Source organism: Marivibrio halodurans, assembly GCF_017963645.1.
Classification (GTDB): domain Bacteria; phylum Pseudomonadota; class Alphaproteobacteria; order UBA8366; family Aestuariispiraceae; genus Marivibrio; species Marivibrio halodurans.
This window is the reverse complement of sequence record NZ_JAGMWN010000003.1, coordinates 169142-280850: the sequence shown is the minus strand read 5'-3', so window position 1 is coordinate 280850 and position 111709 is coordinate 169142. Positions and strand designations below refer to the sequence as shown.

108 protein-coding genes, 1 pseudogene and 1 riboswitch (2 of these 110 cut by a window edge) are annotated in these 111709 nt (G+C 67.1%); of the genes and pseudogenes, 64 read left to right on the top strand and 45 right to left on the bottom strand.

The features are described 5' to 3' along the window. Together KAJ83_RS08090 and serB are read left to right on the top strand one after the other, a co-directional pair. On the top strand, positions 1–64 hold the end of the coding sequence (locus KAJ83_RS08090) for a hemerythrin family protein (protein WP_210681539.1). It extends 380 nt beyond the left edge of the window; 64 of the gene's 444 nt are visible here — the last part of the coding sequence; the start codon falls outside the window, past its left edge; the stop codon is at positions 62–64. Positions 65–219: 155 nt separating this feature from the next. Further along, the gene (serB, locus tag KAJ83_RS08085; protein WP_210681538.1) at positions 220–1152 is read left to right on the top strand and encodes a phosphoserine phosphatase SerB; all 933 of its coding nucleotides are present in this window, start codon (positions 220–222) and stop codon (positions 1150–1152) included. 231 nt (positions 1153–1383) lie between these two features. On the opposite strand, the gene KAJ83_RS08080 is transcribed toward serB, so the two are convergent. After that, positions 1384–2289, bottom strand: coding sequence for a LysR family transcriptional regulator (locus tag KAJ83_RS08080; RefSeq protein WP_210681537.1), 906 nt, complete (start codon positions 2287–2289; stop codon positions 1384–1386). 204 nt (positions 2290–2493) lie between these two features. Between KAJ83_RS08080 and KAJ83_RS08075 the strand changes: the two genes are divergently transcribed. After that, positions 2494–4125, top strand: a complete 1632-nt coding sequence (locus KAJ83_RS08075) for a choline dehydrogenase (protein ID WP_210681536.1) — start codon at positions 2494–2496, stop codon at positions 4123–4125. A 30-nt stretch (positions 4126–4155) separates the two neighbouring features. On the opposite strand, the gene KAJ83_RS08070 is transcribed toward KAJ83_RS08075, so the two are convergent. The 8 genes from KAJ83_RS08070 to KAJ83_RS08035 all read right to left on the bottom strand — a co-directional run bounded on the left by KAJ83_RS08070 (position 4156) and on the right by KAJ83_RS08035 (position 13661). Then, entirely contained in the window at positions 4156–5379 is a 1224-nt protein-coding gene (locus KAJ83_RS08070; protein WP_210681535.1) for a threonine synthase, read from the bottom strand. 117 nt (positions 5380–5496) lie between these two features. After that, positions 5497–6639 carry an NAD(P)/FAD-dependent oxidoreductase gene (locus tag KAJ83_RS08065; protein WP_210681534.1) on the bottom strand — a complete coding sequence of 381 codons (1143 nt, stop codon included), beginning with the start codon at positions 6637–6639 and terminating at the stop codon, positions 5497–5499. A 26-nt stretch (positions 6640–6665) separates the two neighbouring features. After that, positions 6666–7289 (bottom strand): class I SAM-dependent DNA methyltransferase, encoded by a 624-nt coding sequence (locus KAJ83_RS08060; RefSeq protein WP_210681533.1) that lies wholly within the window; start codon positions 7287–7289, stop codon positions 6666–6668. A gap of 74 nt (positions 7290–7363) precedes the next feature. Then, on the bottom strand, positions 7364–8209 hold the full coding sequence (locus KAJ83_RS08055; RefSeq protein ID WP_210681532.1) for a 23S rRNA (adenine(2030)-N(6))-methyltransferase RlmJ: 846 nt from the start codon (positions 8207–8209) through the stop codon (positions 7364–7366). 102 nt (positions 8210–8311) lie between these two features. Beyond that, positions 8312–9202, bottom strand: a complete 891-nt coding sequence (locus KAJ83_RS08050; RefSeq protein ID WP_246484336.1) for a ferritin-like domain-containing protein — start codon at positions 9200–9202, stop codon at positions 8312–8314. A gap of 30 nt (positions 9203–9232) precedes the next feature. Next, positions 9233–10021 carry a hypothetical protein gene (locus tag KAJ83_RS08045; RefSeq protein ID WP_210681531.1) on the bottom strand — a complete coding sequence of 263 codons (789 nt, stop codon included), beginning with the start codon at positions 10019–10021 and terminating at the stop codon, positions 9233–9235. 44 nt (positions 10022–10065) lie between these two features. Then, positions 10066–10530: a thioredoxin-dependent thiol peroxidase gene (gene bcp / locus KAJ83_RS08040; RefSeq protein WP_210681530.1), complete on the bottom strand. Its 465-nt coding sequence runs from the start codon at positions 10528–10530 to the stop codon at positions 10066–10068. Positions 10531–10643: 113 nt separating this feature from the next. After that, a complete protein-coding gene (locus KAJ83_RS08035) occupies positions 10644–13661 on the bottom strand; it encodes a bifunctional [glutamine synthetase] adenylyltransferase/[glutamine synthetase]-adenylyl-L-tyrosine phosphorylase (RefSeq protein ID WP_210681529.1) in 3018 nt (1005 codons plus the stop codon). A gap of 131 nt (positions 13662–13792) precedes the next feature. On the opposite strand from KAJ83_RS08035, the gene KAJ83_RS08030 reads away from it, so the two are divergent. Beyond that, entirely contained in the window at positions 13793–17296 is a 3504-nt protein-coding gene (locus KAJ83_RS08030) for an AsmA-like C-terminal domain-containing protein (RefSeq protein ID WP_210681528.1), read from the top strand. A 230-nt stretch (positions 17297–17526) separates the two neighbouring features. On the opposite strand, the gene flgH is transcribed toward KAJ83_RS08030, so the two are convergent. From flgH to flgF, 4 genes are read right to left on the bottom strand one after another with little or no spacing between them, the layout of a single operon-like run. Continuing rightward, positions 17527–18336: a flagellar basal body L-ring protein FlgH gene (flgH, locus tag KAJ83_RS08025; protein WP_210681527.1), complete on the bottom strand. Its 810-nt coding sequence runs from the start codon at positions 18334–18336 to the stop codon at positions 17527–17529. After that, positions 18336–19361, bottom strand: a complete 1026-nt coding sequence (flgA, locus tag KAJ83_RS08020; protein ID WP_210681526.1) for a flagellar basal body P-ring formation chaperone FlgA — start codon at positions 19359–19361, stop codon at positions 18336–18338. The genes flgH and flgA overlap by 1 nt, the downstream gene beginning before the upstream one ends. A 40-nt stretch (positions 19362–19401) precedes the next feature. Beyond that, positions 19402–20187: a flagellar basal-body rod protein FlgG gene (gene flgG / locus KAJ83_RS08015; protein WP_210681525.1), complete on the bottom strand. Its 786-nt coding sequence runs from the start codon at positions 20185–20187 to the stop codon at positions 19402–19404. A gap of 46 nt (positions 20188–20233) precedes the next feature. After that, complete coding sequence (flgF, locus tag KAJ83_RS08010; RefSeq protein ID WP_246484334.1) at positions 20234–20983, bottom strand: flagellar basal-body rod protein FlgF; 750 nt, start codon at positions 20981–20983, stop codon at positions 20234–20236. A 404-nt stretch (positions 20984–21387) separates the two neighbouring features. On the opposite strand from flgF, the gene KAJ83_RS08005 reads away from it, so the two are divergent. From KAJ83_RS08005 to KAJ83_RS07930, 16 genes are all read left to right on the top strand, one after another. Next, complete coding sequence (locus tag KAJ83_RS08005) at positions 21388–21906, top strand: flagellar basal body-associated FliL family protein (protein WP_210681524.1); 519 nt, start codon at positions 21388–21390, stop codon at positions 21904–21906. Positions 21907–22061: 155 nt separating this feature from the next. After that, on the top strand, positions 22062–23171 hold the full coding sequence (gene fliM, locus KAJ83_RS08000; protein ID WP_210681523.1) for a flagellar motor switch protein FliM: 1110 nt from the start codon (positions 22062–22064) through the stop codon (positions 23169–23171). A 177-nt stretch (positions 23172–23348) separates the two neighbouring features. Next, positions 23349–23861: a DUF6468 domain-containing protein gene (locus KAJ83_RS07995; RefSeq protein WP_210681522.1), complete on the top strand. Its 513-nt coding sequence runs from the start codon at positions 23349–23351 to the stop codon at positions 23859–23861. Positions 23862–24000: 139 nt separating this feature from the next. Then, positions 24001–24696 (top strand): MotE family protein, encoded by a 696-nt coding sequence (locus tag KAJ83_RS07990; protein ID WP_210681521.1) that lies wholly within the window; start codon positions 24001–24003, stop codon positions 24694–24696. Positions 24697–24959: 263 nt separating this feature from the next. Further along, positions 24960–25346, top strand: coding sequence for a response regulator (locus KAJ83_RS07985; RefSeq protein ID WP_210681520.1), 387 nt, complete (start codon positions 24960–24962; stop codon positions 25344–25346). A gap of 267 nt (positions 25347–25613) precedes the next feature. Next, positions 25614–26387 (top strand): hypothetical protein, encoded by a 774-nt coding sequence (locus KAJ83_RS07980; RefSeq protein ID WP_210681519.1) that lies wholly within the window; start codon positions 25614–25616, stop codon positions 26385–26387. Beyond that, complete coding sequence (locus KAJ83_RS07975; protein ID WP_210681518.1) at positions 26387–27124, top strand: OmpA/MotB family protein; 738 nt, start codon at positions 26387–26389, stop codon at positions 27122–27124. Before KAJ83_RS07980 ends, KAJ83_RS07975 begins: the two co-directional genes overlap by 1 nt. Then, positions 27114–30755, top strand: coding sequence for a tetratricopeptide repeat protein (locus tag KAJ83_RS07970; protein ID WP_210681517.1), 3642 nt, complete (start codon positions 27114–27116; stop codon positions 30753–30755). Before KAJ83_RS07975 ends, KAJ83_RS07970 begins: the two co-directional genes overlap by 11 nt. Positions 30756–30811: 56 nt before the next feature. Further along, positions 30812–31000, top strand: a complete 189-nt coding sequence (locus KAJ83_RS07965; RefSeq protein WP_210681516.1) for a hypothetical protein — start codon at positions 30812–30814, stop codon at positions 30998–31000. 141 nt (positions 31001–31141) lie between these two features. Further along, a complete protein-coding gene (locus tag KAJ83_RS07960) occupies positions 31142–31606 on the top strand; it encodes an SUF system Fe-S cluster assembly regulator (protein ID WP_210681515.1) in 465 nt (154 codons plus the stop codon). Between the two features lie 27 nt (positions 31607–31633). Next, positions 31634–33103, top strand: a complete 1470-nt coding sequence (gene sufB, locus KAJ83_RS07955; RefSeq protein WP_210681514.1) for a Fe-S cluster assembly protein SufB — start codon at positions 31634–31636, stop codon at positions 33101–33103. Between the two features lie 83 nt (positions 33104–33186). Then, positions 33187–33939, top strand: a complete 753-nt coding sequence (sufC, locus tag KAJ83_RS07950) for a Fe-S cluster assembly ATPase SufC (protein WP_417568559.1) — start codon at positions 33187–33189, stop codon at positions 33937–33939. Positions 33940–33976: 37 nt separating this feature from the next. Continuing rightward, entirely contained in the window at positions 33977–35350 is a 1374-nt protein-coding gene (sufD, locus tag KAJ83_RS07945) for a Fe-S cluster assembly protein SufD (RefSeq protein ID WP_210681513.1), read from the top strand. Next, the gene (locus KAJ83_RS07940) at positions 35347–36612 is read left to right on the top strand and encodes an aminotransferase class V-fold PLP-dependent enzyme (protein ID WP_210681512.1); all 1266 of its coding nucleotides are present in this window, start codon (positions 35347–35349) and stop codon (positions 36610–36612) included. Before sufD ends, KAJ83_RS07940 begins: the two co-directional genes overlap by 4 nt. 30 nt (positions 36613–36642) lie before the next feature. Continuing rightward, positions 36643–37182 carry a DUF59 domain-containing protein gene (locus KAJ83_RS07935; protein ID WP_246484332.1) on the top strand — a complete coding sequence of 180 codons (540 nt, stop codon included), beginning with the start codon at positions 36643–36645 and terminating at the stop codon, positions 37180–37182. A gap of 58 nt (positions 37183–37240) precedes the next feature. Continuing rightward, on the top strand, positions 37241–37588 hold the full coding sequence (locus tag KAJ83_RS07930) for a HesB/IscA family protein (RefSeq protein WP_210681511.1): 348 nt from the start codon (positions 37241–37243) through the stop codon (positions 37586–37588). Positions 37589–37934: 346 nt separating this feature from the next. Here the strand turns inward: KAJ83_RS07930 and KAJ83_RS19740 are convergent. The 3 genes and pseudogenes from KAJ83_RS19740 to KAJ83_RS07915 form a co-directional block, all read right to left on the bottom strand. Further along, positions 37935–38108: pseudogene (locus KAJ83_RS19740) on the bottom strand (IS630 family transposase); the annotation flags it as partial. A gap of 308 nt (positions 38109–38416) precedes the next feature. Continuing rightward, positions 38417–39841 (bottom strand): L-serine ammonia-lyase, encoded by a 1425-nt coding sequence (locus KAJ83_RS07920; protein WP_210681509.1) that lies wholly within the window; start codon positions 39839–39841, stop codon positions 38417–38419. A gap of 39 nt (positions 39842–39880) precedes the next feature. Further along, positions 39881–42238, bottom strand: a complete 2358-nt coding sequence (locus tag KAJ83_RS07915; RefSeq protein ID WP_210681508.1) for a penicillin acylase family protein — start codon at positions 42236–42238, stop codon at positions 39881–39883. A gap of 181 nt (positions 42239–42419) precedes the next feature. Here KAJ83_RS07915 and KAJ83_RS07910 point away from each other — a divergent pair, with 181 nt between their 5' ends. The 12 genes from KAJ83_RS07910 (at position 42420) to KAJ83_RS07855 (ending at position 52786) form a co-directional block, all read left to right on the top strand. Further along, entirely contained in the window at positions 42420–43607 is a 1188-nt protein-coding gene (locus KAJ83_RS07910) for a type III PLP-dependent enzyme (RefSeq protein ID WP_210681507.1), read from the top strand. A gap of 4 nt (positions 43608–43611) precedes the next feature. Continuing rightward, positions 43612–44496, top strand: coding sequence for an alpha/beta fold hydrolase (locus KAJ83_RS07905; RefSeq protein ID WP_246484322.1), 885 nt, complete (start codon positions 43612–43614; stop codon positions 44494–44496). Beyond that, positions 44493–44993, top strand: coding sequence for a hypothetical protein (locus KAJ83_RS07900; RefSeq protein ID WP_210681505.1), 501 nt, complete (start codon positions 44493–44495; stop codon positions 44991–44993). The genes KAJ83_RS07905 and KAJ83_RS07900 overlap by 4 nt, the downstream gene beginning before the upstream one ends. 88 nt (positions 44994–45081) lie before the next feature. Beyond that, positions 45082–46167: an ABC transporter ATP-binding protein gene (locus KAJ83_RS07895; protein ID WP_210681504.1), complete on the top strand. Its 1086-nt coding sequence runs from the start codon at positions 45082–45084 to the stop codon at positions 46165–46167. A gap of 127 nt (positions 46168–46294) precedes the next feature. Next, the gene (locus KAJ83_RS07890; RefSeq protein ID WP_210681503.1) at positions 46295–46546 is read left to right on the top strand and encodes a twin-arginine translocase TatA/TatE family subunit; all 252 of its coding nucleotides are present in this window, start codon (positions 46295–46297) and stop codon (positions 46544–46546) included. Between the two features lie 231 nt (positions 46547–46777). Then, positions 46778–47434 (top strand): Sec-independent protein translocase protein TatB, encoded by a 657-nt coding sequence (tatB, locus tag KAJ83_RS07885; protein WP_210681502.1) that lies wholly within the window; start codon positions 46778–46780, stop codon positions 47432–47434. Beyond that, positions 47434–48312, top strand: coding sequence for a twin-arginine translocase subunit TatC (gene tatC / locus KAJ83_RS07880; RefSeq protein ID WP_210681501.1), 879 nt, complete (start codon positions 47434–47436; stop codon positions 48310–48312). The genes tatB and tatC overlap by 1 nt, the downstream gene beginning before the upstream one ends. A 55-nt stretch (positions 48313–48367) precedes the next feature. Further along, positions 48368–49645 (top strand): serine--tRNA ligase, encoded by a 1278-nt coding sequence (gene serS / locus KAJ83_RS07875; protein WP_210681500.1) that lies wholly within the window; start codon positions 48368–48370, stop codon positions 49643–49645. Continuing rightward, a complete protein-coding gene (surE, locus tag KAJ83_RS07870) occupies positions 49642–50451 on the top strand; it encodes a 5'/3'-nucleotidase SurE (RefSeq protein WP_210681499.1) in 810 nt (269 codons plus the stop codon). Before serS ends, surE begins: the two co-directional genes overlap by 4 nt. Positions 50452–50499: 48 nt before the next feature. Then, positions 50500–51180, top strand: coding sequence for a protein-L-isoaspartate(D-aspartate) O-methyltransferase (locus KAJ83_RS07865; RefSeq protein WP_210681753.1), 681 nt, complete (start codon positions 50500–50502; stop codon positions 51178–51180). A 6-nt stretch (positions 51181–51186) separates the two neighbouring features. Further along, positions 51187–52425: a peptidoglycan DD-metalloendopeptidase family protein gene (locus KAJ83_RS07860; RefSeq protein WP_210681498.1), complete on the top strand. Its 1239-nt coding sequence runs from the start codon at positions 51187–51189 to the stop codon at positions 52423–52425. A 4-nt stretch (positions 52426–52429) separates the two neighbouring features. Continuing rightward, positions 52430–52786 carry a GFA family protein gene (locus tag KAJ83_RS07855; protein WP_210681497.1) on the top strand — a complete coding sequence of 119 codons (357 nt, stop codon included), beginning with the start codon at positions 52430–52432 and terminating at the stop codon, positions 52784–52786. 57 nt (positions 52787–52843) lie between these two features. On the opposite strand, the gene KAJ83_RS07850 is transcribed toward KAJ83_RS07855, so the two are convergent. Genes KAJ83_RS07850 through KAJ83_RS07840 form a run of 3 tightly spaced genes read right to left on the bottom strand, consistent with a single transcriptional unit; the run spans position 52844 to position 56172 of the window. Further along, positions 52844–53818 carry a 2-hydroxyacid dehydrogenase gene (locus KAJ83_RS07850; protein ID WP_210681496.1) on the bottom strand — a complete coding sequence of 325 codons (975 nt, stop codon included), beginning with the start codon at positions 53816–53818 and terminating at the stop codon, positions 52844–52846. Between the two features lie 33 nt (positions 53819–53851). Continuing rightward, positions 53852–55201 carry a DNA polymerase IV gene (locus KAJ83_RS07845; protein WP_246484321.1) on the bottom strand — a complete coding sequence of 450 codons (1350 nt, stop codon included), beginning with the start codon at positions 55199–55201 and terminating at the stop codon, positions 53852–53854. Further along, complete coding sequence (locus KAJ83_RS07840) at positions 55198–56172, bottom strand: ROK family protein (protein ID WP_210681495.1); 975 nt, start codon at positions 56170–56172, stop codon at positions 55198–55200. The genes KAJ83_RS07845 and KAJ83_RS07840 overlap by 4 nt, the downstream gene beginning before the upstream one ends. A gap of 200 nt (positions 56173–56372) precedes the next feature. Here KAJ83_RS07840 and KAJ83_RS07835 point away from each other — a divergent pair, with 200 nt between their 5' ends. Together KAJ83_RS07835 and KAJ83_RS07830 are read left to right on the top strand one after the other, a co-directional pair. Next, a complete protein-coding gene (locus KAJ83_RS07835; RefSeq protein ID WP_210681494.1) occupies positions 56373–56738 on the top strand; it encodes a response regulator in 366 nt (121 codons plus the stop codon). Positions 56739–56875: 137 nt separating this feature from the next. Next, positions 56876–58294 (top strand): PleD family two-component system response regulator, encoded by a 1419-nt coding sequence (locus KAJ83_RS07830; protein ID WP_210681493.1) that lies wholly within the window; start codon positions 56876–56878, stop codon positions 58292–58294. A 115-nt stretch (positions 58295–58409) separates the two neighbouring features. Here KAJ83_RS07830 and rpmG read toward each other — a convergent pair whose 3' ends face one another. The 6 genes from rpmG to KAJ83_RS07800 all read right to left on the bottom strand — a co-directional run bounded on the left by rpmG (position 58410) and on the right by KAJ83_RS07800 (position 67512). Then, positions 58410–58577, bottom strand: a complete 168-nt coding sequence (rpmG, locus tag KAJ83_RS07825; RefSeq protein ID WP_210681492.1) for a 50S ribosomal protein L33 — start codon at positions 58575–58577, stop codon at positions 58410–58412. 174 nt (positions 58578–58751) lie between these two features. Next, complete coding sequence (locus tag KAJ83_RS07820) at positions 58752–59510, bottom strand: NUDIX hydrolase (RefSeq protein WP_210681491.1); 759 nt, start codon at positions 59508–59510, stop codon at positions 58752–58754. Positions 59511–59538: 28 nt separating this feature from the next. After that, on the bottom strand, positions 59539–61137 hold the full coding sequence (locus KAJ83_RS07815) for a S41 family peptidase (RefSeq protein ID WP_210681490.1): 1599 nt from the start codon (positions 61135–61137) through the stop codon (positions 59539–59541). Between the two features lie 102 nt (positions 61138–61239). Next, positions 61240–63564 (bottom strand): ribonuclease R, encoded by a 2325-nt coding sequence (gene rnr, locus KAJ83_RS07810; protein ID WP_210681489.1) that lies wholly within the window; start codon positions 63562–63564, stop codon positions 61240–61242. A 9-nt stretch (positions 63565–63573) separates the two neighbouring features. Continuing rightward, the gene (gene topA / locus KAJ83_RS07805; protein ID WP_210681488.1) at positions 63574–66258 is read right to left on the bottom strand and encodes a type I DNA topoisomerase; all 2685 of its coding nucleotides are present in this window, start codon (positions 66256–66258) and stop codon (positions 63574–63576) included. A gap of 114 nt (positions 66259–66372) precedes the next feature. After that, complete coding sequence (locus tag KAJ83_RS07800; RefSeq protein WP_210681487.1) at positions 66373–67512, bottom strand: DUF2336 domain-containing protein; 1140 nt, start codon at positions 67510–67512, stop codon at positions 66373–66375. A 299-nt stretch (positions 67513–67811) separates the two neighbouring features. Between KAJ83_RS07800 and KAJ83_RS07795 the strand changes: the two genes are divergently transcribed. Then, positions 67812–68546 (top strand): ZIP family metal transporter, encoded by a 735-nt coding sequence (locus KAJ83_RS07795; protein WP_210681486.1) that lies wholly within the window; start codon positions 67812–67814, stop codon positions 68544–68546. Between the two features lie 51 nt (positions 68547–68597). Here KAJ83_RS07795 and dprA read toward each other — a convergent pair whose 3' ends face one another. Beyond that, a complete protein-coding gene (dprA, locus tag KAJ83_RS07790) occupies positions 68598–69731 on the bottom strand; it encodes a DNA-processing protein DprA (RefSeq protein WP_210681485.1) in 1134 nt (377 codons plus the stop codon). Positions 69732–69801: 70 nt separating this feature from the next. Next, positions 69802–70431, bottom strand: coding sequence for a glycerol-3-phosphate 1-O-acyltransferase PlsY (plsY, locus tag KAJ83_RS07785; protein ID WP_210681484.1), 630 nt, complete (start codon positions 70429–70431; stop codon positions 69802–69804). 337 nt (positions 70432–70768) lie between these two features. Here plsY and KAJ83_RS07780 point away from each other — a divergent pair, with 337 nt between their 5' ends. The 4 genes from KAJ83_RS07780 (at position 70769) to KAJ83_RS07765 (ending at position 74389) form a co-directional block, all read left to right on the top strand. Further along, positions 70769–71812 (top strand): TRAP transporter substrate-binding protein, encoded by a 1044-nt coding sequence (locus tag KAJ83_RS07780; RefSeq protein ID WP_246484319.1) that lies wholly within the window; start codon positions 70769–70771, stop codon positions 71810–71812. 6 nt (positions 71813–71818) lie between these two features. Continuing rightward, on the top strand, positions 71819–72388 hold the full coding sequence (locus KAJ83_RS07775; protein ID WP_210681483.1) for a TRAP transporter small permease: 570 nt from the start codon (positions 71819–71821) through the stop codon (positions 72386–72388). After that, positions 72385–73695 carry a TRAP transporter large permease gene (locus tag KAJ83_RS07770; RefSeq protein ID WP_210681482.1) on the top strand — a complete coding sequence of 437 codons (1311 nt, stop codon included), beginning with the start codon at positions 72385–72387 and terminating at the stop codon, positions 73693–73695. Before KAJ83_RS07775 ends, KAJ83_RS07770 begins: the two co-directional genes overlap by 4 nt. 154 nt (positions 73696–73849) lie before the next feature. Then, positions 73850–74389 (top strand): hypothetical protein, encoded by a 540-nt coding sequence (locus KAJ83_RS07765; RefSeq protein ID WP_210681481.1) that lies wholly within the window; start codon positions 73850–73852, stop codon positions 74387–74389. Between the two features lie 12 nt (positions 74390–74401). On the opposite strand, the gene KAJ83_RS07760 is transcribed toward KAJ83_RS07765, so the two are convergent. Together KAJ83_RS07760 and KAJ83_RS07755 are read right to left on the bottom strand one after the other, a co-directional pair. Then, complete coding sequence (locus tag KAJ83_RS07760) at positions 74402–75712, bottom strand: dihydroorotase (RefSeq protein ID WP_210681480.1); 1311 nt, start codon at positions 75710–75712, stop codon at positions 74402–74404. After that, on the bottom strand, positions 75709–76683 hold the full coding sequence (locus KAJ83_RS07755) for an aspartate carbamoyltransferase catalytic subunit (protein WP_210681479.1): 975 nt from the start codon (positions 76681–76683) through the stop codon (positions 75709–75711). Before KAJ83_RS07755 ends, KAJ83_RS07760 begins: the two co-directional genes overlap by 4 nt. Before the next feature lie 292 nt (positions 76684–76975). On the opposite strand from KAJ83_RS07755, the gene KAJ83_RS07750 reads away from it, so the two are divergent. After that, positions 76976–77182, top strand: a complete 207-nt coding sequence (locus KAJ83_RS07750) for a hypothetical protein (RefSeq protein WP_210681478.1) — start codon at positions 76976–76978, stop codon at positions 77180–77182. Positions 77183–77241: 59 nt separating this feature from the next. Here the strand turns inward: KAJ83_RS07750 and KAJ83_RS07745 are convergent, their stop codons facing one another. After that, positions 77242–78183: an AEC family transporter gene (locus tag KAJ83_RS07745; RefSeq protein WP_210681477.1), complete on the bottom strand. Its 942-nt coding sequence runs from the start codon at positions 78181–78183 to the stop codon at positions 77242–77244. Positions 78184–78341: 158 nt separating this feature from the next. Here KAJ83_RS07745 and KAJ83_RS07740 point away from each other — a divergent pair, with 158 nt between their 5' ends. Then, a complete protein-coding gene (locus tag KAJ83_RS07740) occupies positions 78342–79343 on the top strand; it encodes a zinc transporter ZntB (RefSeq protein ID WP_210681476.1) in 1002 nt (333 codons plus the stop codon). A 50-nt stretch (positions 79344–79393) separates the two neighbouring features. Here the strand turns inward: KAJ83_RS07740 and KAJ83_RS07735 are convergent, their stop codons facing one another. Further along, entirely contained in the window at positions 79394–79876 is a 483-nt protein-coding gene (locus KAJ83_RS07735) for a YaiI/YqxD family protein (RefSeq protein ID WP_379786855.1), read from the bottom strand. 71 nt (positions 79877–79947) lie between these two features. After that, positions 79948–81252, bottom strand: coding sequence for an O-acetylhomoserine aminocarboxypropyltransferase/cysteine synthase family protein (locus tag KAJ83_RS07730; RefSeq protein ID WP_210681475.1), 1305 nt, complete (start codon positions 81250–81252; stop codon positions 79948–79950). A 158-nt stretch (positions 81253–81410) separates the two neighbouring features. After that, positions 81411–81488: riboswitch (SAM riboswitch) on the bottom strand. Positions 81489–81683: 195 nt separating this feature from the next. On the opposite strand from KAJ83_RS07730, the gene KAJ83_RS07725 reads away from it, so the two are divergent. Further along, positions 81684–82277 carry a hypothetical protein gene (locus KAJ83_RS07725; RefSeq protein ID WP_210681474.1) on the top strand — a complete coding sequence of 198 codons (594 nt, stop codon included), beginning with the start codon at positions 81684–81686 and terminating at the stop codon, positions 82275–82277. A 17-nt stretch (positions 82278–82294) separates the two neighbouring features. On the opposite strand, the gene KAJ83_RS07720 is transcribed toward KAJ83_RS07725, so the two are convergent. The 5 genes from KAJ83_RS07720 to KAJ83_RS07700 form a co-directional block, all read right to left on the bottom strand. Further along, positions 82295–82954: a glutathione S-transferase family protein gene (locus KAJ83_RS07720; RefSeq protein WP_210681473.1), complete on the bottom strand. Its 660-nt coding sequence runs from the start codon at positions 82952–82954 to the stop codon at positions 82295–82297. Positions 82955–83173: 219 nt separating this feature from the next. Beyond that, positions 83174–83659 carry a bacterioferritin gene (gene bfr, locus KAJ83_RS07715; protein WP_210681472.1) on the bottom strand — a complete coding sequence of 162 codons (486 nt, stop codon included), beginning with the start codon at positions 83657–83659 and terminating at the stop codon, positions 83174–83176. Positions 83660–83875: 216 nt separating this feature from the next. Then, the gene (locus KAJ83_RS07710; protein WP_210681471.1) at positions 83876–84133 is read right to left on the bottom strand and encodes a (2Fe-2S)-binding protein; all 258 of its coding nucleotides are present in this window, start codon (positions 84131–84133) and stop codon (positions 83876–83878) included. A gap of 95 nt (positions 84134–84228) precedes the next feature. Beyond that, positions 84229–84747: a methylated-DNA--[protein]-cysteine S-methyltransferase gene (locus KAJ83_RS07705; protein ID WP_210681470.1), complete on the bottom strand. Its 519-nt coding sequence runs from the start codon at positions 84745–84747 to the stop codon at positions 84229–84231. Further along, the gene (locus KAJ83_RS07700; RefSeq protein WP_246484317.1) at positions 84744–85319 is read right to left on the bottom strand and encodes a bifunctional transcriptional activator/DNA repair enzyme AdaA; all 576 of its coding nucleotides are present in this window, start codon (positions 85317–85319) and stop codon (positions 84744–84746) included. The genes KAJ83_RS07705 and KAJ83_RS07700 overlap by 4 nt, the downstream gene beginning before the upstream one ends. A gap of 128 nt (positions 85320–85447) precedes the next feature. Between KAJ83_RS07700 and KAJ83_RS07695 the strand changes: the two genes are divergently transcribed. Continuing rightward, on the top strand, positions 85448–86380 hold the full coding sequence (locus KAJ83_RS07695; protein WP_210681469.1) for a DMT family transporter: 933 nt from the start codon (positions 85448–85450) through the stop codon (positions 86378–86380). Here KAJ83_RS07695 and KAJ83_RS07690 read toward each other — a convergent pair. After that, positions 86365–87084 carry an alanyl-tRNA editing protein gene (locus KAJ83_RS07690; protein WP_210681468.1) on the bottom strand — a complete coding sequence of 240 codons (720 nt, stop codon included), beginning with the start codon at positions 87082–87084 and terminating at the stop codon, positions 86365–86367. The two genes, KAJ83_RS07695 and KAJ83_RS07690, sit on opposite strands and share 16 nt — an antisense overlap. A gap of 112 nt (positions 87085–87196) precedes the next feature. Here KAJ83_RS07690 and KAJ83_RS07685 point away from each other — a divergent pair, with 112 nt between their 5' ends. Continuing rightward, entirely contained in the window at positions 87197–87808 is a 612-nt protein-coding gene (locus KAJ83_RS07685; RefSeq protein ID WP_210681467.1) for a gamma-glutamylcyclotransferase, read from the top strand. Between the two features lie 423 nt (positions 87809–88231). Beyond that, complete coding sequence (locus KAJ83_RS07680; RefSeq protein WP_210681466.1) at positions 88232–88795, top strand: PAS domain-containing protein; 564 nt, start codon at positions 88232–88234, stop codon at positions 88793–88795. Here KAJ83_RS07680 and KAJ83_RS07675 read toward each other — a convergent pair. Further along, positions 88749–89288: a GNAT family N-acetyltransferase gene (locus KAJ83_RS07675; protein ID WP_210681465.1), complete on the bottom strand. Its 540-nt coding sequence runs from the start codon at positions 89286–89288 to the stop codon at positions 88749–88751. The genes KAJ83_RS07680 and KAJ83_RS07675 overlap by 47 nt on opposite strands. Positions 89289–89566: 278 nt before the next feature. On the opposite strand from KAJ83_RS07675, the gene KAJ83_RS07670 reads away from it, so the two are divergent. From KAJ83_RS07670 to ribD, 7 genes are all read left to right on the top strand, one after another. After that, positions 89567–90565 (top strand): class I SAM-dependent methyltransferase, encoded by a 999-nt coding sequence (locus KAJ83_RS07670; RefSeq protein WP_210681464.1) that lies wholly within the window; start codon positions 89567–89569, stop codon positions 90563–90565. A gap of 177 nt (positions 90566–90742) precedes the next feature. Further along, on the top strand, positions 90743–90868 hold the full coding sequence (ykgO, locus tag KAJ83_RS07665) for a type B 50S ribosomal protein L36 (protein ID WP_210681463.1): 126 nt from the start codon (positions 90743–90745) through the stop codon (positions 90866–90868). 342 nt (positions 90869–91210) lie between these two features. Further along, positions 91211–92698, top strand: a complete 1488-nt coding sequence (locus tag KAJ83_RS07660) for an FAD-linked oxidase C-terminal domain-containing protein (RefSeq protein ID WP_210681462.1) — start codon at positions 91211–91213, stop codon at positions 92696–92698. A gap of 100 nt (positions 92699–92798) precedes the next feature. Beyond that, entirely contained in the window at positions 92799–94025 is a 1227-nt protein-coding gene (locus KAJ83_RS07655; protein WP_210681461.1) for an FAD-binding protein, read from the top strand. Between the two features lie 7 nt (positions 94026–94032). Next, on the top strand, positions 94033–95337 hold the full coding sequence (gene glcF, locus KAJ83_RS07650; RefSeq protein ID WP_210681460.1) for a glycolate oxidase subunit GlcF: 1305 nt from the start codon (positions 94033–94035) through the stop codon (positions 95335–95337). Between the two features lie 102 nt (positions 95338–95439). Beyond that, entirely contained in the window at positions 95440–95925 is a 486-nt protein-coding gene (locus tag KAJ83_RS07645; protein WP_210681459.1) for an MgtC/SapB family protein, read from the top strand. Between the two features lie 92 nt (positions 95926–96017). After that, a complete protein-coding gene (gene ribD, locus KAJ83_RS07640) occupies positions 96018–97148 on the top strand; it encodes a bifunctional diaminohydroxyphosphoribosylaminopyrimidine deaminase/5-amino-6-(5-phosphoribosylamino)uracil reductase RibD (protein ID WP_246484316.1) in 1131 nt (376 codons plus the stop codon). Here ribD and KAJ83_RS07635 read toward each other — a convergent pair. After that, entirely contained in the window at positions 97145–97897 is a 753-nt protein-coding gene (locus tag KAJ83_RS07635; RefSeq protein WP_210681458.1) for a DUF1194 domain-containing protein, read from the bottom strand. The two genes, ribD and KAJ83_RS07635, sit on opposite strands and share 4 nt — an antisense overlap. Positions 97898–98314: 417 nt before the next feature. Between KAJ83_RS07635 and KAJ83_RS07630 the strand changes: the two genes are divergently transcribed. The 3 genes from KAJ83_RS07630 to KAJ83_RS07620 all read left to right on the top strand — a co-directional run bounded on the left by KAJ83_RS07630 (position 98315) and on the right by KAJ83_RS07620 (position 101218). Beyond that, entirely contained in the window at positions 98315–99322 is a 1008-nt protein-coding gene (locus KAJ83_RS07630) for an Ldh family oxidoreductase (RefSeq protein WP_210681457.1), read from the top strand. 167 nt (positions 99323–99489) lie between these two features. Beyond that, positions 99490–100437, top strand: a complete 948-nt coding sequence (locus tag KAJ83_RS07625; RefSeq protein WP_210681456.1) for an NAD(P)H-dependent flavin oxidoreductase — start codon at positions 99490–99492, stop codon at positions 100435–100437. Between the two features lies 1 nt (position 100438). Then, positions 100439–101218 (top strand): SDR family NAD(P)-dependent oxidoreductase, encoded by a 780-nt coding sequence (locus KAJ83_RS07620; protein ID WP_210681455.1) that lies wholly within the window; start codon positions 100439–100441, stop codon positions 101216–101218. A gap of 19 nt (positions 101219–101237) precedes the next feature. On the opposite strand, the gene KAJ83_RS07615 is transcribed toward KAJ83_RS07620, so the two are convergent. Further along, positions 101238–101870 carry a YceI family protein gene (locus tag KAJ83_RS07615; RefSeq protein ID WP_210681454.1) on the bottom strand — a complete coding sequence of 211 codons (633 nt, stop codon included), beginning with the start codon at positions 101868–101870 and terminating at the stop codon, positions 101238–101240. After that, positions 101867–102637 (bottom strand): CDP-alcohol phosphatidyltransferase family protein, encoded by a 771-nt coding sequence (locus tag KAJ83_RS07610; RefSeq protein ID WP_210681453.1) that lies wholly within the window; start codon positions 102635–102637, stop codon positions 101867–101869. Before KAJ83_RS07610 ends, KAJ83_RS07615 begins: the two co-directional genes overlap by 4 nt. Before the next feature lie 71 nt (positions 102638–102708). Here KAJ83_RS07610 and KAJ83_RS07605 point away from each other — a divergent pair, with 71 nt between their 5' ends. From KAJ83_RS07605 to KAJ83_RS07590, 4 genes are read left to right on the top strand one after another with little or no spacing between them, the layout of a single operon-like run. Further along, positions 102709–103710, top strand: coding sequence for a zinc-dependent alcohol dehydrogenase (locus KAJ83_RS07605; protein ID WP_210681452.1), 1002 nt, complete (start codon positions 102709–102711; stop codon positions 103708–103710). 10 nt (positions 103711–103720) lie between these two features. Beyond that, entirely contained in the window at positions 103721–104125 is a 405-nt protein-coding gene (locus KAJ83_RS07600) for a 6-pyruvoyl trahydropterin synthase family protein (protein WP_210681451.1), read from the top strand. After that, entirely contained in the window at positions 104122–105192 is a 1071-nt protein-coding gene (locus KAJ83_RS07595; RefSeq protein WP_210681450.1) for a glycosyltransferase family 4 protein, read from the top strand. Before KAJ83_RS07600 ends, KAJ83_RS07595 begins: the two co-directional genes overlap by 4 nt. After that, on the top strand, positions 105192–106001 hold the full coding sequence (locus tag KAJ83_RS07590) for a hypothetical protein (protein WP_210681449.1): 810 nt from the start codon (positions 105192–105194) through the stop codon (positions 105999–106001). The genes KAJ83_RS07595 and KAJ83_RS07590 overlap by 1 nt, the downstream gene beginning before the upstream one ends. 15 nt (positions 106002–106016) lie before the next feature. On the opposite strand, the gene KAJ83_RS07585 is transcribed toward KAJ83_RS07590, so the two are convergent. From KAJ83_RS07585 to KAJ83_RS07575, 3 genes are read right to left on the bottom strand one after another with little or no spacing between them, the layout of a single operon-like run. Continuing rightward, positions 106017–106715, bottom strand: a complete 699-nt coding sequence (locus KAJ83_RS07585; RefSeq protein WP_210681448.1) for an endonuclease/exonuclease/phosphatase family protein — start codon at positions 106713–106715, stop codon at positions 106017–106019. Then, positions 106712–107506 carry a RibD family protein gene (locus KAJ83_RS07580; RefSeq protein ID WP_246484314.1) on the bottom strand — a complete coding sequence of 265 codons (795 nt, stop codon included), beginning with the start codon at positions 107504–107506 and terminating at the stop codon, positions 106712–106714. Before KAJ83_RS07580 ends, KAJ83_RS07585 begins: the two co-directional genes overlap by 4 nt. Continuing rightward, a complete protein-coding gene (locus KAJ83_RS07575) occupies positions 107503–108324 on the bottom strand; it encodes a creatininase family protein (protein ID WP_210681447.1) in 822 nt (273 codons plus the stop codon). The genes KAJ83_RS07580 and KAJ83_RS07575 overlap by 4 nt, the downstream gene beginning before the upstream one ends. Before the next feature lie 196 nt (positions 108325–108520). Here KAJ83_RS07575 and KAJ83_RS07570 point away from each other — a divergent pair, with 196 nt between their 5' ends. Next, complete coding sequence (locus KAJ83_RS07570) at positions 108521–109471, top strand: aldo/keto reductase (RefSeq protein WP_246484312.1); 951 nt, start codon at positions 108521–108523, stop codon at positions 109469–109471. 15 nt (positions 109472–109486) lie between these two features. Continuing rightward, entirely contained in the window at positions 109487–110167 is a 681-nt protein-coding gene (locus KAJ83_RS07565) for a DUF6064 family protein (RefSeq protein ID WP_210681446.1), read from the top strand. A 187-nt stretch (positions 110168–110354) separates the two neighbouring features. Then, a complete protein-coding gene (locus tag KAJ83_RS07560) occupies positions 110355–111212 on the top strand; it encodes an FAD binding domain-containing protein (protein WP_210681445.1) in 858 nt (285 codons plus the stop codon). 8 nt (positions 111213–111220) lie between these two features. Beyond that, complete coding sequence (locus KAJ83_RS07555) at positions 111221–111709, top strand: (2Fe-2S)-binding protein (protein ID WP_210681444.1); 489 nt, start codon at positions 111221–111223, stop codon at positions 111707–111709. After that, on the top strand, positions 111699–111709 hold the beginning of the coding sequence (locus KAJ83_RS07550) for a xanthine dehydrogenase family protein molybdopterin-binding subunit (RefSeq protein ID WP_210681443.1). 2278 nt of this gene lie beyond the right edge of the window; only the first 11 of its 2289 coding nucleotides appear in the window; it begins with the start codon at positions 111699–111701; the stop codon falls past the right edge of the window. Before KAJ83_RS07555 ends, KAJ83_RS07550 begins: the two co-directional genes overlap by 11 nt.

Genomic DNA, 111709 nt, shown 5'->3' with positions numbered 1-111709 from the left:
CCTGCAGAGCTATCTGCTCGAAATCGGTTTCAACAAGCCGCAGACGCGTCTGGGCGCTGCTTGAGCGCATCTATCTGTCGGGGATGACGCCCCACATCTCATCGGCGGCGCGCGGGTAGGGGTTCCTACGCCCCCGCGCGGTTGTCACCCATTCGTCGCTTGTCCCGAGTGGAACCTCGGGCTAAGCCCTAGCCCGTCATGCCTGATCGAAACTCCGCAATGTCCTCCGCCGCATCGGCCGGCCAGACGGCCACGCACGTCCTGACCCTCGTCGCCCCACCGGACCGTGGGCTGACGCCGGACGACGTCTCGATCGCCCGGGCACGATTGAAGGCCGCCGGCGCGTTCTCGGTCGGGGCGGAGGATTGGCTCTGCGAGGAACTCGCCGCCGATTTACCTTTCGATGGGCTGGACAGGGCGGCCGCCCATGCGGCGGTCGACGAGGAGCCGGCGCTGGCGCGTCTTGACCGTGCGGCGCAGCCGGCGACCGGCCGGCGCAAGCGGATGCTGATCGCCGACATGGACTCCACCATGATCGAGATCGAAACGCTGGATACCATCGCCGCCTTGCTCGGCATCGGGGAGGAGGTGGCGGAAATCACCGCGCGCTCCATGAATGGCGAGATCGGGTTCGAGGAGAGCCTGACCCAGCGCGTGGCGTTGCTCGCCGACCGTCCGGCGGAGGAAACGCTGGCCCACGTGATGGAACGCGTGACCTACACGCCCGGCGGGTCGGTCGCCGTGCGGACCATGGCGCGCAACGGGGCGCGCTGCATGCTGGTCTCCGGCGGCTTCACCTTCACGACCGAGGTGGTGCACCGTCATCTCGGCTTCCATGCGCACAAGGCCAATCGGTTGGAAATCGTCGATGGGCGCTTCACCGGCCGGGTGCGGGGCGACATCGTTGGCCGGGCGACGAAGTTGGAGGCATTGCGCGCGCTCGCCCACGATATTCGCGCGGATTTGTCTGAGGCGGTGACGGTCGGCGACGGGGCAAATGATCTCGACATGCTGCAAGCCGCCGGTCTTGGCGTCGGGTTTCGCGGCAAGCCGATCGTGCGGGAGCAGGCGCCGCATCGCATCGACTACACCGACCTGTCGACGCTTCTCTATTACCAGGGATATCGCTTCGAGGAGTTCGAGACCGCCTGATCCCGAGGCTTCGCGATAGCGCGGGTGGGCTCCATGATGCTGGCCGAGCCGGGGCATGCGACGCTCGCCCACGGGATCGATGGGCCGGAGGATGCGCCGGGCCCTCGGACGGCATCGCCCGTGCCCCCGCATCGCCCGTGCCTCACGATGCCCCGCATCGCCACGGCACGCGCTCCTGGTCGAGAACCCGGGAGGGACGTCCCCATGGGTCGTGATCAACAAGATTTGGTATTAGACCCAGCCGTCGGGAATTTCCTCGATATCGAAGGCGTCGAGGATGCGCTTGAGCAGGATTCCCGCCGCGCCGCCGATGCGATCGCCGCTTGGTTTCAGGACAGAGAAGCCGTCCACGACATCGACCCGCCGGTTGATCACCGGAACCAGCCGGCCGGCGGCCAATTCGCGGGCGACCAGCGATTGCCGGCCCAGGATCACGGCCTCGCCCTGGTTCGCCAGTTCCATCGCCAGGATTTCGTTGTCGAGGGTGAGGCGTCGCGCGCTTTCCGGTCCTTCCTCGCCGATCGCGGCGAACCATGTCTCCCAGCCCGATTCATAGCCGACCACATCGACCAGCAACGCGCGCGCCAGCGCCTTCGGGTCGCCGTCGATGATGGCCGCGCGCTCCGGCGTGGCGACGGGCAGGATCGCCTCCCGCGTCAGGCGGATGGCGTCGAAGCCGGGCCAACTCTCCCCGCCGATGCGGACCTCCAGGTCGCAGTTCGGATCGGCGGTCTCGTCCGGCCAGATAAGGGTGCTGACCTTCAGTGAAATCTCCGGCAGGTCGCGCACGAAGGCGTCGAAGATCGGCGCCAGAAGGAAGATCGCCGCCCCCGCCGTGCAACGGATCGCCACGCGATCCGCGCGATGACCGCCAGCCAGCGCGCGCGTCCCGGTCTCCAGCGTATCCAGCGCGCTGACCACGTGCGGGCGAAGGGCATGGCCGGCGGGCGTCAAGGACAAGCGCCGTGGGCCGCGCCGGAACAGGGGTTCCCCGACCCAGGCCTCCAGCAGGCGGACCTGCTGGCTGACGGCGCTTTGCGTGACGCTCAATTCCTTCGCGGCGGCGGTGAAGCTGCCGGTTCGCGCGGCCGCGTCGAAGGTCCGTATCCAGGTGAGGGGAGGCAGGCCGCGCGCCATCGGAACTCCGCATTAGCAATACTAATGTGAAAAATCACAATGAGCATTTGCCGAAAGGCGCACAAGGGATTTCACTCGCATCCGACCCGCGTTCGCGGGTTTCGATGTCCTTCAGTTCGGAGATACCCTGCTCATGGCATGCGAGAGCCCGTGTCCCGGGACGGTTGAATGGCGCGGCGGTGCCGCGCGCGGTCGAGGTGCGCGATGACGGCCGGGACGGGACCGACCGGCCGGGCGGCGGGCCTCTATGATTATATCGTGATCGGGGCGGGCACGGCGGGTTGCGCCGTCGCGCGTCGATTGGCGGAGCGCGACGGCGCGCGCGTCGCGCTGGTAGAGACCGGCGGGCGCGACGGGCATTGGGCGCTTACCATGCCGGCGGGTTTGCGCAGCGTCTTCAAGGGCCGAAGCCGTTTCAACTACGGCTATCGCAGCGAGCCGCAAGGCCATCTGGACGACCGACGCGTCGACCAGCCGCGTGGGCGCGTCCTGGGTGGTTCCAGTTCGATCAACGGCATGACCTTCCTGCGCGGTCACCCGCGCGACTATGACGGCTGGGCGTCGGATCATGGCTGCACCGGATGGGGGTTCGCGGAATGCCTGCCCTATTTCCGGCGGTTGGAGGACGCGGCCTGGACGGACGACCCCGCGCGCGGGCACGGCGGCCCGGTGGCGGTGTCGCGGATGACGGACCTCTCCCCCCTCAACGCCGCGTTCCTGGCGGCGGGCATGGAGGCGGGCCATGCCCAGGTGCGCGACTTCAACGCCGCCATGGTGGCCGGCGTCGGCCGGTTCGAGATGAGCGTCGCGCATGGCCGGCGGTCCAGCGCGGCGCGCGCCTATCTCCACGCGGCCGGCCGGCCGGCGGGGCTGACCGTCCTGCCGAACCGCAAGGCCTTGCGCCTGTTGTTCGAGGGCACGCGCGCGACGGGCGTCGAGATCGCGGGACCGGACGGCGTGGAGCGGCTGGAGGCCGGGCGGGAGGTGATCCTCTCCGCCGGGGTGTTCGGCAGCCCGCACCTCCTCATGCTCTCCGGCATCGGGCCGGAGGAGGAACTGGCACGTCACGGCATCGCCTGCCGGCTGGCCGCGCCCGGGGTCGGCGCCAACCTGCAGGATCACCTGGAGGCGCATATCCAGGTGCGCACGGACAAGCCCGTTTCCCTCAATCGCTATCTGCGCGCCGACCGGATGGTGCGGGTCGGTCTGCAATGGTTCCTCGCGAAGAGCGGGCCGGCCGCCGTCAATCAATGCCATGTCGGCGCCTTCCTGCCGAGCGCGCCGGAATTCGCCGATTGGCCCGATATCCAGATGCATTTCTTCCCGGTCTTCTTCGGCGCGGACTGGATGCCGGACCCGAGGGTCGAGGGCTATCGCCTGGGCTGCGGGCCGATGCGACCGGAAAGCCGGGGGTGCGTCGGCCTGCGCAGCGCCGATCCGGCGGATGCGCCGCTGATCGACCCCAACTATCTGGCGACCGAGGAGGATCGGCGCGTGATGCGCGAGGGGCTGCGCCTGGGCCGGGAAATCCTGGCCCAGCCCGCCTTCGCCGACTTCCATGTGGCGGAGGATCTACCGGGGCCGGGCGTCACCGACGGGGCGGCGTTGGATGCCTTCATCCGGCGCGACGCCTCCAGCGCCTATCACCCCTGCGGCACGGTACGGATGGGGGCGGACGCGGATGATATGGCGCCGCTGACCCCCGACCTTCGGGTGAAGGGGGTGGAGGGACTGCGGGTCGTCGACGCCTCCGCCATGCCGACGGTGCCGAGCGCCAATATCAACTGTCCCACCTTCATGCTGGCGGAGAAGGCGGCGGATATGATCGGGGCATGAAGGGAGGGGGCAGCGGAATCGGAAGCGCGTCTATCGGAACCGCGAATAATCGACGGGCGCGTCCTTGTCGATCCGTTGTTCCACCGGCGCCATCGGGTATTTGAGGCCGGTGGCGCAGTTGAAGAGGATCGCCGTCTCCTCCGGCCGGACCCAGCCTTCCGCCAGCGCCCGGGCATGGGCGGCGGCGGTGGCCGCCCCCTCCGGGCAGAGCAGCAGGCCGTCCGTCGCCGCGATCGCATCGAGCGTGGCCAGGATATCGGCGTCCGCGACCGCCACCGCGCGCCCCCCGGATTCCCGGACCGCGCGCAGGATCAGGAAATCGCCGACGGCGACGGGCACCCGGATTCCGGCGGCCACGGTGGCGGCGTTGTCCCACAGGGGGGCGTGTTCCTCCCCCGCCTCATAGGCTTTCACGATGGGCGCGCAGCCCTCCGCCTGGACGGCGATCATGCGGGGCAGGGGACCGTCGATCCAGCCGATCTCCCGCAACTCCTGGAACGCCTTCCACATGCCGATCAGGCCCGTTCCGCCGCCGGTGGGATAGAAGATGACGTCGGGCAGGCGCCAGCCGAACTGCTCGGCCAATTCCAGGCCCATGGTCTTCTTGCCTTCGATCCGGTAGGGCTCCTTCAGGGTGGACAGGTCGAACCAGCCGACGCTCTCCTTGCCGCCGCCGACGATACGCCCGCACTCATTGATCAGCCCGTTGACGCGATAGGTTTCGGCGCCCTGCTGACGGATTTCGCGGATATTGATGTCGGGCGTATCCTCCGGGCAGAGCACGGTCGCGCGCATTCCGGCGCGCCGGGCATAGGCCGCCATGGCCGCGCCCGCGTTCCCGTTGGTCGGGATCGCCAGATGGTCGAGGCCGAATTGCTTCGCCATCGATACCGCCAGCGCCAGGCCCCGCGCCTTGAAGGAGCCGGTGGGCAGCCGCCCCTCGTCCTTCACGATCGCCGCGCCCGGCGCGGCCCCGACGGAGGCGCCCCAGCGGTCGACCCCGATCAGCGGCGTCATCACCTCGCCCAGCGAGATGCGGTTCGCCGCGTCCTCGACCGGCAGGAAGGGGGCGTAGCGCCAAAAACCCGGGGCGGTGGAGGCGGCGATATCGGCCTTCGTCACGTCCGCCTTCAACCGCTCCAGATCGTACCGGACGAGCAGCGGCCGTCCCTCCTCCGACAGCCCGTGAACGCGACCCGCCTCGTAGCGCTTGCCGCTGATCGAGCATTCGAGGTGACTGACATAGCCGGGCATGGACGGTGCCTCCCTTATTGATAGTCGCCGCCATCCTTCCCCGAAGGGAACCGGGAGGCAATCGCCCTTTCAGGGGGGCACGTTCTGGGGCACGTTCTGGGAAGCGGTGCTGTGCTCTCAGTGGGCGAGGCCCGCCGGCATCGCCCGGCGCGGGTCGAGATCGCCACCCTTGAGACCCAGCGTGGCGAGGGCTTCCGGCACCGGCCGGCCCTGAATCAAGGCGGCCGCGTTCACCGCCATGCCATGGCTGGTCTGAATGCCGTACCCGCCCTGGCCGGCGAACCAGAAGAAGCCCGTGCCGCCCTCCGCGCGGTCATAGCCGACGAGCGGGACGCGGTCGTTGGCGAAGCTGCGCAGACCGGCCCAGCTCCGCTCCACCCGCTCCAGCGGATAGGTCGTCGCCTGGGCGAAACGGTCGAGGCCCTCCGCCAGGTCCATGTCGTCGACGAAGGCGTCGTGCGGGTCCACCGGCGTTTCGTCGGCGGGGGAGACGAGGAGCTTCCCCGACTCCGGCTTGAAATAGTACCGCTCCCCCATGTCGCCGACGAGCGGCCAGTCGGCGAAGCCGGGGTCGTCCGGCGCGGGCAGCAGCGCGGCCGACCGGCGAAGCGGCGTCAACGCGACCGGCGGCAGACCCGCCATGCGCCCGATTTCCGCCGCCCAGGCGCCGGCGGCATTGACCAGGATCGGGGCCTCGAAAAGGCCGGCCGTCGTCTCCACCCGCCATAGGCCGTCGCGGCGCGCGACCGCGCCGGCCCGGGCCTTCATGACGATCGTGCCGCCATGATGGCGCAACCGGCGCAGATAGCCCTGATGCAGACGGTCGACATCGATATCGGCGGCCGTCTCCTCGATCGTGGCGGCGGCGATCATCTCGGGGCGCAGGATCGGCACGCGCCGCGCGATTTCCTCCACCGGCAGGGGGGCGAGGGCGCTTTCCGCCGCGACCAGCGCATCGAGCGTCGCCTTATCCTCCGGTCGCGCGATCCACACGATGGGACGGCGACGCAACAGGCTTTCCGGCGCGATCTCTTCCGGTGGAGTCTCCAGGAAGGGGCGGGTGAAACGGCTGAAGGCCCGAACCGCGGGCGGGCCGTAGCTTTCGATGAAATGGGCGGCGGAGCGGCCGGTCGAGTGATGGCCCGGCCGCTCCTCCGCCTCCAGAAGCGTGACGGCGGCGCCGCAAATCGCCAGCTCGGCGCCGAGGGAGGCACCCGCGATGCCCCCGCCCAGGATCAGGATATCCGGCCGTCCCGCCATGATTTTCGCTTTCCCGTGATATGATGTCAGCTTGGCGTGCGCAGAACGAGCACCTTGGACTTCAGATCCTGGCCCGGCAGGTGATCGCCATAGTCCTCGAAGACGATCGTCAGCCGACCGTCGGCGGCCAGCTTTCCGACCTCGTTCTCATAGACCCGCTCCTCGATCGCGTGATCGTTGAGGGTGAAACCGAAGCAGCCGCCGGGCGGCAGAAGATCCATCACCTGGCCGATCATCTCCGCCGGGGCGTGGCCCGGGCTGAAGACGCCGACGGCGGCGATATCGGCATAGTCGCCGGGTTGCGCCGGGATCGGCCGGTTGAGGTCCCCGGCCTCCAGATGGCGATAGACGCCCTTGGTCCGTGCCACGGCCAGCATCTCCTCGGAGAAGTCGCTGCCGTCGATGGTGGTGAAGCCGGCGGCCGCGAAGGACTCCCCCGACAGTCCCGTGCCGCAGCCGAGGTCCAGCAGCGGCGCGCTCTTGTCGGCGACATGCGCCGCCATTGCCTCCGCGACCCGGCGGGGCGAGGCATAGCCGTTGTTCAGAACGGCCTCGTCATATTGCTCCGCCCACCGTTCATAGTAGTCCTTGGTGTCCTTGGCCCGGTCGAGGCCGTAGACATCCTCGAAGAATTTCTCTGTATCAGTCATGGGCGCCAAGGTAACGCAGCCGACCGACCCCGTCATGCCCTGTCCCGGAAAGGGGCAGGGGGGCGGAGACGGTATCACTCGGGCCGGGATATCCAGTCGATATGCGCGGTGGCGCCTTCCCCCTCGCGCAGATGCTCGACCAGCCAGGGCAGGCTTTCGGCGATTTCGTCGACCAGACCGAAGGGCGGGTTGAGGAGCGCCAGGCCGCAGGCCTTCAGCCCACCCTCCGCCGTCGGATGGTCGATGGCGAAATCGATCGCCGCCAGCCCGCCGGCGGGGCGGGGCAGGGCGTCGAGGAAACGGACGGCGCGCGCCCGATCCTTGATCGGGTACCACAGCGCGAAGAGGCCGGTCGCGAACTGGGTCACGCCGATTTTGGTGGCCCTGGCCATGCGGTCATAGTCGTCGCGCCGCTCGAAAGGCGGGTCGATCAGGGTTAGTCCCCGGCGTTCCGGTGGCGGCAGCATGGAGGGCACGGCGGCATAGCCGTCGCCCATATGGGCCTTGGCGCGCGGAAAGGGTTTCAGCGTTTCCCGGAGGACAGCGCCCTCGCCCGATTGCAGGTCGCAGGCGATCAGCCTGTCGCATTCCCGAAGATGCGTGGCCGTCAGATAGGGCGAGCCCGGATACCAGCGCAAGGCCGGTTCGTCCGCGTTGAGGGTGGCGATCACCTCCAGATAGGGGCGCAGGCTCTCCGGCGCGCCGGCCGCATGCGGCAGCAGACGGGCGATGCCGCGCGCGGCCTCGCCCGTGCGGATCGTCGCCTCCCGGGCCAGATCATAGAACCCGCCGCCCGCGTGGCTGTCGAGCACGAAGAACGGCTTCGCCTTCGCGGTCAGCCGGTCGAGCAGCCGCAGCAGGATCCAATGCTTCAGGATATCGGCGAAGTTGCCGGCGTGATAGGCGTGACGGTAGTTCATGGCGCCGCCGCTATAGCGGAGGCGGCGGGGTCTGTCACCGCCCTTCGGAGGCGTCCGGCGGAATGATGACCAGGGGGCCGCGCGGTACCCGTTATCGGGAGGTTATCGGGGCCCGGGATGCGCGTCGAATGCCTCGTAGAAATCGGCGGGCAGGCCCGCGCGGCTGCGGCTGGCGCGGTTGAAGGGCGGCTTCAGGCCACCCCGGAACCGCTCGTCCACCAGACGTTGCCAGGTTTCGCGCACGGGAAGGCGCTCGGCCGCGCACAGATATTCGAACCAGCACCGGCCGGCGGCGACATGGCCGATCTCCTCGTCATGGATGATGGTCAGCAGGCGCGCGCTCTCGGTGTCACCGGCGGCCTCCAGCTTCTCGATCATCGCCGGCGTGACGTCCAGACCGCGCGCCTCCAGCACCATCGGCACGATGGCAAGCCGCGCCATCAGATCGTCGGCGGTCTCCCGCGCGGCCTGCCACAGCCCGTCATGGGCCGGCAGATCGCCATAGGCGGCGCCGAGGGTTTCCAGCCGTCTGTCCAGATATTGGAAATGCCGGGCTTCGTCGTCGCCGACGGTGATCCAGTCGTCATAGAAGGCGGTGGGCAGATCGGCGCTGGCGAAGCGCGCCACGATGTCGAAGGCTAGGTCGATGGCGTTGAGTTCGATATGCGCGATGGCATGCAGAAGGGCGATCCGGCCCTCCGGCCCCTTGCCGATCTTGCGGCGGGGCATCTTGCCCGGCGGCAGCAGGTCGGGCTTCGCCGGGCGGGCCGGCCGGTCGGGCGCGCCGCTGGCGCCGATACCGCTGACATCGCGGGCCAGCCAGCGCGCGGCGACGAGCCGTGCTTTGGCCGCCTTCTGCTTCGCATCCTCGGTTTCCAGCACCCCGCGTGCCAACGCGCAGAGGCTGGCGCGGCCGTCGTCCATCGTCCCGTTTCGTTCCGGTCCGGACGGTTCGGCGGGGGTGTTCATGCCGTTCGGTCGTGCGTCGCGCATCCTTATCCTTCGCGGCCGGGCCGTTGCCGGTCAGCCGCGTCCCTCGTTCTCCGGTGTCCGGATCAATCGGCGCAACGCGCCCTCATTCATGTTTTCCGCCTGAAGCATCGCGCGGTAGGCGGCGCGGCCCTGCTCAAGACCGCCCTCGCCGAAGGCGGTGCCGACCGACCCGTCACCGTTGCCATCCCGGCCGTCGATCATCGTCGTCGTCAATGCCTTCGCCTGTTCCAGCGCCGGGCGGGCCATCTCCGGCGTTTCGGCGCGCGACGCCTCGCGCAGCAGGATCGCCACGTCGCGGCCCCAGGTGGACAGGTTGGTGAAGATGGTGGCAAGCGCCGAGGATTGTTCCTCCAACACCCCGCCCGGCATGACCAGAAGGCCGATCCGATAGGCTTCGGACGTCGCGTCGCGCGCGGCCCGTATCGCCCCGTAACCCAGGCCCGGCCCCTCCGGTACCACGCGGGGATTGATCGCGTTCAGGGCCGCCGCGACGCGCGCGCGCTGTTCGGTGATATCGCGTGCTTCCAGCGCGCGGGCGATCTCGCGATCGGCGATCGCCGTCTCGCGCGCCGCGATGTCGATCAGCCCGCCGTCGAAACCGGCCTCCGGCCAGTCAACGCCCAGATGGGCGAGCGCGAGGCGGGCTCTCTCCTCATCCGATGCGGATCGCGTCGCTTCTCCGTCGGCGGCGGCCAGCACGGGCGTACCCACAACCGTCAGCGCCGCCACCAGGGCGATGGGCGCGGCCAATGCCGCGCGGCGGACGGCGGTGTGGCGCATGGCGGCGGGAAAGGTGGAGCGCGTGCGGTGGAAAATCATGATCTCCCTTGTCCAAGGTCGCCGGAATATCGCGCGGCCGCCGGTCAGGCGGCCTTCAGGGCGTCTTGCACGGCCTCGACATGGCCCGGCACCTTCACCTTGCGCCAGATCTTGGCGATCTTGCCCTCAGGATCGATCAGGAAGGTGGAGCGCTCGATACCCATGGACTTGCGCCCGTACATGTTCTTCTCGACCCAGACGCCATAGGCCTCGCAGACCGTGCCGTCCTCGTCGGCGGCCAGCGGGAAGTTCAGATCGTGCTTGGCCTTGAATTTCTCATGCTTGGCGACGCTATCGCGGGAGACGCCGATGATCGTCGCATCGACCTTGTCGAAATCCGCGATCGCGTCGCGGAAGCCGCAGGCCTCCTTCGTGCAACCCGGCGTATCGTCGCGCGGATAGAAATAGAGCACGACCCACCGGCCCTTCAGCTCGCTGAGGCCGATGTTGTCGCCGCCGTCGGTTGGCAGGGTGAAGTCCGGGGCCTTGTCGCCTTCGCTCAACGCCATTTTCGGTTGTCTCCTGTCATGGTCTTGATCTTGGCGGCCGGCACGCGTCCGCGCGTCTCGCCATCCCAGGGGAGATAGGTAGCGCGCGGGGCGCTGCAAGGTCGGCACCCGCGCTATGACGCATGCGGCGCGGTGCCCAGATATTCCACGAAACGCGCGCTCACCGCCCGCGCGGCGTCGGCCATGCGCGTCTCCAAGTCTTCGAAATCCGTCGCGTCCGCCATGCGCATCAGCAGGCGGCGCTGGCCTTCCGGCGCGCTTGCCGCGTCGAAGCCGCCCTCGGTCGCCGTCAGGCGCAGTCCGATCTGCAATCGCCGCCAGAGGTCGAGGCCCGCGCGCAGATCCGCATGGGCCGGTTCGCTCAGATGCCCGGCCTCGCAAAGCCGGTCGAGGGCGAGGCCGGTATTGGGCGAGAAGACGGGCCGGGGGCCGCCGCCGCTCGACAATTGCAGGAATTGGGTGACGAATTCCACATCGACGAGGCCGCCCGGCCGGTACTTCACGCCCCAAGGGGAGGTGCCGGGGAATTCCCGCGCGATCCGCGCGCGCATCCGCACGATGTCGTCGGCCAGCGTCACCGGATCGCGCGGTTGGTTAAGGTTGGCCGCGATCGTCGCGTCGATCCGCTCGCGCAGCGCAGCCGGGCCGGCGACCGCGCGCGCCCGGGTCAGGGCCATGTGTTCCCAGGTCCAGGCGTCGCCGACGGGTTTGTCCTCCGTTCCTCTGTAATAACTTCGGAAGGTCTCGAACTGGGTCGCCAGCGGCCCCGATTTGCCATCAGGTCGCAGGCGGTTATCCACCTCGAACAGCTTGCCTTCGCCCGTCTCGCTGGCGATCGCGGTGACGAGGCGTTGGCAGAGCCGCAGATAATAGACCGCCGGCCCCAGGGGCTTCCCGCCGTCCGACACCGATACCTCGGGGGCGTGGTCATAGACGAAGACGAGATCGAGGTCGGAACGCGGCATCAATTCCCGTCCGCCCAGCTTGCCGAAGGCGACGATCGCGAGGCCGCCCCCGGGGAAGCGTCCGTGCGTTTCGGCGAACTCGCCTTCCACGGCGGCCAGGATCTCCGCCAGCGCCGCCTCCGCCATGTCGCTCAGATGCCGGGCCGCCGTCTTGGGTTCCGCCAGCCCGCGCAGCAACTGCACGCCGTTCTTGAACTTCTGGTCGTTGGCCCAGCGCCGGGTGATCACCAGCACGTCCTCGAAGTCGCGCGCCTGGGCCAGCGTTTCGTGCAGATCCTCGCGCAGCGCGTCGTGATCCTCCAGGCCGTAGAGGAATTCCGGCGTCAGCACCGCGTCGAGCAGGATCGGCTTGCGCGCCAGCCATTCGGCCAGCCGGGGGGCCGTTCCCATGATTTCCGCGACAAGATCGAGGAGTTGCGGATTGGCATGGAAAAGCGAGAAAAGCTGAACCCCCGCGGGCAGCCCCTCCAGGAAATTATCGAAACGCTTGAATGCCTCGTCCGGGTCGGCCGTGTCGGCGAGCGCCTTCAGCAGTCTCGGCGTCAGTTCGGTCAGGATTTGGCGCGCGCGCTCGCTGCGGCTGGCGCGATAGCGCCCATGGTGCCAAATGCGGATGCGGCCGGCGACGCGCGCGGGTTCCCGATATCCCATATCCGAGAGGGTCTTGAGCGTATCCGGGTCGTCGTCCGTTCCGGTGAAGGAAAGGGCGCCGTCGCCGCCGAGTTCGGGGGCCTCCTCGAACAGCCGCGCATAATGGCCCTCGACCGTCTCGAAGGTCCGGCGGACCGCCGTGCGGAACGCCCCAACCCCGTCGAATCCCATGAACCCGGCGAGGGTCGCTAGCTTTTCCGTCTGCTCCGGCAGCTTCTGGGTCTGCTCGTCATTGGTCATCTGCAGGCGGTGTTCCAGCGTCCGCAGGAAGCGATAGCACGCCGCCATCTCCCGCGCGGTGTCGGGCGCCACATGGCCGGCGTCGGCCAGCGCGGCGAGCCCGTCGAGCGTTCGCCGGGGGCGCAATTCGGGATCGCGGCCGCCCCAGATGAGTTGCTGGGTCTGGACGAAGAATTCGATTTCGCGGATGCCGCCGCGTCCGATCTTGACGTCGTGCCCCTCGATCGCGATGCGCCCGCCGCCGCGATAGGCGTTGATCTGGCGCTTGATCGACTGGATGTCGTCGATCGCGGCGAAATCCAGATGCTTGCGCCAGACGAAGGGCCGGATATGCGCCAGGAATTCCCGGCCCAGCGCCTTGTCGCCGGCGACTGGGCGGGCCTTGATCATGGCCGCGCGCTCCCAGTTCTGGCCCAGGCTCTCGTAATAGGTCTCGGCGGCGCGGACGGTGATGGCCAGCGGCGTGACGCTCGGATCAGGGCGCAGGCGCATGTCGGTTCGGAAGACGTAGCCGTCGGCCGTGCGCTCGTCCATCACGCGCATCACGGTACGCGCGGCGCGCGTCATGTCCTGGCGCAGCCGGTCGGGATCGACGCCGGTCGCCGTCAGCCGGTCCGGGTCGTAGAAGATCATGATATCGATGTCGGAGGAGTAGTTGAGTTCCCGCGCGCCGAGCTTACCCATCCCCAGCACCACCACGCCGCACCCGTCGCCGGTCGCGGCCTTGCCCGCGCCGGTGCCGGTCAGATCGCCGACCACATGGGCGATGGCGGCGTCTAGCGCCGCGTCGGCCATGTCGCTCAGGGCCTCCGTCACCCGTTCCAACGGCCAGGCGCCGGCGCAGTCCGCGATGGCGGAAATCAACGCGACATGCCGTTTCGCCGTCCGCAGGGTCCGCATCACGGTTTTCAGGTCGCGGAAGCCATCCGGGGTCGCGATAAGCGACCGTGCGCTCGACAGCGCCTCGGCGAGCGCGGCATCCGGCCCGTCGTCGAGGACCCGCGCGAGGGTCTCGCCCTCGCGCGCGGCGAGTTGCGCCAAATAGGGGCTGGCCGCGAGCATGCCGCCGAAGAGCGTGCCCAGCGGCCCGTCGCGCGCGGCGTCGAGGCGGGCGGCGATCCGTTCACCGGATGCCGTCGGCTTGTCGGTTCCCCGGTCCCCCGCCGATGCTCCTCTCAGGGCCTCGAGAAGCCGGTCGAGCGCGGCGGCGCCCATGGACGGATCGCTCGGGCGCGGAATCGCGTCGGGATCGATCGGGAAGGGCGTTTCACTCATTTTCCGGGAATGGTTTCTCGCGGTTGATGCGCATCGGGGACGAGACCGTCACGCTGCGCGAGCCCGCCCGCCCGGTCAAGCGGCCCGGTTGGACTTGACCGCGCCGACCGTCCCCCGGACTATCCCGTGCGATGAAGCTCCATGTCCGCCGTCTAGCCCTCGAAGTCCTGGCTTTCCTGGTCGTCGGCAGCCTGCTGCTGGTCGGGGTCGCGGTATGGCGCCTATCGAGCGGGCCGATCGCGTTGACCTTCCTGACCTCGACGATCGAGGAGACATTGAACCAACCCGGCGCGGATTACCGGGTCGAGATCGGGGATACCCAACTCACCTGGGCCGGATGGGACCGGGTCGTGGATCTGATCGCCCGCGATGTCCGCCTGCTGAATGCCGAGGGCGCGGAGATCGCGCAATTGCCCAGGCTTTCGGTCGGCTTCTCCCTGGTCGATATCGGCAGTGGCACGGTACGCCCGACCAGCGTCGATCTGCTGGACGCGGAGGTGGTCCTGATTCGCCGGACCGACGGCAGCCTCGCCTTCGCGATCAATCCGGAGGGCCTTCCTCTCGGCGTGGATGCCGAGGATGCGCCCTTGGCGGAACGCGTGGAGGGCGCGCTGCTTCCCCCCCAGATCGTGGATCAGATCGTCCGGCCGCCGGATGGAAAGGGGCTGCTGGGTGGCCTAACCCGGATCATTCTTACCAATGCGCGGATCTGGTTCGACAACCGGCAAAGCGGCCGCGCCTGGCGCGGGGAGGCGATCAACGCCGTGATCGTGCGCGATGCGGAGGGGCTGGAGGTCTCGATATCCGGGGCCCTCGGCGTGCCCGAGGGGCGGGCCACGCTTTCGGGCACGGTGACGCATGACTATGGCGAGGACCTGTTCGATGTAACGCTCGGGCTGCGCGAGGCGCCTGTGGCGATCGCGACGCGGCTCTTCCCCGAGGCGAGAGATTGGCTTCCGATCGGGGAGCGTGTCGGGCTCGACCTTGGGATGCGCGTCGATTCCATGGCCCGGCCGCTCAGCGCGCGCGTGCGCTGGGAGAGCGAGCGGACCGCGTTCTCCATCACCCTCGATGATTTGACGTCGACCGATGGCGCTCCGACCCGCTTGATCGACGGGTCGTTCCGGATCGAACGGCTGGAGCCCGCGCGCCTGGCCGGTCGGGTGCAGGCGCTGGCACCTCTTTCGATGCTCGACGCGCCGGTGGCGGGGGCGGGCACGTTCCGCCTGGACCGGGAGTCCGGACTGGAGGCGTTGAACGTTAGCTTGACCGTCGATAGCGGGGTGCTGGTGCTCCCCTCGCTCTATGCCGACGGCCTCGTCCTCTATGGGGGGACAGCCGATCTGGGGCTGGAGCGGATGGCGGGTGGTGGCGTCGAGGCCAGCCTGCGCGATCTGTCGATCGATTTGGGCGGGCCGCGCCTGACCCTCGCCGGGACGGCGCGCCTGTCCCCGGAGGATGGGCTGTCGGCCGAACTGGACGCGATGCTCGCCGACCTGCCGATGGAGCGCCTGGACGGGTTGTGGCCGGTATCGCTGGCGGTCGACGCGCGGAACTGGGTCATTCCCAATATCCCGCGTGCCGAGGTGGATCAGGCGACGATCGGCATCGCGCTCGACCTGCCGGAGGTCCGCGCGCTGGAGGAGATCGCGGCCATCGACCCCGAGACCCTTCCGCTCGATGCGGTCGAACGCTTCGGAGGAGAGATCGCGTTCCGTGACGCCGAGGTGGATTATCTCGCCCCCCTGACCCGGGCGAAGGAGGTCGATGGGCGCGCGCGCTACGATCTTGATCGCTTCGATATCGATCTTTTCACCGGCGCGGTCGACGATATCGCGATCGAGACGGGGCGCATCGAGATTACCGGCTTCCAGGAGCCGGACCAGGAAATCACGATCGACTTGGATGTCGGGTCCCCGCTTCATTCCGCGCTCGCGCTGCTCGATACGGAGCCGTACGCGTTCGTCGACGCGCTCGGCCTCGAAGCCGGAACGATCGATGGGCGGGCGCGTACATCGGTGCGGTTCGCCTTTCCCCTGATCGATGAATTGACGGGGGATATGGTGTCGTTCGACGCGACCGCGCGCCTGAACGACGTGCGCGCGCCGATCCCCGCGCTCGACTTGGAGGCGCGCGGCGAGAAACTGGATTTGTGGATCGACAATCGTGGGCTCGATCTCTCCGGCACGGTCGCCTTGAACGGAATGGAGGGTGTTCTCTCCTGGCGGGAGAATTTCGCGTCGGATGCGCCGGTCACCCGGCACATGACCCTGGACGCCCGGCCCGATGTGACGGAATTGGCCCGCTTTGGGATCGATTTGCCGGATGTCGTGACGGGACCCGTCGGCGGGCGGCTCGATTACAAGGTGGCGCGCTCGGGGGAGCGTCGGGTGAGTCTCGCCGCCGATCTTGGCGAGGCCGCCGTCGCGCTCGCCCCGCTCAGCTGGTCGAAGCCCGCCGGGCGCGCCGCTTCCTTGGATGTCGAGGCGGTGTTTCCCGTCAGGGGCGATGTTTCCGTGCCCTTCCTGCGCTTTGCCGCCGAGGGGCCGGAGGGCGGCATGATGGCGGAGGGCTCGCTGGTTCTGCCGCCGGATTTCACCGCCATCCGCCAAGCGCGAATTGAACGGCTGGCCTATGGACCACACTATGTCTCCGGCCGTATCGATCGGGACCCCGCGGGGCGATACACTGTCTCGCTGGAGGGGACGTCGGTGGATATCTCCGGTGTGTTGGGGGAAGAGGACGAGGCCCCACCCCCCGAAATCGAAACGCCTGAAGCCGAGCCACCCGCGACGGCAACCGGAACGGCGGAGGAGGATGAGGAGCCGGGCCCGCCCTTCGACCTGACCGCGCGCTTCGACCGCGTCGTCGACGACCGGGGGCGCGCGATGGAGAATCTCGATCTTTCCATGCGGCACGACGGCACGGATATCGAGGCGTTGCACCTGAAAGGCGGGATTCCCGAAGGGGGCAGCCTAAGCCTGGACTACGGACCCGGCGAGGGGGCGGTGCGGCGCCTGTCGATCGTCTCGGACAATGCCGGCGGCGCGCTCTCCACCCTCGACTGGACGACACGGATCAGCGGCGGGGCCTTGCGCGTCGAAGGGACGCGGGAGGCACCCGACGCGCCCATGACGGGTCATGCGACGGTGGAGAACTTCACGCTGCAGGAGGCGCCGGTTCTGGCGAAGTTGCTGGAATTCATGACGCTGACGGGAATCCAGTCGGCCTTGACCCAATCCGGCCTGCCGTTCGAGCGGATGGAGGCCGATTTCAGCTATCAGGACGACCGGCTGTCGATCGGCGAGGCTCGCGCCTACGGCTCCGCGCTGGGTTTGACGGCGGAGGGCGAGATCGACCTCGCGCGCGATTACGTGACGCTGCAGGGCACGGCAGCGCCGATGTATTCGATCAGCCGGGTAATCGGGGCGATCCCGATCCTGGGCGATATCCTGACCGCCGGGGGCGAGGGCTTGTTCGCAGCGAATTTCGGCGTCGAGGGGCCGGTCGAGGACCCGGCCGTCTCGGTCAATCCGCTATCGGTGTTGGCGCCCGGGTTCACCCGGCGGCTGTTCGGCGCGCCGAACCCGGGTGATCCCGATGCGCCGGGGGCTGAATTGCGGCAGGGAAATTGACCGGGCCCGTCCGGGATGCCGCGTCGGTGATGATGTCGATGCCGATCGGTGATGGTGGAAAAGCTGTGTCGGGAAAAAGTAGGGCCCGGCGATTGGAGAGATCGCCGGGCCCCGCAAACGATCCACGCGAGCCCATTGGAGAGAAGGAGAGGAGAGAGGGGCGTGCGCGTGAATCGAATCCCTTGGTCGTCGTCGGTCGTCGTCGGCCGGGCCGGCCGGCGAACGGCCGTTTAAAACGGCATGATCACGTCCACCAACTGGGTGCCCCAGCGTGGCTGATTGAAGTCGGTGATGTGGCCGCGACCGCCATAGGACAGACGCGCCTCCGCGATCTGCTCATAGGAAACCGTGTTCTGGTTGGTGATGTCCTGCGGGCGGATGATGCCGGCGATTTGAAGCTCGCGAACCTCGAAATTGACCCGGGTCTCCTGCCGGCCATGCAGCACCAGATTGCCGTTCGGCAGGACCTGACTGACGACGGCGGCGATCTGGAGTTCGATCTGTTCCTCGCGGTCGATCGTGCCGCCGCCCGTGTTGTTGGTCTCGCCACCGAAGCCGAGAAGGCTCCCCGGATTGGCGGCTTCCGGCAGGACGGTACCGATCGCGTCCTCATAACCCAGGAGCGCGTCGATCCCGACGCTTTCCGAGGTGTCGCGGGTTCGCGTGGTGTTGTTCGATAGCTCGGCCTGCTCGTCGATCTCGATCACGATGGTGACGATGTCGCCGACCTGGCTCGCCCGCAAATCCTTGAAGAAGGCCCGGCTGCCGGCGCGCCAGAGGGAGTTGGGCTCCCGGTTGGCGGTACGCGGTTCCGGCATCGGCATGCTGATCGGCTTATATCCCGGCTGATGCGTCGGGTTCTCGATCCCCGCCAAGGGCGGTTCATCGCCGACCTGGCTCATGCGCTGGAGCGTGTTGCAGGCGCCGAGCGAGAGCGCGAGGGTCCCGATCAGCGCGGCGCGTCCGACGGTGCCGCGCAGCGTGGCGTGCCATGTGGAACGGGCACCGGAAGGGGGGACGGTGTGGGAATATGCCTTCATCACATATCTCCATTGGCGGCGAGCCGGGCCGGTAATTCGGCGCGCACGCGGTTCTCGCCGGTGACGACCGCATCGATCGTGATCCGGCTCTGCAGGTTCTGGACGCGCACCACCTCGCCTTCGGCGCCGCTCTGCATGGCGCGGCCGATGGCGGTGAGGCGCATATTCTCGGTCTCCAGCGTGATCGTGACACGCGCGTCGCGCCGGACCAGTTCGGGCGGGCGAAGGCTGGCATTGGCGATCGGCTGGCCCGCGCTCAACGTGCGGGTCGCCTCCTGCCCGACCATGTCGGCCGCGTGGACGAGCGCGGTTCGGCTAACGCGAGCGGCCGGCAGGCGCACCGTTTCCAGATCGCTATCGCGCAGGATATGCCCGCTGGCGATGCGGTCGACCGGGACCGAGACCTCGATCTGCGGCACCGCGCGCCCGGCGATCGTCACCTGACGCTGGGCGTCGGAGGCCGGCCCCTGGATCACGGCGGTGAAGCGTCCGGACTTTTGGTCCAGGGCGAAGGTCTTGACGCGCGGTTCGCCGACCGCGTCGCGGTTGAGGGCGAGGCGGGCCTCCTCGTCGTCGAGATCGATCGCGATCAGATCATCCTCGCCCGTGCGCTTGAACAGTTCCGCGCGCACCAGATCACGCAGCTCGTCCGTCGAGACCGTGCGGCTCGGCCGGGTCACGGTGACGGTGTCCAGCGTGCTGGTCGGGCGCCAGTCGACGCCGTATCCGCGCGCCAACCGCCACAGCCAGACGGCCTCCATGACCAGCGTCTCGCCCGGTTGCGGCGTGCGCGCGACATTGCGGTCGGCATAGCGCCCGGCATTGGTGAAGATATCGCCGAGGGTGACGAACTCGCCCGTCGCCTCCAGCGAGGACCCGACGAGGGCCGCCGGCGCCTTCGGCTCCTCGCCGTTCTTCGGGCCGGCGCTCGCGGCCAGTGCCGGGAGCGCCTGGGCCGTCACCGCCAGCATGAAACCGGCGAGCACCAGCGCGTAGATCAGGGTCAAGAGATTGAGCCGTGTCATCGTCCAAGCCTCCGGGCCGCGCGCGGCGACCGTCATCCGGTCATCGCAGGTTCGTCATCGTCGCCATCATCTGGTCGGACGTCTCGATCACCTTGGAGTTCATTTCGTAGGCGCGCTGGGCCGTGATCAGGTTGGTGATTTCCTCGACCACATTGACGTTCGAGGTTTCCAGGAAGCCCTGCTGGATGGCCCCATAGCCCTCCGTTCCGGGCACGGCCGTCTGGGCCGCGCCGGAGGCCGGCGTCTCCAGGAACAGATTATCGCCGACGGCGAGCAGCCCGGCCTCGTTGGGAAAGCGCGAGAGCTCCAACTGACCCAGATTCTGTTGCGCCACCTGTCCTTCGATCGAGGCGAAGACCTGGCCGCTGGCGTTGATCGTGATGTCGATCGCGTCGTTCGGTACCGTGATCCCGGGCTGGACCGTGTACCCATCGACCGTGACGATGTCGCCCTGGCCGTCGAGCTGGAAGGCACCCGCGCGGGAATAGGCCGTCTCGCCGTTGGGAAGCGTGATCTGGAAATAGCCCTTGCCGTTGATCGCGAGGTCCAGCGGATTTTCCGTCAGGGTCAGATTGCCCTGTTCGGTGATCCGGTAGACCGCCGCCGTCTTCACGCCGAGGCCGACCTGAACACCCGCCGGCACGATCGTCGCCGCGTCCGAGCTTTCCGCGCCGACCCGGCGCTGGTTCTGATAGAGAAGATCCTGGAACTCCGCCCGCCGGCGTTGATAGGCGGTGGTGTTCATGTTGGCGATGTTGTTCGAGATAACCTCGACATTGAGCTGCTGCGCCAGCATGCCCGTCGAGCCGATACTCAAGGATCGCATCGTCCTACTCCTTCATTCGATGCCGCGCTCCAGGCCGTGCGGGCGGTTAGCTGGGCCGCTTGCCGAGCGTTGTGATCATCTGGGTCAGGCGCTCGTCCTCCTTCTCGAGGAAGCGCCCGAGGCTCTGATACTTGCGGGAGACCGTCATCATCCGGGTCATCTCGACGATCGATTCGACGTTCGAACCCTCGATCATCCCTTGGGACATGGTCGGGTTGTCGACCGGTTGAGGGTTCTGGTCCTCGGCGCTGTAAAGGCCGTTGGCCGCGCGCTTGAGGGCTTGCTGGTCATCGAAGGTGACGAGTTGCAGGACGCCGAGCACACCGTTGTCGTTGGAGACCGTGCCGTCCGCGGCGATCGAGATCGGGCCGCCGTCGGTCGGGATGTTGATCGGCCCGGCCTGGCCCTGCACGGCATGGCCCGCGCTCGTCACGAGTTGTCCGGTCGCGTCGAGCTGGAAGCGACCGTGGCGCGTGTACCGTTCGCCGAGCGGGGTATCGACCGTGAAGTACCCGTCGCCGTGAATGGCGACGTCCAAGGGGTTCCCGGTGGGCTCCGCCGGTCCCTCGCTCAGGTCCCGAGCCTGCCCGAAATCCTGGACGAGCGAGATACGCTCGCGGTCGCCGGGCTTCGACAGGAATTCCTGGAAGATCATCTTCTCGGCCTTGAAGGCCGGCGTGTTGGCATTCGCGATGTTGTTCGCGATGACGTCCATCTCGCGACGCAACGCGGTTTGTCGGGACAACCCGATATAGAGGGCGTTCTCCATGGCGGCGATCGTGCCTCCCTTCTCCATTGACCAGGCCGGCCGGGGCTCTCCACACCCATTGGTCGACCTGTCTCTCTCCTCGGGACATGCTGGCAAACGCCGTGCCAAGTCGTGCCAAGTCTTGGGAAGTCAGGGTTTTCGCTGGTGTCCGGGGTGCCGGGTGGCGCATCGGGGCGCGGCGGCGTGGTGCCGTTTCGCGGCCTTGGCCCCCGGCTATCCCGGCAGATGCTGCCGGGATAGCCGGAAACATGGTGCGTGAGCCCCCATTTTCCTGGCGCCGCGACATCCCTATACTCCCGCTAGGCCTGTGGGATGATGACGGCTCTTTACCGGACGGTAAGGCCGGGCGCCTAGGCTGAATGGATACCATTCCGGCTTGCGTGGACCGGTGCATGGTTCATCGGGCTTCAACCGGGGACGGGAACGGATAGATGGCGGACGAGGATGACGAGGATATCGGCGGCGGCAAGAAGGTCAGCGGTAAGAAGCTCGTCCTTTTTATCCTCTTGCCGCTTCTGGTCCTGGCCGGTGCCGGGGCCGGTGTCTATATGTCCGGCCTGTTGGACCCGATCCTGAATCCCGGCGCCTCGGAGGAGCACGTCGCCGAGGAGGAGGCGCCGAACGAGGAGGAGGCACCGTCGGGGCCGGGCGTGTTCGTGCCGCTCGATGAGATGACGGTCACCCTTCGCTCGGCCGGCAGCAAGGCGCGCTATCTGAAGCTTCAACTCACGCTCGAACTGGAGAAGGCCGAGGACGAGGAGCGGGTGCGTGCCGTGATGCCGCGCATCATCGATAATTTCCAGGTGTTCCTGCGCGAACTCCGGGTGGAGGAGATGGAGGGCAGTCAAGGCATCTATCGCATCCGGGAGGAACTCCTGACCCGGGTCAATCAGGCGGCCAATCCGGTCAAGGTGAAGGAAGTGCTCTTCACCGACATGTTGATTCAGTAGGCGGAAGAGGGGCCGGTTGGATGGTAGGGTGGGCTTGAAGCCGGGGCTCTTGGCCCCGATCTTGCTTGATGTGTCGTCTAGAGGGATAGGTGTGTCCGGCGCGAACCGTTCGTTCGGAACGGGGCGCGGCCGGGCGACGAGACGGATCCGACGCGATGGCTGACGACGATCAGGACAAGATGGCCGAGGAATGGGGCGCCATGGCCGACGAGGATGTCGGCGGCGGTGCCGACGGCGGCGAGGGCGCGGACGATCTGGCGGCCGAATGGGCCGCCATGGCCGAGGATGGTGACGGCGGCGGGGGTACGGCCCGCGTCCTGAATCAGGACGAGATCGACAGTCTTCTGGGGTTTCAGGAGGGCGGCGATTCCGACGAACAGCGTTCCGGGATCGAGGCGATCATCGATTCCGGGATGGTGTCCTATGAACGCCTGCCGATGCTGGAGGTGGTCTATGACCGCCTCGTGCGCATGATGTCGACAAGCCTGCGTAATTTCACCTCGGACAATGTCGAGGTCAGCCTCGACAACATTACCTCGATCCGCTTCGGCGACTATCTCAACTCCATTCCCCTGCCGGCGATGCTGACCGTCTTCAAGGCGGAGGAATGGGACAATTATGGGTTGGTCACGATCGATAGCTCGCTGATCTATTCGATTGTCGACGTGCTGCTCGGCGGCCGGCGCGGCACGGCCGCGATGCGTATCGAGGGGCGGCCCTACACCACGATCGAGCGCAATCTGGTGGAGCGCATGATCAATGTGGTGCTGGCCGACCTGTCGGCGGCCTTCGACCCGCTGTCCTCGGTGACCATGCGCTTCGACCGGTTGGAGACCAATCCGCGCTTCGCCACCATCGCGCGGCCGGCCAACGCGGCGATCCTGGCGCGCTTGCGAATCGATATGGAGGATCGCGGCGGTCGGCTCGAACTGCTGTTGCCCTATGCGACGCTGGAGCCGGTGCGCGAGTTGCTGCTGCAGATGTTCATGGGCGAGAAGTTCGGCCGTGATTCCATCTGGGAAAACCACTTGGCGACAGAACTCTGGTATACCGACGTCGATATCGAGGTGGTGCTGGACGAGGTGTCGAGTTCCCTCGGCGAGGTGCTGGAGTGGAAGAAGGGAACCTTCCTGCCGCTTCAGGCGACGCCGGAGAGCCCGGTGGAACTGCGATGCGGGGAGGTGCCGATGTTCGTCGGTACGATGGGCCGCAAGAGCAATCGCATCGCGGTCAGGATCGACAAGCGGGTCGAGGGCGAGCAGTAGACGCGACGCCGCACGCGCCTCGGGACATCTTTCGTGCGGCGTTCCGGGCGGGACTTGAGTTGTGCGGACTTGACAGGCGGCGTATTTTAGGACGCGTGTGGTGTACGGGGCTCCGGGGGAGTGGGGGGCCGAGGCCATTGCGGGATTCGACCGCCGCGAGGAGGAAACACCAAGCCGATGGAGCCTTATGTCCTCTCCCTGGTTCTGGACGTGGTGCTCGCCTGTCTGCTCGCGGCGGTCATCTGGTATGGCTTCCGGCTCAACCGGCAACTCTCCGCGCTGCGCAAGAGCCGCGAGGAGTTGAAGGGGTTGCTTGAGGATTTCGCCCGCTCGACCGACCGCGCGGAGGCCGCGCTCGACGGGTTGAAGCGCGGCGCGCGGGAGAACATCGCCTCCGTCAAGCAGGCGGTCGATAAGGCCGAGGCGCTGAAGGATGATCTGGTCTTCCTGACCAAGCGCGGGGAGGAGGCGGCTGATCGGCTCGAAGCCGGGATCACCAATACCCGACCTCACGCCCAGCAGGGTGCCGGCGGTAAGGCCGGGCGCTCGACCGCGCTGTCGACCGCTGGCCGCGCCGCGCCGGGAGGCGAGGATGGAGACGGGGCGAACGGCGACGGTCCGGCACGCGGCGGCCGGGGCAAGGCGAAGCGCAAATCCGACCTGTTGCGGGCCTTGCAGGGGATGCGCTAATCAGGGTGACGTGACGGTTCCGCCCGGTCGCGCCGATTCGATGACACAGGTCGACGATACGGGTCGACGATACGGGTCGACGATACGGGCTGGCGGCCGGACGGTGTGACGCTTGGTGGCTTAGCGAGGTTCTGGACCTGTGCGGTTGATTCCCATCATTCTCGTGGTCGCGGTGCTGATGCTGAGCCTTCGGGTCGGCGATATCTGGCTGACCCTGAAAGGCGATCCGTCGGACGAGGCCGCGCGTCAGCCCGGCATCGCCCTGGCCCAGGATGGTGGTGGCGAGGCGGCCGGGAACGCCGTGCCGCAGGACGGCGCGAATGATGTCGCGTCGCCATCGGCGGGTACCGCCCCGCAGGGTATGAAACCGCTGGAGATGACCGACGAGGCCTCGCCGGAGATCGAGGCCGATGGCGACCTCCGTCCGGGCGAGATGCGGCTGATCCACGATCTGGCGAAGCGGCGGGAACAGTTGGAGGGCCGGGAGCGTGAACTCGACGAGCGTGAGGCGCTGCTTTCGGCGGCCGAACAGCGGCTCGTCACCAAGCAGCGGCAGTTGGAGCAGCTGCGCCAGGATATCGAGGATCTGGTGGCGCGCTACGACAAGTCGCAGGAGGAAGAGACCAGCGTTCTCCGCCAAACGTACCAAAACATGAAACCCAAATCGGCGGCGGCGATCTTCAACGATCTCGACCTTTCGACCTTGCTCGATGTCGTGCGCGGCATGCCGGCGCGTACGTTGGCGCCGATCCTGGCGGCTATGAGCCCCGAGAAGGCGCGTATCGTCACCCAGGAATTGGCCTTGCGGGAGGAATTGCCGACACTGCCTCAATAGTACCGGGACGGAATCGGTGAAAAGCCGTGTCTTGGAGCCAAGAATCCCTTGGCGCCCAACCATTAACTTTGATTAAACCAATAAAGCGATATAAGCGTATTCGCGTTAGCTTGGTATCAGGGTATGATATGAAAGCAGGCGTGACGAGGGTGGACCAGGAAGCGCGAAGCGTATCGAATGGGCGCCCGGAGAGGAAACACGTTACCCTTCGCAGGCCGCCGTTGGTCGCGGGTCGGGGAGAATGCAAGGAGTGAGGGCGCGTCATGGCGGTCGATATGAACATGCCGGTGCTGATCGTCGATGATTATAAGACGATGTTGCGCATCATCCGGAACCTCTTGAAGCAACTCGGCTTCAACAATGTGGATGAGGCATCGGACGGCGCGGAGGCACTGACCAAGATCCGCTCGAAGGAATATGGTCTGGTCATTTCCGATTGGAACATGGAACCGATGACCGGCATCCAACTCCTGCGCGAGGTCCGGGCGGACCAGAAGACCCAGAACCTGCCCTTCATCATGATTACCGCCGAGAGCAAGACGGAAAACGTGATCGCCGCGAAGGAAGCCGGTGTCAGCAACTACATCGTGAAGCCCTTCAACGCGCAAACCCTGAAGCAGAAACTGACCAGCGTGATCGGCCAGTTCTAGCATACCAGCCTCGGGCCCTGGTTCGACCGCGCGGCAATCGCATGCGGTCTCGTCGACGCCGCTCCTCTTCGGGGCGGCGTTCTCGTTCGAAGGGACCCTCCCCGTGGTTAGGGGCGGTTGGGGGTGGTTGGGGTTACGGTTGGGGGCTACCCCATGGCCGGCGCGTCATACTTTGCCAGCGCGCGCGGAATCCGGCATGCTGCGAAGATGAATGAAGAGGATGACATCAGGCTGGCGCCAAGAAAAGACACGGGAACGCTTCTGTTCTTGAGTCTTTTTCTTTTGCTCCTTGCCTTCTTTATTCTCCTGAATTCGCTTGCGACCTTGGTGGAGACACGCTCGCGCGCCGTGTTGAGTTCCGTTTCCGCGACCTTCCGCACGGAGCGGATCTCCGACATCTCCGCCGAAATCCTGGTCTCCACCCTCGGCGAGACGCCCGAACCGGCGGAGGTCCTCGAGGAGGTGGAGCGGCTTTGGATCACCGCCGTGCCGATCACCAAGGTGGAAATGGTCACCGCCGGCGACGACATGATTTTGGAACTGCCGGTCATGCAGGTCTTTGTCGGCGCGGAGCCCCGGGTCCGCGAGGATCGCATCGATCTGATCAATGCCACGGCTTCCGCGCTCGCGGCGCGTCTGCGGGGCTACACGGTGATCGCTCAGATGACGTTCTTCGTCGAGGATTTGAATGACGATTACACCCCTCCCGCCGCCGCCCGCCGGGAGGCGGAGGGGGGAGGCGACACCCTCGTTGACCTCGACGACCCGGGCGCCGATCTTCTGCCGGCCTCCGCGATGGAGGGGCTGCCGCTCGCCATGGCCCGTGCCGACCGCATGGCCCAGGCGTTGACGGATGCCGGCGCGCCGCCGGACGGCGTACAGGTCGGCTTGCGCGAGGGTAATCCACGCAAGCTTCAGTTCCGGTTCTACGTGCGTGATGCCGACGCGGCGCGCGTGACCTTCTCGGCACCGCCGCCCGCCAGTTCGACGGGCGACGCCCCTCAACCGGGTCCGGACCCGGGCGCGGAGGACGAGCCGTGATGCACGACGACGACTTCTATGACGAGATCACCGACGAGATCGCGATTCCCGAGGAGGAGGTGGAGCGTCCGGCCGCCTGGCTCGTCAGTTTCGGCGATGTGACGGCGCTCATGCTGACCTTCTTCGTCATGCTGTTCTCAATGTCGCATATCCCCTCGGAGAAATGGGACACCGTGATCGCGTTGATCTCGACCCGGATCAATCCGGTGCTGGATGATCAACCGAAAGCGACGAACGAGCTCAATATCGCGAGCGTCAGCTTGGTCAATGCGTTGCCGACGGCCTATCTGAACCGCATCTTCGCGGAAAAATTGGCGCGGGATCCGGTCCTTAGCACGGCGCGGGTGACCGAACTGGACGGGCAGGTGGTGATTTCCTTGCCGAGCGAATCGCTCTTCCAGGCGGGGCTGGCCGCGTTGCGGCCCGAGGCGAGCGAGGCGGTGTTCCGCCTCGGCGGCGCGATGAGCCAGATCGGCAATCGTATTGATGTCCAGGGACATACCGACCCCGACCCACCACGCGCGGCGGGCTTCGAGAGCAATTGGGCCCTCTCCCTCGCCCGCGCGCTCAACGTCTCGAAGGCCCTGAAATCGGCCGGTTATCCGGGACGGCTCACCGCCGTCGGATTGGCGGACTCGCACTACAAGCATCTGGATCCGAACTTGCCGGAGGAACGGCGGTTCGAACTGTCGCGCCGGGTCGATCTCGTGATCCTGCCGGATGCGGATGGGCAATAGCGTGATCGGGCGGCACGGCACGACGGGAAGAGGGGCGCGCATTCCCCGCCGGGCGGGGGCGAGCCTCCGTGCGCTGATCGCGCTGTTGCTCATGCTCGCCCTGCCGGACGCGGTCCTGGCGCAGACGGAGGTCCGGACCCGCGCCTGGCAGCATCCGGATTTCGGTCGGATCGTCTTCGACTGGCCGGAACGGGTGGACTATTCGGCGGAAAGGACGGGCGGTGATCTCATCGTCCGCTTCGATCGTCCGATCGCGAGCGATCTATCGGACATCGCGGCACGCCTGCCGGCCTATGTCGCTGGCGCGGCGGTGGAGCAGGGGGGGCGGGCCGTGCGCTTCGACCTGACGGGCGCCGCGAATATCTCCAGCTTCCGCAACGAGAATTCCATCGTCGTCGATCTGCGCCCCGCCGGCGCGGTTCAGGCCGGCGATCCACCCGCTCCACCGGCGCAGGAGGAGCCAGGCCCCGTCGCCGCTTCCGAGCCGCAGGCGACCGGCGCGCCCGCGGCTGTCGCCTTGGTACCCGCGCGGGTGGAGGATCGGGGGGACGCGACGCGCATTCGCTTCGATTGGTCATCACCCGTTTCCTATCGGGTGTCGCGCGACGGCGATCAACTCAGCCTGCGCTTCGACCGCCCGGCGGCGATCGACGGGCGGGCATTGGCCGCCGCCTTGCCGGACCGGCTCGGCCGGCCGGTCGTGCGGACGGCGGACGGGGCGACGACCGTCCGTCTCACGCTCGCCGACGGCGCCGATTATCGCGATTTCACGGAGGGCGATGCCGTCGTTCTGGAGGTGCTGAAACCCGGCACGCAGGCCCAGGCTTCCACCGCCGCGCCGGACGCGCCCGATCCCCCCACGCCGGTGCTTAAGCCCCAGGCGCCGCAAGCGCCCCAGACGCAGATGCTCCAGACGCAGACGTCCCAGACGCAGACGGCCGGGCAGTCTTCCGAGCGGCAGGCCGACCCGCCAAGGACGCCCGAACAGCCACCGGCCGCCGATCCCTCTTCACCGCCCGAGATCGCGCCCACGCCTGAATCGGACCCGGAGACCGAGGTCGCCGCCGAACCCTCGCAAGCGGAGGAGGCGGTGTCCGCGGACGCGGAGGAACAGCAGGATATGGTGGACGAGGAAGCGGCCCGGCGCGCGGCCGAGGATGCCGCCGCCCAGCAGGCGATCGAAAGCGGCGCCCTGACCCTCCGCCGCGACCAAGCCGACCGTCAGCGGGAGGAGAGGGGGCCGGCGCTCGTCAGCTTCTCCTTCCAATGGCCGGAATCGGTCGGGGCGGCGGTATTCCGCCGGTCGGATGATATCTGGATCGTTTTCGACCGGCGCGCGCCGATCGAACTCGCGCCGTTGCGCGCCCTGGGCGAGCCGATGGTGGAACGGATCGAGCAATTGCCGGTCGGCGGTGCCACCGTGCTGCGCTTGCATGTGCCGGACACGACCCTCAACCCCACCGCCCGTCGGGAGGGGTTCGACTGGGTGGTCGATCTGCGCAAATCGCCGCTCGGTCCGCGGCGTCAGGTCGAGATTCGTGCCGAGGCCAACGCCGATACCGGCCCGGTTCTTCTGTTCCCGACGGACGAGCCCTCGACCATCGTCGATTTCCCCGATCCGGATGTGGGCGACCGGTTCCTGATCGCCCCCTATACCGGTTCCGGTCATGGCATGGATGGTATGCGCCGATATCCGGAGTTCGATCTCCTGCCCACGGCGCAAGGGGTCGCGATGGTGACGCGCGCGCCCTATGTCCGGCTCGACCGCTATAGCGAGGGGTATCGCATCGTCGCGCCCGAGGGACTTCATATCTCCGCCGTCGCGCCGGAAACCCCGGTGTCCGAGGGGCCGTCGCTCTCACCCAATCGTCTCTTCGATTTCGAGCGGTGGAAGCGCGGCGAGACGGACGACTATATCGCGGCGCGCGAAGCGCTCTACCGCACCGTCTCGGAGGTGCCGGAGAGCAATCGCAACGACGCGCGCCTCGATATCGCGCGCTTCTACCTCGCGCGTGGGTACGGTCCGGAGGCCAAGGGCGTGCTGCAGGTGGTCGAGGGCGCGAGTCCAGAGCGCGGCGACACGGCCGAGTTTCGGGCCATGCGCGGCGCGGCGGCCCTGCTTTCCCGTGACCATGAGACGGCGCGGGAGGCATGGTCCGATCCGCGTCTCGACGGGTTTGCGGAATCGGCAATCTGGCGTGGCGCGACGCAGGCGCGGATCGGGGATTATAAGCGCGCGCATGAGAGCTTCCGGGGCGGGGAAACGCTGCTGCGCCGATATCCTTATCCATTGAAGGGCACGCTCGGCCTGCTGCGGATCGAGGCGGCGCTGGCCAATCGCGATCTGCGCACGGCGACGAGTTGGATCAACGATCTCGACGGGGAGTCGGACAATCTGACCCGCTCGCAGCGCGGCGATCTGCGCTATCATCAGGCCCGCGTGGCCGCCGCCCGCACCGATTTCGAGGAAGCGACGGACATCTGGCGGGGGCTGGCCGACGGACCGGATCGCAAGAATGCCGTGCGTTCCGAGCAGGCGCTGATCAATCTCGGCCTGCAGCAAGGCGATGTCTCTCGGGATGAGGCGATCGAGCGGCTGGAGGACCTGCGCTACAAGTGGCGCGGCGACCGGTTCGAGTTGATGGTTCTTCGCCGTCTCGGCGAACTCTATTTGGAGAAGGACGATTATTTCAACGGTCTGGGCGCGTTGCGCACGGCGGTATCCTACTTCCCGGGCGACCCGGTGTCGGAGGAACTGGCGGCCCGGATGAACGATATATTCCGCCGGCTCTATCTGGAGGGGGAGGCGGACAAGCTACCGCCCCTGCGCGCGCTGGCGCTCTATGACGAATTCCGGGAACTGACGCCGTCCGGGCCGGAAGGTGACCGGATGATCGAGAATCTGGCCGACCGGCTGGTGGCCGTCGATCTGCTGGACCGCGCGGCCCGCGTGCTGGAACGTCAGGTGGAGTTCCGCCTTCAGGGCGAGGAGAAGGCGCGCGTCGGCGCGAAGCTCGCCCTCATCCGCCTGATCGACGGCAAGCCGACCCAGGCGATCGGCGCGCTCAACGATACCAACGTCCTGCCGCTCGGCGAGGAATTGCAGGCCGACCGGCGCCGCATTCGGGCCAAGGCCAATTTCGAACTCGGCGACACCGCCGAGGCGGTCAAGCTGCTGGCCGGCGACACCAGCCGCGAGGCCGATCTGCTGCGCCGCGATGTCTTTTGGGAGGCGGAGAATTGGCAGGAGGCCGCCAAGGTGCTTCAACGGCTTGCTGGCAGCCCGCCCGAGAACCCGGCGGAAGGCGTGCCGCTCGACCAGGCACGCCACGTCGTCAATTGGGCGGTCGCGGCCTATTTCGACGGCGATACGCGCGGGTTGGAGGATATCAAGGATATCTACGGTCCCGCCATGGCGAACAGCGAATTGGCCGGCGTCTTCTCCTTCATCACGACCGAGCCGGAGACGGCCGGCACCGAGGATTTGAGCGAGACCGTCCGCCGCCTGTCCTCCGGCGATGATTTCAACGCCTTCCTGGAGGATTATCGCGCGAAACTTCTGGGCGACGGGGATGATCCGGCCCAGGATGCCGCGCAGGGCGATGCGCCAGCGGATCAGCCGCAAGGTTAGGGGGGCGCTGGGTATAGGCCGGCGCGCCACGCTCCATGTTGATAGGCTTCTAGGTCATGGCGAAGGATCCGGAAAGCGACCGCGAGCCGCCGCGCATCGACGCGGGGGAGATCGAGCGGGCGGTCGCGCGTGGCGCGGCGCGAAGCCGGCGGATGACCCATGCGCTGGACACCGTCGCGCGCACGATGGAACGTGATCCCGAAAGCCTCGCCCGGGTCCTCCGCCGGTGGATGCGCGAGGGGTAGGACGCGCGGTCGCCCCGACTCCATGCTTGCCTTTCCGCTCATGATTGCTACATAAGGCGAAAGAGGACGAAAATGGTCCCCTTTCCGGGCGGCGCCCATGGTACGGCCGATCCGGATCGGGGCGCGACAGCGCGAGGGCGCATGTTCAAGCTGAGCCGCATGGCCGATTATGGTGTCGTGGTACTGAGCCGCATGGCGCGGGACCAGGGACGGGTCGTGACCGCCTATGAATTGTCGGAGCGCACCGGCCTGCCTCAGCCCACCGTCGCCAAAACCTTGAAATTGCTGACCCGGGGCGGGTTGCTGGAAAGTCACAGGGGCACGCAGGGCGGCTATTCGCTCGACCGCGCGCCGACGGAAGTCACTGTCTCCGAGATCATCGCGGCGCTGGAAGGGCCGGTGGCGCTGACCGCATGCGTCGATGGCTCGGACGAGAATTGCGCGGTGGAAAGTCTGTGCCCCATCCGCGGCCACTGGGAGCGGGTGAACGAGGCGGTGAAGGACGCGCTGGACAGCGTGACGCTCGCCGATCTTACCGCCTCGCAGGAGGAGGCGGCGATCAATTTCGGCCGACCGCGCGATGTCGCGGTGGCGTCCGATGCGTGAGTTGGGAATGTTCGACGAGGGAAGGCCATGGTAGCCACGACGGAAACCATCAAGCAGGTCGAGGAACTCGGCCGGCAGAAGTACGAGGCCGGATTCTCGACCGATATCGAGATGGACCGCCTGCCCAAGGGGGTGGACGAGGAGATCGTGCGCATGATCTCCGCCAAGAAGGGGGAGCCGGAATGGCTGACCGACTGGCGGCTGAAGGCCTTCGCCATGTGGAAGGAGATGCCGGAGCCCGATTGGCAGAAGGTCGCCGTGCCGCCGATCGACTATCAGGACATCTATTACTATGCCGCGCCCAAGCAGGAAGGGCCGAAGAGCCTGGACGAGGTCGATCCGAAGATCTTGGAGACCTATGAGAAGCTCGGCATTCCGCTGAAGGAGCAGGAGGTTCTGGCCGGTGTCGAAGGCGCGCCGAAGGTGGCCGTCGACGCCGTCTTCGACAGTGTCTCGGTCGCGACGACCTACAAGAAGACGTTGGAGGAGAAGGGAATCGTCTTCTGTTCCATCTCCGAGGCGGTGCGGACGCACCCGGAACTGGTGAAGAAGTATCTCGGCTCCGTCGTGCCCTATTCGGACAATAAGCACGCCTGCCTCAATTCGGCGGTCTTCACCGACGGCAGCTTCGTCTATATCCCGCCGGGCGTGACCTGCCCGATGGAGCTTTCCACCTATTTCCGCATCAACGCGGAGGAGACTGGTCAGTTCGAGCGCACGCTGATCATCGCCGACAAGGGCTCCTATGTCAGCTATCTGGAGGGCTGCACCGCCCCGCAGCGCGACGAGAGCCAGCTTCACGCGGCGGTGGTCGAACTCATCGCCCTCGACGACGCGGAGATCAAGTACTCCACCGTCCAGAACTGGTATCCGGGCGACGAGAACGGCAAGGGCGGCATCTACAATTTCGTGACCAAGCGCGGCGCCTGCCGCGGCCGTAATTCCAAGATCAGCTGGACCCAGGTCGAGACCGGCTCCGCCATCACTTGGAAATATCCGAGCTGCATCCTGCAGGGCGACAATTCGGTGGGCGAGTTCTATTCGGTCGCCATCACCAACAACCGCCAGCAGGCCGATACCGGCACCAAGATGATCCATATCGGGAAGAACACCCGCTCGCGGATCATCTCCAAGGGCATTTCGGCCGGGCGCGCGGACCAGACCTATCGCGGGTTGGTGCGCGTGTTGCCGAAGGCGCAGGGCGCGCGGAACTTCACCCAGTGCGACTCGTTGCTCATCGGCGCGACCTGCGGGGCGCACACCGTCCCCTATATCGAGAGCCGCAACCCGACCGCCCAGTTGGAGCACGAGGCCACGACGAGCCGCATCAGCGAGGATCAGCTCTTCTACTGCCTCTCCCGGGGGATCGGCGAGGAGGACGCGGTCGCGCTCATCGTCAACGGATTTTGCCGGGAGGTGATGCAGACCCTGCCGATGGAATTCGCGGTCGAGGCGCAGAAGCTGATCGGCATTTCGCTGGAAGGCAGCGTCGGGTAACGGCGCCCGTGCCCATTCCCGCCCCTTCAGGACGGGGGCGAGGATGGGCGCCCCGATAGCTTAGGCAAGGAAGTACGAGGGACATGGCATTGTTGGAGATCAAGGACCTGCACGCCGAGGTCGACGGAACGGAGATCCTGAAGGGGATCGACCTGACCGTGAATGCGGGCGAGGTGCATGCGATCATGGGCCCGAACGGCTCTGGCAAGTCGACGTTGAGCTATACGCTCGCGGGGCGCGACGGCTATGAGGCGACCAAGGGCAGCGTGAGCTATGACGGCAAGGACCTGCTCGACATGGCGCCGGACGAGCGCGCCTGCGAGGGGCTGTTCCTCGCCTTCCAATATCCGGTCGAATTGCCGGGTGTCGGCGGGACGACCTTCCTCAAGACCGCGCTCAACGCCAAACGCCGCTATCATGGCGAGGAGGAGTTGGACGCCATGGCCTTCGTCAAGACGCTGCGCGAGAAGGCGAAGGCCCTCGGCATGCCGGACGAGATGCTGAAACGCCCGGTCAATGTCGGCTTCTCCGGCGGCGAGAAGAAGCGCAACGAGACGTTGCAGATGGCCGTCCTCGAACCCCGGCTGGCGATCCTGGACGAGACCGATTCGGGCCTCGATATCGACGCGCTGAAGATCGTGTCGGAGGGCGTCAACAAGCTGCGCGATCCGAACCGGGCCTTCGTCGTCATCACCCACTATCAGCGTCTGCTCGATTACATCGTGCCGGATCATGTTCACGTCCTTTCCCGGGGACGGATCGTGAAGTCGGGCACGAAGGAGTTGGCCAAGGAATTGGAGGCGAACGGTTACGCCGACTATGTCGACGCGGCGTGAGGCACGTTGGGACGGTTGATGCGGGACGGTTGATACGATGAGTGACGCACGGACGAGACAGGACCCTTTCCAGGATGCGCTCGACGCGCGCGCGACCCGGGCCGACGCGATCGCGCCGCTGCGTGAACGCGCGGCCGAGGCCTATCGCGACGCCGGCCTGCCGACGCGCAGGGTGGAGCGGTGGAAGTTCACGGATCTGAAGGGGCTGGCCAAGCTCGGCTTCGCGCCGGCGGCGGAAACGCCGGCACCCGACGCCCTGCCGGAAACGGTCGCGGATGTTGAGGCGGTGCGCCTGACGCTCGTCAACGGGCGGGTCGCGCCGGGGCTTTCCGACCTCGACCGCCTGCCGAAGGGCGTCACGGTGCGCAGGCTGGCTGATGTCCTGGAAGCGCGCGATGGGTCGTCCGATGAGGCGGGCGAGGGCGCGTCGGCGCGGCTCAGCGTCGATGCCGGCTTCACCGATGCGCCGATGGCCGCCCTCAACACCGCCTTCGTTGAGGATGGCTGGCTGATCGATATCGCCGATGGGGCGATGGTCGATGCGCCGCTTCATCTCGTCTTCCTGTCCGCCAACGACACGGGCAACGACACGGGCAACGACGCGGGCAACGATGCGGCCGGGTCGGCGGTCGCCAGCTATCCGCGCCTGTCGCTCCATGTCGGGCGCGACGCGCATGTCACGATCGTGGAAAGCCATGTCGGCCAGGGCGGCGGCCCGACCTTCGCCGACGGGGTCAGCGAGATCGCGCTGGAACGTGGCGCGGTTCTGCGCCATCCCGTGATGCAGAACGAGGAGGCGGGCGCCTATCACGTCCATTCCACCGCGCTGACCATCGCGGAGGGCGCGCGCTATGACGGCTTCGTGCTGCAACTGGGCGCGGCATTGGCGCGCCGCGAGGTGCGCGCGGAACTGACCGGCCCCAAGGCGGAAGCACATGTGAACGGCGCCTATCTGGGCGATGGCGCGCGGGTCGTGGATAACACCCTCTTCGTCGATCATGCGGCGCCCGAGACCGTCAGCCGCGAGACCTTCAAGGGCGTGCTCGACGGCACGTCGCGCGGGGTTTTCCAGGCGAAGACGCTGGTTCGCCCGATCGCCCAGAAGACCGACGGCCAGCAGCTTCACAAGGCCCTGCTTCTGGCCGACGGCGCGGAGGTGGACGCGAAACCGGAGTTGGAGATCTATGCCGACGACGTCGCCTGCAGCCACGGCGCGACATCCGGTGACCTGGACCGCGACCAGCTTTTCTATCTGCGCGCGCGCGGCATCCCGGAAAAACGGGCCCGCGCCATGTTGATCGAGGCCTTCATGATCGACAGCCTGAACGCGATCGGCCACGAAGGCGCGCGGGAGGCCTTCCGCGAGGCGCTGGCCGCGCGGCTCAACCGCATGGAGGGGATCGTCGGATGAGCGACACGGCCGAAGCGGTCCGGCCCGGCGAGGGCACGGCCTATGACGTGGAGGCGCTACGCGCCGATTTCCCGATCCTGCGGGAGACGGTGCATGGCAAGCCGCTCGTCTTCCTGGACAACGGCGCCTCCGCCCAGAAGCCGGCTTGCGTGATCGACGCCATGCGGGCGTCTTTCGAGCATTGCTACGCCAATGTCCATCGTGGGGCCTATGACTTCTCCGAACGCACGACGGCGGCGTACGAGGGCGCGCGGGAGACCGTGCGCGCCTTCCTGAACGCCGCGAGCGAACGGGAGATCGTCTTCGCCAAGAACACGACGGAGGCGATCAACCTTGTCGCGCACAGCCTGGGACGCGGGCTGCTGAAGCCGGGCGACAAGGTACTGATCTCGGAGATGGAGCATCACTCCAACATCGTGCCCTGGCAGATGCTGCGCGACGCGATGGGGATCGAGCTTGTCGCCGCGCCGGTTTCCGACGAGGGCGAATTCCTGATGGACGCCTACCGCGCCAAGCTGGCCGAGGGTGGGGTGAAGCTGGTCGCCGTCACCCATGTCTCCAACGTCATGGGCACGGTGACGCCGGCGAGGCGGATCGTGGAGGCGGCGCACGACGCGGGCGCCTGGGTCCTGCTGGACGGCAGCCAGGCGGTGATGCACATGCCGGTGGACGTGCGGGATATCGGCTGCGATTTCTATGTCTTCACGGGCCATAAGCTCTACGGGCCCAACGGGATCGGCGTGCTTTACGGGCGCGAGGATCTGCTGGACCGCATGCCGCCCTTCCTGGGGGGCGGGGACATGATCTCCTCCGTCACCTTCGAGAAGTCGGAATGGGCCGAACTGCCCGCCAAGTTCGAGGCCGGCACGCCCCCCATCACGGAGGCCATCGGCCTCGCCGCCGCGATCGACTATGTGGTCGGCGTGGGCCTGTCCGCCATCGGCGCGCATGAGCGCGATCTGCTCGGCTATGCCATGCAGCGGCTGGCGGCGGTCGAGGGGCTGGAGGTGATCGGCACCGCGCCGGACAAGACGGCCGTCATCTCCTTCACGATGAAGGGCGCGCATCCGCACGATGTCGCGACCATCGTCGATCAGCAGGGGGTGGCGCTGCGCGCCGGTCATCATTGCGCCGAACCGCTGATGCACCGCATGGGCGTGACCGGGACGACCCGCGCGTCGATGGGTCTCTACAACACGCGCGGCGAGATCGATCGGCTGGGCGAGGCACTGGACAAGGTGAACAAGATTTTCGGCGGGTGAGGCCCCCCGCCCGAGGATGGAGTGAAGGCGATGCCGATGGACAAGAGCGACGAGAAGACCCGCGACGTGATCGATACCGGCGCGCCGCCCTCCGACGCCCCGGCCGACACGCCGGCCGGTACGCAGGCAGGGGCGGCGCCCGATCCCGGCCTGCCCGGATCGGCGGCGGAGATGGTGCATCCCTATCTCGGCATGATGGGTGCCGGCGCCTCGGCCGAGGAAGGAACGCAGGCGATCTCCGGCGACCGGCTGGCGGAAGGCGCCACGGTCGCCGAGCCGGAGGCGGTGGAGGCCGCGCTGCGCGGCGTCTATGATCCGGAGATTCCGGTGAATATCTACGATCTCGGCCTGATCTACCGGTGCGAGGTGGATGACAACGGCGACGCGGATATCGACATGACCCTGACGGCGCCCGCCTGCCCCGTGGCGGGCGAGATGCCCCAGCAGGTGGCCGACGCCGTCGCGGGCGTGGAGGGGATCGGCCTCGTGACGGTGACGCTGACCTGGTCGCCGCCCTGGCGCCCCGACATGATGAGCGAGGATGCCAAGCTCGCCCTGGATTTATTCTGAGGTCGTTCCGATATAGTATAACGTCGGATTAGCGTCTCCGAGAGAAAGGTAGAGAGCCATGTTCGATCCCAACAAACCCTTGGTAAGCCTGACGGACCGGGCGGCGGACCGGGTGCGTCGGTTGGTCGAGAAGGGCGGCGCGGACGTCGTCGGCCTGCGGGTGGGCGTGTCCAGCAAGGGCTGCTCGGGCCTGTCCTATGTGGTCGAATACGCCTCCGAGAAGAAGCAGTTCGAGGAAGAGGTGGATTGCAACGGCGCCCGGATTTTCATCGACCCGGCCGCCACCATGTTCCTCGTCGGCGCGGAGATCGACTATACCGAGGACAAGCTGAAATCCGGCTTCTCCTTCACCAACCCGAACGAAACCGCCCGCTGCGGCTGCGGCGAAAGCTTCTCGGTCGGGTAAGGCTGGATGCCCTCAAGCAAAGAGTCTGAAGACTCTTTCTTGGGGCATGAGCTTGCTTTTAATTAAGTTTTGCCGTCTTCCTCGTGTCCGTAAGCAATTTGGATCGCTTCCAGTTCTTTCGCAGTGAATTTTATTGAGAAGAACGGAAAAAGTAGGCGGTCGAAAAATATTCCGCTTTTAAGCCAGTGAGTCCTAAACTTAATTCCAGAATCTATTGTTTTTAAATTAAGCTGTATTTCTCTTTTCTGATGCGGTGGGATATATAGTAGTATGTCTATTAATTTTTTGTTTTTCTTGGAGGCGTTTACCTCTTCCTCAGAGAGACTTTCCTTAGAGCGGAATCCGATCAGTCGGTATCGTATCCGCATGCACTGAAGTATTTTTGACATTCGTTTGGTGAGAACGTGCTCACGAGGCCACCAATTCCATGCCATAGGGCATCGACGGTTCTGGCACCGATGCGCCTCAAATGTGCTTTCAGTTTCGAGAACGCTTTCTCGATCGGATTGAAGTCTAGAGAGAGTTAGCATGGAACGAGATAACACGCCGTCTACGTCAACCCCAATCGGATATGCCTCAAATTCGTCAGGATAAGAAATTTCTATTTTTGAAAGAAAAACCATTCTCGGTGATGGATTGTGAATTAAAATACGGAAATTTGTATTTTCATCTGTTTTTACATTTGGTGGGAGAAGGTGGATACTTGGAACGGCTCCGGATGATGCTCTCAGAAGCGATATAATTGAGATCAATAGCCCAACTATTGAAATGGCAGAGAATAAATATGTAAGGGCCATTTTCACCTCCTTTTGTCATTAGGGAAGCATATCAGCACTCCACCACATTGATGGTCGGGGGGCTCAGCTCGTCGCGGGCGGCGAGGCCGCCTAGGCTTGTCTCCTTGTATTTGGAGAGCATGTCGATCCCGGTCTCGCGCATGGTGCGGATGGCGGTGTCGAGGGGGACGAAATGCGTGCCGTCCCCCTTCATGGCGAGCGAGCAGGCATTCACCGCCTTGACCGAGCCCATGGCGTTACGCTCGATGCAGGGCACCTGGACGAGGCCGCCGACCGGGTCGCAGGTCATGCCCAGATGATGTTCCAGCGCGATTTCGGCCGCGTTCTCGATCTGCATGTTGGTGGCGCCCAGCGCGGCGGCGAGGCCGGCGGCGGCCATCGCGCTGGCCGAGCCGACCTCCCCCTGGCAGCCCACCTCCGCGCCGGAGATCGAGGCATTGGTCTTGATGATCCCGCCGATCGCGGCGGCGACCAGCAGGAAATCCCGTACGCCCTTCCGGCGCCCGTCGTCGTCCAGGCTGCAGAACTGCTCGAAATAGCGGATGGTGGCGGGGATGATGCCGGCCGCCCCGTTGGTGGGCGCGGTGACGACGCGGCCGCCGGCGGCGTTCTCCTCGTTCACCGCCATGGCGTAGAGGCTGAGCCAATCCATCACGTCATGCTGGAAGCGCCGGTTGGTCGGCCCCTGTAGCTGATGCAGGATGCCCTTCGCCCGGCGCTTCACCCGCAGGCCGCCGGGCAGCACGCCGTCCTGGGAAAGGCCGCGGTCGATGCATTCGCTCATCACCGCGGCGACGCGGTCGAGGCGCTCCAGCACCTCCGCCTCGGGCCGCATGGAGATTTCGTTCTCCCACTTCATGCGCGCGATGGTCTTGCCGGAGGCTTCGCCCATTTCCAGCATCTGCCGCGCGCTGGCGAAGGGGTAGGGGACGTCGGAGGCGTCGGTCCCCGGCTGCTCCCCCGCCTCCAGCTCCGCCGCCGTGGAGACGAAGCCGCCGCCGACGGAATAGAAGGTCTCCGCCAGCAATTCCGTGCCGTCCTCGTCCAGCGCGCGGATCACCATGCCGTTGGCATGGCCCGGCAACGCGACTTCATAATCGAACTCGATATCCGTTTCGCGGTCGAAGGGGATGTCCCGCCGCTCGCCCAGCATCAGGCGGCCGGTTTCCGCCACGCGTTCCAGCCGCCGGGCGGCGTCGTCCGGGTCGGTCTCCGCCGGGTGCAGCCCCATCAGGCCCAGCATCGCCGCGCTGTCCGAGGCATGGCCCTTGCCCGTGAAGGCGAGCGATCCGTGCAGGCGCACGACGACGCGGCCCGTGCGCGCGAAGCCGTCCGCGCCGCCGGCCCCCTCGTCGAGCGCGCGCAGGAAGCGCAGGCCCGCCATCATCGGCCCCACGGTATGGGAACTGGACGGGCCGATACCGATCTTGAAAAGGTCGAAGGTGCTGAGGAACATGCGCTCGCGCTCGCTCGCCGGGCCGTTCGCGGGCCCTCGTTAGGGTCGCAGGATTAGGCGCGACAGCCCCTCTTCCTCGATATCGCGAGGGCGTCCGGGAATCCGGAAATAGCGACCGTCCCGCCAATCCGCCAGCCGGTCGTCGTAATGGGGGGAGAGCGGATGGCCCGATTGTCCGCCCGCCAGCGCGAAGCGCGTGGCGTCGAGGTCGGCCAGATCGTAGATCACGCGCATCCCCGCGCCATGCACATGGGCGAAGGGGTCGGCGGCGCCCGGCCCCCGGCTCTGCCCCCGGTTGGGCGTGTGGTCGCCGCCCGATGTCTCGATCGGGCGGTCGGTCAGCCAGTTGACGACGGGGATATAGGTCAGCGTCCGGTGTCCCATCGGCGCGGTGTGAAGGACCCCCCAGCGCCATGCGGCGATGTCGGGGCCCAGCCGTTCGGAAAGGCGCGCCACCGCGCGCTCCAGCGCTTGCGTCGCCGCGTGGCGGCAATCCTCCGTCGCGCCCGTGCGCAGGTCGTCGCACCAGCCGGTATGCGTCGTCATCGCCTCGATCAGGAAGCCCGGCTCCGCCGTCCACCAGTCGGCGAAGGCGGGCCCGAGATCGTCCTCCGCCAGCGCGCGGGCAAGCTCGTCCGCCGCCGCGGAGAAGATCGCGGGCGCCGCCAAATCCCGGTCCATCGCGAAATCCCATTGGGCGAGACGCGCATGCGCCGCCTGGCCCAGATCCGTCGTGGGCTCCGCCCGCAGCAATAGCGGCGTCAGCGCCTTCGCGAAGTCGGAATGGATGTCGCGTTGGACGGTGGCGCTGACCTCCGGGTCGTGGGCGTCGCCGCCCGCCGCCAGCCCGTCGCGCACCCGCCGGTAGCGATAGGGCGCGGGCCAATGACGCGCGATCGGATAGGCGCTGTCGACCGCCTCGATCACCTTGTTGTTGGCGTTGGCGATCAGCCCGTCGGCGGGATCGATCGCGATCGGCATCGCGGCGGGGTCGGTGACGCCGGTCCAGACGGCATCCGGCGCGTCGCTCATCCGGGGCAGGGTGCCGTCGCGCCCGACGGCGCGTACCGGCAGGCGGCCGACCACGGCCATGGCGATCTGTCCGTTGGCGCCCGCCCAGAACAGGTTCTGGACCGGCGCGTCGATTAGGCGCGCGGCGGCCTCGAATTCCGCGCCCGTTCGCGCCCGGTTCAGGCGGAAGAGCGCTTCCGGCGTGCGGTCGTGCGCGCGCAGCGCGGTCCATTGCAGGGCGACCCGGCCATCCTGGTTCGGCAGGACGGGGCCGAAGACGGTCATATGGCGCTCGAACAATTCGCTGTCGCCGCCGCGCAGCGGGATTTCGACCGTTTCCGTTTCATAGGACAAGGGGCCGTCCGGTGTCAGATAGCGGTCCTCCGGTTCCTCCGGATCGGGGGCGAGCGCGACCAGATCCATCGAATCCGCGTGCGTCGTGGTCAGGCCCCAGGCCGCCGCGCCGTTATGGCCGATGATATGGAAGGGGACGCCCGGCGCCGTCGCGCCGGTCACCGTCAATTCCGGCGTCTCGATCCGCGCCATGTACCATGTGGCCGGCAGGTCGAGGCCGAGATGCGGGTCGTTCGCCAGGATCGGCGCGCCGCTTGCCGTGCGGTCGCCGGCGAGGACCCAGGCGTTGGAGGCGCTCCAGGCGCTGAGCGCCGCGGGCGGGGTTTCCAGCCCCGCCACGATCCTGGGCGCGGCGCCGGCGGCGGCCAGTTCCGCGCCGCTCAGGCTGGCCGGGCTGTCGGAATAGTCGGGCAGGAGTTGATCGACCCGTTTCGGCGGGAGCTGTTGGAGCAGACGGCTGCGTTCCAACTCGTCCCGCCAGTCGCCGGAAAGCTGCAGGGCCATGAGCTTGCCCCAGAGCAGCGAGTCCGTCGGCGTCCAGGGCGCGGGCTCCACGCCGGTCAGCAGGAATTCCGGCGGCAGGTCGCTCGGCCGCGTATCGAGGAAGCCGTTCACCCCTTGCGCATAGGCATCGAGGGCGGCACGCGTGGGCGCGTCGAGGGCGGCGGCCTGCCGTTCGCTCAATCCCGCGAGGTCGAGCGCGCGGGCGAAGCGGTCGAGCCGCAAGGTGGCGGAGCCCGCCACCCGCGAGAGCGTGCCGCGCCCGAAGCGCCGCGCCATCTCCATCTGCCAAAGCCGGTCCTGCGCATGCAGGAAGCCGAGCGCGCGATAGGCATCCGCCATGCCCGCCGCCCGGATCGTCGGCACGCCGTGATCGTCGCGCAGCACCGTCACCTCGGCCTCCAACGCGGGCAGGGCGAGCGTCCCTTCCGTTTCCGGCAAGGAGCGGGTCAGCCACAGCAACGCACCGCCGACGAGCAGGAGCGTCACCGTCGCGAGGCCGAGCAGAATCTTGATCGCGCGCGTCAGCATGATCGGGAGGATTGTGTCTCCCGACCCGTCTGGCAAGAGCGGGAGGCGGAGGATTCGCGAATAGCTGGCCGGTTTTCCGGTACGGGGCACCCGCGCTTGACCGTTCGGCCCTTTCTGGCATGGTCGAAAGATGCCTGTTCCAGGCGCGGCGATCAGCAATCGAGAGGGATGCCGAAGTCCGATGGCGCCGAAGCACAGTCATTTCGCCAGTGTCGATGAGATGGTGGCGCGTCTGCAGCCGGGCTATCCGGTCTATTGCCTGCGCCCGCACGAGCTGGAGCGGACGGCCAGGGCCTATCTCGACCAGTTTCCGGGCCGGGTCCTTTATGCCGTGAAATGCAACCCGCATATCGAGGTGCTGAAGGCCTTCTATCGCGCGGGTATCCGGCATTTCGACACCGCGTCACTCGCGGAGATAGCGCTGATTCGGGAGAATTTCCCGCATGCCGATTGCTATTTCATGCATCCGGTGAAGGCGCGCAGCGCCATTCTCTCCGCGCATGAGGTCTTCAGCGTCGATCACTATGTCATCGACCACGAGGCGGAGTTGGAAAAGCTGGTCGACGTCACCGGCGGCGGCGACGGTCAGGTCTGCCTCGTGCGTCTTGTCACGCCGCAATATGACGCCTTGTTCAAGCTTTCGGAGAAGTTCGGGACCGACGCCGCCGGCGCGGTCGATCTTCTGCGCAAGGTGGAGAAGGCGGGCTTCCAACCGGGCCTCGCCTTCCATGTCGGCTCCCAGTGCCGCAGCCCCCAGGCCTTCCGCGACGCGATCGCCCTGGTCGGCGAGGTCCTGGTGGAATCGGGGGTTCCGATCCATTATCTCGACGTCGGCGGCGGGTTCCCGGTGCCCTATGTGGATGACGAGCCGGAGCCGCTGGACGCCTATATCGCCGCGATCCGCGAGGGTGTTCAAGCCATCAAGCTGCGCGGCGACTGCGTGCTGATGTGCGAGCCGGGGCGCGGCATGGTGGCGAGCGGCATGTCGCTGGTCGTCCAGGTGCAATTGCGCAAGGAGGGGGCCGTCTATATCAATGACGGCGTCTATCACAGCCTGTCGGAGACACTGACGGCCGGGGTCAAGCTGCCGATGCGGCTGATCCGTCCGAACCGCGCGATCGCCAGGGAAACCCAGCCGTTCTCCGTCTATGGGCCGACCTGCGACTGCACCGACGTGCTGCCCTACAAGGTCGATCTGCCGGCCGATATCCGGGAGGGCGACTGGATCGAGGTCGGCCAAGCCGGCGCCTATTCCAACAGCATGACGACGCAGTTCAACGGCTTCTTCCCGGAAACCTATGTCAGCGTCGACGATCCGCCGCTGCTGCCCGAGACGGTTCGCGTCGCGGCGGCGGAAGGTGCCGCGTGAGCCGATGAGCGAGCCGCGACTCCGGTCGGTGCGCTGCGTCGCCGATGCCGATTGTCACCGCATGGTCTATGACGACTACGGCCCGCTGGAGTCGCCGCATGCGGTGGTCTGCGTCCATGGCCTGACCCGCAATGCCGGCGATTTCGAGCGACTGGCCCGGGCGTTGGCGGCGGATGGCTGGCGTGTCCTGGCGCCGGACATCGCCGGCCGCGGGCGGAGCGAGCGGCTGGCCGATCCCCAGGCTTATGGCGTGCCGCAATATGTCCGCGACATCGTGACCATGCTGGCGCATGCGCGGGTGGAAACGGTGGATTGGATCGGGACCTCCATGGGCGGATTGATCGGCATGGGGCTTGCGGTGTTGCCGGGCCATCCGGTGCGGCGCATGCTGCTCAACGATGTCGGCCCGCGCGTGCCGAAGGCCGCGTTGCGCCGCATCGCCGACTATGTCGGCGTGCCTTGGCGGTTCGAGGATTTCGAGGATGCGCTCGCGCATCTGAGGAAAGCCTATGAGCCGTTCGGCCTGACGGAGGAGGCGGATTGGCGGGAGCTTGCCCGCATCAGCCTGCGCCGGGAGGAGGACGGCACCCTCACCAACAATTACGATCTGCGCATCGCCGCGCCGTTCGAGGCGATCGCGGACGAGGATCTGGAGCTTTGGGATCTGTGGGACGGCCTGCGCTTGACCGAGCCGCCGATGGTCCTGCGCGGCGCGCGGTCCGATCTATTGCTGGCGGAGGATATCGAGGGGATGACGCGGCGCGGTCCTGGCGCCCGTCCTATGGAGATCGAGGGATGCGGGCACGCGCCGACATTGATGGTTCCGGATCAAATAGCGCTGGTGCGCGGCTGGCTGGGGGAGAAGCCGGCGCCGGGGGCCGCGGCATGATGCGGGCATGCGGGCTCGCGTTCATGCTGACGCTGATGCTGGCGGTGGGGGCGGCGATACCCGCGACGGCCCAGTCCTTCCGCGACGCGGATTACGAGACGTTGCTGCGCCAGGCCCGCGCGCTGGCGACGATCGAGCCCACGGACGACGAAAGCCGGCAATTGATGCGCGCGACCGCCGTGACGCTCGCCGACCGGCTGAAGCGCTTCACCATCGCCGAGACCGAGGAACGCGCCGACGACAAGGTTTCCGCGCCGCCGGAAGCGAGCCTGCGGCCCGGACAGGGGGAGGTCGAGGAAAGCGCCACCCCCGGCGACCGGGAGGAAGTAGACGATATCCCCAACCCCTGGTTCGCGCGTTATGTCACGGTGGCGCGGGAGGAATTGCGGGACCTGATCACCCTTCTGGACGGTGGGTCGGCCTCGGCGGCCGATCTGATGCTGAAGGCGGATAGCGTCGAGTTGCACCTGCGCGACCTGGCGCGCCCGCCCGAGTGAAGGTCGGGCGGGCGCGCGCAGCCCCTTTGTCGCAGCCCCTTTGTCGCAGTCTCTTGTCCTTGCGAACGCGTCTCAATATCTTGACCTCATGAGCGACCAGACGCCTCCGAAGCTCGAACTGCGCGGCATTCGCCACGCCTATGACGAGACCGTCGCGATCGAGCGCCTGGACCTGACGGTCGGGGCGGGGGAGGTCGTATGCCTGCTGGGGCCGTCCGGATGCGGCAAGACGACGGCGTTGCGCGTCGCCGCCGGGTTGGAGCCGCTGGTGGACGGGGAGGTGTTGCTCGACGGGCGCGTCGTTTCCTCGCCCGGCGGCCATGTGCCGCCCGAGAAACGCAATGTCGGCCTTGTCTTCCAGGATTATGCCCTTTTCCCCCATCTGACGATCGCGGAGAACGTGGCATTCGGCCTGGAGCGCCTGCCGGATGCGGAGCGCGCCGGGCGCGTGGAGACGGTGCTGAAACGCGTCGGGATGACCGCGCATCGGGCGGCCTATCCGCACGAACTGTCGGGTGGGCAACAGCAGCGTATCGCGCTTGCCCGGGCCTTGGCGCCGGATCCCGCGATCGTGCTCATGGACGAACCCTTTTCCGGCCTGGATGCGCGGCTGCGCGACCGGGTGCGCGACCGCACGCTGCATGTGCTGAAGCAGTCGGGGGCGGCCTGCCTGATGGTCACTCATGACGCGGAGGAGGCGATGTACATGGCCGACCGCATCGCGGTGATGCGCGACGGCCGGCTGATTCAGCTCGGCACGCCGGACGAACTCTACGGTAATCCGGCGGACGCCTTCGTCGCGGCCTTCTTCGGCGAGGTGAACCATATCTATTCCGCCGTGACCGACGGCGCGGTCGAAACGCCGATCGGCGATATCCGCGCCGATGGTTTCCGCGACGGGGAGGCCGTGGATGTCGTCGTGCGGCCGGAGGCGATACGTCTTCACCCGGCCGGGGAGCAGGCGACATACGGCCCCGGCTACGCGAAGGTGCTGGCTTCGCGCATGCTGGGGCGGACCAGCCTCGTCCATCTATGCACCTGCAAGACGACGGGCGAGGAGCTGCATCTCCACGCGCGCGTGCCGGGGCGGTACCTGCCCGGGGAAAATTCGGTTCAGTCGATCGAACTGGATCGAAGTCAGGCCTTTGTTTTTCCGGCTGAAGGCGCTAAATAGCGGGCGCGTTGCTTGGTCATGGGGCATCTGTCATGATCCCTCGCGAAGGCGGGCCGGGAGGTCCGTACCGTTCAGTTTAAGCGCCGCCTCCAGACAGCGTGGGCGCGAGGCACAGGGAACCTCGATAATGGGTACATTCAGCATCTGGCACTGGCTTATCGTGCTTGCCGTCGTGCTGCTGCTCTTCGGTGGGCGCGGCAAGATTTCCCAGATCATGGGCGATTTCGGCAAGGGCTTGAAATCCTTCAAGTCGAACGTGAAGGACGACGCCTCGGACGAGAATAAGGACGAGGAACAGTCGACCAAGCGGATCGCCGAGGACGAGACGTCAGGCTCGACCCAGTCCGAGACCAAGCAGGACAAGGCCGCCAACGGTTGAGCGCGCGGCTCGCGTTCCGCCGATCCCGCTCAAGGGATGGCCGGGCCGGACACGGTCCCGGCACCCCAGGCGGCGGTCGGCGTGTGAGCTAGGCGCGCCCCGCGGGTGGGCGCGATCCCCCCTGCCGGTGGCTCGGTTCCTGGGCCACCGGACGCTCCGACGGGTCGATACGACTGATGATCCGGATGGGCGGGGCGGTTCCCTTTCTTCGATGCGTTGAGGCGGCGTTCCATGCTGGACATCGGCTGGCCTGAATTGATGGTGATCGCGGCGATCACGATCGTGGTCGTGGGGCCGCGGGAGATTCCGCGTGTTCTGCGCACGGTGAACGGGTATGTGCGCAAGGCGCGCTCGCTCGCCTCCGAATTCCACAGTTCCATCGAGGACATGGCCCGCGAGGCCGATCTCGAGGATCTGAAGAAGAAGATGAAGGAGACGGGGGACGAATTCACCGGCGACTTCGAGAAGAGCGTCGACCCGACGGGCGATGTCAGCCGCTCGATGCGCGAGGTTAAGGACAGCGTGAACAAGCGCTACGGGGACGATAAGAACCGCGCCCCCGGAAATAGCGTGACCCCGCCCGCCGAAAAGACCGAGCGGAAAACCGATCAGAAGGCCGGCCAGCAGACGGCGGAGAAATCCGGCGCTGCGTCCGCTTCGTCGGATTCCACCCAGAAGGCGTCGGCCCCCAAGACCGCCACATCCAAAGCCGCCGCCCCGAAAGCTTCCGCCCCGAAAGCTTCCGCCCCGAAAGCTTCCGCCAAGAAGGCGGCCGGCAAGGGCACCGGCACGAAGAAAGCGGCGGCGAAGAAGGCGACCGCCAAGAAAACCGCCGCGAAGACCACGGCCGCCAAGAAGGCGCCCGCGAAGAAGAGTGACGCCGGCTGATGGTGAGCGACGACTACGATCCCGATATGGAAAACTCGAAGGCGCCCCTGCTTGAGCATATGGTCGAGTTGCGCCGCCGTTTGATGTGGTCGGGTATCGCGCTGATCGGTAGTTTCGTGGTCTGTTTTCCGCTGGCCGATCCGATCTTCAACTTCCTCGTGGCGCCGCTTCAGGATCTTTGGCACGACCAGACGGGGCGCCGGCTGATTTTCACGGCGCTGCACGAGAAATTCTTCACCGACATCAAGGTCGCCTTCTTCGCCGGCCTCTGCATTTCCTTCCCGATCATCTCGGCGCAGCTATGGCTGTTCATCGCGCCCGGGCTCTATCGGCACGAGAAGAAGGCCTTCTTGCCCTTCCTGGTCGCCACGCCGGTTCTGTTCCTGGTGGGGGCGAGCTTCGTCTATTATCTCGTCCTGCCCGTTGCCTGGCAGTTCTTCGCCGGATTCGAGCAGGCGGCCGGCGAGGGCGTGCTCGCCATCGAACTCGAACCGAAGGTCAATGAATATCTGTCGCTGGTCATGCGGCTGATCTTCGCTTTCGGCATCAGTTTCGAACTGCCGGTCGCATTGACGCTGATGTCGCGGGTCGGCCTCGTCTCGGCCGCGGGGCTGCGTCAGAAGCGGCGCTACGCGATCGTCATCGCCTTCATCGCGGCGGCCGTGTTGACCCCGCCCGATCCGTTGAGCCAGCTCGGCCTCGCCATTCCGATCATCCTGCTCTACGAGGTGTCGATCCTCTGCGCCGACATGATCGAGCGTGGGCGTCGCCAGCGTGACGAAGCGCTTGGTCTGGTCGATCCGGACGACGCGGATGACGAGGACGACGGCGATCCCGATGAGAAGAAGTCGGAGGGTGACGGCGGCAAGCGATCTTGATGCGCGACCGCCGCCGACCCGACCCGATTCCCTTTCCTCATCGTGAGTAAGAGCCATGCATGACCTGAAACTCATTCGTGACGATCCCGACGCCTTCGATCGCGGCATGACCGCGCGCGGGCTGGAGCCGGTGGCGCGCGAGATCCTCGATCTCGACCAGCGCCGCCGCGCGGCCCAGACCGAGATGCAGGACCTTCAGAGCCGTCGTAACGCGGCCTCCAAGGAAATCGGCCAGAAGAAGAAGGCGGGCGAGGATGCCGAGCCCCTGATGGCCGAGGTCGCGCGCATCAAGGATCGCCTTGGCGCGTTGGAGGGCGAGGAAGCCGCGACGGGGGAGGCGCTCGACTCCTATCTCGTCGGTTTGCCGAACCTGCCGATGGACGATGTGCCGGTCGGCGCGGACGAGGCTGCGAATGTCGAGATTCGCCGGGTCGGCGAGCCGCTGCGTCACGATTTCGAGGCCAAGCAGCATTTCGAGATCGGCGAGGCGCTGGGGCTGATGGATTTCGAGACGGCGGCCCGCATGTCGGGCGCGCGGTTCGTGCTGCTGAAGGGCGCGCTGGCGCGGATGGAGCGCGCGCTCGCCGCCTTCATGCTCGACACCCATACGGGCGAGAACGGCTATACCGAGACCTTGCCCCCCTTCCTGGTGCGCGACAACGCGCTGTTCGGCACGGGCCAGCTTCCGAAATTCTCGGAGGATCTGTTTCGTACCACCTCCGACCATTGGCTGATCCCGACGGCGGAGGTGCCGCTTACCAATATCGGCGCGGAAACCGTGTGGGAGGCCGACGACCTGCCCATGCGCTATACCGCCTGGACGCCCTGTTTCCGCTCGGAAGCGGGTGCGGCGGGCCGCGATACGCGCGGCATGATCCGCCAGCATCAGTTCTCCAAGGTCGAGATGGTCTCGATCGTCCACCCCGATCGCTCGGAGGAGGAGTTGGAGCGCATGACCGGCTGCGCGGAGGATCTGTTGAAGCGGCTGGGGCTGGCGTTCCGGACCGTGATGCTGTCGACCGGCGATATGGGCTTCGGCGCGCGCAAGACCTACGATATCGAGGTCTGGCTACCCGGTCAGGATCGCTATCGCGAGATTTCGAGCTGTTCCAACTGCTGGGATTTCCAGGCGCGGCGCATGAAGGCCCGTTTCAAGACCCCGGGGGAGAAGGGCACGCGCTTCGTGCATACGCTGAACGGCTCCGGCCTTGCCGTTGGGCGCACGCTGATCGCCATCCTGGAAACCTATCAGCAGGCTGACGGCACGGTCGCCGTGCCGGAGGTGCTGCGGTCCTACATGGGCGGGATCGCGCGTATCGAGCCCGCCCGGTGAGCCCGACGCGTATCGGCCCCGCGGACGATCCGGCGCCACGCGCCGTCGAATTCGGGCGCGCGCGGGTGCTGATCACCAATGACGACGGTATCGACGCGGAAGGGCTGCGCGTGCTGGAGCGTCTCGTCGCCCCGGCGGTGGGGGAGCTTTGGGTCATCGCCCCCGATGCTGGGCGCAGTGCCAATTCCATGATGATGTCGCTGCGTCGCGATGTCGCGATCGAAGGGCGGGGAGAGCGACGCTTCGCCATATCGGGCTCCCCGGCCGATTGCGTTCTGATCGCGCTTCAGCATCTGATGGTGGAGGCGCCGCCGGACCTCGTCCTCTCCGGCGTCAATCATGGCGCCAATCTGGGGGACGACCTCAATTTCTCCGGTACGGTCGGGGCGGCGGCGGCCGCGGCCGTGGACGGCGTGCCGGCGATCGCGCTTTCCGTCGGCCATGGGGCGGAGGGCCATGCGGGCGGCCATGATTTCCGTCAGGTGGAGGCGCGCGGCCTCGACCTGATCCATCGGCTGTGCGCCGCCGGTTTCGCGCCGGGCGGGCTTTTCGCCGTCAATTTTCCCGACGCGCCGGACGATCCGGACGCGCCGGCCCTGATCCGGCCCGCCGGGCGGCAGGGGCGCGGTTTCAGCCTGGAGGCATCGGGTCCGGATCGTCTGCGCGTGCGCCATCACGGGGACCGGGGCGTCGATGTCGGCGTTTGCGATTACGATGCGGTGCGCCGGGGGCGGATCGCCGTCACGCCGGTGACCGTGGACCGAACCGACCACCGGGTCTTGCGGCGGCTGGGCGAGACGGTCTAGGGAAAGGACGATCGGCTTCAAGGGAGAGCGAAGAGGGGGGGCATGATCATGGCCGCGTCGGCCGCGCAGTCGGACGGATACCGTCAACAAAAGGCGCAGTTGATCCTGGAATTGCGCCGGGGGGGCGCCGTGACGGACGACGCCGTGTTGGAGGCGATGGAGAAGACCCCGCGCGAGATTTTCGTGCCGGAGACTTTCCGCCGCCACGCCTATGAGAATCTGGCCCTGCCGATCGCGCTCGGCCAGACCATCAGCCAGCCGCAGGTCGTCGGCATGATGACCCAGGCGCTCGCTCTCGACCGGCGCTGCAAGGTGCTGGAGATCGGGACGGGCTCCGGTTATCAGGCGGTGATCCTCTCCTACCTCTGCCGCCGGGTCTATACGGTGGAGCGCTGGAAGCCGCTGATGCGGGAGGCGGAGGCGATCTTCCGCGACCTCGACCGCCCGAACATCCATACCCGCTTCGGCGATGGTGGGGAGGGGTGGCCGGAACAGGCGCCCTTCGACCGCATCATGCTGACCGCCGCCGCTGAATCCGTGCCCTCGGCGCTGTTCGATCAATTGGCCGATGGCGGCATCCTGATCGCGCCGATCGGCCGGCCTCTCGACGATGATCCGCTGGGCGCGCAGGTGCTGTGCCGCTATGTGAAGCACGCGGCCGACGATATCACGTCGGAGGATATGGGCGGGGTGCGGTTCGTGCCGCTGCGCGCGGGCACGGAAAGCTGAGGAAGGATGAGGCGCCTCGGGTTCCCCCGATCCGGCCACGCCCGTCCGCGCGGCGTGGCGCGCGGGTCGAATCTGGGGCACTCTCCGCTGATCATGTCACGATTGTCGGCCCATATGCGCGCGCTTTCGCTTCTCGCCCTCCTTATCGTGTCGGCGGTGGCCTGCGCGCGCGACGATTCCGGGCCCCGCGTGCGGATCTATCAGGAAGGACAGGCCGAAAGCGGGGCGGCGGGGACAGCGACATCGGAGGACACCGGCCGGGTCGTGCCGGGGTCGGTGCCCGTCGAGATATCCCCCGACGGGGTCCATAGCGTGACGCGCGGACAGACGCTCTATTCCATCTCGCGCGCCTACAACGCGCCGCTGCGCGCGATGATCGTCGAGAACGGCCTGGAGCCGCCCTATCGGCTGGAGGTCGGCCAGCGTCTGCGCGTGCCCCAGGCCAAGACCTATCAGGTGCGCGCGGGCGATACGGTCTATGGCGTCAGCCGCGATTTCGGCGTGTCGATGAACGAGTTGGTGCGCGTTAACGGGATCGAGCCGCCTTATACGATCAAGGTCGGCCAACGCCTCCTGATTCCCGGACAGGTCAGCCGGCAGGCGAGCGCGGCGACCTCCCCCACTACCGCTGATAGCCCAAGCCCCCGCGAGGGAACGTCCCCCGGCGGCGACCCCACGGCGGCCGAGATCGCCCGGCGCGCCGCCGAGGCGCTGGACGAGGAGAATGCCGCCCCCGCGACGCCGCCCCCCCGGGTCGCGCCGGATCGTCCCTTCCGCATGGCGGAGGACGGCCAGCCGCGTCCCCGCCTGAAGCCGGAGGCGCCGCGCCGGACGCTCGCCTCCGTCGCGCAGCCGCCGCCGCGCGCGGCCTCGACCTTCCTGCGGCCGGTGGAGGGGCGTGTCGTCTCCCGCTTCGGGCCGAAGGGCAAGGGGCTGCATAATGATGGGATGAACATCGCCGCGCCGCGTGGAACGGCCGTGCGCGCGGCGGAGAACGGCGTCGTCGCCTATGCTGGGACCGAGTTGAAGGGCTTCGGCCAGGGGGTGCTGATCAAGCATGCCGACGGCTATATGACCTTCTACGCCCACAATGACGCGGTCCTGGTCTCGCGTGGTCAGCGGGTCGCGCGGGGACAGACGATCGCGCGGCTCGGCTCGACAGGTAATGTCGATACGCCGCAACTTCATTTCCAGGTGCGTAAGGGGCGCCAGGCCCTCGACCCCGAAAAATATCTCGGAGGATAGCGTCATGGACCGGACGCGCACGGTGGCGGGATCGTGTCATTGCGGCGCGGTCCGGTACGAGGCGACGGTCGATCTCGACGCGCCGGCCTATCGCTGCAACTGCTCGCTGTGCCGGCGCAAGGGCGCCTTGATCGTGCCGGTGACGCGGGCGGGGCTGACGGTCCACCGGGGATGGGAGAACCTGACCGTCTATCAATGGCATACAAAGGTCGCGAAGCACTATTTCTGCAGGACCTGCGGTATTTATACCTTCCACCAACGGCGGATCGATCCGGACAGCTATGGCCTCAATCTCGGTTGCCTGGAGGGGGTTTCCGAGGACGATTTCACCATCGAGCTGGCGGACGGCGCGAACGAATAGGCGATGGCCATCATTGGCCCGAGGCTTCGTCCGCGCCGCCCCCTCTCGACGGTTCCGTCAGACGACCCGGCTCGGGTAATCGGCGCCGGCGGCATGGGCGGCCATGTTGTCGAGGCAACGGAATCCCATGGCGTTGCGCGTCTCCACCGTGGCCGATCCGATATGCGGCAGCAGGAAGGCGTTCGGCAGGTCGAGATAGCGCGGGTCGAGCTTCGGCTCCCCGGTGAAGACGTCCAGGCCGGCGGCCGCCAGCTTTCCGCTTTCCAGGGCGGCGATCAGCGCGTCGTCCTCCACCACCGGGCCGCGCGCGGTGTTGGCGACGACGGCGCCGTCTGGCAGGCGGGCGATGCGTTCCGCGTTCAACCAATGATGAGTCTCCGGCGTCAGCGGACAGGTCAGCGCCAGGAAATCGCAGCGCGGCAGCATCGCCATCGAGTCGGCCATGAAGGTCGCGCCTTCCGTCCGGTCGGCCGGCAGTTCGCGGCGGTTGTGATACATCACCTCCATGCCGAAGCCGCGCGCGCGGCGCGCCACGCCCTGGCCGATGCGCCCCATGCCGACGATGCCGAGGCGCTTGCCCGTCATGTCCGTGCCCAGCATGCCGCGCGGCGACCAGCGCCCCCATTCCCCCCGGCGCAGCACGGCCTCCGCGTTCTGGGCCATGCGCGCCGCGCCCAGCAGGCACAGGATCGTCGTGTCCGCCGTCGCGTCGGTCAGGACGTCGGGCGTGTTGGTGACCACGAGGCCGCGCGCCTTCGCCGCCTCCAGATCGATATGGTCGCAGCCGACGGAGAAGGTGGAGAGGATCTCGACACTCGACGGCAGGCCCGCGATCGTCTCGGCGTCGAATTTCTCGGTCGAGCAGCCGATAATGCCGCGGCAGCCTTCCGCCCGCGCGATCAAGGCTTCCCGGTCCAGCGTCGTGTCGTCGTCATTCGGCCGGGCGTCGAATTCGGCGCGGAAGCGCGTCTCGACCGCCTCGGGCATCAGGCGCGTGGCCATCACGGTGAAGCTTTTCGTGCTGTCGCTCATTCCTCGGACTCTCCCTCTAATTGACTGTGGTCGTTATCGTTTGGTCCCGCCCCATCCGCGCCCTTTGGACAAGGCGCCGTCACCAAGCTTCGCGCGCACCGTGTCGATGGCACGCTCGATCTTCGCCCGCTTGCCCGAATCCGGATCGGCGAGGTCGAAGGGGTCCGCATCGGCGCTGTCCGTCAATTCTGACGCGCCGACCCCGATCAGACGGAACCGCGTGCCCACCGCTTCCTTCTCCAGCATCGGCACGACGGTCCGGTAAAGCGTCTCGGCCAGTTGCGTCGGCGCGGGCAGGCTATGCGAACGGGTGATTGATTTGAAGTCCCGGTTCTTGAGTTTCAGGGTCACGGTGCGCCCGGCGATGTCGGCTTTCTTCAGGCGGGCGGAAACCTTCTCGCACAACGGCCAGAGGATGCGTTTCAACGCCTCCACGTCGCTGATGTCCTGGTCGAAGGTGGTCTCGTTGGAAACGCTCTTGGCGCCGCTTGAGGCGTCCACCGGCCGGTCGTCCAGACCCCGCGCGAAGGCATGCAGGCGCGCGCCCATGGCGCCATAGCGCGCCATCAGCATCTCCCGCTCGAACCGCCTCAGATCGCCGATCCGGGTGATGCCGTCGCGGGCGAGTTTCGCGCCGAGCGTCTTGCCCACCCCGAAAATGGCGGTGACGGGACGCGGCGCCAGGAATTCCTCCGCCTCCGCCGCGCCGATCACCGCGAAGCCGCGCGGCTTGTCTAGATCGGAGGCGAGCTTCGCCAGGAACTTGTTGGGGGCCAGGCCGATCGAGGCGGTGACGCCGATCTCCGTCTCGATCCGGCGCACCAACCGGGCCAGGGTCTTTGCCGGAAAGCCGCCATGGATGCGCGTCGTGCCGGCGAGGTCGAGGAACGCCTCGTCGATCGACAGGGGTTCGACCGCCGGGGTGATGTCGAGCATGAGTTGTCGGATTTCCCGCCCGACGGCGGAATATTTCGCCATGTTGGGCTTGATCACCACCGCCTCGGGGCAGGCGGCCAGCGCCTTGAACATCGGCATGGCGGAGCGGCAACCATACATCCGCGCGACATAGCAGGCGGCCGAGACCACGCCCCGCCGCCCGCCGCCGATCAGCACCGGCCGGTCGACGAGGCCGGGGTCGTCGCGTTTCTCGATCGAGGCATAGAAGGCGTCGCAATCGATATGCGCGATGGCGAGGCGGTCCAGCTCTTCGTGACCGACGATCCGGGTCGAACCGCAGTCCGGGCAGGTCCGCGCCGGCGGTGCCCGCCAATCGGCGAGGCAATCGCGACAGAGATGGGGGCGCGTCCCCTCCATCTCCGGCCGGTCGGAGGGGACGAGCGCTTCGGGGCCAGGGTCTTCGGGGCCAGGACCTTCCCGCGTCATGAGCGTTCCCGTGCCGGCCCTTCATCCGGCGTTACCCAATGCAGCCCGGCGGCGATATCGTCCGCGCGCCAGAGCCATGCGGCGCCGCGCACGCCGGCCGATCCGCCATGGATCGGCGCGCGCAAGTCGGTATCGACCCGGTCGGAGAAGACATGCCCCCCCCAACGCGCCGGTACCGCGTCATAAAGCATGGCGATGTCCGACAGGCCGCCCCCCAGGACCACGACCTCGGGATCGATCACGTTGATCACATGGGCGAGCCCGCGCGCCAGCCGGTCGGCATATCGGTCGAGGCTGGCGCGTGCCGCGGCATCCCCGGCCTCGGCCCGGGAGACGATCGTGGGCGAGTCCAGCTCCTGGCCGGTATCGTGTCGGTGATGGGCGGCAAGTCCGGGGCCGGATAGGAAGGTTTCGATACAGCCCCGCTTCCCGCAATAGCAGGGGAATTCCGGGTCCGCCACCGGATCACGCCAGGGCAGGGGGTTGTGCCCCCATTCGCCCGCGATGCCGTTCGGGCCCGTCAGGGGCTTGCCGCCGACGACCAGCCCGCCGCCGACGCCGGTGCCGAGGATCACGCCGAAGACGGGCGAGGCGCCGATCGCCGCGCCGTCCACCGCCTCAGCCAGAGCGAAGCAGTCCGCATCGTTCGCGACACGAACCGGCCGCGCCAGGGTTTCCGCCAGATCACGATCCAGCGGCTTGCCGATCAACCAGGTTGAATTGGCATTCTTCACCAATCCCGTCCGCCGCGACATCGTTCCCGGAATTCCAACACCGATCGTCGGGCGGGCGGTGCCCGTGGGCAACGCGCGTTCCAGACGATCCACGAGGTGCCGGATCGCCGCGAGGCTCGCCGCGTAGTCGCCCCGTGGCGTGGCCACGCGCTCACGCGTCACGAAGGCTCCCGAGGGGGTCAGCAACGCCGCCTCGATCTTCGTCCCTCCCAGATCGATTCCGATCCTGTAGCTCATGCCGCTCCCGATGGGACTGATTTCCCGGAATACCGCGCCGATGTTCCGCACGATGTAGGAATTTTTTAGTAACTTTGCGGATAATGTTATAAGAAGCGAGAGGGTGACTCACGCAAAAGCGGCGCTTCCAGAAGGGCGTGCGGCGGTTCCGAGTGGTCGAGCGGGGTGTCGCGTAGCGCGACGAGAGAGGATTGTTTCAAATGGCCAAGACTGTCCTGATCGTTGAAGATAATGAATTGAATATGAAGCTATTTCACGACCTTCTCGAGGCGCGGAGCTACAATATCCTGCAAACCAAGGACGGTATGGAGGCGCTGAAGATCGCGCGTTCGGAAAAGCCGGACCTCATCCTGATGGACATTCAGCTTCCCGAGGTTTCGGGGCTTGAAGTCACCAAATGGATCAAGGAAGACGACGATCTGAAATCGATACCGGTCATTGCCGTGACCGCCTTCGCCATGAAGGGGGACGAGGAGAAGATTCGCGAGGGGGGGTGCGAGGCTTATATCGCCAAGCCGATCTCGGTTTCCAGCTTCCTTGCCACGGTGGAAAAGTTCCTTAACTAACCGAGGAGACCGCGCCGGGCGCGTTGCCGGTTTCAAGATCGCATGCACCCCGGTATTCTTCCGGGGGTCTTTTCGTGATCGGGCGTGATGCATGCGCGTGCCGTCGCCAGGGGGACGTAGAGGGGTAAGGGGTACGGATGACCGCACGCGTTCTCGTCGTCGACGATCTGCGCCCGAACGTGAAGTTGCTGGAGGCGAAGCTCACCAGCGAGTATTTCGACGTCATCACCGCCAGCGACGGTGCCGAAGCGTTGGAGCGGATTCGCGATAGCCAGCCCGACATCGTGCTTCTGGACGTGATGATGCCGGGCATGGATGGGTTCGAGGTCTGCCGGCGGATCAAATCCGATTCCTCCATGATGCATATTCCGGTCGTGATGATCACCGCCCTGTCGGATGCCGCGGATCGGGTTCGGGGGCTGGAGGCCGGGGCGGATGATTTCCTGACGAAGCCGGTGAACGACGTCGCGATGTTCGCGCGGGTCCGTTCGCTCGTTCGGCTGAAGATGCTGACCGACGAATGGCGCCTGCGCGAGGAAACATCGGGCCAGTTCGGCGTCCTGCGCGATGAGCAGCCGCTCTACGAGGTGAATGCGCGCCGCGCCGACGTGCTTGTGCTCGACGATAACGAGATCGATAGCGCGAAGGTCGCGGCGACGCTCGAACAGGACGAGGACGCGGTGACGGAGGTTTCGAGTGTCGAGGACGCGACCGCGCATCTGCGCGCGGCGCGTTTCGATCTGGTCATCGTCAACCTGCGTCTCGACCGGCAGGATGCCCTGCGGTTCTGCGGCCAGATGCGGGCCAATGACGCCACTCGCTACACGCCGATCCTCGTTGTCGCGGAGGAGGACGATACCGAGCGCCTGGCCAAGGGGCTCGACCTCGGCATCAATGATTATCTGATCAAACCGATAGACCGGCAGGAATTGCTGGCCCGGACGCGCACCCAGATCCGTCGGCAGCGGTACCAGGAACGGCTGCGCGACAATTACGAACGCAGCCTGGCGATGGCTCTGACGGATAGCCTGACAGGGCTTTATAACCGCCGCTATCTGACCGCGCACATGAATTCCCTGATCGGCCGAATGCGCGATAGCGGCAAGCCGCTCGCCGTCCTGATGTTCGATATCGACTACTTCAAGCAGATCAACGACACCCATGGTCACGGAGTCGGTGACGATGTGTTGGTCGAGCTTAGCCGGCGCGTCGTGCACAATGTCCGCTCCGTCGACACGGTGGCGCGGTTCGGTGGGGAGGAGTTCCTGGTGCTGATGCCGGATACGGAGGAGGCATTGGCCAGTACGGTGGCCGAACGCCTGCGTGTCAGCGTGGCGCGCGAACCGTTTCAAGGCCGTGACGCCGATGCACAGGCGTTGGAGATTACCATTTCCGTCGGCGTCGCGATGTTCGATGGCGCGACGGATTCGGTCGAGAGCATCATCAAGAAGGCCGACGACGCCCTCTACGAGGCCAAGCGCTCCGGCCGCAACAAGGCCGTCGGCTGGCAGCCCGAAGGCTTTACCACGCTTGGCGCCGGGGACGCCCGGACCTGACCTGTCCTGTCCCGACCGGGCGACCCCGCCCGCGATGTGGTGTGTGATGTATCCGGCAATAAAAAAGCCGCCCAATCGGGCGGCTTTCCTTTGAAGTACGACGATTTGGGCCGCCTTACTTCATCTTCGATTCCTTGAAGGTGACGTGCTTGCGCACCTTCGGATCGTACTTGCGCAGTTCCAGCTTCTCGGTCTGCGTGCGCGGGTTCTTCTTGGCCACGTAGAAAAAGCCGGTGCCGGCCGTGCTCACCAGCTTGACCTGCAGGGTAGCGGGCTTCGCCATGATATCAGTCCTCGATCTCGATAGCGGCGGCACGGACGATCCGGCCCCGAAACACGGAGAAGGGCGCCCAGCAGTCGGGCGCCCCGCTCGATCCGCCCCGGAAAATACAGCCGGCGGCGGTCGTGTCAATAGGCTGCGCTTGTTAGACTAGGTTCCGGTCATCGAGACTTGATATTATTCGGCCGTGATGACGAGTTCGCCATCCACATAGGTGAAGCATCGCACCGGCCGGTCGGGATCGGCCAGCCGCGTGGGCTCGGCGGCGAGCGCCAGGGCCTCGTGCAGCACGAATTTGCTGACGCCGCGCACCGTTTCGGAGGCAAGCGCCGCCTCGACCGTCATCCATTCGACGGTGGGCAATTCACCGCTCGCCCGTGGGGTGCCGTGCACGGCCTCGGCGAAGGCCAGGAAGAAGCGCGTGTCGAACCGGATCGGACTGGCCGCCGGGGTGATCGCGCGCGCGATATAGTGCGCGGTGCCCGCCGGGCTGAGGCCGGCACGCTCATAGGCGATGCGCGCGGACACGCTGGCGGGGTCCTCCGATACCGGTGCCTTGAGCGGGCCTTGGCCGATCAGAACGCCCGTCTCTTCCCATGTCTCGCGCAATGCGGCCCAGAGCAGGGGGGATGCCTCCTCCGGTCGCGCGAGCGTCCGGGTCAGTTGCGGCGGCGCCGGGGCCGTACCCAACATGGCGGCCGCGTCGGCGGTATCCTGGGACTCCAGCCCGCCGCCGGGAAAGACATGGACGCCGGGCATGAACCGCGCGCCTTCCGGTCGGCGGCCCATCAGAACATGCAGTGCCGCATCGGGGGCGCCGGCATCCCCCGTGCCGTCCTGGGCCGGGTTCGCGCGCAGCAGGACGAGGCTGGCGGAGGGCCGTGGGATGACCGCCTTCTCGGCCGGGGGCGTGCCAGGAACCGGCGGCGCCTTCATGCGTTCATGTCTCCATCGCCACTTCCGCTCATCCTTGCGCATCCTGCCGGCCTAGCGCGAGGGCGCGGGCATAGAGCGTCGGAGACCCGAGCAGCAGCTTCGCCACCGCCACGTCGATATCCGCCCCTTCGTGTGGCAACCAGGGACAAAGAGCGAGAATTTCCTGGATCGCCTTCTCCCGGTCCGTCTCGCCGAGGGCCCGGCGCAGCGTTACCGCGCGGGCCCTGGATTCCGACGAGTCGGCACCCGCTCCGGCCGTGGCGAAGGCGGCGTCGAGCGCGCGCACCGCGTCGTTTTCCCCGGCGGTGCAGATGGTGGGGCCGACGCCGAGGCGTTGCAGGGGATAGCCGCTCGGCGCCACGAAATGCGCCCAGGTAAGATATAGCTCCCCTTCGTTCGGCAGTTGGACGACGGTCTGGATCGTTCCCTTGCCGAAGCTCGTCATACCGATGACGACGGCGCGGCCCTGGTCCTGCAACGCGGAAGCCAGGATCTCCGATGCGCTGGCCGAGGCGCCATTGACCAACACCACGAGAGGCAGGCCCGCGGCCAGGTCGCCCGGCTCCGCCTCGAAGCGTTGGTGGCTGTTGGGGTGACGGCCGTCGGCCCGGCTGATCAACCCGTGATCTAGGAATAGGTCCGCGCTGTCGACCGCTTGATCGAGGAGGCCGCCGGGATTGCCGCGCAGATCGAGGATGATGCCTTTCGGCGCGCCTTCCGGCCGGGCGCGGGCACGGCTCAACGCCTCGGCGAGGCGCTTGGCGGTACGTTGATTGAAGCTGGAGATTTGGATCAACTCCTGCGCCCCCAGGCGTTCCTGGGTGATCGTGTCGGGCACGATCCGCGTCCGGCCGACGGTGACGGTTACCGGCTCCGTCAGGCGTTCGCGCCGGATGGTGACCAGGACGGGGCGGTCGATCGGGCCACGTAGGCGCTCCGTGATCGCGTGGACGGCCTCGCCGCCGACGGCGATCCCGTCGATCGCGACCAGGATATCGCCGACCTGCAGACCGGCGGCGGCGGCCGGGTTTCCCGGCGTGATATCCTCGATCCGCGCGCCGTCGGGGTGTGGGGCCAGGCCGATGCCGATGCCGCCGAAGCCCTCGCGCTCGGCCCGTGCCTCGCGCGCGTCCTCCCGCCCATTATAGCGGGAGAATCGGTCGAGCGGGGAGATCATGCCGCCGACGAAGGCATCATAGAGCGTTTCCTCCTCCGCGACGGCGAAGACCGGGTCGGCCGTGCGCAGCGCCATGACCAATTCGGTCGCATCCTCGGCCCAGATGGCGGTGGGGATATCCTTCCCGGCGGGCAAGTCGGCATGCGCCAGTTCCCGCCCGTCGAGCCGCCGGATAATCGCGCGATCCCCCTCGCGGTTCACCGTGATGGATGTGCTTATGTCCTGGAGTCCCTGGAACCCGGCCATGACGAGGACATCCGGCGGCGCCGGATCGATGTGGATCAGCGCGACCTCGTCGAGGACGGTTTCCGTCATGGCTTTGAACCGCTCCGCGAATGCCGCGTCTTGGGTATCGAAGGCGCTGGCGCAGGCCCCCAGCAGGACGACGGCCAGCAACGACGCCATGGCATGCGCGATCAGGGGGCGAGATGTATCGGGGCGCGCGGACATCGACGCTGGCATCGGCTAAAGGGCCTTGATTTCGGGGCGGCGGTTTGCGTGACGCAATCGCACTCTAACGAGAGGCCCCGGCACTGGCCAGAGGCGCGCGACCTAGCGGTGTCGTCCGCCGGTCTTTCCGGTGCCCGGCTTGCGTGACTTCGGGCCGCCCTTTCGTGGGCCGGACTTGCCGCGCGGGGGACCGCCACGCCGTCCGCCGCCGGGGCCGCCGCGTCGCGGTGAATTCACGGTACGCTCGGATTTCGGCAGAACGGTGCCGCCGTCGATAATTTCCAGGATCAGCCCGCCGGAAACGGGGCTTGCCTCCACGAGGCGACAGGTCACGGGATCGCCGAGACGGAAGGAAAGCCCGTCATAGGCGCCGACGAGCCGTTGATGGACCTCGTCATGCTGATAGCGATCGCGCGGCAGCGAGCGCACGGGAACCAGCCCGTCCGCCCCCGTCTCCTCCAGCCGCACGAACAGGCCGAAACGCTGCACGCCGGTGATGCGGCCGGCGAATTCGTTCCCGATGCGCTCCGACATATAGGCGGAGAGATAACGGTCGGTCGCCTCGCGCTCCGCCACGATGGCGCGCCGTTCGGTGGAGGAGATATGCTCGCCCATCTCATCGAACCGCTCCGCCTGATCGCCGGGCAGCCCGCCTTCGCCGAGGCCGTAGGCGGAAACGAGCGAGCGATGCACCAGCAGATCGGCATAACGCCGGATCGGCGAGGTGAAGTGGCAGTAGCGTTCGAGCGCGAGGCCGAAATGCCCCTGGTTCTCGGGGCTGTAGACCGCCTGGGCCTGGGAGCGCAGGACCAGATCGGAGACGATCTGCGCGCGTTCCGTCCCGGCCGCCTTGTCGAGGATGCCGGTGAAGTGGGTCGGCTTCGGCGTCTGCCCCTTGGCGAGCTTGTAGCCGAGCGCGTCGAGCGATTCCCGCAGCAACTCCAGCTTGTCGAGCGGCGGCGGCTCATGCACCCGGTATATGGCCGGCGCCCGTTTCGCCTCCAGCGCCTGGGCGGCGGCGACATTGGCGCAGATCATGAACTCCTCGATCAGCCGGTGGCTGTCGAAGCGCTGGCGTCGCTCGATCCGCTCGACCTGTCCGTTCCCGCCGATGACGACCTGCAATTCCGGCAAATCGAGCTCCAGCGTTCCGCGTTCCATTCGGTGGCGCTTCAGCGCCGCATAGGCGGCATAGAGCGGCTCGATCACCGGTGCCAGCAACGGGGCCGTCGTCTCGTCCGGCTGGCCGTCGGCGGCGTTCTGAACCTGGGTATAGGTAAGGCGCGCGTGGCTGCGCATCAGCCCGCGCACGACCTTGTGCTTCAGCAGCCGTCCGTCCGCGTCGATGCGCATGATCATGGCAAGGCAGGCACGATCCTCGTCCGGCCGCAGGGAGCAGAGGTCGTTCGACAGCCCCTCCGGCAGCATGGGCACGACCCGGTCGGGAAAATAGACGGAATTGCCCCGCTCGCGCGCGGATTTGTCGAGCGCGCTTTCCGGCCGGACATAATGGGAGACGTCCGCGATCGCGACCGTGATCTCGAAGCCGCCCTCGTTACTGGGGTCGGGATCGGGCCTCGCATGGACGGCGTCGTCGAAGTCACGCGCATCCGCCCCGTCGATGGTGACAAGGGGGAGGTCGCGCAGATCGGTTCGCTTCCCGAGGGGCGGTACCGTCGCCGTGTTCGCTTCCTTGACCGCGGCTTCGGGAAAGTCGACGGGGATGGCCTGGGAATGGATCGCGATCAGGCTGAACGCCTTGGGGTCGCTGAAATTGCCGATCCGGTCCGTGACCCGCGCCATGCGGTCTAGGCCCCGGCCGCCCGGCAGCGTTTCCGCCAGGACGAGATCGCCCGGCCGGGCATCGCCCATGTCCGCCTTCTCGATGAACCAGGTCTTGTCGTTGCGTTTGTCGGTCGGTTGCAGGTGCGCGCCGCCCTTCGCCGATTCAAGCAGGCCCAGAATTTTCTGGGGGCCCGGCTTCAGGGTACGGATGACGGCGGCTTCATAGCGCGTCTTATCGATGCGTTTCAGCTTCGCCAGGATACGGTCGCCCTCGCGCGGGGCGGGGCCGCTGCGCGGGCCGGCGACGATCAGCACATGGGGCGGGGCGCCGGCATCCTCCGGCCAACTCGTCGGAACGGCATGTCCTTCGCCGTCGCGGTCGATCCGGTCGACCGTCAGCACCGCGACTTCCGGTAACGCGCCCGCCGGAGCCATCCGGCGACCCCGGCCACGATCGATGCGGCCCTCGGATTCGATTTCCTTCAGAAGCTCGCGCAAATCCGCGCGCCTGGCACCCTTGATATTGAAGGCCCGCGCGATCTCGCGCTTGCCGACGGGTGTCTCGCTCTCCTCGATGAAGCGGATGATCTGTTGCTTCGAGGGTAGCGGTGTTTCGTCGTCCTGGTTCGTGCCGGAAGCCAATCTGCCCGCCTAACCCGCCGTGCGGGCGGCGGTCTTTTTCGCGCCCGCCTTTTTCGCCGATGCCTTCTTGGCGGCGGATTTCTTGCCGCTTCCCTTTTTCGCCGCCGTTTTCTTGGCTGTCCCCTTCTTGGAGGACGCCTTTTTCGCCTCGCCTTTCTTTGCGGCGGATTTCTTCGCGGCCTTCGCGTCGATCAGTTCGATCGCCTGTTCCAGCGTCACGTCGTCCGGCTCCGTCCCGCGCGGGATGGAAGCGTAGATCTTGCCGTGCTTCACATAGGGGCCGAAGCGCCCGGAGCCGAGTTGGATCGGCTTGCCGTCGCGCGGGTGGTTGCCGAGCTCCTTGCCGGCGCGCGGCTTGCCTTTCTCCCCGGCCTCCGCGATCACGGCGACGGCCCGGTTGATGCCGATGGTCAGCACATCGTCATCCTCGGGCAGGGAGATGAAGCGGTCGCCATGCTTGATATAGGGGCCGTAGCGGCCGAGCCCCGCCTGAATCTTCTGCCCACTCTCCGGATGGTCGCCCAGTTCGCGGGGCAGGGAAAGCAGGCGCAGCGCGGTCTGGAGGTCGACCGAATCCGGCTCCATGCCTTTCAGGAGCGAGGAACGCTTCGGCTTCTTGCCCTTTTCCGCCTCGCCGCGCTGGACATAGAGGCCATAGGGCCCGTTCTTCAGCATGATCGCCTCGCCCGTCTCCGGGTCGAGGCCGAGTTCGCGCGGGAATTCTCCCTCCACCGGGCCGGCGCCGTTTCCGTCGTTCGCGGCCGTGCCGATGTTGCGGGTGAATTTGCAGTCCGGATAGTTGGAACAAGCAATGAAGGCGCCGAACTTCCCGAAATTGAGGCCGAGGCGGCCGTCCGTGCAGGCGGGGCACCGGCGCGCGGCCTCGGTGCTACCATTCTCGTCAGCCTCGAAGAAATGCGGGCCGAGTTCGCGGTCGATGGTTTCCCGCACATCCATGGGGGATAGGTCCATGGTCTCCGTGCAGATGGCGGAGAAGGCCTGCCAGAAATCGCGCAGTACCTGCTTCCAGTCGGTCTTGCCGTCGGATACCTCGTCGAGTTGTTCCTCCAGCGCGGCGGTGAAATCGTAGGAGAAATACCGCTCGAAGAAGCTGGTCAGGAAGGCTGTGACGAGGCGTCCGCGATCCTCCGGCGTGAAGCGCCGCTTATCCAGGCGGACATATTCCCGGTCCTGCAGCACCTTGAGGATCGAGGCATAGGTGGAGGGGCGGCCGATGCCGAGTTCCTCCATCTTCTTAACCAGGCTCGCTTCCGTATAGCGCGGTGGCGGCTGGGTGAAATGCTGGTTGGGGGTCGCTTCCAGCAATTTGGCCGCGTCGCCCTCGGAAAGCGGGGGCAGCATGCGGCCCTCGTCGCTCTCTTCGCCGGGGTCGTCCACATCCTCGCGGTAAAGGGTGAGGAACCCGTCGAAACGGATGACCGAGCCGGTCGCGCGCAGAATCGTATCGCCCGATGGGTCGGCGAGGTCGACCGCGACATTGTCGAGGACCGCGCTTTCCATCTGGCTCGCCAGCGTGCGCTTCCAGATCAACTCGTAGAGCTTCAGCATATCGCCGTCGAGATAGCGGCGCACTTGGCTCGGCCGGCGGAACAGATCGGTCGGACGCACGGCCTCGTGCGCTTCCTGCGCGTTCTTCGCCTTGGTCTTGTACTGGCGCGGACCGTTGGGAAGATAGTCGGGTCCGTAATCGTCGCTGATAAGGTTGCGCGCGGCCGTCAGCGCGTCGTTGGACAGAATCGTGCTGTCCGTTCTCATATAGGTGATGAGCCCGACGGTCTCGCCGCCGATATCCACCCCCTCATAGAGCTTCTGGGCGAGCGTCATGGTCTTGGTCGCCCCGAAATAGAGCTTCCGGCTCGCTTCCTGCTGCAGGGTGGAGGTGGTGAAGGGCGGGGCGGGGTTGCGGCGGGTCTGTTTCCGCTCGACCTTGGCGACGGAGAAGGCGGCGGCGCGCACGGCCTCCACCGCGCGGGTCGCGCTTGCCTCGTTCGGCAGGCCGAACTTGTCCAGTTTCTTGCCGTCCAGATGGGTCAGCTTGGCCGGGAATCCCTGACCCTCGCCATTTTGCATCTGGGCGTCGATCGACCAATATTCCTGGGCGCGGAAGGCCTCGATCTCCGCTTCGCGCTCGCAGACGAGGCGAAGGGCCACCGACTGCACGCGGCCCGCCGACTTCGCGCCCGGCAGCTTCCGCCAGAGCACCGGCGAAAGCGTGAAACCCACGAGATAATCAAGCGCGCGGCGCGCCAGATAGGCCTCGATCAACTCGTCATTGAGGGCGCGCGGCCTCTCCATCGCGTCGAGTACCGCGCCCTTGGTGATCTCGTTGAAGACGACGCGGCTGACCTCCACGCCCTTCAGGGCGTTGCGGCGCTCCAGTTCCTCGCGCATGTGCCAGGAAATCGCCTCGCCCTCGCGATCCGGGTCGGTGGCGAGATAGAGGCGCTTCGCCCCCTTGAGGCGCTTCGCCACGTCGTCGATGCGCTTCTTCGATACCTGATCGACGTCCCAGCGCATGGCGAAATCGTCGTCCGGCTGCACCGACCCGTCCTTCGGCGGCAGGTCGCGGACATGGCCGTAGGATGCGACCACGTCGAAGCTGTCGCCGAGATACTTGTTGATGGTTTTCGCCTTCGCGGGCGATTCGACGACGACGAGGTTCTGGGCGCTCATACGCTGATCCGATTAGCGTTCACGAAAGATACAAGGAGTGGGAGAATTGGCACCGCATCGGACCCGCGTCAACTGACGCCGGATAAAACATTGATTCTATTTGCAGGAATCGGATCAGATCGACTTGGCTGACCGAAGGTCGGCGGCGGTTCGGCCATGGGGGGCGTCCGGCGGGGCCTGCCGCCATTGTCGCAGCACGGTGGCCGCGCCGACCGGATCGATGCGTTCGAAATAGTCGCAGGCCCGCCGCAGACCGCCGCCGGTCGCGAAATCCGTCCAATCCGGCTCGGCCCGGAAGTGCTTCAACACCAGGACGAATCCCTCGATATCCATGCCGAGAGCCCTGCAGGCGATCGCCGTGGTCTCGGGGCTGTCCGGTCTGAAGGCCTGGGCCGTCGTGCCGAGCGGCAGATGGGCGCGGCGCGCGGTCGCGGCCAGGAATGCCTCGGCTCCCTCCTGCTGTAGAAGGTGCAGGAGATGTCCGGCGCGTCGCTGAAGCCGTGCGCCATCGCCCTTGGCCTCGTCCTCGGTCCAGGGCGCTTCATGGACGCGTTTGTCGCTCTCGTTGTCCAGGGCGTGCCAGACCGCTTGGTCCATGACCTCCTGGAGGGTGGCGCTGTCGATCTCGAAATGGCGCGAGATGTGATGGCGCAGCGCCTCGCCGACCCAGCGATACATCCGACGGGCGAGATCCTCCGGCAGGTCGGGGCGCCGGACGATCAGGTCCCGGTAATCCTCCTGCTCGATGGATCGTTCCACCAGGATCGCCATGCTCTCATGATCGATCCGCGCGGTTTCGTTGCGCAGCAGGGTGCGGTCGACCTCCGCCTCGTCCAGCGCGACGAGACTTGTGCTGACAGGCTCGCCGATATTCGGCCGGCCGGCGATCGCGATCGCGTGACCCTGGGTCTGGCGCCCGACCAGAGCGACCAGATCGTCGTCGGTCAATTGGCGGCTGCGCACGATGATGGGATAGGCGACATGGACCGCGTCATTGATCAGGAAGGCCAGGAGGTCGCGCGGAACATCGTCGCGTTCCGCCAGGATATCCGCGACGTGGCGGCGAATCTGGACCTCCACCCGGTCGATGAGCTGGCGCAGAATCTGATAGGTAAGATCGAGTTCCTTGTCCGTCAGGTCGGCCTGTTGGTCCAGGCACATCTTCGCGATCGACGCGGCGAGACCGCCCTTGCCGTCAATGACCCGCTGATGCGCCAGCCGCAGCAATTTTTCATAGGAAACCTGACGTCCCATCGGCTTCAACTCGTCTCGTTCGTTATCGCATCCAAGGGGGTTCGGCATATCCTGGGATGAGGTGGGGGGATCGTGGTTCGACCGGGGCGCCGGGAAACACACATCCTCCATGCCCGCATTTCTAACCGCTCCTGTGTTTCCGCGCTGTGACCTTCGTCACAAAGTCCTAGGATTTTTGAGTTTTCTGTTCGCCGCCTTTATTCCGCTTGCCGGAAATCCTCGAAATCTGCTCGTGTGGGAGCTGGATATGCGGCGTGTCGGGGCGGCGCGCGGCGGGGACGGGCCGAAACGGAGAAGTAATGGAAACGTTCGGCGAGGAATTCGGTCATGCGATGCTCCTGGCGGCGATGGCGGGGGGTGCCATTCCGGCCGGCGCGGGCTTGGCGCTGATCGAACGATTCCTGCCCGGTTGGCTGGAGATGGAAACTAGGCACGCCGTAATCGCCTTCGGCGGCGGGATTCTGTTGGCGGCGGTTGCCTTCGTGCTGGTGCCTCATGGTCAGGCGGTCCTGTCGATGTGGATGGTGGCGCTGTCGATCGCGGCGGGTGGTCTGCTCTTCATGGTGATCGACCGGGCCTTGCAGCGCAGCGGTGCCTCGGTCGCGCAAACGCTTGCCATGCTGCTCGATTTCGTGCCGGAGGCGATCGCGCTGGGCGCCTTGCTGGCGACGGGGGCGCCGACGGTCCTGTTGCTGGCGGTCATCATCGGCCTGCAGAACCTGCCGGAAGGATTCAACGCCTATCGCGAACTCTCGGCCTCCAGGCGCACGCCGAGCGGCGCGCGCGCCTTCGCGATCCTGACCGGCTGCGCCTTCCTGGGACCGTTGGCGGCGGCCTTCGGCTTCATCGTCCTGGGGGACCGGGAGGGGGTGGTCGCCACCATCATGCTGGTCGCGTCGGGTGGCATCCTTTATCTGACCTTTCAGGACATCGCCCCGCAGGCGCGGCTCGACCGGGCGTGGGCGCCACCTTTCGGCGCCGTCGCGGGGTTCCTGGCGGGGCTCGTCGGACAGATGACCCTGGGGGGCGGCTAAAAGGGGGGAGAGGCTAAAAGGGCGGTGGCCGAAGCGATGGGCGGGACAGTGTCATTCCCCCTCCATCAAGGCCGCGACGCGGTTTCCGGGAAGCCGCTCCACCGTTCCGGCCAGATCCATCTCCAGCAACACCGTGACAACGATCGGCACCGGCAGCCCAAGATGCCGGACCAGATCGTCGACCCCAATCGGTGTCGGGCTAAGCGCCTGGGTGATGGCGGCGCGCGCGGGGGCGAGGTCGCTTTCCTCCGGCGCGGCCACGATACCGTCCGAGAAGGGATCGCCCGGCTCCTCCACGGCATATGTCCCGGGCAGATCGCGCAAGAGGGTGATGATCTCCTCCGGGCTTTCGACCAGCGCCGCGCCCTTGCGGATCAGGTCGTTCGGACCGCGCGCGCGGGGATCGAGCGGCGAGCCGGGCAGGGCGAAGACCTCCCGCCCATGCTCTCCCGCGAGGCGGGCCGTGATCAGCGAACCCGAGCGTTGCCGCGCCTCCACCACCAGAATACCGAGGGAGAGGCCGGAAATGATCCGGTTGCGCCGGGGAAAATGACGGGCTTGGCCGATCAAGCCCATCGGCATCTCGCTCACCAGCGCGCCACGCTCGCGGATATCGTGGTAAAGGCCGGTATTCTCGCGCGGATAGATGATATCGACACCGCCCGCGAGGACGGCGACCGTCCCCCCTTCCAGCGCGCCCGCATGGGCGGCGGCGTCGATACCTTTCGCCATGCCGGAGACCACGGCATATCCGGCGGCCGCGAGGTCGCGGCCGAACCGCTCCGCCAGCCGCCGTCCATTGAGGGAGCATTCGCGCGCCCCGACGATGCCGATGGCGGGCCGGGTCAGCAGATGCGGATGGCCGAGACCGGAGAGCAGCGGCGGCGCATCCTCCACCATCGAGAGCAGCGGTGGGAATCCGGCCTCCCCGCGATGAACCATCCAGCCGCCGGCGGCGTCCAGCGCCTCCAACTCACGTTCCGCCTCGGCCGCCGGGCAGACCGTCAGCTTGCGCCGCCGGCCACCGCGCTTGGCGAGCGCCGGCAGCGCCTCCAACGCCACGGTCCCGGTCCGGAATCGGGCAAGCAATTGGCGAAAGGCGACGGGGCCGACATTCTCGCTGCGATAGAGACGCAGGCGCGCGACACGCTCGCTCTCCGAAAGGTGCTCTGGGGTAGTATCCATGCACGATAGGTCATCGCGCGTTGTGGAAAAGGTCAACCGAAAAGGGTGGCCTCGGGTGTTCGCTCGCGGGTCAGCCGCTCTTCTTCCCGCCGATCCGGCTTTCCTCGCCCTTCAGGAGCCGGGCGATGTTCTGGTGATGGCGCGCCCAGGCGAGGACGGCCAGCAACCCGGCCGCGGCGGCGACCACCTGCTGATCGAGCAGGAGCGCATAGACCGGCGCGGCGGCGAGCGAGACCAGCGCCGCCAGCGAGGAATAGCGAAAGAGCGCGGCCACCACGAGCCATGTGGCGCAGGCCCCCAACCCGACCGGCCAAGCGATCGCGGTAAGCGTGCCCAGGGTCGTGGCCACGCCCTTGCCCCCCTTGTAGCCCAGCCAGACCGGGAAGTTATGGCCCAGAACCGCGGCGACGCCGGCCAGGACCGCCGCGTCGTGCGCGGGTATGAGCAGCGCGCCCACCGACAGCACCGCGACAGCGCCCTTTCCGGCGTCGAGAATCAGGACCGCCGCCGCCAAGCCCTTGCGTCCGGTGCGCAGGACATTGGTCGCGCCGATATTGCCGGAGCCGATCGCGCGGATATCGCCAAGCCCCGCGATGCGGGTGAGCACCAGCCCGAACGGAATCGAGCCCAGCAGATATCCCCAGACGAGCGCGATGGTGAGCACGGCGGTCGTGTCATATGAGAGCGCGGGGGTGTCCATTTCAGATTAAGTGCCTTCTTCTCGCGGCATCGCTCGCGGTATTGGCGCGGGCCCTCGCAACGGCCCGGCACCATAGGTCACCGGATTTGGCCGGTGCCGTCCACGTAAAAATCGGGGGTAAAAATCGGGGGTAAAAATTGGGAGGTAAAATTTCCGGCCAGGAATTGGGTGCGGATATCGGATGCTCTGAGACGGGGGCGAGGGGGCGAGATCGTTTCGATTGAAACCTCTTCACCCGGCGGCCCGGCTCTGTGATACTGCGCGCCAAGAACCGCGAGGGCGGGGATGGCTCCGTCCTCCGATAGTCAAGAATACCCCAAGACGGGAGGAATCTCCGATGGCTTCCAAGATCACCCGGCGCGGCATGCTGGCCGGCACCACCGCCGCGCTTGCCTTCGCCTCGACCGCGCGGCCGTTGCGCGCCCAGGAACCGATCACGCTCAAGATCAGCCACTACCTGCCGCCGCGTCACGGGTTCCAGACGGATTTCCTCATGCCCTGGGGCGAGGAACTGACGGCCCGGACCGACGGCAAGGTGAAGGTCGAGATCCATGATGCGACCTCCGGCTTCGGCAATATCATGCGCCAAGCCGATCAGGTGCGCGCCGGGGTGATCGATATCGCGCTCGGCCTGAACGGGATTCCGCGCGGACGCTTCCCCGCGAGTTCGATCATCGAACTGCCCTTCATGGTGGAGAAGGCCGGGCCCGGCTCCAAGACGCTCTACACCCTCTACAAGGAAGGCATGCTGGGCGGGGAATATGACGATTTTCACGTCCTGGCGCTCTTCACCCATCATGGTGGGTTGATCCATACCGCCGACAAGCCGGTCCGTGCCTTGACGGACCTTGAGGGGCTGCGCCTGCGCACGCCGGGGCCGGCGGTCTCGGCGATGCTGGAATCGGTCGGGGCCTCGCCGGTCGGCATGCCGCCGGCCCAGATCTACGAGAATCTGCAGAAGGGCGTCATCAACGGCGTCGTCACGACCTGGGACCTCGTGGGCGCGATCAAGCTGAACGAGTTGCTGTCCTATCACACCGATGCGCGCGCCTATGTCGCGGGCTTCCATGTGCTGATGAACAAGGCGCGGTATGACGGTCTGCCCGCGGATGTCCGCGCGGCGGTGGACGAGCTGTCGGGCGATAATCTGGTCGCGAAGTTCGGCCCCTGGTGGGACAAGTGGGAGGCGCGCGGCCGTCAGGACGCGATCGATCGCGGCAACGAGATCATCGAGATCGACGATGCCGAGCGCGCGGACTGGAAGAAGCAGTTGGCGCCGATGATCGACACCTATCTCGACGGTCTGAAGGGCGAGGGCGTGGAAAATCCCGTCGCCATCCATGACCGCGCGCGAGAACTGGTCGAAAAATTCAGCGCCTGATCCTCCGTGCCTTGTTCACCCGATCATGATCCCGGAGATCGACGCGATGCCGGGGCGGTCCGGTTCGCGCGGCGCCTCGCCTCGGCGGTCGAGGCGCTGACGCGGCTTGGCGCCTATGTCGGGATCGGGGCGCTCGCCGTCGCCATCCTGATCGTCGTGGTCGATGTGGTCTGGCGGCGGATCGGCGGTCAGGCATTGATCGGCGCGGTCGATCTGACGCAGCTCTGCGTCATGGCGGCGGCGTTCCTGTCGATTCCCTATGCGTTCGTCCGGCGCAGCCATGTGGTGGTTGATCTGTTGGCGGGGCGGCTCTCCGCCGACGGGCGGCGGCTGCTCGACCTGCTGGGCGCGGTGCTGTCGACGGCGTTGCTCGGCCTTATCCTCTATCTCGGCTGGGGCCGGGCGATGGAGCAATTGCGCTATGGCGACGTGTCCCAGGATCTTGCCATTCCGATGATCTGGTATTGGGGCTTCCTGCTTACCGGGGCGGGGCTTTCCGTGTTGGCGGCTTTCGCCTTCTTCCTGCGACGGTTGGTGGGGGCGGACGACCCACCCGTGAGGGAGGGCGCGGCATGAGCGATCCGGTGCTCGGCGCCCTCGGATTCGCGGCGGTCCTGATGCTGGCCGCGCTGCGCGTGCCCATCGCGGTGGCGATGGGGGCGGTGGGCGCGGTTGGGGCGGTCTGGCTGATGGGCTGGCCGTCGGCCTCCTATGTCATGGCCAGCCTGCCGTTCGAGGCGGTTTTCCCCTACGGCCTGTCGGTCGTGCCGCTGTTCATCTTCATGGGGGTGTTCGCGGCGCATTCGGGCTTGTCGGCCAATCTCTATAGCGGGGTGCATGCCTTTCTCGGTCATTTGCGCGGCGGGCTGGCCATGGCGACCGTCGGGGCCTGTGGCGTGTTCGGCGCGATCTGCGGGTCCTCGCTGGCCACCTGCGCCACGATGGGGCGGGTCGCGTTGCCGGAGATGCGGGCGCGGCGCTATGCGCCCTCGTTGGCCGGAGCGTCCGTCGCGGCGGGCGGGACGCTGGGCGTGTTGATCCCGCCTTCCATCCTGTTGGTGGTCTTCGCGCTGCTGACGGAGCAATCGATCGGCGCCCTCTTCGCCGCGGCGATGATACCGGGCGCGCTCGCCATGCTGCTCTATATCGCGGCGATCGCGGTCCAGGTGCGCCGCCGGCCGGAGGCGGGGCCGGCCGCGGAACGGGCGGGCGGGCGCGAGCGCTGGCGCGCCTTCAAGCGGATGTGGGATGCCTTCCTGCTGATCCTGCTGGTGATCGGCGGGATCTATGCCGGGCTGTTCTCCCCGACCGAGGCGGCGGCGATCGGCGCGGGGGGCGCGATCCTTTTCACCGCGTTGCGCGGACGGCTCACGCTCGCCGCGCTAAAGGCCGGGGTGGAGGAGACGGCGGAACTGACCGGCATGATCTTCCTGATCCTGATCGGCGCGGCGCTCTTTAACTTCTTCATCGAGGCATCCGGCCTGACCCGGTCGCTGGTCGACGCGATCAGCGCGGCTGACCTGCCGGCCTGGGCCGTGCTGATCGCGGTGTTGCTGTTCTATCTCGTGCTCGGCTGCTTCATGGACAGCCTGTCGATGATCCTGCTGACGGTGACACCCGCCTTCGGGATCGCCACCGGATTCGGCTTCGATCCGATCTGGTTCGGCATCCTGGTCGTCTCGGTGGCGGAAATCGGGCTGATTACCCCGCCGATCGGCATGAATCTCTTCGTCATCCAGGGGGTGAGCCGCGATCTGAGCTTGGGAACGCTGGCGCGCGGCATCCTGCCTTTCATCCTGGCCGACGGGATGCGTATCGCGCTTCTGGTCCTGATTCCGGGGCTGTCGCTGTGGCTGCCACGTCTGTTCCGGCTCATGCCGTGAAGGCGCGGCGGCGCGGTTCGGGTTTCCCCCTGGCCGGTGTGCATGAACCTTGAAATTAACCAATTCTCAAGATATCGGCGGGTATCGTTTCGATGCTGTTCACATCGATGCGGGGCTGGACTGGCGATGCCCCGGCGATCCAGGGACTTGGGCGGTGAATACGATCCTATCCGACACGCAGCCGATGCCGCCTCTAGAGCGGATGCGGCGGTTATACGATTTTTGGCGCGGTCTGCCGGATGACCGGCCCCGGTCCGCTGTCGATCTGAATGCGCTCGACGCGGAAATCCGGACGCATGTCGGTATCGGAAAGTATCTCGGGGAGTGCGCGGACCTTCGCTATGATGTGATTGGGCCCGTCCTGCACCGTTTGGCGCCGCGTCTGGTTCCGGGCTCCTTGTCGAGCGATGTGCTGAAAATCCGACGGACGGATTTCGATATGGCGCACAATCTGTTGTGTGCCGTGGGGCGCGCGGGAAAGCCACGCGTCTATCGAATTTACTACCGAACGGTCGAATCGATTCAGGTTCGGTGCTTCTCGATGATGTTGCCCTTGGGGACGTCCGGCGACGGTGGCCCGGCGACGGATCTGTTATTCGGGATCTGGGAGATCGAGACCCCGGGTCGTTCCGTGATCGACCGCTTCGACGATCTGACGGATATGTTTCTCGCACGATGCAGGGAACATGCCTGAGACCGCCATGCTCTAGCGCCGTGCAGGCGCCACGTAGAGTGGGCGCCCGTCGACCACGGTGCGCACGACGCGCCCCTGAACCGGCCGGTCGCCGAAGGCGGTATTCTTCGATTTCGACACCATGGCCTCCTCGCTGATCGTCCAGGGCTTGTCCGGATCGAACAGCACGAGATCGGCCGCCGCGCCGCGCCGCAGACGCCCGCCGGGAATGCCGAAGCGCGCGGCCGGTCTATCGGTCAGGCGCGACAGTGCCTCCAGCAACGACACATGACCGTTGTGATAGAGTTCCAGCGTCATCGGCAACAATGTTTGCAACCCGATCACTCCGAAGGCCGCCTGCTCATAGGGTAGGCGCTTCGAATCCTGATCGTGCGGGCTGTGGTCGCTGGCGATGATGTCGACCGTGCCGTCGGCGATCGCCTCGACCAGCGCCTGCCGGTCCGCTTCCGATCGGAGCGGCGGCATCACCTTGGCGAAGCTGCGATAGTCGCCAACCGCGTTCTCGTTGAGGGCGAAATAATGCGGCGCCGTATCGCAAGTGACGTCCAGGCCCTGGGCCTTGGCCCGGCGGATCGCCTCCAGCGCCGCCGGGGCGGTGACATGGGCGAAATGCAGCCGTCCACCGCCGTTGGATTCCAGCAGGCGCAGATCGCGCTCCACCTGGATCGTCTCCGCCACCGTCGGCACGCCGGAGAGGCCGAGGCGCGTGGCCAGTTCCCCCTGATTCATCACGCCGCCGCGACTCAGGCTCGGCTCCAGCGGGTGTTGGACGATCAAGGCGTCGAAGGTGCGCGCATAGGACAGCGCGCGCTTCATGATCTTGGCGTCCGCCAGCGCGCGCTCCCCGTCGGTGAAGGCGAGGGCACCGGCCTCCCGAAGCAGGCCGATCTCGGTGATCTCCTCGCCCGCCAGCCCCTTGGTAAGGGCGCCGTAGCTGAAAATCTTGCTGCGCTTCAATTCGCGCGAGCGCCGGGCGATGAACTCCAGAACCGAGACATCGTCCACGGGCGGGGTGGTGTTCGGCAGGCAGACCATGGAACTGACGCCGCCGGCTGCGGCCGCGTTCGTGCCGGTCTCGATCGTCTCCTTATGCTCCTCGCCCGGCTCGCGAAGCTGCACGCGGATATCGATCAACCCGGGGGCGAGGCACAGGCCTTTGCAGTCGATCACCTCGTTCACCGAGGGGGCGCCGGTGCGGAACAGATGGGCGCCGAAATCGGCGATCCGGCCGTCCTCGACCAGCAGCGCGCCGGTCTCGTCCAGCCCGCTCGCCGGGTCGAGAAGGCGCGCATTCAGATAGGCGGTGCGGCCTTCCTGGTTCATTCCCCGCCCCCCTCGGTCGCGCCGGCCTCGCGCAGCGGGCGCGTCAGCACGTCGAGCACCGCCATGCGCACCGCGACCCCCATCTCCACCTGATCGCGGATCAGCGATCGGTCGATGTCGTCGGCCAGTTCGCTGTCGATCTCCACGCCCCGGTTCATCGGACCCGGATGCATGATGAGGGCATCCGGCTTGGCGCAGGCGAGCTTCTCGCGGTCGAGGCCGAAGAAGCGGAAATACTCCCGGACGGAAGGGACGAAGGAGCCCTGCATCCGCTCCAACTGGAGGCGCAGCATCATCACGATATCCACGTCGCGCAGGCCCGCGCGCATGTCGGTGAAGACCTCCACCCCCATGCGGTCGATCGCGCTGGGCAGCAGGGTGGGCGGCGCGATCACGCGCACCCGCGCGCCCATGATCTGCAACAGATGGATGTTGGAACGCGCGACGCGGCTGTGCGCGATGTCGCCGCAGATCGCCACGGTCAGATTATCGAGATGGCCGATCCGGCGGCGGATCGTCAACGCGTCGAGCAAGGCTTGCGTCGGATGCTCGTGCCGGCCGTCGCCGGCATTGATGACGGCGCCCGCCACCTTCTCCGCCAGCAGTTGCACCGCGCCGGAATCGCTGTGCCGTACGACCAGCGCGTCCGGGTGCATCGCGTTCAGGGTCATCGCGGTGTCGATCAGCGTCTCGCCCTTTTTAATCGAGCTGGTCGAGATCGCCATGTTGATGACGTCGGCGTCGAGGCGCTTCGCCGCCGCCTCGAAGGAGGTACGCGTGCGTGTCGAGTTCTCGAAGAACAGATTGATGACGGTCAGCCCCTTCAGCAGCGTCGATTTCTTATCGACGCGGCGCGACTGCTCGACATAGGAATCGGCCAAATCCAGGATATGGATGATTTCCGGGGGCGAAAGGCCGTCAATGCCAAGAAGATGGCGGTGGGGAAAGGCTATGCCCGGTGCGATCGACATCGCGCGGCACTATACCGATGGCCGCGCGCGCGGCAATAGATTTCACCGGCATCGGGCTACTCACGTTCCGTCGGGAAGCTTCCGTGTAACTACCGATCGGTGCAAGTACCGAGGCCAAAGACCCGATCCTAGACCGTAATGTTAACGAAACGGAAAGATTCGTAAAATTAGCCTGATTCGACGTTAATCAATCATTATGTGTGGGCAGGGCATGATGAGACGGGACTCCGAGCGGATATTCATCCGCGATCGGCTACGCCGACGGCGGCGCCGCGTGCGCAGGGCATGGATCTTGGGCTTCGCGGCCCTCGCCTGTACGGATTGGTGGGATACGGCCCAACTCTGGGCGGTCGAGATTGGCGGCGCCGTTAACTATGTATTCGCGCAATTGTCGCTCTATACGATCGACCTGGACGGGTTGATCTGGCCGCTGGCTATCGTCCTGGTGGGCGGTCTCGCGGGGTGGCCGTTTCTGACCGGGCGCGACCGCTCGGAATGATCGAGTCCATCCCTTAACCGGCGACGCCGATTCCGTGGGGGAACGGGCAACGGCGCGCGCTAGCGCACCAGCAGGATCACGACGGGGAGCAGGATCGCCGCCAGAAACGTCTGCGCGGTGATCAGGCCCGCGATCAACGGTCCGTCGCCGCCCATCTGTCGGGCCATGTGATAGCCGCTCGGGCTGCAGGGCAGGGCGGCGAAGATCAGCGCCACCAGCAATGCATCGCCGGAGAGACCGAGGCTCGCGGCGATGCCGTATGCCGCGAGCGGTTGGACGACGAGCTTCGCGATGATGCCCGTCACCATCGCCCGGCCGATCGATCGCAGGGCGCGTAACTGCAAGCCCGCGCCGACCGTCAGCAAGGCGAGCGGCAGCGCGCCGCTGGAGAGGATTTCCGTCAAGCCGTCCACGACCGGCGGAATGCCGATACCGGCGATATTGACCCCGAGGCCGAGCACGATCGCCAGGATTAGTTGATGCGTGACCACGCCGCGCAGGACATCGAGCCAGAGCTTCGGCCCGCGCGGGCGTGCCTCCTTGCCCTTCGCGCCGCCATGCAGGCCGAGCAGGACCACGATCGAGAAGGCATTGACCGCCGGCACCATGATCGCCGCGCACAAGGCTGCCAATGCTTGCCCGTGCGGCCCGCCGAGCGCCGAGGCGGCCGCGAACCCGATATAGACATTCATTCGGATCGCCGCCTGGAATACGCTGCCGAGCGATGGGTCGGACAGGCGCAGCCAGGGTTTGAGCGCGAGCACAACGATCCCGGCCACCGCGATCCCGCCCACCAGGGTGATGACGAGCGGTCCCGGTTCCAACGCGTCGAGAGGGGCGAGCGCCGCCTTCCGAAACAGCAGGCAGGGGAACAGCCCCCAATAGACGAGCTTCTCCGCGCCCGCCCAGAAATCGGCGGGAAGCAGCCCGTTGCGGCGGATCAGATTGCCCCCGGCGATGAGCAGGAAGACCGGAGCGAGGGCGAGGAGAATCTCAATCATGCGGGCGAGAATCGACCGCCCGGGGGCGGTTTGGCAAGCCCGGCCGGCGGGAGCCGTCCTTCGACCGGGCCGCGGGCCAAGAGCCTTGAAGGATCGGCCGTGAAGCCATCAGATTGTCGGGGAGAGGCACGCCAGGACGGGTAAGCGGGACGGATCGGATGCGCGAACAGGTCGTTGAAGAAGGGTGGTTGCTTTTCGCGCTCGCGCTCGACGGCGCGGGCGGGGCGGAGGTTTTGGACGAGGCCGCGCTGCGCCGCCTGTGGCGGGAACCGGACGACCGTCCGCTTTGGGTCCATCTGCGCCGCGACATGCCGGAGGCGCAAGCTTGGCTGCGTGATGAATCCGGCTTCGATGAATTGCTGTGCGACCGGCTTCTGGCGGAGGAGACGCGACCGGGCGCGGAGCCGGTGGAGGACTGGCTCTCCGCCAATCTGCGCGGCGTCAATCTGAACCCGGGCGCGGAGCCGGAGGACATGGTCTCCCTCAGACTTTGTTGCGGGCCGAGACGGTTGGTGACGCTGCGTCTCAAGACCTTGCGCGCCGTGCAGGATGTCCGCACGCGCCTGGAGGCCGGGCGGGGGCCGCGCACCACGATCGAGATTCTTCATGCCGTCGCCGACCGATTGGCGGAACGCATGCATGGTGTCGTCATGAATCTGGAGGAGGAGGTCGACGGCCTCGAGGTTGATCTGGAGGAGGACAGCCCCACCCATCTGGCGGTGCGGCGGCATCAGCTCTCCGACGTGCGCCGCCGCGCCGCGCAACTCCGCCGCTTCATCGCGCCGCAGCGCGAAGCCCTGGCGCTTGCCGCGGAAAGCGACCTCGATTGGTTGAAGGAAGGCATGCGCCGGCGGCTGCGTGACGTGCGGGAGCGCACGGGCCGTGTGCTCGACGACCTCGACGGCGTGCGCGAGCGCGCGTCCGTCGGGTTCGACGAGGCGGTCGCGCTTCAGGGCGAGCGGATGAACCGCACCATGTACACGCTCGCCATCGTGGCGGGAGTGTTCCTGCCACTCGGTTTCATCACCGGCCTGCTGGGCATCAATGTCGGCGGCATGCCGGGTGTCGAGAATGGCGACGCCTTCTGGATCGTCTGCGCGTTGCTGGCGGGCCTCGGCCTCGGTGTCTGGGCCTATTTCAAGCGGCGGGGGTGGATGTAGGACGTACGCCCGCGTGCTTGGACGAGGGACTACCCCCTACGGGTGATGCGTCAGCCATCGGACGCGGCGCGGCTCGCCGCCCGCACCATCGTTTCCAGCCGGTCGAGGAAGCGGGAGCGGTCGGCCTTCGAGAAGGGGGGCGGCCCGCCACCCCCCGCGCCCGTCTCGCGGCGGTGGCGGGCGATCTCGCGGCCGGCGAGCGCCATGCCGATGCCGTCGGGGGTGAAGGGTTCTCCGTTCGGTTTCAGCGCGTGGGCATTGAATTTCAAGCACCGCGCGGCGAGGGGGATGTCGTTGGTGACGCAGATATCGCCAGGGCCGATCCGGTCCGCGATCCAGTCGTCGGCGGCGTCCGCGCCCTGGGCGACGGCGACCGTCTCGACCAGCGGATGCGGGTGGGGGCGCAGCCCGCCGTCGCTTACCATCACGACGCGCAGCCCGTGCCGTTCGGCCACGCGCACGGTCTCCTCCTTCACCGGACAGGCATCCGCATCGACATAGAGGGAGACCATGGCGTGCGCCCTTTGCTTCATCGTCGGTTCCGCCCGCCGCCCCTTCTTCCGCCGGACGATCGCCGGGCGGCAGGGGCGGCGGGCGATTCCCATCAGCCGGCGGAGGCGGCCGCCTTCAGCGCCTGGTCGAGGTCGGCCAGGATATCGTCGATATGCTCGATCCCGATCGACAGGCGCACATAGGCGTCGGTGACGCCCGAGGCCGCCTGCTCCTCCGCCGAGAGCTGGGAGTGCGTCGTCGTCGCCGGGTGGATCGCGAGCGAGCGCGCATCGCCGATATTGGCGACATGGTAGAACAACTCCAGCGCGTCGATGAAGGCCGCGCCGGCCGCCCGGCCGCCCTTGACGTGGAAGCCGACGAGGCCGCCGAACCCGTCCTTCAGATAGCGATTGGCGCGCTTGTAGCTCTCGCCCTCCTGCAGGCCGGGATAGATCACCTTGTCGACCTGCGGGTGCTTCTCAAGGAATTCCGCGACGGCGGCGGCGTTGCGGCTGTGCTCGCGCATGCGCAGCGCCACGGTCTCGATCCCCTGGATCGTCTGGAAGGCGTCGAAGGGGCTCTGCGCGCTGCCGAGGTCGCGCAGCAGCGTGACCCGCGCCTTGATGATATAGGCGATCGGGCCGAGTGGTTTCACCGCCTCCGTCCAGACCGCGCCGTGATAGGAGGGGTCGGGCTCGTTCAGATAGGGCTGGCGCTGCTTGAAGTCTTCCCAGGGGAAGTCGCCGCCATCGACGATCATGCCGCCGATCGTCGTGCCGTGCCCGCCGAGATACTTGGTCGTCGAATAAACGACGATCGCCGCGCCGTGCTCCAACGGCTTGCAGAGGACCGGCGCGGCCGTGTTGTCGACGATCAGGGGGATGCCGAGTTCGCGACCGATCGCGGCGACCTCCGCGATCGGGAAGACCTGCAGCTTCGGGTTCGGCAGGGTCTCGGCATAGAAGGCGCGGGTCCGCTCATCGACCGCGGCGCGGAAGGCCTCCGGGTCGGCGGGATCGACGAAGCGCACCTCGATCCCCTGATCCTTCAGGGTGTTGGCGAAAAGATTCCAGGTGCCGCCATAGAGGTCGGTGGAACTGACGATATTGTCGCCGGCATGCGCGATGTTCTGGACCGCGAAGGCGCTGGCCGCCTGACCGGAGGAGACGGCGAGCGCCGCGACGCCGCCTTCCAGCGCCGCCACCCGCTGCTCCAGCACGTCGCAGGTCGGGTTCATGATGCGGCTGTAGATATTGCCGAGCTCCTCTAGCGCGAACAGCTTGCGCGCATGCTCGGCATTGTCGAACTGGTAGCTGGTGGTCTGATAGATCGGCACGGCCACGGCGCCGGTCGCCGAATCGGCGCGATAACCGGCATGAAGCGCGAGGGTTTGGGGATTCTTGCTGTCGATCGGCATGGGAACGCTCCCTCCTTGGGTTTCGACTATTGGCGCCGATACCGGCCGGACCGGTGCGAGGATCGCTTGCGGAGGCGTGGCGAACGGCGCCGGGAAGACCCGGCGCGGAACCCGTCACGGGGCACAGAAAAACCGCCGCAGCCATCGACGGGGCTGGGCGGTTTCCGCACCAACCCGCTTTAGCTGCATTTTTAAAGCGCCCGCAAGCTGAGCCTCAAATCGGCGCTACGCGATTATGGCTAGCAGCGGTGTCGTGAGGCGTCAACGAAAATACGGCGCCCGACTGTGGATTGCCGATGCGACCCGGGCCGATTTATTCTTGCAAGTGCGAATGACTTGCAATTACATTTGTGGGGCGGCGGCACCGGAAAGGTGACCGCCGACCATGAGGGGACGGCAACGACGTCGAGGCATGGAGGCCTTTTCAGATCATGACGCATATGCGCTTTCGCCCGTCCGGCGGTGGATTCGGGGACGGCTTGGATGAACCGGTTCGCCTGGATGGGTTGGCGGAGGAGGAGCGCGTCCTGATCCGCGCCTTCCGTCGCTGGGTCGAGGGTGGGCCGGCTTGCGACGCGGCCTGGAACCAGATCGCCACGCGGTTCGGGGGGCGCCCGGGCCGGCCGATCATGGCGGCGTTGATCCTGCTCGTGGAACGACTTCGGGACAGCACCCGGCGGACCATTCAGCATCACGCCGCCTGTTGCCCGTGTCTATCGGCGGACGAGTTGCGGTTGCTCAACCTCGTGGCGGTGGCCGGGACGGGCCGGATCGACAGGGCGCGGGGCCTGGCGGCGGATCTTATCGGCCTCGATCCCTATTCGGACGGCGCGCAGGCTTTGACCGCGGGACTCGATCTGGCCGAGGCCGCGCAGCGACTCGCCGCCGCACTCGCCCCCCATGGGGCCTGCCCGACGGACCGGCCGTCGCTGGGGCTGGAAGAACCGAGCGGGCGGGAGCGTGCCTTCGGCATGGTGCCTGAGCGGGGGAAGGATACCGACCGCGCACCGACCTGGCTCAACTGACGATACCAGCCTTCGGATCAGAAATAGGGGCCGTGTCCTTCGATCCGGTATGCCTCCACCGCCGCCGGCAGGGCCTGGGCGCGTTCGAGGTGCGCGCGCAGGGCCGGACGGACCGAGGGCGGATCGGGGATCGCGAACTGCTCCAACCACCCGGCGACCATCAATAGGTAATAGTCGGCCGCCGTGACCTGATCGCCGGCGAGCCATGGTGCGCCGTGGCGCGCCAATTCCCGGTCGATATAGCCCAGATGCGCGCCTAACCGCGCGGCCGTCTCCGCGCGCACCTGGGCGATCGCCTCGTCGGTGGCGGCATAGCGGCGCGCGTAGTTATGGACATTGCTGTCCGCCTGAAGCGTATTGGTCAGATGGAAAAGCCAGCTCATGGCATGGCCGCGCGCGGCGGTGCCGGGCGGCGGCATCAGGCCGGCCGCCGGAAAATCCTCCGCGATCCTGAGGCAGAGCGCCGCCGCTTCCGTCATCACGAAACCGCCGGCCGCCGGGTCGCCGACGGCCATGGCCGGGATCTTGCCGTTCGGACTGACGGCGCGGAACCAATCGGCGTCGAGCGCCCCCTTGGCCCGGTCGACGAGCGCGAGTTGATAGGGCGCGCCCGCGTGCAGCAGGCACATATGCGGGGCGAGGCTGGCATTATCCGGATAGTAGTAGAGCGTGTACACGGTAGGGTCCCCGGCATTCATTGGCGGCCGTCCGCGCGGCCCGTTCCCATGAATGCCTCATGCAATATCCGGCCGATACGTGCAACGGGATAGGTGGGCAAGCCCTGCGGCGGCAACCGGGTAAGGCCAACCGGGCAGGGCCGAACGTGGAGGGGCGGGCGGCATGGCCCAGCCCCTCGCCATTTCGGATTGGGAGGTCGGAGACGCGAGAATCCCGCGTCAGTCCGCTTCCTCTATCCCGCCCATGGCGGATTGGAGGTAGTTCGCCTCGCCGAGCTTCTCGATCAGGCCGAGTTGAGTTTCCAGCCAGTCGATATGATCCTCCTCCGATTTCAGGATGTCGGTGAAGAGGGAACGGCTGACATAGTCCCCGGCCGATTCGCAATAGTCGATGGCGGCGCGCAGATCGGGATGCGCGATCTGCTCCATCTTCAGATCGCATTCCAGAATCTCGCGTACCGACTGACCGATCATCAGCTTGCCGAGATCCTGCAGGTTCGGAAGGCCTTCAAGGAACAGGATACGCTCGATCAGCCAGTCCGCGTGCTTCATCTCGTCGATCGATTCCTCGTACTCGACCTTGCCGAGTTCGCGGAACCCCCAGTCCTTCAGCATCCGGGCGTGAAGGAAATACTGATTGATCGCGGTGAGTTCGTTGTAGAGCACCTTGTTGAGGTGCTGGATGACCTTACTGTCGCCTTTCATGAGCCCTCGTCCTGATCGGTCGGGTGGGGCCGTGCTCGGCCCTTCAACATCCTACCGTACCAGGAATGGGTGGATTGGGACAGCCCCTCCCGTTCCGGAAAATGACTGTCGTCATCCGGGCCGGTCTCGACCGATCTGTCTCGCCTGCGACGCCGATCTTCGGCGAGACGGAGCCAGAGGCTCAGATTGTGGACGGCAAGCATCGCCGTCGCGCGGCTATTCGGCGGCCGCCGGGTACCATCGAGGCGCGTCGAGGGAGAGCGGCGGTTCCGGCCGCTCCGGCCCGTGCTCGACGGGAATCAACAGATGTTCGCCGCAACGCTCGGCGATCATGGCGCGCATCATGGGCTTGCAGCGACCGCAGACTTCCTCGCAGCCATGGTGGCCATAGACGGCCTCCTCGGCGCGGGCACCGCCCTCGATCGCGTCCTCGACCATCGAATCGCTGATCGCATTGCACAGGCAAACATACATTGGGCCCAATCGCCTCCTTTCGCCCGATATGTGCGAATGATTATCAGTAACACAATAGGGGTCAAGCGAAAAAATCGGGGAAGGCGATGGAGGGGCTAAAGAAGCGACGGCTGCTCCGGCCGGTGCGATCGCGCGCCTTCGAGGTCGAGGAGCGCGCGCTTGGTCTCGATCCCGCCGCCGAACCCGGTCAGCGAGCCGTCGGCCCCGATTACCCTATGGCAGGGCAGCAGGATCGGCAGCGGATTGGCGCCGTTGGCGGCTCCCACGGCGCGGACGGCCTTCGGGTCCCCGATCGCGCGGGCGAGCCAGCCATAGCTTCGCGTCTCGCCATGGGGAATGGTGGCCAGCGCGCGCCAGACGCGCTGGCGGAAGTCGGTGCCGGAGAGCGCGTAGGGCAGATCGAAGCGCGTAAGCCCGCCCGCGAAATAGGTCGCCAACTGCCTCCGCGCCTCCGCGAAGGCGGTATCGTCGCGGGCCCAGCCGGCCTCCGGCCCGAAGGGGCGGCGGCCGGTGGAAAAGGCGATGCGGTGCAGCCTCTCCCCGTCGCCCGCCAGCAGGATCGGTCCCACCGGGCTCTCCGTCACGCAATAGAGGAGGGGGTGTGCTTCCGTCATCGCGCTCGCGGCGCGCGGAAGCTGGAGGGCGGGCGGCCATAGAGCGCGGCGAAGGCCGCGTTGAAGCGCCGGATCGAGCCGAAGCCGGACTGGAAGGCGATGTCGGTGATCCGCAATTCGCTCTCCCGCAGGAGGCGTTTCGCCCGGTGCAGCCGGTATGTGCGGGCGACCGCGCCGGGCGAGGCGCCGAGATGCCGGTCGAAGAGCCGCGCCAGATGCCGCGCCCCGATGCCGAGGCGGTCGGCCAGCGCCTCGACCCCCGCGCGGTCGAGCGCGCCTTCCTCGATCAGTTTCAGCGCGCGGCTGACCGTCGCTTGCGTGCCATTCCAGGCGGCGGAGAAGGGCGCCGTCTCCGGCCGGCAGCGCAGGCAGGGGCGGAACCCCGCCCGTTCGGCCGCCGCCGCGCTGGGATAGAAGACGACATTCTGACGCTTCGGCTGCTTCACCGGGCAGACCGGCCGGCAATAGATTCCGGTCGTCTTGACCGCGGTGAAGAACCGCCCGTCATAGGCCGGATCCCGCCGCATCCGCGCGGCATCGCAGAGGTCGAAGCAGAGGTCGAAATCGTGCATGAGGGGATCATACCGGCCCCGGCCCGCGCGGGCGAGGGGATAGCGGATGATCGGGTCCGAAAATGGCCAGCCGCCCGGCTCGCGTGCTTGCTATAGCCAGGTCGTTCATCACCGATGGGGTGCGTCGCATGATCATGAGCCCGCGCGACTGGGGGCTGTTGCTTCTGCTTTCCTTGCTTTGGGGCGGGGCCTTCTTCTTCGTCGGCGTCGCGGTGCGCGATCTGCCGCCGCTGACGATCGTGCTCGCGCGGACCGGGTTCGCGGCGCTCGCGCTGTGGCTCTATCTCATGCTGACGGGCGCGCGGTTCGGGGCGATGCGCCCGGCGATCGGCGCCTTCCTCGTGATGGGCTTCCTCAACAATCTGGTGCCGTTCAGCCTGTTGTTCTGGGCGCAGACGGCGATTCCGAGCGGCCTTGCCTCCATCCTGAACGCGACGACCCCGATCTTCGCCATGCTGGTCGCGCATTGGACCCTGGCGGACGAGCGCATGGCGCCGCATAAGCTGGCCGGTATCCTCGCCGGCGTCGCGGGCGTGGCGGTGCTTCTGGGCGCGGATCTCCTGTCCGGGGCGGATATCGGCAGCCTTGGCATGATCGCCTGCCTGGGGGCGGCGCTGTCCTACGGCATCGCCAGCGTTTTCGGACGGCGGTTCCGGGGGCTGGGCCTGACGCCGCCGCAGGTCGCGCTGGGGCAACTGACGGCGACGACGGCCATGATGGCGCCGCTGGTGGCCTTCGCCGACCGCCCCTGGAGCCTGCCCATGCCGGGTGTCGAGACGCTGGCGGCGCTCGCCGGGCTCGCGATCCTGTCCACCGCCGTGGCCTATATCCTCTATTTCCGGCTTCTGGCGACGGCGGGCGCGGTCAATGTCGCGCTCGTCACGCTGCTGATCCCGCCGAGCGCGATCCTCCTCGGGGCGCTGTTCCTGGATGAAAGGCTGGCGCCGCATCAGGGGTTCGGCCTGTTGCTGATAGGGGCGGGGTTGATCGCGATCGACGGGCGTTTGCTGCGCCGCTGGGGCCGGCGCCGCCGCGAGGGACCCGCTCAGCCCTCCAAGTGAACCGCGATGCGCTTGTTGTGGGCGCCCTTGTTCTCGACCTTGCCGATGCGCAGTCGGCCGATTTCCCCGGTGCGCGCGACATGGGTGCCGCCGCAGGGCTGGAGATCGACATCCTCGCCGATCTTGATCAATCGCACGGTGCCGTGGCCGCGCGGCGGCGCGACCGACATGGTGCGGATCAAGTCGGGGCGCGCCTCCAATTCCGCATCGGTGATCCAGGTCGCGACCACCGGATGGTCCGCCGCCGCCAGGGCGTTGAGGTCCGTTTCCAGCTTCTCCTTGTCGAGCGCGAAATCGCCGAGATCGAAATCGATCCGGCTCTTGTCCGCGCCGACCTGGCAGCCGTTGATCGGCCGTGGGATCAAGGCCAGCATCAGATGCATCGTCGTGTGCATGCGCATCAGCTTGTGGCGCGGTTCCCAATCGATCGCGCAGGCAAGGGTCTCCCCGGCCGTCGGCGGGGGCTGGTCCGCCTCCGGCACATGGATGATGTCCCCGTCGCCATGGAGCGTCGTGGCGATCCGGATCACCGTGCCGTCCGCGCGGGTCAGCGTGCCGCTATCCCCCGGCTGTCCGCCGCCGGTCGGATAGAAGACGGTCCGGTCGAGGATGATGCCGCCGCGTTCGTTCACCGCGAGGACCGTCGCCTCGCACTGGGTCAGATAGGAATCGGCGCGGAAAAGCTCCTCGGTACGGTCGGTCATGGAATTTCCTCATGCGGCTGAACGGCGCGAACGGGAACAGTTTACCGGCGCGGGTCCCGGGGTTAAAGGCCGGGTGCTTGACCGGGGCGCGCCGCCGTCCTTGCATGGGGCCATGGAACGGAACCAGCGCGAGTGGGCCGAGGTCACGGCGAACGAGGCGGACGCCGATCGGGCGATCTGGGTTTTCGGCTATGGCTCGTTGATGTGGCGGCCGGGGTTCCGGCACCTGGAGGCGGCGGGCGCGTCGTTGCCCGGCTATCGCCGCAGCTTCTGCATCTGGTCGGAACATCACCGGGGCACGCGGGACCGGCGGGGGCTTGTCCTCGGTCTCGCCCCGGTCGCCGGGGGCGCCTGCGCGGGGCGCGCCTTTCGTGTCGACCGCGCCGATTGGCGCGATATCGCCGCCTATCTGGAGGAACGCGAACTGCGCGGCTATGCCTATCGGCCGGCCTATCTGCCGGTCGATCTGGATGGGGGGCGCCGGGTCGCGGCCCATTGCTTCGTCGCCGACCCGGAGCATCCGCATTTCGCGGGCGACCTTGACCCCGACCGCGCGGCGCGGATTATCCTGGAGGCCCGGGGCCGGTCCGGTCTGAACCGCGATTACCTGATCAATACGGTCGAGGCGCTGGAAGCCAACGGCTATCGCGAGCCCACGCTGAAGGATCTCTTGGTGCGGGTACGCGCGCTGACCGGCGCGATCGAGGCCGGCGGCGGGATCTAGAGCATGATGATATGATGTGAACCTATCCGGGACGCCGCTTTCGGTTTCTTGGGCTAGGAGCGCCGCGCGCGGCGATGCGGGGCATCGGAAGCACGGGGCGACGTCGCCCCCCATGCCCTTGGGGAGCCGAAAGCGACGCCTTCGGTCGATTTTCCGGGACCCCGAACCGCGTCGAGGCCGCTTGACGATGAACCACATCGCCCGCGCGCCCTTTCCCATGGGGCCGTGGGCCGGAAACCCGGATAATCGATCCCGGGCGGTTCAAAATGAACGCGCCACGGTCTCGGCCGTCGGCGCGCGCGTGGGACGTTCTTCGTCAGGTGGATTCCTCTCCATCGCCAGTCCGGTGCTTTCGGCCAGGGCCGAAAGCGGGTTATCCTCGTCCTCGGATGGGGGAACGGGATTTGGGAAAACGGCCATATCATGTCGGAACGGGTGGACGACCTCGAAGGGACCCTCGCGGAGCCCGCCTTCGCGATTGCGCGTGAAGTCTTCGAATATTGGCGCGAATGCGTGCCTGGCCGCGATTCCATGCTGGTCCCGCCGGATCGCGCGGCGATCGATCCGTTGCTCGATATTCCACAGGCGGCGCCCTATCTGACCCTGTTGGATATCGAGAAGGGGGAGGATGGTCGCCCCCATGATTATTTCTTCCGCCTGGTCGGCACCCGAATCGTCGATTTCGAGGGCGAATGCACCGGACGTCGCCTGAGCGACATGATGCCCCGGTCCCAGTTCCCGAATGCATGGGCGCAATACGAGGATGCCGTCGCCGGGCGGCTTTGGATCCGGATCGAGACGCTCGATTGGCAGGATCGCGGGCATATGCGCTACAGTTCGTTATTCATGCCGCTCAGACGCGGTGGCCGGTCGGTGGAGATGCTGCTGGGCGTGCATTATTCGGAAGCCGCGTCGAACATCGGCCGTCCCGCCATTTCCACTATGACGACGCGTCCGGTGGACACTCTCCCCCCGCGCCGAGAGTGAGTTGCATGGTCACCACGTCGATCCAGCGCTCATGTTTCCAGCCGATGGCCCGCGCGCGGCCGACCTCGGCGAAGCCGAGCGCCGCATGCAGCGCGACCGAGGCGTCGCCGGCACTAATCACGGCCATCATCTGACGCTTGCCGAGCGCTTCGCAGCGCGCGATCAACTCGGCCATCAGCATCTTCGCGACACCTCGGCGCCGAGCCCATTCAGCGACATAAACCGAATTCTCGACCGTGAAGCGATAGGCCCGCCGCGGCCGATAGAAGCCGGCATAGGCGTAGCCCGCGACATGGCCGTCGATTTCCGCCACGAGATGCGGTAGCCCATCGGCCAGCAGCCCCTCTCTGCGGCGGGCCATTTCCGAAACGTCCGGTGCGACGAGTTCGAAGCTCGCCACGCCCGTTTCCACTTCGCGGGCATAGATCAAGGCGATGGCGGAAATATCCTCGGCGCGGGAATCGCGGATTTGGCATGGCTGCGGGGGGGACATGGGCGATTCTCCCGGTTGAGAAAGAGGGCGGCTGAGAAGAGGGCAGCGTGCGTCCGCGCGGGCGCGACAATATCGCCGAGGCGCCCCGCCGCCTAGTTGAAAGCGCGATGGATGGAAGGTTCGTCGGCCGAACGGCCGCTGCAGGATAGGCCGGACTTCTTCCGTTTAACGCGACTTTAACTGGCATGGTGTTCTTTTGCATGGATTTTACCCCGATATGACTGGGGGATGGGCAAGAATGCTGGACGGGACGGCGCGGCTTCGCGAGGATAACGGGCATGGCGATCGGCGAGAGAAACAAGGGTGGGCGAAGGGCCGATAACGTGCCCGATGGGTCGATTCCCTTCGCGGTCCGGGTCAAGGCGTGGTGGGAAGGTGTCAATCCGCGCCATCTCATGGGCGTCGGCCGCGGCATGGGAGAGCGTGCGGACGTCGTGGGACCGCCCCCGCGGGAGCCGGAGGAGACCGGACGCTGGACGGCGAGCCGGCGCAGTTTCTGCCAACGGCTTTGGGGGGAGGATGAGAACGACGAAGTCGTGCGTCCGGGGGGCAGCCAGTACAGCCTCGAACTCGCCAAGCCGATGGGCCTCGATTCCACCAAGAGCGCGATCGATCTCGCCGCGGGGCTGGGCGGTGGAACGCGGCGTCTGGCGTCGGCGCTGGACCTTTGGATCGTCGGCTATGAATCGGACGCGGAACTGGCCGGGCACGCGATGGAACTTTCGCGCAGGCACGGCCAGGAGCGCCGCGCGCCGATCCATGCGCTGGACGAGGAGACTTTCGACCTGCCGGAGAAGTCGGTCGACGGTATCCTGATGCGCGAACGTTTCAACCGCATTCGCAACAAGCCGAAGCTGCTCGATACCGCCTTCAACGCCTTGCGGCCACGCGGGCATCTGATCATCACCGATTTCGTGTTGCGCGATGAGGCGGCGCTGGCCGATCCATTGGTTACGCGCTGGCTGAAATTCGATGCCCAGCGCGCCCCCGGCGGACTGGAATCCACCCTCTGGACGATGGCGGACCTGAAAAGGGAATTGCTCTCCAAACGCTTGGATTTGCGTATCTATGAGGATGAGAGCGAGAAATATTCCAGCATGCTGCGCGCGGGATGGGCCCGTTTCGCCGATGGCTTGGACAAGTCGGAGATGACCAAGACCTTCGGAAGGATGATGCTAAGCGAGGCGGAGTATTGGCTGCTGCTTGGCAATGCCCTTGATTCCGGTGCGCTCCGCTATGTGCGCGCGCATGCTATCCGGGGAGGAGAGACGCTATAGGGCGTGCCGTCGCCGTCTCTCTCCGCTTGCCGGAAATTGGCGCGGAAGCATTTGACAAGCCGAGGCGCCCTGCCTATTTTCCGCGCGGTTCCGGGCCGGGGACGCGCGACGGTTTCGTCTGGCGCGCGCTTCGGCCCTTGTTCAATGGTTGGGATACCAGGATCGGGAGTTGGTGCGATGCGTGTCGCCTCTTCGCTGAAGACGCTCAAGAAGCGGGATAAGAATTGCCGCGTGATCCGCCGTCGCGGGCGCGTCTATGTCATTAATTCCAAGAACAAGCGGATGAAGGCCCGCCAGGGCTGATCCGTCATGCCCGCACCCGCGCGCCCTTGCACGGCGCCGCGCGGGATGGGGCGAGGGTTCGGAAACACGAAGCCGGTCGCGGTCATGGAGGCCGCGGCCGGCTTCGTGTTTGTTGGGTCCCTTCCATGCGCCGCTTTCTCGCCATTCCCGATTGTCCGACATTGTCAGACACGGCCCCGCGAGATGCTTGAGCTCTTCTTCGTGAATTGGTAATACCACTTGGCGTGTGCCCATTGAGCACGCGTCATGGGCTTGTCATACTGATCCCGCGATAGGGCCAACGGCACAAGCAAGGCGCATAAGCAAGAATGGCGTCCATCGCGCGAGGGAGGAATAACCGCCATGGAGATGCCGGCCCCCGATAAGGGCGTCATCGCGCGGCGCGCGGCGATCGCCGAGGAACTGCGGGCGATCGTGCCGGGGGAGGGCGTGATCGTCGACGAGGACGAGCTGCGTCCCTATGAATCCGATGGTCTTACCGCCTATCGCACCCTGCCGTTGATCGTCTGTTTGCCCGAGACGGTGGAGCAGGTCGCTGCCGTGATGCGCTATTGCAAGGCGCATGGTATCAAGATCGTGCCCCGCGGGGCGGGCACCTCGCTCTCCGGTGGGTCGCTTCCGCTCGCCGACGGGATCATTCTGGGCCTGGGGAAGTTCAACCGTATCCTGGAGGTTGATTACGACAACCGTTGCGCCCGGGTGCAGCCGGGGGTCACGAATCTGGCCATCACCACGGCGGTTCAGGCCGACGGCTTCTATTACGCGCCCGATCCGTCGAGCCAGATCGCGTGTTCCATCGGCGGCAATGTGGCGGAGAACTCCGGCGGTGTGCATTGCCTGAAATATGGCCTCACCACCAACAACCTGCTCGGCATCGAACTGGTGACGATGGATGGCGAGATCCTGCGTATCGGCGGCAAGCATCTGGACAGCGCCGGTTACGACCTGCTCGGCCTGCTGACGGGGTCGGAGGGGCTGTTGGGCGTGGTGACGGAGGTGACGGTCCGCCTCCTGCCGAAACCGTCGAGCGCGCGGGCCCTGCTCGTCGGCTTTCCGACCAGCGAGGCGGCGGGCGATTGCGTCGCGGGCATCATCGCCGACGGAATCATTCCGGGCGGCATGGAGATGATGGACCGGCCCGCCATCAAGGCGGCGGAGGCGTTCGTCCAGGCCGGTTATCCGCTCGACGTGGAGGCGCTGCTGATCGTCGAGCTGGACGGGCCCGAGGCGGAGGTCGATCACCTGATCGAGCGGGTGCGCGCGATCGCGGAGGAAAAGGGCGCGGTCTCCGTCCGTGTCTCCGAGTCGGAGGAGGAGCGGGCCCGCTTCTGGGCCGGTCGCAAGGCGGCCTTCCCCGCGATCGGCCGTATTTCCCCCGATTATTACTGCATGGACGGCACGATCCCGCGCGGCCAGCTTCCCCTGGTGCTGCGGCGCATGCGGGAATTGTCGGAGCATCACGGCCTTGGCGTGGCGAACGTCTTCCATGCGGGCGACGGCAATCTGCACCCCCTTATCATGTACGACGCGAACAAGCCCGGGGAGTTGGAACGCGCCGAGGAATTCGGCGGTGATATCCTAAAGCTCTGCGTCGAGGTCGGCGGCGTGCTGACGGGCGAGCACGGCGTGGGCGTGGAGAAGCGTGACCTGATGGGCACGATGTTCAACGCGGACGACCTGGCCCAGCAGCAGCGCGTCAAATGCGCCTTCGATCCGGACGGGCTGCTGAATCCGGGCAAGGTGTTCCCGATCCTGCACCGCTGCGCGGAACTGGGGCGCATGCATATCCATCGGGGGCAATTGCCTTTCCCCGACCTGCCGAGGTTTTGAGGGATGGGGGATGTCCGGCGTGCTATCCCGGTTCGATCCTTCCCAATGAAGGGGGAAGGAGCATTATGACGTGCCCCCATGAGCGCGAGGGGGCATTCCGATGACCCAGGCCCTCAAGCCCGAAACACCGGCCCAGCTTCTCGACGCCATCGCCTGGGCGAATTCCGACCGCAAACCTCTGGAACTCGTCGGCACGGGCACGAAACGCGGCCTTGGCCGTCCCATGCAGACGGCCTTTACGCTCGACCTTTCGGCTTTTACCGGGATATCGCTCCATGAGCCGGCGGAACTCGTCCTGAGCGCCGGCGCCGCGACCCCGATGGCGGAGGTCGAGGCGGCGCTGGAGGCAGCGGGCCAGGAACTGGCGTTCGAGCCGCCGGACTTCTCCGCACTTCTCCGCGTGCCGGGAATGGGCACGCTGGGCGGCGTGCTGGCCGCTAATCTCTCCGGCCCCCGGCGAATCAAGCAGGGGGCCGCGCGCGACCATTTCCTGGGGTTCGAGGCGGTTTCCGGACGGGGGCAGGCCTTCAAATCCGGTGGGCGCGTCGTCAAGAACGTGACCGGCTACGACCTTTGCAAGTTGATGGCGGGTAGTTGGGGCACGCTTGGCGCCATGCACGGCGTCACCGTGAAGGTTCTGCCGCGCGGGGCGAAAACGCGCACCGTCCTGCTGTTCGACGTGGATGCGGCGGCGGGTATCGCGGCCCTGACCGATGGTCTCAACAGCCCGTGCGAGGTCTCCGGCGCGGCCTGGCTTCCGGCTTCCGTCGCCGCGCGCAGCGGCGTCGACATGGTCGCGCGGGAAGGCGCGCCGGTCGCGGCCCTGCGGGTCGAGGGCTTCGGCCCCTCGGTCGAGGCACGCTGCGGGATGCTGCGCGCCTTGTTGAAGGATCGCGGCGCGACGGAGGAGTTGCACAGCCACCGCAGCCACGCCTTCTGGCGGGAGGTGCGGGACGTCGCCCCCTTCGCCGGCGCCGATGATGACCGGATCGTCTGGCGGATTTCCGTACCGCCGACGGAAGCCGCGCGGGTCATCGCGGCGACGGCCGGGATCAAGGGCGCGGAGGCTTATTGCGACTGGGGCGGTGGGCTCATCTGGCTCGCGGTGGACGCGCCCCGGACCGGCGCGGACGGGCTGGTGCGCGATGCCGTCGCGACCACGGGAAGCGGTTGGGCCCAGCTTTTTCGGGGCGGAGACGCGTTGCGCGCCGCCATTCCCGTCTTCCAGCCCGAGCCCGCGCCTGTCGCGGCGCTCACGCGGCGCATAAAGGATGGTTTCGATCCCAACCGGGTGCTCAATCCCGGCCGGATGAACGAAGGGGTATAGGCGCGGGATGCAAACCAATTTCACGCTCGCCCAACTCGCCGATCCGGATATCGAGGAGGCGAACAAGATCCTCCGCAACTGCGTGCATTGCGGCTTCTGCACGGCGACCTGTCCGACCTATGTGCTGCTGGGGGATGAGCTCGACAGCCCGCGCGGCCGCATTTACCTCATCAAGGATATGCTGGAGAACGACAAGCCGGCCTCGGAAAAGGTGGTGAAGCATATCGACCGCTGTCTTTCCTGCCTCTCCTGCATGACGACCTGCCCGTCCGGCGTCCATTACATGCATCTCGTCGATCAGGCGCGCGAGCGGATCGAGAAGACCTATGTCCGCCCGCTGCCGGAACGGATGCTGCGCCGCCTGTTGTCGGTCGTGCTGCCGCGTCCGGGACTGTTCCGTCTGGCGCTGGTGGGGGCTTGGTTCGCGAAGCCTTTCGCGGCGTTGGCCCCCGGACGGATGAAGGCGATGCTGGGGATGGCGCCGCGCCGCATTCCGAAGGTCAGCGCGGTCGACGTCCCCCAAACCTTCCCGGCGGAGGGGGCGAGGAAGGGACGTGTCGCGATGCTTTCCGGTTGCGCGCAGCAGGTCCTGGCCCCGCAGATCAACGAGGCGACGGTGCGTCTGTTGACGCGCGGCGGCTATGACGTCGTCGTGGCGGGGGGCGCCGGGTGCTGCGGCGCCCTGACCCATCACATGGGGGATACGAAGGACAGCCACCGCTGGGCCCGTGCGAATATCGAAGCCTGGATCGCGGAGCATGAGCGCGCGCCCCTGGATGCCGTCATCATCAACGCGTCCGGGTGCGGGACGACGGTGAAGGACTACGGCTATATGTTCCGCACCGATCCCGACATGGCGGAGAAGGCACGGACCGTCTCCACCCTTACCAAGGACATCACGGAATTCCTGGCGGAAAAGGGGCTGCCGCCGGAGGGCGACAAGGGAGTTGAAGGGCGGGCGAATTCCCTGACCGTCGCCTATCATTCCGCCTGCTCGATGCAGCATGGCCAGAAGATCACGCGCGCGCCGAAGGATTTGCTGGCGGCGGCCGGCTTCTCGGTGGTGGAGCCGGCGGAAGGGCATCTGTGCTGCGGGTCGGCCGGCACCTACAACCTGATGCAGCCGGCAATCGCCGATCGCCTCAGGACGCGCAAGGTCGCCAATATCGAACGCACCCGGCCCGACCTCGTTGCCAGCGGCAATATCGGCTGCCTCACGCAGATCGGCGGGGCGACGGACTTGCCGGTGGTGCACACGGTCGAATTACTGGACTGGGCGACGGGTGGTCCGCGACCGGCTGGCTTGGGCTGACCGTTTGGGCCGACGCCTCGCGCGGTATCGCTTGTCACGGCCTTGTGCTTCGATAGACTCTTCGCTTTCCGAAGTTTCTTTCCACGGCAGGGGGGACGATCGATGCCGACCTTCTTCGACTTCGATGTGGTGCCGGTTCATGAGGTTCTGATCCGGGTCGCGCTAGCGGCGCTGTTCGGTCTGGTGCTTGGCCTCGACCGGGAGCGGAAGAGAAAACCGATCGATTTCCGTGCCTTCATGATCGTCTGTGTCGCGACCTGCATCGTCGCGATCATGGCGCAGGAATTGTTCGCCGATTATCGGGACGCGGAGAATACCGTCCGTCTCGACTTCATGCGCATTATCGAAGGCGTGCTGACGGGCATAGGATTCCTCGGCGCCGGGGCGATCATCCGCCTGAATGACGGGGAAGGCGTGCGCGGCACGGCGACGGGAGCCAGCATATGGACCTCCGGCGTCTTGGGGCTGACGCTCGGGTTCGGCTTCTATGGCCTTGCCTTCATCGGGTTCGTGGCGATGGCGACGATTCTGGTCGTGCTCGGATTCCTGCGCCCGCAACTCGCCGACAAGGAAGATCATGGCGCGTGAGCAAGGGGGGCGGTGGCATCCGGTGTGCTTCGATGTCGCCGACGCTTGTGCACGGGCTTGATCCGTCGGCCGCCCGGCGAAAAACTTCACCCATGAGCGTCGATGTCCCGAAAGATACCTTGGCCGACCGGGCCCATATGCGCGCGGCGCTGACACTGGCCGCGCGGGGGCTGGGCCGGGTCGCGCCCAACCCGGCGGTCGGGTGCGTGCTGGTGCGCGCGGGACATGTCGTCGGGCGCGGTTGGACCCAGCCGGGCGGTCGCCCGCATGCGGAGCGCGAGGCGCTCTACCGCGCGGGCGTGGCCGCGCGGGGTGCCACCGCCTATGTCACGCTGGAGCCGTGCAGCCATCACGGCGCGACCCCGCCCTGCGCCGATGCCTTGGTCGAGGCCGGCATAGCCCGTGTCGTCGCCGCCATGGTCGATCCCGACACGCGGGTCGCCGGCCGGGGGATCGCGCGGCTGCGCGCCGCCGGTATCGCGGTGGAGACGGGATTGCTGGAGCGGGAGGCGCGTCGCCTCAACCTCGGCTTTATCCTCAACCGGACGGCCGGCCGGCCGCTGGTGACGTTGAAGCTCGCCACCACGCTCGACGGGCGCATCGCGACGGCGGTTGGGGAAAGTCAATGGATCACCGGACCGGCCGCGCGGGAAGCCGCGCACCAGATCCGCGCCGACCATGACGCCATCGCGGTCGGGATCGGCACGGCGCTCTCCGACGATCCCAGCCTGACGGTGCGGTTGCCTGGCGATCCGGGACCGGCGCCCCTTCGTGTCGTATTCGACAGCCGGGGGCGCCTCGGCGCCGATGCGAAGCTCGCCGACGGCGCGGTGCCGAGCCTCGTTCTTGTCGGGGAGGGCGTGGGCGCGCCCACAGGTATCGGCGGGGCGTCGGTCGCACCCGTCGCGCGTGGCGGGGATGGGCGGATCGACCCCGTGGCCGCCCTGACCCTGCTGGCCGAGCGCGGGGTCACGCGGCTGATGGTGGAAGGGGGGGGCACGCTCGCCGCCGGGCTGTTGTCCGCCGGGCTGGTGGATCGGATCGCCTGGTTCCGCGCGGGCGGGGTTATCGGCGGGGACGGCCTCGCCGCTGTGGGGCCGATGGGGCTGGCGGCACTTTCGGACATGCGGCGCTTCACGCTGGCTGAAACGCGGCCGGTCGGCGCCGATGTGATGGAACTCTGGGAGCGGCCGATTGCGTTGGACGCCGTAGCGGCTGTTTAAAGCCGGTCCTCCAGGCCCAGAGCGCGGGCGACCTCCAGGATCATCTTGGCGCGCACGGCCTCGGCGAAGGTGCGGTTCTCGTTCACCGTCATGACGAAGGCGCCGAACCCGCCGATCACGTCCCGTTCGTAATGGCCGACCAGCTCCTCCGGGTCCCAGCCGGGCAAGCCGCCTTCCCGGTGCAGGACGAGCAGGGCGTTGATCGTCACCCCCTTCGAGACCGCCTCGTCCCGCGCGGCGGTGATCGGCCGGCCGCCGATATTGGGGCCGTCGGCGGAGACGTCGACGATGCGCCTCAGGCCGTCATAGCGGTTCGTCTCCATCATGGTGACGGAATAATCGATGGCGTTGGAGATGGAATTGTAGCCGGTCGCCTGCCGTGGCGCCGCCCGCAGGGAGCGGCCGAAGGCGGCCGCGCTCTCCGCCCCGTCGATCACGGTCCAATCGACGATGGTATGCTGCGAGAAGGGGCCGCCCCATTCGACATAGGCGACCGCGATGCGTCCGGTCAGCCCGCCCTGGATCAGGGTCAGGATTTCCGGATCGGCGATCGCCTCGGCATAGCCGTCACGCTGCAGCGCCAGTTCGCCGTCGTCGATCGAGCCGGAGCCATCCGCCGCCAACACCAGTTCCAGATCGACATCCATTTGCTGTGCGAGTGCGGTGGGCACATGGATCGGCCACGACAGCGCGGCCAGTATCAACCCCAACAGGAGGAACCGGAGGGAGGACGCATATCCTGTCACCATGGCGGAACCCCTTATCGTCACCGTGAATACCCGATCCGACAATATAGCGCGGATCGCGCGACGGGCGAGTGACGGCATGGAAGACAGCCCCGCCGCCAGGTGTTAGAGCATGATCATAGGATATGGACCCATCCGAGACGCCGGTTTCGGTTTCTTGGGCTAGGAGCGCCGCGCGCGGCGATGCGGGGCATCGGAAGCGCGGCGCGACACTGTCCAGGGAGCCGCAAGCGGCGCCTTCGGTCGTTTTTCCGGGGCCCCGAACCGCGTCGAGGCCGCTTGACGATGACCCACATCGCCCGCGCCCTCTTCTCGCCGGAAACCCGGGAAAACGATCTCGGATGGGTCCATATCCTATCATCATGCTCTAGCGTCCCCGCCGCATTTCAGAACCGGAACATCAGGGAAGGTACGCGTTCCATGGCCGACACCGTCACGCTCAGCCTCGAAGAAGGCTTCACTCTCGCCGTCGAGGCGTTCCTCGCCAATGGCTGCGACCGGCGCAATGCCGAGGCCGTCGCCCGCAACATGATGCGCGCGGAGGGCGATCGCTGCGCCAGTCATGGATTGTTTCGCCTGCCGGGCTATCTCGCCTCGCTGCGCGCCGGCAAGATCAACGGCAAGGCCGATCCGACGGTGATCGACCTCGCCCCCGGCGCGGTGAAGGTGGATGGCGACGGTGCCATGGCCCCCGTGGCGCATGAGGCCGGTTACGAGCCGCTGATCGAGAAGGCCAGGAGCCAGGGTATCGCGGCGCTGGCGTTGACCCGGATCCACCATTTCTCCGCCCTGTGGATCGAGGTGGAGCGGCTGACGGAGGCCGGTCTCGTCGGCTTCGCCTTCACCGCCTATAAGCCGGTGGTGACCCCCGGTGGGGGCACCAAGGCGCTTTACGGCACGAACCCGATGGCGTTCGGCTGGCCGCGCCCCGGCAAGGACCCGGTGATCTTCGATCAGGCGTCCTCCGCCAAGGCGCGGGGGGAAATCCAGATCGCCGCGCGCGACGGTCATGAGGTGCCGCCCGGCACCGGCATCGGCCCGGACGGGGAGGAGACGACCGACCCCAATCTGATCCTGAAGGGCGCGCAGCTTCCCTTCGGCGGCTATAAGGGCGCCAATATCGCGATGATGGTGGAATTGCTGGTGGCCGGGTTGATCGGGGAATGGTTCAGCTTCGAGGCGGCCGAGAAGGATGCGGAGGATGGCGGCCCGCCGCGCGGCGGGGAATTCATGATGGCCATCGATCCCGCCCGTTTCGGCGATGCCGACGGTTGGGCGGCGCATTCCGAGACCTTCTTCGAGCGCTTCCTCGGCATTCCCGGCACCCGGCTTCCCTCCGCCCGGCGCTACGGAAACCGGAAAGAGACGCCGTCCGACGGCATCACGATCCCAACCTCCCTGCACGAGAAGATCCGCGAGATGATGTGAGGGCCCGCGCCCGCCCCATCGCCATACCGGAGTGCCCGTCGCGGAGCCTGGACGGATCGTCGGCCATCGACCATAGTTTCGGCTGTCCGACAATCAGACCAATAGGCCCCGGCTAGGCTCCCGGCCTAGGCCCTCCAGGTCAAGAAACGCCCCGGAAGGATTCGCGCATGACGCCCGATGAATTGCTCGCCCAGCTCAAGGTCCCGGCGATCGCCTCGCCGATGTTCCTGGTCTCCGGCCCCGATCTGGTGGTGGAGACCTGCCGGGGTGGGGTCTTGGGCACCTTTCCGACGCTGAATCAGCGCACTTCGGAAGGCTTCGATCAGTGGCTGACGGAGATCGAGGAGCGCCTGGCGGCCGCGCGGCAGGCGGGGGAGCGGCCCGCGCCCTTCGGCATCAATCTCATCGTCCATGCCTCCAATCCACGGGTGGAGGCGGATCTGGAGATCGCGGTGCGCCACCAGGTGCCGGTCGTCATCACTTCCCTCGGTATCCGGCCGGAGGTGATCGAGGCGGTGCACGGCTATGGCGGCCTCGTCTTCCATGACGTCGTGCAGGGCCGTCACGCGCGCAAGGCGGCGGAGGCGGGTGTCGACGGCCTGATCGCGGTTTGCGCGGGCGCGGGCGGCCATGCCGGCACGCTCAACCCCTTCGCCTTCACGGACGAGATTAGGCGGTTCTTCGACGGGCTGGTCATTCTCGCCGGCGGTATCTCCGATGGTCATCAAGTGGCGGCGGCGCGGATGATGGGCGCGGACCTCGCCTATATGGGCACGCGCTTCATCGCCACGGCGGAAAGCCGCGCCGACCCGGATTACAAACGGATGATCCTGGAGGCCGGGACCGCCGATATCGTCTATACGCCGGAGATCAGCGGCGTTCCCGCCAATTTCCTGAAAGCCAGCCTGGAGCGGAACGGCCTAGACGGCGCGGGCAAGGGGCCTGACGCCTTCGACTTCGGGGAGCGGGAGGCCAAGGCCTGGCGCGATGTCTGGTCCGCCGGCCATGGCGTGACCAGCATCGACGATCTGCCGGCGACGGCGGACCTCTGCGCGCGTCTCGTGGCGGAGTATCGGGACGCGGCCGGCCGCTTGCGGTTCAACGATGCCGCCTGAAATGCGAATTGAAGGGGCACGTTGTCTCGTCACCGGGGGCGCCGGTGGCATCGGCCGGGCGTTGGCCCGGGCGCTGGTCGCGCGCGGGGCGGGCGCGGTGGTGCTGTCCGACCGGGCGGGACCGGCCCTCGATGCCGAAGCGGCGGCGATCGGGGCGGAGGCCATGGCTAGCGATCTGACCGACCCCGACGGTCCCGCCGACCTGATCGCCCGGGCGGAGGCGGCGATGGGCGGGATCGACCTGATGTGCTCCAACGCCGGGGTTCTGATCGCCGACCCGGACCCGGCGGACGCGGCCAGCGCGCCGGATGCGGACTGGACCCTTTCCTGGGACCTGAACGTCATGGCGCATGTACGGCTCGCCCGCGCGGCGCTGCCGGGGATGGAACACCGGGGCGGGGGGCATATGTTGCTGACCGTCTCCGCCGCCGGGTTGCTGACCATGATCGGGCATGCGCCCTATGCGGTGACCAAGGCGGCCGCCCTGGCCTTCGCCCAGAATCTCGCCATCACCCATGGGGATCGGGGCATCGGCGTCTCGGCCCTGTGTCCGCAGGCGGTGACGACCGGCATGCTGCGCGCGACGCCCCGGCCGGAAGCGGCGATGGCCGCCGCCGCGTTGTCGGCGGAGGATGTGGCGCAAGCGGCGCTTGATGGCGTGGCGGCCGGACGCTTCCTGATCCTGCCGCACCCGGAGGTCGCGGACTATGTCCGCCGGCGGGCGGACGACCTGGACCGCTGGATCGGCGGCATGCGGAAGATGCGCCGGACGCTGGGATAAGGGGCGCGGCTGAGAGGGGTTATTCCTCCTCCCGGATCAATTCCGCCTCGATGATGATCTCCACCCGGTCGCCGACGAGGCCATTGTCCACGCCGTAGGTCATGCCCCAATCGCTGCGCTTCAGGCTGCCGCGCGCGGAGATGCCGACGGCATAATGCTCGTCGCCGAACGGATAGCGTCCGGTCTTGTTCAGCGTGACGTCCAGGCTGACCGGGTGCGTTTCGCCGCGCATGGTCAGATCGCCGGTGATCGTGCCGGTATTCTCGCCGGTTTGGGTGGCCTCGGTCAGGGTGAAGGTCATTTCGGGGTATTCGTCGACGGCCAGGAAGTCGTCGCTGCGCAGATGCTCGTCCCGCGCGTCGTGACCGGTATCGACGCTGTCCGTTCGGACCGTCACGTCGATCTCCCGCAGGGCCGGCGCTTCCTCGTCGAAGACGACGGTTCCCTCGACATCCCGGAAGACACCCAAGGTCCGGGCGAAGCCGATATGCTCCGTCAGGAACCCGACATGCAGATGCGCGGGATCGAGCGTGAAGCTGCGCGGCTCCGCCCGTGCGTCCGGCGTGATGGCCGATCCCGCGAATAGGATCAGGGCCAGTACCGTAACCAGGCGCGCGCGGCGCCTCGGAAGACGGTTGAGAAGGCGGGTCATGGCGTCCTCCCTGTATCTTCGTGGTGGGCGGGCCCGGGGGTCCGTCTTGCCAGCGAGACTATATCGCGCAGGAACGAAGTCGAGAGCGCGGCCACCGCCACAATACCGGCGACGACGGCGCCCCCCGGCGGTAGCGCCGGGACCAGCCCCAGGATCAGCAATCCGACCGATAGGCCGCAGGCCCAGGCGCGCCACGGCGCCGGCGCCAACGGCACCGCGAACCGCCGGTCGACCCGGCCCAGGATCAGGAAGAGGTAACGCCAAAGCCCGGCCGCCAGCACCCACGCCCCCATATCGCCGACACGCCAGAGCAGCAGGGAGAGCACCAACACCGTGAGCGCGTCCAATTCCCGGTCGATGCGCGCGCCGAAATCGCTCGCCACGCCGAAGCGCCGGGCGGTCCATCCGTCCACCGCGTCGAGGGCGAGCGCCGCCAGCGCGATCGACGGCACGCTCCACCCGGCCTCGTCGAGCAGCAGGACCAGCGGCATCAGAGTCGCGATCAGGGCGGCGCGCAGCACCGTTACCCGATTCGCGGGCCCCAGAACCGCATGCGGCAGGTGCGCCGGCAACCACCGCGCGCCCAGGGTGATCATCGCGGCGTAGGAGACCAGCGCCCCCGCCGTCTGCCACCAATCCAGGTCATGGCCGAGTTGCAGCGCCAGCGCGATGGTCAGGCAGGCGGCTCCCCCGGCGAACACGGCCTGCCAGCCATCGCGTTTCAAATCGGCGAGGAGCGGTTTATGGTCTGTCGCGACAGCATTCATTGCACGGCCCTGCCGTTCCCCCGAAGCATCCGTGTCCGGGCTTTCCCGGGCACGCCCCGAACGAGGTAGTCATGAGCGATAGCGAGGCCTTCGCCTTCTGGATCACGGGCCGGGAGACGGGCGAGATCCGTATCGAGGCGCTCGAACCGCTGACATCCGATATGGTGCGGGTCGAGACGTATTTCAGCGCCATCAGCCGGGGAACCGAATCGCTGGTCTGGCGTAACGAAGTGCCGGCCAGCCAGATCGACGCCATGCGCGCGCCGTTTCAGGTCGGCCGGTTCCCGGCGCCGGTGAAGTACGGCTATATCGCCGTCGGCCGCGTGATCGACGGGCCGGAGGGGGTGCGCGGGCGCGACGTCTTCTGCCTGCATCCGCATCAGACGCGCTTTCAGGTGCCGGCGGACATGGCCGTGCCCCTGCCGGAAGGGTTGCCGTCCGACCGCGCGGTCCTGGCCGCGAACATGGAGACGGCGGTCAATGCCTGCTGGGACGCGGCGCCGGTCCTCGGCGAGCGTATCGCCGTCGTCGGCGCGGGCGTCGTCGGATGCCTCGTCGCCTATCTGGTCGCGCAGCTGCCGGGGATACGGGTCGCCCTGATCGACCCGCTGGAGGAGAAGCGGGAGATCGCGGACGCTCTCGGCCTTGCCTTCCGCACGCCGGATGAGGCGCGCACCGCCGAGGGGGCCTGCGATCTCGTCTTCCATGCCAGCGGCAATCCGGCGGGCCTCGCCCAGGCGCTCGATCTCGCCGGGCTGGAGGGGCGGATCGTGGAGATGTCCTGGTACGGCGACCGCGTGGTGCCCTTACCGCTGGGGGAGGCCTTTCATTCGCGGCGTCTTCACCTCATCTCTTCCCAGGTCGGGCGGTTGCCGGCGCATCGTCAGGCGCGGTGGAGCCATCGGGCGCGGATGAGCCTCGCGCTCGACCTATTGCGTGACCCGGTGCTCGACGCCCTGATCACGGGCGAGGATCGGTTCGAGGATCTGCCGCATGTCATGGGGCCGGTCGCGGCGGATGCCCGCGTGCTGTGTCACCGCATCCGTTATGGAAATGGAACGGGCGGCGCGTGAAGGAGCGAGAATGTATTCGGTGACGGTTCGCGATCATTTCATGATCGCCCACAGCTTCCGGGGGGAAACCTTCGGCCCGGCCCAGGCCCTGCACGGCGCGACCTATGTCGTGGATGTCGAATTCCGCCGGGAGGCCCTGGACGCCGACAATGTCGTCGTCGATATCGGCCGCGCGACCGGGGTGCTGAAGCAGGTCCTGGGCGCCTATAATTTCCGGAATCTCGACGAGATGGTCGAATTCGAGGGGATCAACACCACGACCGAGTTCATGGCCCGCGCCGTCTTCGACGCCATGGCCGCGCGGATCGCCGCGGGCGATCTGGGGGTGGGGGCGAAGGGGCTCGTCGGGCTCAAGGTCACGCTGGGCGAATCGCATGCCGCCTGGGCCAGTTACGAGGGTGTGTTGCGCGAATGAGCCTCGCCTTCGTCGTCCCCGGCAGCCTGGAGAGCCGGACCGGCGGTTCGATCTACGACCGGCGGATCGTAGAGGGGTTGCGCGAGAATGGCGCGCGGGTCGCGGTGATCGCCGCGCCGGGCGCATGGCCGTCGCCGGACGGGCGCGCGCGGGATGGGCTGGACCGGGATTTGTCGGCGCTTCCGGATGGTACGGTCGCGGTGATCGACGGTCTCGTCCACGGCGCGGTGCCGGACGTGGCGGCGCGCCATGGGGGGCGTCTGCGTCTCGTCGCCCTCGTCCATCACCCGCTATGCGATGAAAGCGGGCTCGACCCCGCCGAGCGCGACCGGCTTTTCGAGAGCGAGCGCGTCGCGCTTGCCCACGCCCGCCGGGTGATCGTAACCAGCCGGTTCACCGCCCGGCGCCTGGGCGATTTCGGGGTGGAGGCGTCGCGCATCCATGTGGTGGAGCCCGGCACCGAGCCCGTCGCCGCCCCGCGCGACCGGGCGGCGGAGGGGCCGGGCCGGCCGGTGACCCTGTTCTGCGCGGCGAGCCTGATCCCGCGCAAGGGGCACGATATCCTGTTCCGGGCGCTGGCGGATCTGGAGGCGCGGGGCGTCGTGGGCTGGCGCCTCGTCTGCGTCGGTAAGACCGATCTGGACCCCGGCCATGCGGCGACGCTTCATCGGCTGCTCGATGATCTCGGCCTATCCGGGAAGGTCGAGATGCGGGGGGAGGTGGCGGAGGATATGCTCGACCGGCTCTATCGGTCGGCCGATCTGTTCGTTCTGCCCTCTCATTACGAGGGGTTCGGAATGGTCGTGACGGAGGCTATAGCACACGGCCTGCCGGTCGTGACGACCACGGGCGGCGCCCTGGCCGACACCCTGCCGGCCGGGGCCGGGATAGCGGTGACGCCGGGCGCGGTCGGTGAACTGCGCGATGCGATCGGTCGGCTCGTCGATGATCCGGCTACTTGGCGCGAATTCGCCAGGAGGGCCGAGGCGGCGCGCGGCCGTCTGCCGGATTGGGTCGACCGGACCCGTGCCTTCGCCGCCACGTTGACCTTTCCGGAGGAATTGTAATGAGCGCCTTCACGAATGATTGGCTGAGTTTGCGTGAAGGGGCCGACAGCGCGGCGCGCGAACGCGCGGGCCTGGATGTCGCGCTCGCCCGCGCGGTCGAGGAGACGGTGCCGGCGGACCGCCCGGGTCCGCTGCGGGTTCTCGACCTTGCCGCCGGGGCCGGAAATAACCGGCGTTATCTGGCACCGCGCCTGCCGCGCGATCAGCGCTGGCTTTTGGTCGATGGCGATGCGGCCTTGCTGGCGGCCGCCGGGCCGGTGGAGACGCGGGTGATGGACTTGGCGGAAGACCTAGACACGCTGCCGCTGGACGACGTCGATCTGGTGACGGCGAGCGCCTTTCTCGATCTCGTCTCCGCCGAATGGCTGGATCGTCTTGCCCGGCTTCTGGCGGCGGCCCGGGTGCCGCTTCTCCATTTCGCGCTGACCCTGGATGTCCGCCACGGCTGGCAGCCGCAGGAACCGGAGGATGCGGAGGTCGCGGACCTGCTGCACCGGCACATGGCGGGCGACAAGGGCTTCGGTCCCGCGCTCGGCCCCGCCGCGCCGGAAGCGGTCGCGGATTGCTTCGCCCGCGCCGGTTACGCGGTGGAGGCGGCGGACAGCGCCTGGCGCCTCGATCCGTCGGAGGGGGCGCTGCAGCAGGCGCTGCTCGACGGCTATGCCGGGGTAGCGGGGGATATGGCGCCCGCCCGCGCCGCCGTGGTGACGGATTGGGCCGCCCGCCGCCGCGCCCATATCGCGGCCCGGCGCAGCCATCATGTGGTTGGCCATCGCGATCATCTGATGCGGATTACCGCAGAGGCGTAACAGCCGGGCGGGTAGTCAATCCGGCAGGTTCAGGTCGGCTACCACCGGCAGATGGTCGGAGGCGAAGGGTGCCGGGTCCACGTCGTGGACCCCGACTTTCTCCACCGCGTGTCCGGGATGGATCGCGATCCGGTCCAACGGCATCATCGGCCGCCCGGCCGGGAAGCTCGCCGGTCGGGCGTGGTCCCGGAACTCCCGCCGCAGGCGCCGGTCCACCGGCCCCCAGGGGATGAAGGCGTTGAGGTCGCCCATCAGCGCGAAATACCCACCGTCGCGCCACGGCGCGAGCGCCAGCAGGCGGTCGAGCTGGAAGGCGCGCGCCCTGGGCGTCAGACCCAAATGGGTCGCGATCACGGTGAGCGAATGCGCGCCGATCTCGAATTCCGCCAGAATCGCGCCGCGCGGCTCGTTGCGGCGATGCTTCAGGTCGACAAGATCGCTGCGATGCGCGGGGAGGCGGCTCAACAGGAGGTTTGCCTGATAATTGCCGGTGACCCGACGGATCGGCTGGCTGACCACGTGATAGCCGGCATTCTCCGCGAACTGGTCGGCATCGCGGGCGTTGAGGCCCCCCTTGTTCGGCATGAATTCCTGCACGGCCAGGATATCGGCGTCGATCGCCTCGATCACTTTAAGGATACGGGGCACGTTGCGCTTGGTGTCCGCCCCGATGAACTTATGCACATTGTATGTGGCGAGGCGGATGCGGGTCATGCCGGACCCTCCGCCCGGCGCCGCAGGTCGAGGTCGAACAGGACATCCCGGCCCATCGGATAGTGGCGCGCGTCGGGGCGGATCGCGTCGCCCAGATCGGCGACTCCGGGCAGGGAAAGGCCGCTGCGCCCGCTGCCGGTGATCAGCGGCGCGATCGCCAGATGCAGCCGGTCGAGCGCCCGCGCCGCCACGAAGCAGGAGACGATGCGCCCCCCGCCCTCGATCAGCACCCGTCGGCACCCCCGCGCGGCGAGCGCGCGGAGGATCGCGTCGGGTGCGATCCGTCCCGCCCCGTCGAGCGGCAGGGCCATGCTCTCCACGCCGGGCAGGGGCGGGGTGTCGATCCCGGTTAGGCGCAACGCCCCCGGCGCGGGGCCGTGAAAGACGCGTGCCCCGTCATCGATGCGGCCATGTACGTCGATCACCACGCGCAGCGGGTTCGGCCCCTCCACATGGCGCACGGTCAATTGCGGGTCGTCGGCCTCCACCGTGGCGCGGCCGACGACCACCGCGTCGGCCAAGGCGCGCAGCCGGTGCAGATTGATCAGGCTCTCCGGCCCGGTGACATAGTGAGAGGCTCCGGTGCAGGTGGCGATATGCCCGTCCAGGCTCTGCCCCAGTTGGCCGATCGCGACATTCTCCTCTAAAAGCGGGCCGTAGAGGGAGAGCATGCCGCTCTCCGTCTCGTTCCACGGGGCCAGGGCGTCCGTTTCCTCGCCCTTGGAGCGCTTCAGGATAGCCCGCCAGATGCGCGAGACGCTCGGGTCCCTGGGATCGAACAGGAAGCTCAAGATCCATCGTCCGTTTCTATCCCGCGCAGACGGGAGAGGGGGAAGGCCGCCACTTCCGTCAAGGCATCCGCCAGACGGTCGCGCATATGGTCGCGCGTGCGCCGCCCGCGTTCCGCGTCGGCGTCGGCGGCATTGCCCATGGCCCCCGCCGGGTTCAGGTCCTGGGCCATCCAGGCGAAGCCGGCGGCGCCCTCGGCCCGGAATACCGTGTTCTCCCGCGCCATGCCGCGTGCCAGGCTGTCGAAGGCTTCGGCCCGGTCCATCGCCACCAGATGCGGGGCGATCGCCAGCATCAGGGACGTCTCGACCTCTCCCCCATGATAGCCGAAGGCGAGTTCGTCGGCGGCGAAGGTCCCCTCCGGCGCGCCGAAGCGATAGCTCATGATCCGCGCGGCCAGCATGGCCCGGCGCCGACGCAGGCGCATCGCCACGATGTCCACGATCTGCGGCTGGCCGCCATGGCTGTTGACGATGGCGATCTTGCGCGGACCCGCGTCCGCCACGGCCTCGCCGATGGCGGTCCAGGTGGCGATCAATGTTTCCGCGTCATGGGCCAGGGTTCCGGGAAAGGCCGCGTGTTCCACGCTGTCCCCGATCGCCTGGGTCGGCAGGCGCAATACGGTGATATCGCGGCCGGCCAGACGGTCGGCAAGGCCGTCGATCAGCGACTCCAGGATGATCGTGTCGGTGCCGAGCGGCAGATGCGGCCCATGTTGCTCCACCGCGCCGACGGGGAGAAGCGCCACCGTGCGCTCCGGATCGAGGGCGGCGAAGTCGGTCGTCTTGAGATTGGTCCAGTCGATGACGGGCGCGGGCACGGGTCGCGGCGGGCTCCTGAATGACGCGGTTTCGCGGTGGGGCGCGAACGGCGATTGCACGACGGAAGGATGCGCGATCCGCCGCCCCCGGTCAAAGCCCCCTGCTAAGGCCGCTGGCAAGGCCCCTGGCAAGGCCTCGCGCCGCACCCTAGATCAGGAGGGCGATGAAGTCCGAAACCGGGAGCGGAAGCGGTCGATGATGACGGATGAAGCGACACGACGCGGGTTCCTTCGGGGCGCGGGCACGGCGGGCCTCGCGCTCGGGCTTGGCGGCGCGTCGGTTTCCCTCGGCGGTGCCCATGCCCAGGACCGGGAGGCGATCCGCCGCCATGCCATTCCCGCCACCGGCGAGCGGATTCCGGCGATCGGCATGGGGACCTGGATCACCTTCAATGTCGGGGAGGACGCGGCCATGCGCCGTGCGCGCGCCGATGTCCTGGCGCGTTTCCTCGCCGAGGGCGGAGGCATGGTGGACAGTTCCCCGATGTACGGGTCTTCCGAGGCGGTCGTCGGTGATTGCCTCGACCGGCTGGAGGATACCGGCGGGCTGTTCAGCGCGACCAAGGTCTGGACCCCGGTCCTGACCTCCGGTCCGGACCAGATGGCGGAGAGCCGGCGCCTCTGGGGCCTCGACCGGTTCGATCTGATGCAGGTGCATAATCTGGTCGATTGGGAGGAGCATCTGGAAACCCTCCAGCAGGACAAGGCGGAGGGGCGCGTGCGCTATATCGGGGTGACCACGTCCCACGGACGCCGTCATGGGGAGTTGGAGGAGATCATGCGCGGTCAGCCGATCGACTTCGTGCAACTCACCTACAATATCGTCGACCGGGAGGCGGAGGACCGCCTTCTGCCGCTTGCCGCGGAACGCGGGATCGCGGTGATCGCCAACCGGCCCTATCGCCGCAAGGCACTGATCGAGGCCTTTCAGGGCAAGCCGCTGCCGGATTGGGCGGAGGCCGAGGCCGGGGCGCGGAACTGGCCGGAATTCCTGCTGAAATTCATCATTGGTCATCCGGCGCTCACCTGCGCCATTCCGGCGACCACGCGGGTCGAGCATATGGCGGAGAACATGGGCGCCTTGCACGGCCCCCTGCCGGATGCGCGGACCCGGGCGCGGATGGCCGCCTATGTCGAAGCCCTGTAGGCGCGGCGGGTTATCATGTTTCCCTATACGCCCGAGGTTCTGACCAGCACGATGGCCGCCTTCAACACCGCGACCCTGCCGCTTGCCGTGGTGGCCTTCGCGCTGATGCTGGGAAGCCTGTTGCTCGCCGCCTTTCCCCGGCCGGGAAGCGGTCTTCTTATCGGGGGTATTCTGGCCGCGGGATGGGTCTGGACGGCGGTCGGCTGGCATTTCGGCCCCTTCGCCGGAATAAATTTCGCGGGGCCGGTCTATGGTATCTTCTTCCTGTTGCAGGCGGGGTTGATCCTATGGCTCGTCCTGTGGCGCGGACGTGTCGCCTTTCCGCGCGGAATCGACGGATATCGAGCGGTGGGCGGGCGGCTCGCGCTGTTAGCGTTGATCGGTATTCCGGCGATCACGCCGCTCGTCGGCGGGGACGTGGCCGGCATGCGGGTCGCGGGCATGGCGCCGGGGCCGACGGCGGTGCTGACGATCGGCCTGTTGCTGATGGCGCGGGACAGGCGTGGGCGGTGGGCGGCCGTATGGCTTGCGGTGATCCCGCTGCTCTGGTGCCTGGCGGCGGGGGTGACGGCCTGGTTGATGACGGTGCCGGAGGATATGGCCTTGCCGGTTTTGGGACTTGGCGGCTTCGCGTTGTTGATCGTGAAGGCGCGGCGGGTCGAAAGGGGCGGTGATAGCGAAAGAGCGGCCCCATGAACTTTCGTTCCGGCGGCTCTTTTCCGCGCCATTATCGGGATTTACAGTGCGTCGCGAGCGAGTGCATCGCGCCGGTTGCGGCGGCGCTCCTGGGACGGAAAATTGGGACGGAAAATTGGATGAGGGATAGCCACCGCGCGGGTGCTCGCCTTGGGCGCGGTGGCCAAACAGGAAGGAGAAGCGCTGCATGCGCTACGAGGCTCCCACGACGCTCGACGACGCGGTCGGCCTGTTGGCCGCGGAGCAGGGCGTGGCTAAGGTTCTGGCCGGTGGCACGGACCTGCTGGTCGCGATCCGGTCCGGCCGGCTCGAACCCGATCTGGTCGTCGATCTCAAGCGCATCGAGGAGATGACGACCGTCACGCCGGAGGACGGCGGCTTCCGCGTCGGCGCCGCGGTGCCGAGCGTGCGCCTCGGCCAGCATGAGGGGCTGGTCGCCATGTGGCCGGGCGTGGTCGAGGCCGCGGGCCTGATCGGTTCCACACAGGTTCAAAGCCGTGCGACGCTCGCCGGTAATCTCTGCAATGCCTCCCCGGCGGCGGACAGCGTGCCGGCGATGGTGGCGGCCGGCGCCAAGGCGTCGATCGTCGGGCCGAACGGCCGGCGCGATGTGCCGGTCGAGGACGTGCCCGCAGGGCCGGGCAAGCTCTCGCTGGAGAAGGGGGAGATCGTCGCTTCCATCCTGCTGCCGGGTAAGCCGGAGCGGACGGGCGATGCCTATCTGCGCTTCATCCCGCGCACGGAGATGGATATCGCCGTCGTCGGTGTCGGCGCGGTGGTGACGCTGGGCACGGACGGCACGATCGAGGCGGCGCGGATCGTCCTCGGCGCGGTCGGCCCACGCGTCGTGGTGGCCGACAAGGCGGCTCAGGCGCTCGTCGGCACCAAGGGCGACAAGGCCGCGATGGAGGCTCTGTCGCAGGCCGTTTCCGCCGCCTGCACGCCGATCGACGATAAGCGCGGCACCCGCGAATACCGGATTCAGGTGGCGGGGACGCTCGCGAAACGAACCGTTGCGATCGCGCTTGAACGCGCGAAAGGATAAGAACCGTCATGACGAAAACCCATGTAACCACCACCATCAACGGCGATACCGTTGAATATCTGTGCGATCCACAGGAAACGCTGCTGGACGTGCTGCGCGACCGGTTGGGCATGACCGGCTCCAAGGAAGGCTGCGGCACCGGCGATTGCGGCGCCTGCACCGTCACGGTCGACGGCGAGATCGTCTGTTCCTGCCTGATGCTGGGCGCAGAGGCCGAGGGACGGACCATCGGCACCATCGAGGGCATGGCCGAGGGCGAGATGCTGCACCCGCTGCAGCGCAAGTTCCTGGATCACGCGGCGCTTCAGTGCGGCATCTGCACGCCCGGCATCCTGGTTGCGGCCCGGACTCTGCTGGAGCGCAATCCGGAGCCGAGCGAGACCGAGGTCCGCTACTGGCTGGCCGGCAATCTGTGCCGGTGCACCGGCTATGATAAGATCGTGCGCGCCGTGATGGACGCGGCCGAGGAGATGAGAGGGCGCAACCATGCCGCTTGA

Excerpts from the sequence above, each read along its gene's own strand:
- serB (WP_210681538.1), top strand. The coding sequence starts at position 220 with ATGTCCTCCGCCGCATCGGCCGGCCAGACGGCCACGCACGTCCTGACC.
- KAJ83_RS07610 (WP_210681453.1), bottom strand. The coding sequence starts at position 102,637 with ATGAATGCTGTCGCGACAGACCATAAACCGCTCCTCGCCGATTTGAAA.
- KAJ83_RS07830 (WP_210681493.1), top strand. The coding sequence starts at position 56,876 with ATGACCGCACGCGTTCTCGTCGTCGACGATCTGCGCCCGAACGTGAAG.
- KAJ83_RS07745 (WP_210681477.1), bottom strand. The coding sequence starts at position 78,183 with ATGATTGAGATTCTCCTCGCCCTCGCTCCGGTCTTCCTGCTCATCGCC.
- KAJ83_RS07940 (WP_210681512.1), top strand. The coding sequence starts at position 35,347 with ATGAGCGACACGGCCGAAGCGGTCCGGCCCGGCGAGGGCACGGCCTAT.
- bcp (WP_210681530.1), bottom strand. The coding sequence starts at position 10,530 with ATGGCGTTGAGCGAAGGCGACAAGGCCCCGGACTTCACCCTGCCAACC.
- KAJ83_RS07740 (WP_210681476.1), top strand. The coding sequence starts at position 78,342 with ATGCGCGAACAGGTCGTTGAAGAAGGGTGGTTGCTTTTCGCGCTCGCG.
- sufC (WP_417568559.1), top strand. The coding sequence starts at position 33,187 with ATGGCATTGTTGGAGATCAAGGACCTGCACGCCGAGGTCGACGGAACG.
- KAJ83_RS07820 (WP_210681491.1), bottom strand. The coding sequence starts at position 59,510 with ATGAAGGCGCCGCCGGTTCCTGGCACGCCCCCGGCCGAGAAGGCGGTC.
- KAJ83_RS07590 (WP_210681449.1), top strand. The coding sequence starts at position 105,192 with ATGAGCGCCTTCACGAATGATTGGCTGAGTTTGCGTGAAGGGGCCGAC.
- bfr (WP_210681472.1), bottom strand. The coding sequence starts at position 83,659 with ATGAAAGGCGACAGTAAGGTCATCCAGCACCTCAACAAGGTGCTCTAC.
- KAJ83_RS07905 (WP_246484322.1), top strand. The coding sequence starts at position 43,612 with ATGAGCGAGCCGCGACTCCGGTCGGTGCGCTGCGTCGCCGATGCCGAT.
- topA (WP_210681488.1), bottom strand. The coding sequence starts at position 66,258 with ATGAGCGCCCAGAACCTCGTCGTCGTCGAATCGCCCGCGAAGGCGAAA.
- KAJ83_RS07780 (WP_246484319.1), top strand. The coding sequence starts at position 70,769 with ATGGCTTCCAAGATCACCCGGCGCGGCATGCTGGCCGGCACCACCGCC.
- fliM (WP_210681523.1), top strand. The coding sequence starts at position 22,062 with ATGGCTGACGACGATCAGGACAAGATGGCCGAGGAATGGGGCGCCATG.
- KAJ83_RS07770 (WP_210681482.1), top strand. The coding sequence starts at position 72,385 with ATGAGCGATCCGGTGCTCGGCGCCCTCGGATTCGCGGCGGTCCTGATG.
- KAJ83_RS07815 (WP_210681490.1), bottom strand. The coding sequence starts at position 61,137 with ATGTCCGCGCGCCCCGATACATCTCGCCCCCTGATCGCGCATGCCATG.
- KAJ83_RS07835 (WP_210681494.1), top strand. The coding sequence starts at position 56,373 with ATGGCCAAGACTGTCCTGATCGTTGAAGATAATGAATTGAATATGAAG.
- ribD (WP_246484316.1), top strand. The coding sequence starts at position 96,018 with ATGAGCGTCGATGTCCCGAAAGATACCTTGGCCGACCGGGCCCATATG.
- KAJ83_RS07755 (WP_210681479.1), bottom strand. The coding sequence starts at position 76,683 with ATGTCGATCGCACCGGGCATAGCCTTTCCCCACCGCCATCTTCTTGGC.
- KAJ83_RS07685 (WP_210681467.1), top strand. The coding sequence starts at position 87,197 with ATGGAACGGAACCAGCGCGAGTGGGCCGAGGTCACGGCGAACGAGGCG.
- KAJ83_RS07995 (WP_210681522.1), top strand. The coding sequence starts at position 23,349 with ATGGAGCCTTATGTCCTCTCCCTGGTTCTGGACGTGGTGCTCGCCTGT.
- serS (WP_210681500.1), top strand. The coding sequence starts at position 48,368 with ATGCATGACCTGAAACTCATTCGTGACGATCCCGACGCCTTCGATCGC.
- KAJ83_RS07710 (WP_210681471.1), bottom strand. The coding sequence starts at position 84,133 with ATGTATGTTTGCCTGTGCAATGCGATCAGCGATTCGATGGTCGAGGAC.
- KAJ83_RS07625 (WP_210681456.1), top strand. The coding sequence starts at position 99,490 with ATGACGCCCGATGAATTGCTCGCCCAGCTCAAGGTCCCGGCGATCGCC.
- KAJ83_RS07910 (WP_210681507.1), top strand. The coding sequence starts at position 42,420 with ATGGCGCCGAAGCACAGTCATTTCGCCAGTGTCGATGAGATGGTGGCG.
- sufB (WP_210681514.1), top strand. The coding sequence starts at position 31,634 with ATGGTAGCCACGACGGAAACCATCAAGCAGGTCGAGGAACTCGGCCGG.
- plsY (WP_210681484.1), bottom strand. The coding sequence starts at position 70,431 with ATGGACACCCCCGCGCTCTCATATGACACGACCGCCGTGCTCACCATC.
- KAJ83_RS08065 (WP_210681534.1), bottom strand. The coding sequence starts at position 6,639 with ATGGCGGGACGGCCGGATATCCTGATCCTGGGCGGGGGCATCGCGGGT.
- KAJ83_RS07800 (WP_210681487.1), bottom strand. The coding sequence starts at position 67,512 with ATGGGACGTCAGGTTTCCTATGAAAAATTGCTGCGGCTGGCGCATCAG.
- KAJ83_RS07605 (WP_210681452.1), top strand. The coding sequence starts at position 102,709 with ATGAGCGATAGCGAGGCCTTCGCCTTCTGGATCACGGGCCGGGAGACG.
- sufD (WP_210681513.1), top strand. The coding sequence starts at position 33,977 with ATGAGTGACGCACGGACGAGACAGGACCCTTTCCAGGATGCGCTCGAC.
- KAJ83_RS07660 (WP_210681462.1), top strand. The coding sequence starts at position 91,211 with ATGGAGATGCCGGCCCCCGATAAGGGCGTCATCGCGCGGCGCGCGGCG.
- KAJ83_RS07630 (WP_210681457.1), top strand. The coding sequence starts at position 98,315 with ATGGCCGACACCGTCACGCTCAGCCTCGAAGAAGGCTTCACTCTCGCC.
- KAJ83_RS07865 (WP_210681753.1), top strand. The coding sequence starts at position 50,500 with ATGGCCGCGTCGGCCGCGCAGTCGGACGGATACCGTCAACAAAAGGCG.
- KAJ83_RS07855 (WP_210681497.1), top strand. The coding sequence starts at position 52,430 with ATGGACCGGACGCGCACGGTGGCGGGATCGTGTCATTGCGGCGCGGTC.
- KAJ83_RS07730 (WP_210681475.1), bottom strand. The coding sequence starts at position 81,252 with ATGCCGATCGACAGCAAGAATCCCCAAACCCTCGCGCTTCATGCCGGT.
- glcF (WP_210681460.1), top strand. The coding sequence starts at position 94,033 with ATGCAAACCAATTTCACGCTCGCCCAACTCGCCGATCCGGATATCGAG.
- KAJ83_RS07635 (WP_210681458.1), bottom strand. The coding sequence starts at position 97,897 with ATGGTGACAGGATATGCGTCCTCCCTCCGGTTCCTCCTGTTGGGGTTG.
- KAJ83_RS07595 (WP_210681450.1), top strand. The coding sequence starts at position 104,122 with ATGAGCCTCGCCTTCGTCGTCCCCGGCAGCCTGGAGAGCCGGACCGGC.
- KAJ83_RS08035 (WP_210681529.1), bottom strand. The coding sequence starts at position 13,661 with ATGAGTGAAACGCCCTTCCCGATCGATCCCGACGCGATTCCGCGCCCG.
- KAJ83_RS07965 (WP_210681516.1), top strand. The coding sequence starts at position 30,812 with ATGGCGAAGGATCCGGAAAGCGACCGCGAGCCGCCGCGCATCGACGCG.
- KAJ83_RS07680 (WP_210681466.1), top strand. The coding sequence starts at position 88,232 with ATGTCGGAACGGGTGGACGACCTCGAAGGGACCCTCGCGGAGCCCGCC.
- rpmG (WP_210681492.1), bottom strand. The coding sequence starts at position 58,577 with ATGGCGAAGCCCGCTACCCTGCAGGTCAAGCTGGTGAGCACGGCCGGC.
- KAJ83_RS07670 (WP_210681464.1), top strand. The coding sequence starts at position 89,567 with ATGGCGATCGGCGAGAGAAACAAGGGTGGGCGAAGGGCCGATAACGTG.
- KAJ83_RS07985 (WP_210681520.1), top strand. The coding sequence starts at position 24,960 with ATGGCGGTCGATATGAACATGCCGGTGCTGATCGTCGATGATTATAAG.
- KAJ83_RS07675 (WP_210681465.1), bottom strand. The coding sequence starts at position 89,288 with ATGTCCCCCCCGCAGCCATGCCAAATCCGCGATTCCCGCGCCGAGGAT.
- KAJ83_RS07840 (WP_210681495.1), bottom strand. The coding sequence starts at position 56,172 with ATGAGCTACAGGATCGGAATCGATCTGGGAGGGACGAAGATCGAGGCG.
- flgF (WP_246484334.1), bottom strand. The coding sequence starts at position 20,983 with ATGGAGAAGGGAGGCACGATCGCCGCCATGGAGAACGCCCTCTATATC.
- KAJ83_RS07930 (WP_210681511.1), top strand. The coding sequence starts at position 37,241 with ATGTTCGATCCCAACAAACCCTTGGTAAGCCTGACGGACCGGGCGGCG.
- KAJ83_RS08030 (WP_210681528.1), top strand. The coding sequence starts at position 13,793 with ATGAAGCTCCATGTCCGCCGTCTAGCCCTCGAAGTCCTGGCTTTCCTG.
- KAJ83_RS07615 (WP_210681454.1), bottom strand. The coding sequence starts at position 101,870 with ATGACCCGCCTTCTCAACCGTCTTCCGAGGCGCCGCGCGCGCCTGGTT.
- KAJ83_RS08050 (WP_246484336.1), bottom strand. The coding sequence starts at position 9,202 with ATGCGCGACGCACGACCGAACGGCATGAACACCCCCGCCGAACCGTCC.
- KAJ83_RS07655 (WP_210681461.1), top strand. The coding sequence starts at position 92,799 with ATGACCCAGGCCCTCAAGCCCGAAACACCGGCCCAGCTTCTCGACGCC.
- KAJ83_RS07620 (WP_210681455.1), top strand. The coding sequence starts at position 100,439 with ATGCGAATTGAAGGGGCACGTTGTCTCGTCACCGGGGGCGCCGGTGGC.
- KAJ83_RS07735 (WP_379786855.1), bottom strand. The coding sequence starts at position 79,876 with ATGAAGCAAAGGGCGCACGCCATGGTCTCCCTCTATGTCGATGCGGAT.
- KAJ83_RS07690 (WP_210681468.1), bottom strand. The coding sequence starts at position 87,084 with ATGACCGACCGTACCGAGGAGCTTTTCCGCGCCGATTCCTATCTGACC.
- KAJ83_RS07895 (WP_210681504.1), top strand. The coding sequence starts at position 45,082 with ATGAGCGACCAGACGCCTCCGAAGCTCGAACTGCGCGGCATTCGCCAC.
- KAJ83_RS07920 (WP_210681509.1), bottom strand. The coding sequence starts at position 39,841 with ATGTTCCTCAGCACCTTCGACCTTTTCAAGATCGGTATCGGCCCGTCC.
- KAJ83_RS07565 (WP_210681446.1), top strand. The coding sequence starts at position 109,487 with ATGTTTCCCTATACGCCCGAGGTTCTGACCAGCACGATGGCCGCCTTC.
- KAJ83_RS07960 (WP_210681515.1), top strand. The coding sequence starts at position 31,142 with ATGTTCAAGCTGAGCCGCATGGCCGATTATGGTGTCGTGGTACTGAGC.
- KAJ83_RS07555 (WP_210681444.1), top strand. The coding sequence starts at position 111,221 with ATGACGAAAACCCATGTAACCACCACCATCAACGGCGATACCGTTGAA.
- KAJ83_RS07975 (WP_210681518.1), top strand. The coding sequence starts at position 26,387 with ATGCACGACGACGACTTCTATGACGAGATCACCGACGAGATCGCGATT.
- KAJ83_RS07695 (WP_210681469.1), top strand. The coding sequence starts at position 85,448 with ATGATCATGAGCCCGCGCGACTGGGGGCTGTTGCTTCTGCTTTCCTTG.
- KAJ83_RS07900 (WP_210681505.1), top strand. The coding sequence starts at position 44,493 with ATGATGCGGGCATGCGGGCTCGCGTTCATGCTGACGCTGATGCTGGCG.
- KAJ83_RS07890 (WP_210681503.1), top strand. The coding sequence starts at position 46,295 with ATGGGTACATTCAGCATCTGGCACTGGCTTATCGTGCTTGCCGTCGTG.
- KAJ83_RS07915 (WP_210681508.1), bottom strand. The coding sequence starts at position 42,238 with ATGCTGACGCGCGCGATCAAGATTCTGCTCGGCCTCGCGACGGTGACG.
- KAJ83_RS07970 (WP_210681517.1), top strand. The coding sequence starts at position 27,114 with ATGGGCAATAGCGTGATCGGGCGGCACGGCACGACGGGAAGAGGGGCG.
- KAJ83_RS07760 (WP_210681480.1), bottom strand. The coding sequence starts at position 75,712 with ATGAACCAGGAAGGCCGCACCGCCTATCTGAATGCGCGCCTTCTCGAC.
- flgG (WP_210681525.1), bottom strand. The coding sequence starts at position 20,187 with ATGCGATCCTTGAGTATCGGCTCGACGGGCATGCTGGCGCAGCAGCTC.
- KAJ83_RS07700 (WP_246484317.1), bottom strand. The coding sequence starts at position 85,319 with ATGCACGATTTCGACCTCTGCTTCGACCTCTGCGATGCCGCGCGGATG.
- KAJ83_RS08080 (WP_210681537.1), bottom strand. The coding sequence starts at position 2,289 with ATGGCGCGCGGCCTGCCTCCCCTCACCTGGATACGGACCTTCGACGCG.
- KAJ83_RS07645 (WP_210681459.1), top strand. The coding sequence starts at position 95,440 with ATGCCGACCTTCTTCGACTTCGATGTGGTGCCGGTTCATGAGGTTCTG.
- ykgO (WP_210681463.1), top strand. The coding sequence starts at position 90,743 with ATGCGTGTCGCCTCTTCGCTGAAGACGCTCAAGAAGCGGGATAAGAAT.
- KAJ83_RS07705 (WP_210681470.1), bottom strand. The coding sequence starts at position 84,747 with ATGACGGAAGCACACCCCCTCCTCTATTGCGTGACGGAGAGCCCGGTG.
- KAJ83_RS07570 (WP_246484312.1), top strand. The coding sequence starts at position 108,521 with ATGATGACGGATGAAGCGACACGACGCGGGTTCCTTCGGGGCGCGGGC.
- KAJ83_RS08005 (WP_210681524.1), top strand. The coding sequence starts at position 21,388 with ATGGCGGACGAGGATGACGAGGATATCGGCGGCGGCAAGAAGGTCAGC.
- flgA (WP_210681526.1), bottom strand. The coding sequence starts at position 19,361 with ATGACACGGCTCAATCTCTTGACCCTGATCTACGCGCTGGTGCTCGCC.
- KAJ83_RS07795 (WP_210681486.1), top strand. The coding sequence starts at position 67,812 with ATGGAAACGTTCGGCGAGGAATTCGGTCATGCGATGCTCCTGGCGGCG.
- KAJ83_RS08070 (WP_210681535.1), bottom strand. The coding sequence starts at position 5,379 with ATGCCCGGCTATGTCAGTCACCTCGAATGCTCGATCAGCGGCAAGCGC.
- KAJ83_RS07850 (WP_210681496.1), bottom strand. The coding sequence starts at position 53,818 with ATGAGCGACAGCACGAAAAGCTTCACCGTGATGGCCACGCGCCTGATG.
- KAJ83_RS08060 (WP_210681533.1), bottom strand. The coding sequence starts at position 7,289 with ATGACTGATACAGAGAAATTCTTCGAGGATGTCTACGGCCTCGACCGG.
- KAJ83_RS07725 (WP_210681474.1), top strand. The coding sequence starts at position 81,684 with ATGACGCATATGCGCTTTCGCCCGTCCGGCGGTGGATTCGGGGACGGC.
- KAJ83_RS07845 (WP_246484321.1), bottom strand. The coding sequence starts at position 55,201 with ATGACGCGGGAAGGTCCTGGCCCCGAAGACCCTGGCCCCGAAGCGCTC.
- KAJ83_RS07600 (WP_210681451.1), top strand. The coding sequence starts at position 103,721 with ATGTATTCGGTGACGGTTCGCGATCATTTCATGATCGCCCACAGCTTC.
- tatB (WP_210681502.1), top strand. The coding sequence starts at position 46,778 with ATGCTGGACATCGGCTGGCCTGAATTGATGGTGATCGCGGCGATCACG.
- flgH (WP_210681527.1), bottom strand. The coding sequence starts at position 18,336 with ATGAAGGCATATTCCCACACCGTCCCCCCTTCCGGTGCCCGTTCCACA.
- KAJ83_RS08045 (WP_210681531.1), bottom strand. The coding sequence starts at position 10,021 with ATGATTTTCCACCGCACGCGCTCCACCTTTCCCGCCGCCATGCGCCAC.
- KAJ83_RS07935 (WP_246484332.1), top strand. The coding sequence starts at position 36,643 with ATGCCGATGGACAAGAGCGACGAGAAGACCCGCGACGTGATCGATACC.
- KAJ83_RS07560 (WP_210681445.1), top strand. The coding sequence starts at position 110,355 with ATGCGCTACGAGGCTCCCACGACGCTCGACGACGCGGTCGGCCTGTTG.
- tatC (WP_210681501.1), top strand. The coding sequence starts at position 47,434 with ATGGTGAGCGACGACTACGATCCCGATATGGAAAACTCGAAGGCGCCC.
- KAJ83_RS08075 (WP_210681536.1), top strand. The coding sequence starts at position 2,494 with ATGACGGCCGGGACGGGACCGACCGGCCGGGCGGCGGGCCTCTATGAT.
- KAJ83_RS08055 (WP_210681532.1), bottom strand. The coding sequence starts at position 8,209 with ATGAACTACCGTCACGCCTATCACGCCGGCAACTTCGCCGATATCCTG.
- KAJ83_RS07585 (WP_210681448.1), bottom strand. The coding sequence starts at position 106,715 with ATGACCCGCATCCGCCTCGCCACATACAATGTGCATAAGTTCATCGGG.
- KAJ83_RS07860 (WP_210681498.1), top strand. The coding sequence starts at position 51,187 with ATGAGGCGCCTCGGGTTCCCCCGATCCGGCCACGCCCGTCCGCGCGGC.
- dprA (WP_210681485.1), bottom strand. The coding sequence starts at position 69,731 with ATGGATACTACCCCAGAGCACCTTTCGGAGAGCGAGCGTGTCGCGCGC.